Below are 113675 nucleotides of genomic sequence, written 5' to 3' on the forward strand. Positions count from 1 at the left end.
CGTTGTTGACCGCCATGCCGGCGTCGGACGCGTGCAGGCTGCCCACATGCTTGTGCGCCAGACCGTGCTGGCTGCGAATGAAAACTTCCCACAATGGCCACTCTTTGCTCATCTTATGTCTCCTCAGGCCGCAGCCTTCTCCTCTTGATGTTTGTCGGCGTAGGCCACCAGCGCGTCGCGGAACCACGCGCCGTCCTCCCAGGCCTGGACGCGGGTGCGCAGGCGTTCGCGGTTGCATGGGCCGTTGCCCTTCAGGACGGCCTGGAACTCGCTCCAGTCGATCTCGCCGAATTCATAGTGGCCGGTTTCGGCGTTGAACTTCAGGTCGGGATCGGGCACGGTCAGGCCCAGGTATTCGGCCTGCGGCACGCTCTGGTCGACCATGCGCTGGCGCAGTTCGTCGTTCGAGAACAATTTGATGCGCCACTGCGCGGACTGGGCGCTGTTGACCGATTCGGCATCCGACGGGCCGAACATCATCAGCGACGGCCACCACCAGCGGTTCAGCGCGTCCTGCGCCATGGCCTTCTGTTCCGGCGTGCCCTTGGCCAGCGACATCATGATGTCGTAGCCCTGGCGCGCGTGGAAGGATTCCTCCTTGCACACGCGTATCATGGCGCGGGCGTAGGGGCCGTAGGAGCAGCGGCACAGCGGGATCTGGTTGATGATGGCCGAGCCGTCCACCAGCCAGCCGATGGCGCCCATGTCGGCCCAGCTCAGCGTGGGATAGTTGAAGATGCTCGAATACTTGGCCTTGCCGCTGTGCAGCGCGTCCAGCAGTTCGTCGCGCGACACGCCCAGCGTCTCGGCGGCGCTGTACAGGTAGAGGCCGTGGCCGGCTTCGTCCTGGATCTTGGCCAGCAGGATGGATTTGCGTTTCAGCGTCGGCGCGCGGGTCACCCAGTTGCCCTCGGGCAGCTGGCCGACGATCTCGGAGTGCGCGTGCTGGGAAATCTGGCGCACCAGGGTTTTGCGGTAGGCGTCCGGCATCCAGTCCTTGGCCTCGATTTTCACGCCGGCGTCGATGCGGTCCTGGAACGCGCGCTCGTCGGCGCTCATGTCCTCGCTAGTCTGGACTTTCTTCAGGCCGGTTTCAACCATCTGTGCGTACATGTTCTGTCTCCTCGTTCAAGGTATGATTCATAATACGATACAAAAATTCGTTTGACTACCGATTTTTTGACTCAAATCAAAAATCTGTATCCCTTCAGGGCGCAAAGCTGACAAAATGGCCAGATACAAGAAAAATAATGCTGCGCCGAAGCCGCGGCAAAGTAAACTCCGGCCTTGAGAGAAATCACCCATGCGCAAGATGAAGATACTGAACAGCAACGAATGGATAGCCCACTTCCTGGCCAGCGACCCGCCGCGCTCGAAATCGCTGGTGATGACCATCTTCGGCGACGCCATCGTGCCGCACGGCGGCGTGGTGTGGCTGGGCAGCCTCATCGAACTGCTGGCGCCGTTCGGCGTCAACGACAGGCTGCTGCGCACCTCGGTGTTCCGGCTGGCGCAGGAAGGCTGGCTCGGCTCGCACCGCGACGGGCGGCGCTCGTCCTACGCCATCACGCCCGAGTCGCAGGCCCGCTTCACGCGCGCCCAGCGCCGCATCTACGCCCCGCTGCACCTGCACTGGGACGGCAACTGGACCCTGGTCATGAGCGGCAACAGCCTGAGCGCGGCCGAGCGCACCCTGCTGCGCAAGGAGCTGGCCTGGGAAGGCTACGGCCTGGTGTCCCCGGGCGTGTTCTGCCACCCGGCCGGCAACGCCGATACGCTGGACGAACTGCTGGCGCGCACCGGCACGCGGGGCAAGCTGTTCATCTGCCACGCGGCCGACATGCCGGGCGCGCGCCACGGCCGGCCGCTGCGCGAGATGGTGGACGAAGGCTGGGACCTGAGCGGCGTGATCGACGGCTACCAGCAATTCATCGCCCAGTTCCAGCCGCTGCTGGCCCTGCTGCGCGGCGGCCACCAGCCGGAGCCGGAGCAGGCCTTCGTGATCCGCTCGCTGCTGATCCACGCCTACCGCCGGGTCCAGCTGCACGACCCGCAACTGCCGGTCGAGCTGTTGCCCGAGCCGTGGCCGGGCGCCGCCGCCTACGAGCTGGCGCGCGAGCTGTACCGGCTGGTGCAGGTGCAGGCCGAGCAGCACATCCTGGCCGTGCTGCGGCGCGAGGACGAGCACACGCCGGCGGCCGACAGCGCCTTCGACCGGCGCTTTGGCGGCCTGGCCTAGCGTAGCCTTTAGTGCGGCACGGCCGCGCAATGCGGAGGGCCGCAAGCCAACATGGCAAGTCGGCGTGCGGCCCGTGTTGATCCAGCACAGACGCTGTGGAAGTCCCGGCTATTTGCGGCCGGCGTTGATGAGGAAGTTCTGCATGGTCGCCTCGGCCACCGAGGCCCACTGGTTCTGGTCCTGGCGGAACTTCTTCCACGGCTCGTAGATCTTCTTGAACTTGGCGTTCTTGGCCGACTCCTCCTCCATCACGGCGGTCGACAGCTTGTAGGCCGCGTCCATGATCTCCTTCGAGAAGGTGTGCAGCTTCGCGCCGTTCTTCATCAGGCGCGCCAGCGCGGCCGGGTTCTTGGTGTCGTACTCGGCCTGCATGATGACGTGGCACTCGTAGCTGGCGCACTCCAGCGCCGCCTGGTATTCCTTCGGCAGCTTTTCCCACTCCTTGATGTTGATATAAAACGACAGTTGCGGCCCGGCTTCCCACCAGCCCGGCGCGTAGTAGTGCGGCGCCACGCGCTGCAGGCCCAGCTTCTCGTCGTCGTAGGGCCCGACCCACTCGGCCGCGTCGATGGTGCCCTTCTCCAGCGCGCCGTAGACGTCGCTGGCCGGAATCTGCTGCGGCACCGCGCCCATGCGCTCCATCACGCGCCCGGCGAAACCGGCGATGCGGATCTTCAGGCCCTTCATGTCGGCCACCGTTTTCACTTCCTTGCGGTACCAGCCGCCCATCTGCGTGCCCGTGTTACCGGCCAGGAAGTTGATGATGCCGTAGCCCTTGTAGAACTCGCGCATCAGCTCGCGCCCCCCGCCCTGGTCGTACCAGGCGGTCTGCTGGCGCGACGTCAGGCCGAACGGCACGGCGCAATCGAAGCAGAAAGCGGGGTCTTTGCCGAAGTAGTAGTAAGAAGGCGTGTGGCCCATCTCCACCGTGCCGGCCTGCACCGCGTCCATCACCTGCAGGCCCGGGACGATCTCGCCGCCCGCGAACTGGCGGATGGTGAACTTGCCGCCGGTCAGCTCGGCCACGCGCTTGCAGAAGTGCTCGGCGGAGCCGAAGATGGTGTCCAGGGTTTTCGGGAAACTCGACGCCAGGCGCCAGTTGACGGCCGGCTGGCCCTGCGCCATTGCTGGCAGCGCCAGGACGCCCGCGCCCGCACCTGCGGTGGCATTTTTCAGGAAGGAACGACGCTGCATGTCTCGGTCTCCAATGTTGGTGTGGGGGAAAATCTCAGCCTAGTGTATGACTGAACTGGCAAGCTTGCAATCCCAAGCTTGCCGGTAAAACTAGTATCATATTGGACACCCGATACACTACCCATCAGGATCGAAGCTAATGCCACTCAAAATCAGCCACCAATTCGATGCTGGCGCCATCGACGTTCTGCGCGCGGACCACCCTTCCGCGATCGATCTGAACATCCGCAAAGACTCCGCTGCCGATATCACCCAGTGGTTCTACTTCCGCGTGCAGGGCGCCAGGGCGACCCCGCTGACGATGAACTTCCTGAACGCCGGCCAGGCCGCCTATCCGGACGGCTGGAAGGACTACCAGGCCGTGGCCAGCTACGACCGCAGCACCTGGTTCCGCGTGCCCACCAGCTACGACGGCCAGACCATGGTCATCGAGCACACCCCGGAATACGACAGCGTCTACTACGCCTATTTCGAGCCCTACTCGTGGGAACGTCACCTGGCGCTGCTGGACAACGCCCAGCTGAACGACTACGTGCGCATGGAAGACCTGGGCAGCACGCTCGACGGCCACGACATGAATGTGCTGGTGATAGGCGAGCCGGAAGAAGACAAACCCAAGGTCTGGGTCATCGCCCGCCAGCACCCGGGCGAGACGATGGCGGAATGGTTCGTCGAGGGCATGCTCGACGCGCTGCTGGACGAAGCCAACCCCTTCGGCCGCCAGCTGCTGCAGGAAGCGGTGTTCTACGTGGTGCCGAATATGAACCCGGACGGCTCGGTGCGCGGCAATCTGCGCACCAACGCGGCCGGCGCCAACCTGAACCGCGAATGGATGACGCCGAGCATGGAACGCAGCCCGGAAGTGTTCCTGGTGCTGAACAAGATGAAGGAAGTGGGCTGCGACCTGTTCCTCGACATCCACGGCGACGAAGGCCTGCCCTACGTGTTCGTGGCCGGCAGCGAATCGCTGGAGAGCTTCGGCGACAAGGAGGCGGCGGAGCAGCAGCGCTTCGTCGACGACTTCAAGATCGCCAATCCGGACTTCCAGGATGAATTCGGCTACGGCGTGAGCCCCTACACCCCGGAAACGCTGACCATGGGTTCGCCGCACATCACGCACGCCTTCGGCTGCCTGTCGCTGACGCTGGAAATGCCGTTCAAGGACAATGCCAACGACCCCGACCCGGTCGCCGGCTGGAACGGCGCCCGCAGCGCGCAACTGGGCGCGTCCATCCTGCAGCCTGTGCTGCTGTCGCTTCGCGCCAACAGTTAAGAAATTAAAAGGGAGCGGGCCGCTGGGCCAACAGCACCCATCCGGTGGCGAACAGCGGCATTCTGCTGCAACTGCGCCTAACGTCCGCGCAACACCAGCCCAACTGCGCGCAAGCCGCTCCCGCAGCGTAAATAGTCGATTGAAAATAGGCAACTTTCCTATTACCATGCTATCGACGTAGAAAAAACCCGCCTGATACGCGGGTTTTTTTCTGCACCGAACGACATCTAACCGGCATCGACCAACCATGACTCAACGGCCCCGCCCGTCCCCCGCCCTGCTGCGCCTGTTCGCCGCCGCTCCCGCCCTGCTGGGCGCCCTGCACGCGCAAGCGCAGACCGCCCCCGACACCAAGCCGCCCGCAAAAGAGCAGATCCAGCAGGTGGAAGTGAAGGGCGCCGCAGTCAGCTACGACGCGCGCCGCAACGACACCGCCACCAAGATCGTGGTGACGCAGGAGGAGATCCTGAAGAACGGCGACACCACCATTGCCGAGGTGCTCAAGCGCCTGCCGGGCGTCACCGTGGGCGGCGTGCAGGGGCGCGGCGGCGACATCCGCATGCGCGGCCTGGGCAGCGGCTACACGCAGATCATGCTGAACGGCGAACCGGCCCCGGCCGGCTTCTCGCTCGACTCGCTGTCGCCGGACATGATAGAACGCATCGAAGTGATGCGCGCGGCCACCGCCGAGTTCAGCACGCAGGCCATCGCCGGCGGCATCAACATCGTGCTCAAGAAGGCCATCGTCACTGCGCAGCGCGAGATCAAGGTCGGCGTGCAGGACGACAACGGCAAGTTCGGCACCAACACCAACTTCCAGCTGTCCGACCGCAAGGGTCCGGTTTCCTACGCCATCGGCGGCGGCCTGACCTACGGCAAGTTCGACCGTCCGGCCGAGATCGTCACGACCGGCACTACCCCGGCCGGCGTGCAGAACCTGTCGCGCCGCACCGGGCAGACCAACACCGGCGTGTTCGAAGCGTTGAACCTGTCGCCGCGCATCAACATCAACCTCGGCCCGAACGACATCGTCACCTCGCAAAGCTTCGTCAACGTCAACCGCTTCCGGGGCGACATCAAGGATCGCGTCAACACGCTGCAGGGCAATGCGCCGCGCTACAGCGCGACCGATGTCCACATCGCCTCCGACGTCGTCTTGCTGCGCAGCGACCTGACCTGGACCCGCAAACTGGCGCAAGGCGCCAAGCTGGAAGTCAAAGGCGGGGTCAATTTCAACCAGCGCGAAACCGAGGCGCCGGCGCTGCAGTACTATGCCAACAACGCGCTGGCCCTGACCCGCCTGGTGACATCCGAGTCCACCGACAAGGGCTTCACCACCACCGGCAAGTATTCCACGCCGCTGTTCGAAGGCCACGCGCTGGCCACCGGCTGGGACGCCGGCTACAGCAAGCGCGACGAAGACCGCATCCAGCGCGAAAGCTCCACCGTGGGCGCCCCGGTCGCCAACCTGGACCAGATCTACAACGCCGACGTGACGCGCCTGGCCTTGTACGCCCAGGATGAATGGACCGTGACGCCGCGCTGGTCGGTGTACTTCGGCCTGCGTTGGGAAGGCATAGAGACCAGGAGCGAAGGCAACGACTACGCGCCGGTCAGCAACAAGTCCAGCGTATGGAGCCCGCTGTTCCAGACCTTGTGGAAACTGCCGGGCAGCAAGAACGACCAGGTCCGCCTGGGCCTGACGCGCACCTACAAGGCGCCCGGCGTGAACAGCCTGATCCCGCGCCGCTTCGCGTCCAACAACAACAGCGCCACCAGCCCGGACCAGACCGGCAACCCGCTGCTCAAGCCCGAACTGGCTTGGGGCCTGGACCTGGCTTTCGAGCACTACCTGCCGGGCGGCGGCCTGATGACGGCCAGCACCTTCGTGCGCCGCATCAAGGACATCACCCGCCAGCAAGTGGCGCTGATCGACGGCCTGTACGTGTCGCGCCCGGTCAACGCCGGCACCGCCAACACGCGCGGCATCGAACTGGAAGCCAAGCTGCCGCTGCGCTCGATGTACCCGGCCGCGCCGGCCATCGACATGCGCGCCAACTTCTCGCGCAACTGGTCGGACCTCGACTCGGTGCCGGGCCCGAACAACCGCCTGGACCAGCAGACCCCGGTCAGCGGCACGGTCGGCGCGGACTGGAAGCTGGACACCATGCCGCTGACGCTGGGCGGCAGCTTCAGCTTCCAGAGCGCCGGTCCGGTGCGCGTGTCGGTCAAGCAGTACGCCTACGCCATACCGAAGCGTTCGCTGGACCTGTACGGCTTGTGGAAATTCACGCCCAAGACCCAGCTGCGGGTGGCGGTGGCGAACGCCCTGCACCAGGACAACTACGCCGAGTCGACCTACGTGGACACCAGCAGCACCCTGCGCGACGGCACCATCACGCCGACCAGCGCCGTGGTGCGCGCGCTGCTGGAAATGAAGTTCTGATCCAGCTGACACAACGCAAGCCGCCGCAAGCAGCCGCAGCTTGAGGATACTCAATCGGGCAACAGATATTTCTTGCGGTCGAGCCTGCCGGTAGCGACTATGGGCTTTCTGCGTCTCGCCAGGAGAACACCATGAAAAAGCCGCTGCCGCTGCCGAAGTTGCTGCTGGGTTTGCCACTGATGCTGTCCCTGGCCGCCTGCAGCATGCCCTACCGCCCGGCGCAGTTCATGGAAGCCGGCACTACCTTCCCCGGTCTGGCCCAATTCGTGCAACAAGCGCCCGCGCATCGGATCGACGTGCTGCTGGTGCACGGCATGTGCACCCATGACGCAAGCTGGGCCAGCGGCACCGTACGGCAGTTGGCCGACGCGCTGGCGGCCAACGTGCCGCTGTCCGCAGAGGCAAGCAAGGCCACGCCCGATCAGATCGAGATCATCCCCGCCACCGTGCCCACCGGCGACGGCGCGATCCGCTTCCAGTCGCTGATCTGGTCGCCGCTGACGACGCCGCTCAAGCAGCAGCTGTGCTACGACCAGACCGGCAAATCCGCCATCTGCCAGGGCGCGCCGCCCTACACGCCGGCGCGCGCCGGCATCAACGCCAGAGTCAAAGACCTGCTGATGGACGACTGCCTGCCGGACGCGCTGATCTACCAGGGTGTGGCGCGCGACGCCATGCAGCTGCGCATGCGCGACGCGGTGCTGCGCGCCACGGCCGATGCCGAGCCGGGCACGCCGCTGGTGGTGATCTCGGAAAGCCTGGGCAGCAAGATATTGTTCGACACGCTGAGCCGCATGCTCGACGAGCGCGGCGCCGGTTCGTCCGAGGCGGCAAGGGCCGCCGCCGCAGCCCAGCAGACGCTGGACCGCATGGCCTACCTGGTCATGGCGGCCAACCAGATCCCCATACTGGGTCTGGCCGACCAGGCGCTGCCGAGCGCGATCGGACGCCGCGCGGTGCAGCAGGACAGCCTGCAGCGCGTGCTGGAGCGGCGCAGCGCCGCCGTCACCGGCCCGGATTCGGCCGCAGCGCCCGGCGCAACGCGGGCGGCCCTGTCCGGCCTGACGCTGGTCGCCTTCACGGACCCGAACGATCTGCTGTCCTACACGCTGCAAAAGGAAAGATACGAGCGCCCCGGCGTCACCGTGCACAACGTGCTGGTATCCAACGCCCATACCTGGTTCGGCGCCCTCGAGAACCCGCTCGACGCCCACATGCGCTACCTCGACAACCCCGACATCGGCCGCCTGATCAGCTGCGGCGAACCGAAAAGCCAACTCTGCCGTTAACGGAAAAGGTAACGGAAAAGGGGCCAGGGTCAAATATTAACGAACGCCCGTTCATTAATATTTGACCCTGGCCCCTTTTCGGGTCGGCTTACTTGCCGCCGCGGCCTGCGCTGATGAGGAAGTTCTGCATCGTCGCTTCAGCCACCGAGGCCCATTGGTTCTGGTCCTGGCGGAATTTTTTCCACGGCTCGTAGATCTTGGCGAACTTGGCGTTCTTGGCCGCTTCTTCGTTCATGACGTCGTTGGCGGCCTTGTAGCACGCTTCCATCATGTCTTTCGGGAAGTTGCGCAGCTTGACGCCGCTCTTCAGCAGGCGCGCCAGGGCGGCCGGGTTGCGGAAGTCGTACTCGGCTTGCATCACGACGTGCGCTTCGTACGACGCGCATTCGATCGCGGCCTGGTATTCCTTGGGCAGCTTTTCCCATTCCTTGATGTTCACGTAGAACGAGAACGAGGCGCCCGCCTCCCACCAGCCCGGCGCGTAGTAGAACGGCGCGACCTTGTGGAAGCCCAGCTTTTCATCGTCGTAGGGGCCGACCCATTCGGCCGCGTCTATCGTGCCCTTTTCCAGCGCCGGGTAGATGTCGCCGCCGGCCAGCTGCTGCGGCACCAGGCCCAGGCGTTCGAGCACCTTGCCGGCGAAGCCGCCGACGCGCATCTTGGTACCCTTCAGGTCGGCCACGCTCTTGACTTCCTTGCGGAACCAGCCGCCCATCTGGGTGCCGGAGTTGCCGCCCAGGAAATTGATGATGCCGTAGCCTTTGAAGAATTCACGGGTCAGCTCGCGGCCGCCGCCCTGGTCGTACCAGGCGGTGTGCTGGCGCGAGGTCAGGCCGAACGGTACCGCGCAGTCGAAGGCGAAGGTGGCGTCCTTGCCGAAGTAGTAGTACGAGGCGCTGTGGCCGCATTCGACCGTGCCCGCTTGCACCGCGTCCATCACTTGCAGGCCGGGGACGATCTCGCCGCCGGCGAAGGAACGGATGTTGAACTTGCCGCCCGTCAGCTGGGACACGCGCTTGGTGAAGGTGTCGGCGGCGCCGAAGATGGTGTCCAGCGATTTCGGGAAGCTGGACGCCAGGCGCCAGTTGATGGTCGGCAGCGATTGCGCCAGGGCGGGCGCAGCGACCGCGCCCACGGAGGCGCCTACGGCTGCCTTTTTCAAAAAGGAACGACGTTCCATACATGGTCTCCTAGGTTTTGTAATGTGCCCGAGACAGTGTATGGAAACGTGGGCAAGCTTGCAACGAAAACTTAGCCCCCGGCAACGACCATTTTTTCGATCAGGATGGAGCCGGTCTGCTTGGTGCCGCGCACCAGCACGTCGGCGCCGATACCGACTATCTGCTGGAACATATCCTTCATGTTGCCGGCGATGGTGATTTCCTCCACCGGGTACTGGATCACGCCGTTTTCCACCCAGTAGCCGGACGCGCCGCGCGAGTAGTCGCCGGTGACGTAGTTGGTGCCCTGGCCCATCAGTTCGGTCACCAGCAGGCCGGTGCCCATCTTCTTCAGCATGGCGACGAAGTCGTCGTTCTTCTTCGTCAGCGAGGACGTCAGCGACAGGTTGTGCGAACCGCCCGCGTTGCCGGTGGTTTGCATGCCCAGCTTGCGCGCCGAGTAGGTCGACAGGAAATAGCCCTGCACTTCGCCGTTCTTGACCACGTCGCGGCTCTGGGTGCGCACGCCTTCCTCGTCGAACGGGGCCGAGCCGACCGCGCCGACCACGTGCGGATCTTCATGGATCTGTATGTGCGACGGGAACACCTGCTTGCCCAGGCTGTCGAGCAGGAAGGTCGATTTGCGGTACAGCGCGCCGCCCGACGTCGCTTGCACGAAGGCGCCCAGCAGGCCGGCCGCCAGCGGGGCCTCGAACAGCACCGGGCAGGTGCGGGTGCTGAGCGTGCGCGCGTTCAGGCGGGCCAGCGCGCGTTCGGCGGCGTAGCGGCCGATCGCTTCCGGCGCGGCCATCTTTTTGGCGTCGCGCACCGAGCTGTACCAGTCGTCGCGCTGCATCTTGGCGCCCTTGCCGGCGATAGGCGCCACCGACAAGGTGTGGCGCGAATACGGGTAGCCGCCGATGAAGCCGCGCGAATTGGCCGACACGAAGTGCGACTGCTGCACGTGCACGCCCGCGCCTTCGCTGTTGGTGATGCGCGGATCGACCGCGAAGGCGGCCGCTTCGGCGCGCTGGGCCAGCGCCACCGCTTCCTCGGTCGAGATGCGCCACGGGTAGTACAGTTTCAGGTCGCGCGGGTTCTTTTCCAGCATGTCCTCGTCGGCCAGGCCGGCGCAGTCGTCGTCGGCCGTGAAGTTGGCGATGTTGTAGGCCGCGTCCACCGTGGCGCGCAGCGAGGCGGCCGAAAAGTCGGACGTGCTGGCGTTGCCGCGCTTCTGGCCGATGAACACCGTCACGCCCAGGCCCTTGTCCCGGTTCTGTTCTATGGTTTCGATCTTGGCTTTGCGTACAGAGACGGACAAGCCGCTGCCCTCGCTGATCTCGACGGCGGCATCGGTGCCGCCTTTCTCGCGCGCGTACGCCAAAACGTCGCGGGCAAGCTGTTTCAATTGATCCTGGCTGTGGCTGAATGCGGAGTCGCTCATGTGGTGTTTTCTTCGGGTGACCGTTAAAACAGTTATCATAGCAGTCGTTTACAGTTTTTACAGGCCGGGTTAGCGCCCACCTCCTTTATCATGCCAAATCCAAACCGGGGTGCCTGCGGGTTCCAATCGTCCGAATTCGAACAAGAATACGAGCGCCCTTCCAAAACCGAAATGAAGCGCCAGTCCGACGCCCTGCAGAAGCTGGGCGCCGAACTGGTGGAGGCCCCGCGCGACCGCGTCAAGCGCGTCGAGATGCCGGAAGACGTGCGCGACGCCATCCTGACTTGCCAAAGTATCACCAATCACGAAGGCCGCCGCCGCGCCATGCAGTTCGTGGGCAAGAAGATGCGCACCCTGGACGAGGAAGAAGTCGCCGTCATCCAGCGCACCATCGAAGGCTGGAAAGGCGCTTCCAAGGCCGATACCGCCGCCATGCACGCGCTGGAACGCCGCCGCGACAAACTGCTGACCGACGACGCGGCCCTGACCACGCTGCTGTCGGAGAATCCGGAACTGGACGTGCAGCAGCTGCGCACCCTGATCCGCAACGCCCGCAAAGAGCAAGCCGAAAACAAGCCGCCCAAGGCTTACCGCGAAATCTTCCAGATCCTGAAGCAGGTCGACGCCAAGCACCGCAAGGCCAAGGCCGAAGCGGCCGGCGAGGTGGAAGAGGACGGCGACGAGGACAGCGAGCAAGATGACGAGTAATACCCCGGTGCCCGAGCTGGTGATCGGCCTGGTGTCGGTTTCCGACCGCGCCAGCGGCGGCGTCTACGAGGACAAGGGCCTGCCCGCGCTGCAGGAATGGCTGTCGGCCGCACTGACGACGCCCTTCCGCGTCGAAACCCGCTTGATCCCCGACGAACGCGCGCAGATCGAAGCCACGCTGATCGAGCTGGTGGACGTGGCGCGCTGCCACCTGGTGCTGACCACCGGCGGCACCGGCCCGGCGCGCCGCGACGTGACGCCGGAAGCCACGCTGGCCATCGGCACCAAGGAAATGCCCGGCTTCGGCGAGCAGATGCGCCAGATCAGCCTGCAGTTCGTGCCGACCGCGATCCTGTCGCGCCAGACCGCCGTGATCCGCGAGAGCGCCGGCGCGGCCGATCCGCACGCCGCCCTGGTGATGAACCTGCCCGGCCAGCCGAAAGCCATCAAGGAAACCCTGGAAGGGCTGAAGGACGCCGACGGCAAGCAGCTGGTGGGCGGCATCTTCGCAGCCGTGCCTTATTGCGTCGACCTGATCGGCGGCCCCTACATGGAAACCAATCCGGCAGTGTGCAAGGCCTTCCGTCCGAAATCGGCGCTAAGGCCCAACGCCTCCCACACTGCCAGCAATTGAGGAAGAGTATATGACCGCACTGCTGGACAACATCGAAATCGAAACCGGCGCCAACCCGTCCGTTTCCATCATCTGGATGCACGGCCTGGGCGCCGACGGCAACGACTTCGTGCCCATGGTCGAAGAACTGGACCTGGCCGGCCTGCCCGCCATCCGCTTCATCTTCCCGCACGCGAACACCATGCCGGTGACCATCAACAACGGCTACGTGATGCGCGCCTGGTACGACATCGTCCACACCGACCTCGGCCGCCAGGAGGACGAAACCGGCCTGCGCGCCTCGCAGGTCCAGGTGGAAGCCTTGATCGCGCGCGAAAAAGCGCGCGGCATCCCCGCCGACCGCATCGTCCTGGCCGGCTTCTCGCAAGGCTGCGCGATGACCTTGCAGGCCGGCCTGCGCCATCCTGAAAAACTGGCCGGCCTGATGTGCCTGTCCGGCTATGTGCCGCTGGCCGAAAAAACGGCCGCCGAGCGCAGCGAAGCGAGCCTGCAGACGCCGATCTTCCAGGTGCACGGCCGCATGGACCCGGTGATCCCGGTGGCGCGCGCCGAAGCGTCGCGCGACCTGCTGGTGAAGCTGGGCTACCAGGTCGAATGGCACGACTATTACATGCAGCACTCGCTGTGCGCCGAAGAAGTGGCGCACATCAGCGCGTGGCTGAAAAAAGTCCTGGCGTAAAGTCAGGCATAACCCCGCACGACCCAACTGAAAGCAGAAAATGAAGAAAACCGGCATGGCAAAGAGCGACGCCAAGAAATTGATGGGCAAGATGCTTGCCCCTGGCGCGGCCGGTTTCGGCAACACCGATACCGTGGTGGTGGACAAGCGCGAACAGCGCCGCCGCGACCAGGCGCTGGGCCTGGTGCCTTTCGCCGTCAAACTGAACAGCGAACTGGTGGCGCAGCTGCAGGCGCTGGCCAAGGACGGCGGCAAGGACCTCAACGAAGTGGTCGCCGACGTGCTCGCGCGCGGCCTGGCCGCCCAATAAGCCGCACCGGCGTGCTCACGCGCGGACCAGGCCGGTCCTGACCTGTTCCCCGTCCAGCGAGGTCTCGACCAGCACCTCGCCGGATGCGACCAGGCTGGCGGCCGACTTGAAGCGCGCCGCCAGGCCGTCCCCCTGCAATTTCTCCCCCGCCCCGAAACCCACCCAGCCATTGCGGCCGGAATGCTTGGCCACATACAGCGCGCGGTCGGCAATCTCGATCACCTCCGCCCAGTTCAGCGCGCGCGGCTCGCCCGGCAGGAAGGGGAAGCTGGCATATCCTATCGAACAGGTTTTCTCCAGCAGCGTGCCGCAGGGCAGCGCGAACGGCGCGTCCGCGACCGCCGCGCGTATGCGTTCGGCCACGGCGGCCGCGCCGGCCCGCGCCGTGCCCCGCGCCAGCACCAGGAATTCCTCCCCGCCCCAGCGCACCACATAGTCGGACTCGCGGAACACGCCCAGGATGCGTGCCGGCAACTGCATCAGCACTGCGTCGCCCGCCGCGTGGCCGTGCACATCGTTGACCTGCTTGAAGTGGTCCAGGTCTATCATGTAGATCACCAGGTCGGCGTCCGCGGGCAAGGCCGCGCCGCCCGTCTCATAGCGCCGGATCGCCGTCAGCACGTCCAGATCCAGATGCTGCATCAGGAAGCGCCGGTTGCGCAGGCCCGTCAGCGGATCGGTCAGGCTGGCCTGCTCCAGCGCCAGCGAAGCCTGTTCCAGCTGGGCCGTGCGCTCCTTGACCTTGCTTTCCAGCTCGCGCTGGCCGCGCCGCAGCACGGCGGTGCGTGCCGCCACGATGCCGTACACGCCCAGCAGCGCCGCCGCCGCCAGTGCCGCGCGCCACCACCAGGTCTGGTACCAGGCCGGCAGCACGCGCAGCGCCAGCGTCAGCTCCTTGTCCGTCCATACACCGTTGCGGTTGCTGCCGCGCAGGCGCAGCAGGTAGGAGCCGGGCGCCAGGTTGGCGTAGTTGACCAGGCGCCTGCGCGGGTCGCTGGGCTGCCAGTCGCCGTCGACGCCGTCGAGCCGGTAGGCGTAGAGATTGCGCTCCGGCGCCGAGTAGTCCAGCGACGAGAACTCCAGTTCCAGGTGGTTGGCGGCAGCGGGCAGCTCCAGCGCCGGCGCGCCCGGCGCCAGGTAGGGCTGGGCCGGCAGCGCGCGCCCGCCCACGCGCAGCTCGGTGACCGCCAGCGGCGGCGCATAGTTCCAGGACGCGACGGCGGCAGGGTGCACGACGGACAAGCCGCCCAGCGCGCCGAACATCAGCTCGCCCTTGGCGGTGACGGCGCCCGAATCGGCCCAGTAGCCTGACGTGAAGGCGTCGCCGTCCGCCTGGCTGAAGGCGCGCACGGCCAGGCTGCGCCCGTCGATGCGCAGCAAACCGCCGTCCGTGCTGGCCCAGATATCGCCCTCGCCGTCCTCCAGCAGCTTGTCGATGCCGCGGCTCTGCGGCCCCTTGGCGCCGATGCGGTGCAGCGTGCCGCCCGCGCCGTCCATCCACTGCAGGTCGCCTGCGTCCGTGCCTATCCACAGGCGGCCGTGCCGGTCGGCCAGCAGCGAGGTGATGCCGCTCAGGCCCTGGCCTGCGGCGGCCTTGTCGTCCGGCGCCAGCGGCAGCACCTGGTCGGGCTCCGCGGGCGCGCCGCCCGGCGTGACCGCATATAAATTGGTCGTGGTGGCGACCCACAGGCGGGGCGCGCCAGCCCGGGCCGCGCCCTTGCTCAGCGTGACGATGCGCTGTTTGTCCAGCCGGCCGTCGCCCACGCGGCGCGCCTGTCCGCTCGCGCGCGCCAGCGACCACAGGCCGCCGGCCGTGCCGCCGACGTACAGCGTGCCGCCATCGAGCAGCAGGGTCTGCGTGTTCTCGGCCACCGAGCGCGTGCCCAGCGTCACGCGCGCAACCGACCGCGCCGAGACGTCGCTGCGGTACAGGCCGCGATTGGTGCCCAGGTAGACGCTGCCGTCCGGCGCCGCCGCAATCGACCAGATGCGGTCCTTGGGCAGCGCCGTCCGCGGCTGCGCTGGGTCGGGCCGCAGGCCGGCCACGCGCGCGCGGCCGGGTGCAAGGATGTCGACGCCGTTCGCGCCCAGGCCCAGCCAGACCCTGCCGTCGGCCGCCGCCGCGACGCTGAAGATTTCGCTGTCGCTCAAGCCATCGCGGCGGCTGGAATCGCTGAACGCCGAGGCCAGCGCGGCCTTGGCGGGCGCATGCAGGCTCAAGCCCCGGTTGCCGCCCGCCCACAGCAGGCCGGAATGGTCGCGCAGCAGCGCCCAGACATTGTCGTCGTTCAGGCTGAGCGGCAAGGTGCGGTCGCGCCGCACCGCCTGGGTCGCGCCGCTGGCCGCGTGAACGATCAGGATGCCACGCCCGAAGGTGCCTATCCAGATCTCGCCCGGCGCGGCCTCGGCCAGCGAGGCAATGTTCGCCTGCGCGAAGCTGTTGTCGGCCGCACCCTGTTCAAGCACCTGTCGCGGCTGGGTCTCGCCCTGGTCCAGGCGGAAGGCACCGTGGCGCCGCGTGCCTATCCACAGATTGCCGGCCTGGTCCAGCAGCAGGCGCTCGACGGTGGCGGCCTGGCCTGGACGCAGCGGCAGCGCCACGCGGCTAAAGCCGCCCTGGCCGAAACGGCGCTGGTACAGCCCGTCGCTGGCGCCGACCCACAAGGCGCCGCTGCGCTCGCGCAACACCGCCCCGACCGCGCCCGGCGGCAATCCGCTGGCCTCGCCGGCGCGCTCGTGCGTGATGCGCCCTTGCGCGTCGACGTGGTCCAGGCCCGCCGCGGTCCCTACCCACAGGCCGTGCGCGCCGTCGCCGGCCAGGGCCAGCACGGCCGGCGAGATCAGGCCGCCCTGCCCGCTGGCGGGATAGGACACGAAGCTGTCGCTGCCGGCCTCGTAGCGCGCCAGGCCGCCGCTGGTGCCCACCCACAGGCGCCCGTCGGCGTCGGCCAGCAGGCTGGACACGAAGGGGCTGGGCAGCGCGGTGCTGGACTTGGCGTCGGGCAGGTAGTTGCGGAAACGGTAGCCGTCCCAGCGCGCGAGGCCGCCCTGGGTGCCGGCCCAGATGAAGCCCTGGCTGTCCTGGGCGATGGCGGTTGCGATGATGCTGGGCAGGCCCTGCTCGGGTCCCAGATGACGGAAGGCCGGCTCGGTCAGGCGCGACCAGCGCGCCTCCGGCGGCAGGCCGCCGCCATCGGCCACGGAGCCGTTCGGGGCCGTCACAGCTGCGGCGGATCCAGCCGCCAGCAGCGCGGCGCCCAGCAGCAGCGCACGCGCCTGGCGCATTGCATGGTTCATGCTCATCCGTCCTCTTCCTTGGGCATACGGCTCAAGCTGGATATCAGACCAAAGAAATGTGGAGCAATTATGTAGCCGGCGCCGGCCGCGGCATGAACGCTACGGCAGCGGCGCCGCGCTGGACGGCGGCGCCGCCGACTGCGCGGTGTTCATCACCATCGCCAGGAAAGTGTAGTAGCCGTTCAATCCCACCAGGTCCACCACGCCGTGCTCGCCGAAATGCGCCAGCGCGGCGCTGTACGTGGCGTCGCACACGCGCTTGTCGCGGTGCAGTTCAACGCAAAAGTCATGCACCAGCGCCTCGTCCTCCCGCATGCCTTCGGGGCGGCGGCGCGCGGCGATGGCGTCGACCGCCGCCTGGCTCACGCCCTCCTGCAGCGCGATCGGCGCATGGATGGCCCACTCCACCTGCTGGTCCCACTGCCGCGCCGTCACCAGGATGGCCAGCTCGGACAGCCGCGTGCCTATGGCGCTGCGGTAACGCAGGTACTCGCCCATGCGCTGCGCGTACTCCATCAGTTCCGGACTGCGGATCAGGGGCACGAAAGGCCCGTACAAGGCCCCGCGCGGGCCGTCGATGATGGCTTGGGCGGCGGCCTGCTGCTGCGGCGCGAGCTGCGCGAAGGGGATGGGGCCTAGGCGTTCTGTCATCGGGGAATATTGGCACAGGCGGAAATATTTCGCAAATGCACAATAAAGTTAAATTTAAGTTAATTGTGCATTGTTTGCATTTTTCGACATTGCCGCGAATAGCACCGTGATATTTATTAAGGCGCAGTGACTTGACTGCTCTAGCAAATTTCCTTGAATCACAACTTTTTACATGGAGAAAAATATGACTTCGATATTCAAACGCATCGCCGCTCCCGTCGCCATTGCAGCCTGCCTCGGTCTCGGCGCCGGCGCCGCCAACGCGGGTGCCCTGACTTTCCAAGGGGTCACGTTCACGACCTCGTTCAGCGGCAACGTGCTGACACTGGAAATCGACGCCGCCACGCCCACCGGCGACTGGGCGACGGCCACCACGCTGGGCATGCTCGGCATCAAGGATGTCGGCAGCTTCGACAGCGTGGCGCTGACCTCGGCGCCGGCCGGCGCCTTGAGCTGGATTGTCAACAACAATGAACTGAACGCGAACGGCTGCACCAGCGGCTCCAACCCCATGAAGCTGTGCGCCTTCGGCAGCCACGTCGCGCTGACGGACGACATGGTGTTCGAGTTCACGTTCACAGGCGGCACGCAGAACTTCACGTCGCCGCACCTGAAGGTCGGCCTGTATGAGGGCAACGACGCCGACAAGGTGGGCAGCCTGCTGTCGGAGAACATCCCGGCGGTCCCGGAACCGGCGACCTACGGCATGCTGCTGGCGGGCCTGGCGATGGTGGGCGCGGTGGCGCGAAAGCGCGCATCCTGAGCGGACAATAATTTGCACGCGACACGATAAATATCAACAACACGGGCTGCGCATCGAATTATTGTCGTCTTTCAACTTCACCGTGAGGACGACAATGAGCCACATCATGCACCGCAGCCTGCGCCACACGCCGCCGATCGCAGTCGGCGGCAGTGGCATTACCATACGCGACAGCCGTGGCAAGAGCTACCTCGATGCCAGCGGCGGCGCGGCAGTGTCCTCGCTGGGCCATGGCCATCCGGACGTCATCGCCGCCATGCACGCGCAAATCGACCGCCTGGCCTATGCCCACACATCCTTCTTCACCACGGAGGTCGCCGAGGAACTGGCCACGCGCCTGGCCTTCGATGCACCGGGCGACCTGAACCATGTCTATCTGGTGTCCGGCGGTTCCGAGGCAATGGAGACCGCGCTGAAACTGGCGCGCCAATACTTCGTCGAGAGCGGCCAGCCGCAGCGCACCGTATTCATCGCGCGCCGCCAGAGCTACCACGGCAACACGCTGGGCGCACTGGCCCTGGGCGGCAACGAGTTCCGCCGCCGGCCTTTCGCGCCGCTGCTGATGGAAGTGCGGCGCGTGTCGGCGTGCTACGAATACCGCAACCGGGCGCCGCAGCAAACCCTGGCCGACTACACGGGCATACTGCTGGCGGAGCTGGAGGCGGAGATCCTGGCGGCCGGGCCGGAGAATGTCATCGGATTTTGCGCCGAACCGGTGGTGGGCGCCACGGGCGGCGCCATCCCGCCCACACCCGGCTACTTCAAGGGCGTGCGCGCGCTATGCGACAAGTACGGCATGCTGTTCATCGCGGACGAGGTGATGTGCGGCATGGGCCGCACCGGGACGCTGTACGCCATTGAACAGGAGAACGTGCTGCCGGACCTGGTGACGCTGGCCAAGGGCCTGGGCGCCGGATACCAGCCGATCGGCGCGGTGCTGGCGCGCGAGCATGTGGTGCTGCGCATCCGCGACGGCAGCGGCGCGTTCCAGCACGGCCATACCTACATCGGCCATCCGGTGGCGGCGGCAGCGGCGCTGACGGTGCAGCGCATCATCCAGCGCGACTGCCTGCTGGGCGCTGTGACGGTGCGCGGCGCGCACTTCAGGCGCATGTTGAAGGAAGCCTTCGGCAACCATCCGCACGTGGGCGACATCCGCGGCCGCGGCCTGTTCTGGGCGATGGAGCTGGTGAAGGAGCGGGACAGCAAGCAGCCGTTCGCGCCCGAGCTGAAGCTGCACGCGAAGCTGAAGGAGGCGGCCATGGGCTGCGGGCTGATGGTCTATCCGATGGGCGGCACCATCGACGGCGAGCAAGGCGACCATGTGCTGCTGGCGCCGCCCTTCATTACCACCGAGGCGGAACTGACGGAGATCGTGGCGCGGCTGCAGGAGGCGCTGGCCAGGGCGCTGGCTTGAGTTGGCGGGTTGCGCGGCTTCGCCGCTAAGCCGCCCTACGGAATTCCCTGCCACGTCGCCGCGCAGGGCGGCTTAGTGCCGCAGGCACGTAAACCGCCAACCTTAGTACTGCTGGTAGGCGATGACGTCCTGCTGCTGCTCGCCCAGGCCGGCGATACCCAGGCGCATGAAATCGCCCTTCTTCAGGAAGCGCTTCGGCTTGCGGGCATTGCCCACGCCTGGCGGCGTGCCGGTGGCGATCACGTCGCCCGGTTCCAGCGTCATGTATTTCGACAGGTAGCTGACGATCTGCGGCACCGAGAAAATCATCTTGTCGGTGCAGCCGGTCTGCATGCGCTTGCCGTTCAGTTCCAGGTACAGGTCCAGCTGGCCGAGGTTGTAGACTTCGTCGCGCGTAACCAGCCAGGGGCCGACCGGGCCGAAGGTGTCGCAGCCCTTGCCCTTGTCCCATTGCGGGCCTTGCTCCAGCTGGTACTCGCGCTCGGACAGGTCGTTGACGACGCAGTAGCCCGCGATGTATTTCTCGGCGTCCGCTTCGCTGACATAGCGCGCGCGGGTGCCGATGATGATGCCCAGCTCCACCTCCCAGTCGGTCTTCTTCGAGCCCTTCGGCAGCATCACCGGATCGTCCGCGCCGGACAAGCTGGTGGTGGCCTTCATGAATACGATGGGTTCCTTCGGAATCGGCAGCTTCATTTCCTCGGCGTGGTCGTAGTAGTTCAAACCGATGCCGATGAATTTGCCAACCTTGGCCACCGGTACGCCCATGCGCGGATTGCCGCGCACCAGCGGCAGGTCCGCCTGCACAAGCTTGGACAGCTTCTTGATGCCCTTGTCGGACAGCTGTTCCGGGCCGATGTCATCGATCACGCCGGACAGGTCGCGCAGCTTGCCTTCATCATCAATCAGGCCGGGCTTCTCTTTGCCGGGACGGCCGTAACGAACCAGTTTCATATTCTTCCTTGGAGTTGATACCCGCCATTTTACCGGATCGCGCGGAGCGACCCCGGCGGCGCGCAAGCAAGCGTACAAGGAAGCACATCAAGCCGGCCGACTGCAGCAGCACCAGCGCGCCGAACGCGCTGCGGTAGGCGATGGCCGGATAGTGCTGCTGCGCGTCCGGCGCCCACCTGCCGACGATGGCGCCGAAGCCTGCCTGCACTGCGAACGCGCCCAGGAAGATCAACAGGTTCAGACACGTGGAGGCCCGCCCCGTCAGCGTTGGCGGCATGGCTTGCGCGACGATGGCGTACTCGATGCCGGTGATGGTGCCCACCAGCGTGAACAGCACCGACAGCAGCTGGTAGCTGGGCGCCCAGTCCAGCACGAAGCCGCATTGCACGGCGATGTAGAGCGCGACGCCGGCTGCCGCCACGCTCAGCGGCGCGATGCCCCTGCGCGCGGCCCACTCGGTAAGCATGCCGACCGAGATGGCGCCGAAAATGACGGCCGCCATGCCGAGGTAGAGCAGCCACGCGATGGCCTGCCCGGGGAAGTGCGCCACGTCGCCCAGCCAGCGCGCAATCCACAGGCCCTGGATGCCGAAGAAGACCGCGTGCGGTATCAGCACCAGCGAGGCGGTGTCGCGGAACACAGGGTTGCCGTAGACCTCGGCCAGCATGCGCAAGGTGACCGGCTTGCGTGCAGCCTCCGGCGGCGTGGGCGCAAGCAGGAAGATCAGCAGGCCGACGATGGCGCAGCAGCCGGCCAGCGCGATGAACAGCCAGCGCCAGTCGACGTAGTGCAGCGCCAGGCGCACCGGCAAAGTGGCGCTGGCCGCGCCCAGGCCGCCGGCCGCGATCAGGTAGCCCTGCACCGACGGCAGCCTGGCCGGGCTGATCCAGGTCGAGATGGATTTGACGGCGGCCATGAAACAGCCGGCCAGGCCCACGCCCATCAGCGCGCGCGCCAGCAACAGCTGGCCCAGCTCGCGGCTGCCGGAAAAAGCCAGCGCGCCCAGCGCCGCCACGCCCAGCATGGCGAACTGCACGCGGCGCGGACCATAGCGGTCCAACGCCATGCCGACCGGCAGCTGGACCAGCGCGAACGACAGGAAGTAGGCACTGGTCAGCAGGCCAAGCTGGCCGGGCGTGAGCGCCAGCTCGGCCATCAGCTGCGGCGCCAGGATCGCGTTCACATTGCGCAGCAGGCAGGAGATGAAATGGCCCAGCGCAAACGGCAGGAACACCAGCGCGAACACCTGCCAGCCCGGCAGCGTGCCGGGCCGGCGCACGCGGCCGATCACCACCGGCACGCCGAACGTCAGCCACGAAGCCTGCGTCATGGGGCCCGCTCCACGGTATCGCGGCATGGGCGCATGGGGCGGGTTAGCGGAACGCGTAACCCGCCAGGCGTGTGCCCAGGCGGCATCGGCCGCGGCGGCGCGCGCGCCGTTGGCATCGGCATCGGCCATGGCATCATGCTCCGTCAGGCCGCGTTGCTGTGCGAACCGCAGCCCGACGGCTGCACCACCGCGTCGCCGCGCGCCGTGGCCAGGCGGATGATCTTGCGCGGTGCCGGCTCGCCTTCCTCGAAAAAGAATTTCTCCTTGCCGAAGGCGGGCACCAGCTCGTCCATCCAGGTCGCGTCCGGATCGAACCTGGCGTAGAAGGGCTTGCGCACCCAGTCCGCGTTGCGCGCCTGCAGGAACTGCAAGGCGAACACCTTCTCGCCCGCGATGGTGGCCACGCCGTCGATCACCACCTTGCCGGGGAAGGCGCTCATCGATGGCCCGCGCACCGTGCGCGACAAACCGGACACCATCTGGTAAGCCTGCTGGAAGATCTCGTGCGCGCGCGCCAGCGGCAGCTGGAAGTAGGCGCGCGGCCCGGTGTCGCGCTCGACGAACATATAGTAGGGAATGGCGCCGAGGCGCACGCCGGTGGTCCACAGCTCGGCCCAGCTTTTCGGATCCTCGTTGATGTGGCGGATCAGCGGCCCCTGCATGCGCAAGGTGGCGCCGGTGCCGACGATGCGCTTGACGGCCTTCTGCGCGATCTCCTGGCGCAGCTCCACCGCGTGGTTGTAGTGGCCCATGATGGCCATGTTCTTGCCCGAGGCGACCACGCGCTCGAACAGGCGCAGCAGGTCGTCGGCGTCGCGGTCGGTCACGAAGCGCTGCGGCCAGTACGCCACCGATTTGGTGCCGATGCGGATGTTCTGGATGTGGGCCAGCTCCGGCGCCAGCAGCGGTTCGATGAACCCGGCCAGCGAGCGCGTGTTCATGATGAGCGGATCGCCGCCGGTGATCAGCACGTCCGTGACCTCGGTGTGCTCGCGCAGATAGGCTGCCAGTTGCGTAGTCTCCCTGGCGTCGAACTTCATGTCGTCCATGCCGACGAACTGCGGCCAGCGGAAGCAGAAGGTGCAATAAGCGTGGCAGGTCTGGCCGGCGCTGGGGAAGAACAGCACCGTCTCCTTGTACTTGTGCTGCAAGCCCTTCAGCGGCGCGTCGTTCACGCGCGGCACGTTGTGCGTCATCTGCCCGGCCGGGTGCGGGTTCATGCGCATGCGCAGGCCGTGCACGTATTGGGCGATGGCCGCCTCGTCCTTGCGCACGAGCACCAGGTCGCGCAAATGCACATACTCGTCCGGCGCCAGCATGTCGCGGTGCGGGAACACCAGCCGGTAGATCGGATCGTCGGGCACGTTGTTCCAGTCGATCAGACGGTCCATCACGTACTCGTTGGTGCGGAACGGCAGCACGTGCGACACCACCTGCACCGCCTCGCGCAACTCCTCGGGCATCCATTCCCACTGGCGGGCCTGCTTGATGGTCTGGCGGGTGTAGGGCTTGAACTTCACGGGCAGCGATTCGGCGGTCATTGCGTTCTCCTGTCAGGGTTGCGGTGTGAGTTCATCGTAGTGACTGCACGCATGTCGACGTTGCCCGGCATCAATTTTCGCCCGACTATTTTCCGGAAAGGAACAACTTTTTGACGCAGATGCAAGCCACTTCCATGACTTGCGGCAAGCTTGCGCTATCGCAATTCGGGAACTGCCTGCCGGGCGTAAATTAATCCGACACACAACCCTAGGGAGAACTCCATGAAACGCCTGATGACCACCGCCCTGCTGTGCATGAGCGTGGCAGCCGCTGCCGCCGCCTGGGCCGGTGCCGAACCGACCGAGAAGGACGCCATCGCCATGGCCGAGCGCGGCGCAGCCTACATCAAAGCGCACGGCAAGGAAGAGATGATGAAGAAGATCACCGCCAAGGATCCCGAGTTCGTGCAGGGTTCGCTGTACGTGGACATGCGCGACATCAATAGCGGCATCGTGCTGGCGCACCCGATCAACGCATCCATCGTCGGCAAGGACTTGACCGACGTGCCTGACGCCGGCGGCAAGAAGTACCGGCGCGAAATCATCGAACTGGCCGCCAGGAAAGGCAAGGGCTGGGTCGACTATATGTACAAGAATCCCGCTTCCGGCAAGATCGAACCGAAGACCACCTACATCCTGCGCGTGGGCGACGTGGTGCTGGAAGCCGGGATCTACAAGAAGTAAGCCAGAGCAGTCAGTGAGAAAAGTTGAGCCAGGGAGGCTGCCATGCTGAACAAATTGCGGATAGCACCGAAACTGCTGCTGGCGCCGGGCCTGGTGCTGCTGCTGCTGGTGGCCACCTCGGCCTGCGCCTGGTACGGCATGGTGCGCCAGAACGCGTCGATGGAAAACCTGGTGCAGGTGCGCGCCGCGCGCCTGCAGGCCGCCGCCGGCGTCATGGCCGACACGCGGCTGGCCCACGCCAACGTCTACCAGTTGCTGGCGTGGATCAATGGCAGCTTCGCCCAGACGCGGCTGGATGCGCTGAGCAAGCAGATCGTGTCGCGCCACGCCGGCGTCGAGCAGCAGTTGGTACAGCTGGCCGGCGTGGCCGACGCCGCCGAGCGCAAGTTTGTCGATGGGTCCGCCCAGGCGCTGGCGGGCTACCGCAAGGCCGTGCTGGAGACCATGGAACTGGCGGCGCTGGACCAGTCCATCGCCACCAATGCCATGGCCAAGGCGGAGGCGCAGTTCGTGCTGCTGAACGAGCAGCTGGGCAAGCTGTCGGCGCTGGAGAAGTCGCTCAGCGTGCAGGCCCACGCGCAGGCGGGCATCGACTACCGGTCGCTGGTGTGCACCATGGGCGGCCTGGTGCTGCTGTCGGTGGCCTTGTCGCTGCTGGCGACGATACGGGTGCGCGCGGCGCTGCTGCGCGACATCAGCGCCATCGCCGCGGCGGTGCGCGAGCTGGCCGCCGGCAAGCTCACCTTCGGCAGGCGCAACGAGGGCCGCGACGAGATCGCCGACACCGCGCGCGCGCTGGACCAGACCATCGCCAAGCTGAACCAGACCATGCGCACGGTGCTGGGCGCGGTGCATTCGATCGACACCGCCTCGCACGAAATCGCCAGCGGCAACCTGGACTTGTCGAACCGCACCGAGCGCCAGGCCGCCTCGCTGGAGGAGACCGCGAGCGCCATGCAAAACCTGACTAGGGCGGTGCGCGACAACGCCGACAACGCGCGCCTGGCGTGCGATCTGGCGGCCAGCGCCAGCGGCCTGGCCTGCAAGGGCGGTACGGCGGTGGCCCAGGCGGTCGCCAGCATGGACACGATACGGGCCAGTTCGCGCAAGATCGTCGAGATCATCGGCGTGATCGACGGCATTGCCTTCCAGACCAATATCCTGGCCTTGAACGCCGCGGTGGAGGCTGCGCGCGCGGGCGAGTCCGGGCGCGGTTTCGCGGTCGTGGCGTCCGAGGTGCGCACGCTGGCGCAGCGCTCGGCCGGTGCGGCCAAGGAGATCAAGGCGCTGATCGCCGACTCGGTAGCCACCATAGACAGCGGCAGCGCCTGCGTCAACCAGGCGGGCAGCAGCATGGACGACATTGTCGCGTCGGTGCGGCAGGTAAACGACATCATCGCCCGCATCAGCGACGCCAGCGCCGAGCAGGCGCAGGGCATCACCGAAGTGAACCGGGCGGTGGGCCAGATCGACGACGTGACGCAGCAGAACGCGGCGCTGGTGGAGCAGGCGGCCGCCGCCGCCGCCAGCCTGCAGGAACAGACCGCGCACTTGGCGGAGGCGGTGGCGGTGTTCCAGCTCGACGAAGGGGAAGCCGAGGCACAACCGGCCGCGCAGTTGCAGGCCGCAGCGGAGAACGAACGCCGCGCCGCGCACAGCCCGATGCGGGGACTGGCGGTGCTACCGCCCACACCGCGCCCAGGCCGGCGCCAGGCTTCCTGATGGCGACTATGGATTCCCGCCTGCGCGGCGGTCCGCCGATGTCGTTCCCGCGTAGGCGGGAATCCATACTACGCAGCCCTACCGGAACGGCCGGCTCAGGAAACGCGAACCCGCCTCGCCGAAACGCCACGGCAGCTCCACCGCCTTCGAAATGCCAATGCGCGGCCCCACCGCCACCTCCAGCTCGACCGCCGCGCCTGCCGGCCGCGCGATCATCTCGAACGGCGCCGCCGTCAGCGCCAGCCCGTTGTGCGCGCGCGTCACCGCCATCGCCTGGCACAGTTTGCCCGGCCCCGAGCACAGCACGCGCACCTCTTCCATGCCCCTGCGCACCCGCATCGCGTCTAGCCCCGCCACCGGCTCGATGGCGCGTATCAGCACCCCGGCCCCGTGCCCCGGCTCGCGGCACACGAAATTCATGCACCAATGGATGCCGTGCGACAGATACACGTAAGCATGCCCCGCCGGCCCGAACATGGCGGCGTTGCGCTCGCTCGGCCCGGTGTAGGTGTGCGCGGCCGGCTCCGTCATGTCGTAGGCCTCGGTCTCCACGATGCGCCCGCCTACGCCGTTCACCAGCACCGTCACCCCGATCAGCAGCGGCGCCACCTCGTGCGACGGCGCGCTGAAATCTATCCCTGCAATCAAAGTAGTCATAAAAATAATCATACCGCGCCGACCTTGCGCGAACCGTGCACAACTGCCAATGTTTCTCCCGCGAGCCGCCCTTGCAACACTTTTTTCGCTGACATTTGCGCTAAAGCAACGCATTACCAGCGATAATCCGACTTCCCGTTTCAGCAACAGGCGCCCACCTGAGCTATAGTTCTAGCTTGCGCCATGCCCAGACCAGCCAGCCCCTAACCATCATGACCTCAGTAGCAGCCCCAGCCCCGGTAATCGAAACGTCGGTAGAAGACGCCTTGCTGCGCTCGATCCGGATTCCGCCGCGCCCCAGCCTGCTGCTGGACCTGCAACGCGAACTGGCCCAGCCCGACCCGTCGCCGCGCCGCATCGCGCGCATCATCGGCAACGACGTCGGCATGTCGGGCGCGCTGCTGAAGCTGGCCAATTCGCCTTTCTTCGGCGCCGCGCGCAAGGCCAAGTCGGTTGAACAGGCCATCAATTTCCTCGGCATCAACCAGTGCGCCGCACTGCTGACCGGGCTGCTGGCGCGCCAGGCCATCGCCGGCGAGGACGGCAAGCTCGACAGTTTCTGGGACACCTCGGCCCGGCGCGCCCAGGCGCTGGTGTTCGCCTCGCGCAAGCTGCGCATCGCGCCGCCCGACATCGCCCATACCTTCGGCCTGTTCTGCGACATCGGCGTGCCGCTGCTGATGGCCCGCTTCCCCGACTACAAGGAAACCTTCGCCCTGGCCAGCCAGGACGCGCAGCAGAAATTCACCGCCGTCGAGGACCTGCGCCACAGCACCAACCACGCCGCCATCGGCTGCCTGCTGGCGCGCAACTGGGGCTTGTCGCCGGACGTGTCCTGGGCCATCCTGCACCACCACGACTACGCCGTCATGGACGACGACGCCACCGACGACGCCGTGCGTTCGCTGGTGGCCCTGTCGGTCATCGCCGACAAGGCCATCCAGCGCTACAACGGCTACAGCGACTCGCTGGAATGGGACAAGGGCGGCGAGACCGCCTGCGCCCACCTCGGCCTGTCCGAAGACGAAACCGCCGACCTGCTCGACGAACTGCACGAAACCTTCCACACCGAACACTAACGCTACCCAGCGCACACATGCCTAAAAATAAGCGCCCCGCTCCCCGCAAGAACAGCACGCCCCCCGAAGAAAAAGAAGAGTTCCTGGCCGAGGCGCTGTGCGCCACCGCGCTGGAACTGGCCGAGCAGGAAGACAGCGACCAGCTCAGCGCCGAACTGCGCCAGAAGGCCGCCGAGTTCCCGCGCCAGGTCCGCAAATACCTGCAGCAGAAGAAGGACGAGCTGCTGTACAGCGCCATCGAACTGGCGCGCTTCGAGGACGTGGACGCCTACCGCCTGCTGCGCGAAACGGTGGAGGAAGCCGCCGGCACGGTGCTGATCCGGCGCGAAGGCCAGGCCGACGTCGAGATCAACGCCTTCGCCATCCCGGTCTTCGTGCACAGCACGGGCGGCCTGGTCCAGGCCGAGGAATTCCAGGACGAGGCGGCCTTCGACGCGCTGCTGCAAAGCTTCACCAGGGACGGCCTGGAAAGCCCGAAAGCCAAGGTGGTGCTGGTGCAGCACGCCTACGACCTGGACGAGATCGACCGCGTCAGCTACGGCCAGCTCAACGCCATGGTGCGCGAAGCGACCGCCTCGATGACCGAGAAGAAGATGCAGGCCGCGCCCGCGCTGGAACGCAGCATGGGCGGCTGGGCCGCGACCGGCTTCGGCCCCGGCGACACGGCGGTGGAGCTGCGCTTCCTGCTCGGCTTCGCGCTCAAGCGCGCCGACGACGCCTTCTACCTGCCGCCCGCCGGCGAGCAGGAGCAGGACGACTACTATGCCGCGCGCATGGAGCGCTACCGCCAGTGGACCGTGGCGGCGGCGCCGCTGGTGGCGCGCTGCCTGGCCGGCGCGCGCCCGGTGGAGCTGAACTTCCTGTACCAGGACTTGTTCTACAGCGCCAAGGAACAGGCCCAGGCCGAATACGCGATGCTGGACATGATGGCCAAGCTGGGCCAGGCGCTGGCGGCCGCGCCGGGCGCCAGCGCCGTCATCGCCCCGGCCGACGTGCGCGGCGACTTGGTGCTGCGGGTGAACCTGTACGGCGCACCGGGCACGGCCCCGCTGCTGTCCTGCGACAAGCCGATCGACCTGGGCTGCGACCTGCAGCTGGAGGTCGACGACATCGCCGACGCGCTGGCCACCATCGGCCTGCACGCGGTGTCGGTGGCGCAGCGTTTCGACGCGCAAGGACAGCCGGTCGAGGCAAGGCCGCTGGCCTGATCCGCGCCGCCGGGCCCGCGCCAGGCCGCAGCGGCGGCATGACAAGCGGGCTGCTGCGGCGCCGCATATTTGCCGTTTGACAGTGCCATGGCAGCCGAGGATACTTGCCTCACAGGAGGTGCGCCATGAAACGCTGGTCTGTCTTTTTGATCACATTGCTGCTGGCCGGCTGCGCCAGCGTGGCGCCGCCGCCTCCCCCGCCGCTGTTCCATGACCAGCTGTTCGGCAAGGCGGACCAGGACATCAACGCCGGCCAGATCTTTGCCCTCAGCGACGACATGAAGGCTTACGTGCGCGCGCTCGGGCGCGGCGGCGAGAAGCGCGAGATCCAGCGCGTGCTGTTCGAGGCCCTGTACCGCAAAGACCAGCTGCGCCTGGAGTACGATTCCGACACCACCCGCACCGCCGCCGACACCTTCGCGGCACGGCGCGGCAACTGCCTGTCGCTGGTCATCATGACGGCGGCGCTGGCACGCGAAATGGGCATGCGGGTGCATTACCAGAGCGTCACCACCGAGGAGACCTGGAGCCGCACCGGCAGCCTGTATTTCGCCAGCGGCCACGTGAACCTCATCCTGGGCAAACCGCTCAACCCGGACGCGCACAGCTACGACAACAGCCAGTTCATGGTGATCGATTTCCAGCCGCCGGAAGACGCCAGATACCTGACCGCGCAGGAGATCTCCGAACACCGCGTGGTCTCCATGTTCATGAACAACCGCGCCGCCGAAGCGCTGTCGCGCCGGCAGCTGGACCGTGCCTACTGGTGGGCCCGCAAGTCGATAGAAGCGGACCCGACATTCCTCAGCCCCTACAACACGCTGGCCATCGTCTACCAGCACCACGGCAACCTGCCGGAGGCGGAAGCGGCGCTGCGCTACGCCCAGGTCGTGCAACCCGATAACACGATCGCACTGCACAACCTGGTGCAGGTGCTAGAAGGCCAGGGCCGCAAGCCGGAGGCCGAGGCGCTGCGCGAGAAGCTGGCGCGGCTGGAACCCAACCCGCCCTTCCATTATTTCCACCTGGGCCAGAAGGCCATGCAGGACGGCGACTACAAGAAGGCGCGCACGCTGTTTGCGCGCGAGGTCGACCGGGCGCCCTATTACCACGAATTCCACTTCTGGCTGGCGGTGGCCTCCTATAAGCTGGGCGATCTCGCCACCGCCGACAAGCACTTGAAGCTGGCCATGGAGAACAGCACCACGCGCGGCGACCATGCGCTGTACGCGGGCAAGCTGGACTGGCTGAAGGCCAACGAGCGCAAACGCGGAACGTATTCAAATTAACAACAAGCGGTTACACTGTCTGGCTCAGCCCCGACCTTGTGACCGCCCATGACCGCACCGCGCCGCCCCGTATTTCCCGCCCTGCCCGCCCTCCCGGCCGCCGCCCTCGCGCTGCTGCTGGCGTTCCAACCGCCCTCCGCCCGGGCGGACGAGGCGCCGCCGCCGCCCGACAAATATTCGGTGCGCGAACACTACACCAAGTACGAATACCGGATCCCGATGCGCGACGGCGTGCGCCTGTTCACCACCGTCTACGTGCCCAAAGACGCGTCGAAAAGCTATCCCTTCCTGGTGCAGCGCACCCCCTACGGCGCGGGCGTGACGGTGGATGAGAAACTGCGCTACGGCGTAGACTTCTATCCCAAGCGCGTCGGCCCGTCGCGCGAGTTCGAGACCAGCGGCTACATCTTCGTCAAGCAGGACGTGCGCGGCCGCTTTATGTCCGAAGGCAAGTGGCAGGAGATGACGCCGCACCTCAAGCCCCAGCGCGAAAAGGGCGAGGGCAACGAAAGCCAGGACATGTACGACACCGTCGAATGGCTGCTCAAGAACGTGCCCAACAACAATGGCAAGGTCGGCATCCACGGCATTTCCTATCCGGGCTTCTACACCTCGGCCAGCATCATCGATTCGCACCCGGCGATCAAGGCCGCCTCGCCGCAGGCGCCGGTGACCGACCTCTACATGGGCGACGATTCCTACCACGGCGGCGCCTTCATGCTGGCCGCCAATTTCGACTTCTACGCCGCCTTCACGGAAGAGGACAACCCGACCGCCCTGCCCGCCACCTGGACCGACTTCGACTACGGCGCCAGCGACGGCTACGACTTCTTCCTCAAGCACCGCAGCTTGCAGAACATCGGCGCCGCCATGACGCCCAAGCAGCGCGCGCTGTTCTGGCCCAACGTGGAGCACAGCAGCTACGACGCGTTCTGGCAGAGCCGCAACATCGCACCGCACCTGAAGAACATCCGCGCCGCCGTGCTGACCGTGGGCGGCTGGTACGACGCGGAGGACCTGCAAGGGCCGTTCACCACCTACCAGGCCATCAAACGCAACAACCCGGGCATCTACAACGGCCTGGTGATAGGGCCGTGGGTGCATGGCGGCTGGGCTGGCGACGACGGCAAGCGCCTGGGCCACGTGCGCTTCGACGCCAAGACCTCGGACTACTTCCGCCAGCACATCCTGCTGCCCTTCTTCGAACAGCACCTGAAAGGCGTGCCGGGCGTGCCAACGCCGGCCGCGCCGAACGTGCGCGCCTTCGAAACCGGCAGCAACGTGTGGCGCAGCTACAGCGCCTGGCCGCCGCAGCAGGCCAAGGCGCGCACGCTGTACTTCGGCGCGGACGGCACGCTGGGCTGGCAGCAGCCGGCCGCCATCACGGGCGCGGGGTACGACGAGTACGTCAGCGATCCGGCCCGCCCGGTGCCCTACATCGGCTATCCGGCCACCGGCGTGCCGAAGGAATACATGGTGTCCGACCAGCGCTTCGCCGCCTCGCGGCCGGACGTGCTGGTCTACCGCAGCGCGCCGCTGGAGCAGGACGTGACGCTGGCGGGTCCGGTCTCGCCCAGGCTGTTCGTCGCCACCACCGGCACCGACGCCGACTGGGTGGTCAAGCTGATCGACGTGTACCCGGACGACTATCCGAAGCCGGAGGATGGCAAGGAGGGCGGCAAGGACGACGAGCACGACGTCGGCCCGCCGCAGGCCGCCATGGCCGGCTACCAGCAACTGGTGCGCGGCAATCCCCTGCGCGGCAAGTTCCGCCACAGCTTCGAGCAGGCCGAGCCGTTCACGCCCGGCAAGGTGGAGGCGCTGAACTACAGCATCGGCGAGGTCAACCATACCTTCCGGCGCGGCCACCGCATCATGGTGCAGGTGCAGAGTTCCTGGTTCCCGCTGGTGGACTTGAACCCGCAAACCTTCACCGACATCGCGCGCGCCAGGCCGGAAGACTTCAAAAAAGCCACGCAGCGCGTCTACCACGCGCCGGGCATGGCGTCCGGCATCGGGGTGCACGTCATGCCCTGATGTGGATGCGCAACGGCTGCCCTAAAGAACAAGCGACAAAGTCCCCGGCGCTTGTTAATGTCCCGGATACCGTTCCGCATTCCCACACACGACTACGAGGACAACGTGGCCCATCTACTCAATCGCATGAAATTGTGGCAACGCTTCGCGCTGCTGGGCTTGATGGGTGTGCTGCTGGTGGCGCCGCCTTCCGCCCTGTTCATCAACGGCAGCAACCAGAACATCGATTTCTCCGCCACCGAGCTGGACGGCATCGCGCCGGGGCGCACCGTGCTGCAGCTGCTGCAGCAGGTCCAGCAGCACCGGGGCCTGTCGGCCGCCTTCCTCGGCGGCGGCCAGATGGCCGACCAGCGCGCCGCGAAGGCGGACGAAGTGGGCAAAACGCTGGCCCAGGCCGACAAGCTGCTGGCCGGCGCCCACCCGGCCACCGCCCAGCTGCTGGCATCGGTGCGCAGCGACTGGACGGCGCTGCAGCAACGCGTGGCCAGCCGCGCCCACAGCACCGCCGACAGCTACGCCGGCCACACCGCGCTGAGCGAACAGCTGCTGCTGCTGACCGAAGGCGTGGCCGACCGCTACGGCCTGGCGCTGGATCCGGACGCCGACACCTACTACCTGATGCGCGGCGTCTTCTTCGACCTGCCGCAAATGGCCGAGAGCATAGGCCAGCTGCGCGCCAAGGGCACCGGCTTGCTGGCGTCCAAACAGATCGACACCGACGGCCGCGCCGCCATGTCGGCCCTGCTGGCCAAGACCCGGCTGGCCAGCGAGGCGGCGGCGCGCTCCTTCCAGAAAAGCTTCCGCGCCAACAACGCCATCGAACACAAGCTGGCCAGCCAGACCGGCGCCGCCACCCAGATGGCGCAGGAGGCGAGCGAACTGGCGCGCACCAAGGTCGCCAGCGCGGCCACGCTGGACTATCCGGCAGCCGACTACCTGGCCTTCACCACGCGCGCCATCGACACCCAGTTCAGCGCGGCCTACGCCGCGATGACGGAACTGGCCGCGCTGATCGAAAAGAGAGTCGCCACCCAGCGCGCCACGCGCAACCTGCTGGCCGCCAGCCTGGCCGGCATCGCCGTACTGGCCGCGCTGATCGGCTGGGCCATCAGCCGGCATCTGATCCGCCAGCTGGGCGGCGAACCGTCCTATGTGAACGAGGTGCTGCTGAAGGTGGCCCAGGGCGACCTGACCCAGCGCATCGAGCTCGACAGCAAACACGATGGCAGCATGGCGCACTCGCTCAAGCTGATGGTCGAGCACCTGGCCGGCACGCTGCGCCGCGTGCGCGAAACGGCCGACGGCATCAGCGACGCGGCGGCCCAGACCAGCGCCACCGCCCAGTCGCTGAGCCAAAGCTCCAGCGAGCAGGCGGCCGGAGTGGAGCAGACCAGCGCGTCGATCGAGGAAATGACGGCGTCGGTGCAGCAGAACTCGGCCAACGCCAAGGTGACGGCCGACATCGCCGAACGGGCCTCGCATTCGGCGCAGTCGGGCGGCGCCGCGGTCGGCCAGACGGTGGCGGCGATGCGGCAGATTGCGAAGAAGATCGTCATCATCGACGACATCGCCTACCAGACCAATCTGCTGGCGCTGAACGCGGCCATCGAGGCGGCGCGGGCGGGTGAACACGGGAAGGGATTCGCGGTGGTGGCCGCCGAGGTGCGCAAGCTGGCCGAACGCAGCCAGGTGGCGGCGCAGGAAATCGGCGAGGTGGCGCGCGACAGCGTCGGCATGGCCGAACAGGCCGGCGGACTGCTGGAGGAAATCGTGCCGGCGATCGGCAAGACCTCGGCGCTGGTGCAGGAAATCAGCGCCGCGTCGGACGAGCAAAGCATAGGCATCAGCCAGATCAACCAGGCCATGGGCCATCTGGGGCAATCGACCCAGACCAACGCGGCCTCGTCCGAACAACTGGCGGCCACCGCCGAGGAACTCAGCAGTCAGGCCGAAACCTTGCAGGAGGCGGTCGCCTTCTTCAGGGTGTGATGCGCAAACCTTGCGGCGCGCCGCTTAACGGCGGCGCGGGAAGGAGTGGGTGGGCACTGGGCCGCGTTTTTCGATGTGACGGAAAATGATACGGCCCTTGTTCAGGTCGTACGGCGACAGTTCCAGCGTCACCTTGTCGCCCGCCAGGATGCGGATGTGGTTCTTCTTCATCTTGCCCGAGGTGTAGGCAATCAGCTTGTGGCCGTTCTCCAGGTCCACGCGGAAACGCAGTTCCGGCAGGGCTTCAGATACCGTGCCATTCATTTCGATCAATTCTTCTTTAGCCATGCAATGCTCCTTGAGTGCGCCAGGGGGATCCGGTATTCGTACCGCTGGTGCGCCATGGGATCAGGCGGGCAGCGCGGCCGGAGAACCGGTTGAGAGGTGGAAACGGAGCGTTGGTCGTGCGACGCAGCCGTGCCGGGTGGAGGGAGCGGCCCGCGATCCGGGCGGGATCGCCAGCAGCCATTCGGTGCCGAAAAAAAAGCCCGCTTGCTGCGGGCTTCGTTTCAATGTATTGCCAATAATGCTACAATCGCTGCTTGGCCCGTGCTATCTGCGCGGTGCCGGAGCTTCGGACGCCCATGCTATCTGCATGGTGCCTCCAATGTGTAAACCGACTATCGTATCTTGAACTACAATCCCCTTCCGACTTGATGTGCTTCGCAGCTTTACACACGCGGCATCGCCAGTCTCGCAGGGGGCCCGGGGAAGTTCAGAACTCCACCGAAGAAACAAGTATAGCACACATTTTGTGCGACGCACAAATAATTTCACAGAAAGAATAATGAGTACCTCCGACCTACCCTTCCGGGCCACCACCGCCGAAGCCTGCGCCTGGCTGGCGCAGCAGACCGGCACGCCCTGGACCCTGGCCCGCCTCATCGAGCACGAGCTGATCCCCTTTGTCTGGCTGGACTACGACGCGGCCTACCCCGAGCTGTTCGGCGATGCCAACGGCGGCTACGCGGCGCCCATCTTCTTCGAGGGCGACATCGCGCGCCTGGTGGGCGGCGCCGAGGATGTGCTGATCACCATCACCAAGGACGCCTACAAGATCGTGACGCGGCTGCCGGAGCCGGGTTTCCGGCGCGGGCTGGACGAGTTGCGCTTCCAGAAGAAGGCGGTGGAGAAGCTGGCGGGCAAGCTCCAGCACGAAGCCGAGCAGGCGGCCAGGCCGCCGCCGGTCGAGGCCGCGCGCGAATCGCAGTACGGCATCCCCAAGGCCGAGGTGCTGGAGGCCTTCGCGCGCCTGGTCAGGCTGGATCTGGACAAGGCGCTGGACGAGGCCATCGGCATCTTCGGCGACGACGGCGCGCGCGTGAAGGCGAGCGCCAGGAAATCCAAGCGCAACGCAGTGTGGAACCCGGTCACCCTGGCGCTGGGCCTGCACGACGTCTACCGCGCCCCGCTGGGTCCGCTGAAACGGGCCTTCAAGACGCACGACTTCCTGCTCGACTGGGCCGGCGACTGGGAGCAGTCGCTGGAGCTGCTGGGCAAATAAGCGGCTACCTTGTCTATCGTGCCAGCAGGCGGCGCAACTGGGCGGCCTGGTAGGCGCCGAAGGTGTCGCTGAACAGGCAGCGGATCAGAGGGTCGTCGACCACGTCGGCATCTTCCAGGTCGCGTTCGGTGTCCGCGTCGAACACGGCGTCGTTGATGCGCATATACATCGACGTCAGCGATTCGCCCAGCTCCAGCGCCGCGTACAGTTTCGCGGCCGGGATAGCAGTGGTCCAGCCCAGCGGCGCGGCGCTGTCGCCGGCGTCATTGCACGCGCAGGCCGTGCCGCCGCCTTCCAGGCGGTAATGGAAATGCGTGGCCTCGCCCGCATGGTCGTAGACCGACAGCCGCCACAGGCGCGGCTGGTCGAAATATTCGGACGAGGCTTCCACGTCGCCGTATTTCTCCAGCAAGCCAGCGCGGCAGTAGTCCATCACCCTGGCGCTTTGCGGCGCCGTCAGCGGCGCGAAGCGGCGGGCGATGTCGGCGGTGGACGGCGGCGCAGCATTGCCTTCATATTCATAGTCCACGTCCTGCGCGCCTACCGGCACCACCCAGCCCAAGGGCGGGGCGGGCCGCAGCGAGGCGGCATCCAGCAGCACCGACACCGAGGGATCCAGGCGCACCACGCGCGCGCGCGGCAGCGCCTCGCCCACCTCGCGCTCGAACTGGCGATAGGTGATGGGAAAGAAGGCGCGGTTATACCAGGACCACGGCTCCTGCTGGAACTGGCAGGAACTGGGCACGACATAGCGCGGCTGCAGCACCTTGAGCTGGGCGATCCACTCCTCCGGCAAGGCCGGCGGCGCCGGGACCGCGCGCGACGGCGACAGCACTTCGATTTCGCGCATGGTCTGGAACGGCCACAACACCATGTCCCACGGCCCGTCCTGCGCCAGCTGGGCCAGCGTGGTCTCGTCGATCCAGGAATCGACCACGTTGAGCACGTTCAACCCGGCCGCCCGGATCTGGAACATCGAATCGACATCCGCATCCATCGCCTCGCGCGGCACCACCCGGAAGGGACCGACATCGACCGGCGCATTCAACTGCAGTTGCTGCACCTTGGTGAAGCCCAGTTGCCGCACCATGTCGAACAGCTCGTCGAAGATGCAGTAGATGTAGAGCGGCGTGGCGCGGTCCAGCAAATCCAGGCTCTCCAGCGAACAATGGTCGTCGTGGAAATGCGAGATGAAGACGGCAGCGAAGCGCTGCGCGCGGATCTGCCCGTGGTCGAAACGCACGTCCGGGAAGGCATGGCAATTGCGGCTGAAGGGGTTTTCGAAGATCGTGTCGAAGGCGATCGCCGTGCCCTCGCACTCGAACACATAGCCCGCGTGCAGGATTCTCGATATTTTCAATGGCGTGGTCATGCCGCATTTTACAGCGGCGATTGCGTAGCACGCGGGCATGGATTAGCATGCACCATGCGAACCCTACCCGCCCTCATCATCATCGACATGCAAAAAGGCATGGCGTTCCCGAGCAACCCGCCCCGCAACAATCCGGATGCGGAAGACCATATCGCCGCGCTGCTGGGCGCGTGGCGCGACGCGGGCGGCACCGTGGTCCACGTGCGCCACATGTCCCTCTCGCCGGGCTCGGTGTTCTGGCCCGGCCAGCCGGGTGCTGAGTTCCAGGACGCGCTGGCACCGCTGCCCGGCGCGCATGTCATGGAAAAGAATGTCCCCGACGCCTTCATCAATACCGGGCTGGAACGCTGGCTGCGCGTGCGCGGCATCGAACGCCTGGTCATCGTCGGCATCAGCACCAACAACTCGGTGGAGGCGACCGCGCGCACCGCCGGCAACCTGGGCTTCGACACCCAGGTGGTGGCGGACGCCACTTTCGCCTTCGAAAAACGCGACTACGCGGGCACGCTCAGGAGCGCCGGCGAGGTGCACGCCATGGCGCTGGCCAACCTGGACGGAGAATACGCCACCATCATGCAGACCGGGCAAGTGCTGGAGGCGCTGGCCGCCACTCGCCAGTGATGGACTACCGCACTCGTTGAGGAGCGCCGACCGCGCTGCTACCTGAGCTGCTACCTGAGCTGCTACTTGAGCTGCTACTTCGTCGCGGCGGGCGGGCCGCCGGTCGCCATCGGACTGGTGCATGCCATATTCGTTGCCTAGCCCGGCAACTCAGCGCTGCTGCAGCGTCTTGTCTTCCGCCGGGTCGAGCGCGCTGCCGAGCGCCTCGAAGAACTCGTCGATATCGATGGGCTTGGTCAGATAGCGGACGAATCCCGCCGCCATGCTCCTGGCGACATCGCGCGACATCGCGTTGGCCGACAGCGCGATCACCGGGATGTGGGCGGTGTCCGGGTCCGCGCGCAGGATGGCCATCGCCTCGTCGCCGCTCATGCCGGGCAGGTTGATGTCCATCAGGATCACGGCAGGCCGGTGCGCACGCGCCATGTCCAGGCCCAGCCTGGCGTCATCGGCGGTCAACAGCCGGAGGTCGGGCCGGAAAGCGATCACTTCCTGGATCAGCGCCTGGTTGGCCGGATTGTCCTCGACGTACAGCAAGGTGCGCACCGGCGCCGCGGCCAGGCCGGCACGGCGCGGCGTTATCGCGCCAGCCATGTCCGGGCTTTCCGCGTGCTGCATCGGCGCGGCCGACTTCAGCTCGACCGTGAACACGCTGCCCACGCCCACCTCGCTGCGCACAGCGATGCTCCCGCCCATCAATTCGACCAGCCGCTTCGTCATCGTCAAGCCGATGCCCGTGCCCTCTTCGCCGCCGCCCTCCTGCCCCAGCCGGTTAAATGGCTGGAACAGCTGCGCCAGCTGGGCGGCATCCAGGCCCTGGCCATCGTCCTGCACGGTGATGCGCACCCGTTCGGCGGAGATGGCGGTGCAAGCGACGCTGACCGCGCCGCCGGGCCGGTTGTATTTGACGGCGTTCGACATCAGGTTCAGCAGCACCTGCTTCAAACGCGTGCGGTCGGCCAGCACGTGCAAGCCGCTGTCGACGGCAAACACCAGGCGTATGCCGCGCTGCTCGGCCATCGGATCCATCATTTCCTGGCACACGCGGACGACTTCGGCGACCCCGACCGGTTCGGGCGAGAGCGCGAGCGTGCCGGACTCGACCTTGGCCAGGTCCAGGATCTCGTTGATCAGCACCAGCAGATGCTTGCCCGCCTTCAGGATATGCGTGGTGAAATGCTTGCGCTTCTCCACCGTCAGCGGCATCGATTCGGACGTGAGCACCTGCGCGAAGCCGAGAATGGCGTTGAGCGGCGTGCGCAGCTCGTGGCTCATATTGGACAGGAAGGCCGACTTCGCCTTGTTCGCATGCTCGGCGTGCGCCCTGGCCTGCCACAGCTCGGCGATGAAGCGCTTGCGCTCGCTGATGTCGCGCAGCACGCCGATGAACAAGCGCTCGCCGTGCACTTCGAAATCGTTGATCGCCAGCTCGAGCGGAACGCGCCGGCCGTCCTTGTGCAGACCCTCGACCTCCGTGCTCGATCCGGCCAGCGCGGCCGTGTCCGTGACCATCTTGTCGCGCAGGAAAAAATGCGCGTCGTACTCCAGCTCCGGTATCAGCATCAGGATTTCCCGGCCGGCCACGTCGGCGGCCGGATAGCCGAGCACCTGCTCCACGGCCGGGTTCGCGCTCCGGATCACGCCGCTGGAATCGATGGTGATGATGCAGTCGACGATGTTCTGCACCACGGCGCGGATTTCCTCGTCCTTGTAGTGCAGCTCGTCGAGCGCCTGGGCGTACTGCGCGGCGCGCTCCTCGTTTTGCGTGTTCAGCCGCTGCAGGTCCCGGGTGCGCAGCAGCGCGTCGTCATGGGCTACCGCCAGCCGCGCGTAGAGCCGGTTGCTTTCCAGCAGCAGCACGATGAGCACATAGCTGGCCGCCAGCAGGCCGAAGATCCTGCCGGCGTAGAAGCCGAGGTCGAAGCGGCCGCCGTTCAGCACCGCCGACAGCGCGATATCGCAGATCCACGCGCTCATGACGACCAGCAGCCAGACATCGAGCGTCGAACGCCTGGTATAGCGCCACAACACGACGATGGCCAGCGCGCTGAACAGCCAGGTGGAGGTCAGGATGGCGCTGCCCGCCGGGGTGTACTTGCCTGCCTTTAAAATCGCTGGCAGCACGTCATGCAAACTGGTGGTCAACACCGAGCAGGCGCAGGCAGCGGCCAGCACCGCCAGCACGCCCGCCGCCACTGCGCGGCCAGGATGCTGTATCAGGCGGGGCTGCGCACCGTCGCGGTGGTTCAACAGCGCATAGGCCATGACAAAAAGCGGAAAGCCCGCGTGCCACAGCACGTACACCCACGCGGTGCTCTGGGAACCCGCCCCCAGCAAGCCGGCGGGCGCGAACAGGCCCGGGAAGGTCAGCGCGTGGGGAATGACGATGACGGCGGCGAACAGGTAGCCGCAGGCCAGCACCAGCAAGGCCCGCGAACGCAGAATGCTGAAATGCCCGAACAGCATGACGGCGGTGATCAGGTCGTTGAGCAGCAGCGCCGACTCGTAGATGGGGATGAAAGCGTTGACCGGGGCCAACTGCACCTTGGCAAACGGGACTACCGCCAGGAATACCACGACCGACGCCAATACGACGGCCAGCGCCAAGCGGCGCGCGTGCGGTTCCACCTGCATCGTGGGCAGCAAGGGCAAGCCCTCCGCCGGCCGCAACTCCGCCATCATTCTCTCCTGAGCATATTTCCAATGGGATAGTGTAGCGCTGCGAAGGCAGCGATGGCAATGAATCATGCTGCAACAGCTCCGCCCGGCGATGACGCCGGTGATCGTGGCGACGACAATCCGTGTTTTTACTTTGGCGGGCAGCTCGGCTAGCCTGTGTGCGGTGCAAACAACGGGGAGGACAGCGCCATGAACGCTAGGGCAGCTTGGCCATGTGCTGCTTCAGCAATGCGGCATACCGTTCCGGCTGTTCCAGGTCGGGGAAGTGCCCACAATCTTCAAAATGAATGATGTCGGCGTGCGGCACGCAATCGAGCAATGACCGGGCATTGGTGGCCAGGTGGGAGCGGTCCAACCCACCCCACACCATCGTGCAGGGCGTGCCCACCACTTCCACCGCCGAGATCGCTTCACGCAGCAGGCCTTGCACCACGCCGGCCAGGCAGAAACAGGCGCCCCTGGCCAGCGCATGGCGGGAACGGTGGAGATAAAAGGTCCGGTCTGTGCCACGCGGCAACGCCATGGCATACCATGCGGTCGCGGCCTTCAGACGAAAGGCCCACGCGGCCAACTGGCCCAATACCGGTATCCTCAGCGGCCAGGGCACCGTGCGCATGGTCCAGGCGTGCATTGCGGACAGGGACGGGGTTTGCACCAGGAACAGGCTCACGACACGGTGCGGTGCGGTCTGGGCCGCGCGCAAGGCGTAGAAGCCGTTGGCGCAGCTGAACGCCAGCGTCGCCCGTTCGATGCCGAGCGCATCGAGGACATCGAACACTGCCCTCGCCCCCTGGTCCAGGGAATGACGATAGGACGGCGATGGCAGCGACATGCCGAAACCCGGCATGTCGAAGCAAACCAGCCGGTAGTCCGCAGCCAGCAGCGCCGACAGGTGCTCATAGTGCTCGATGACGTTGGGGCCGTCCGGCACGACCACCACGCAGGGCATGCCACCGCCCGCATCCAGCACGCGTATCGATCCCGCCGGGCTCTCGACCATCCTCATCGCCGGCGTGCCAGCGACGGCGGCCATCCGGCCCGACGCCGACCAGCGCGTGAGCATACTGTCCAGTAAAGACGCAATCATGTGGGCGAGCCCCGAAGTGGAAGACACGCTACTTTAACAAGCGTGGCGGGAACAGTCGGCCTCTATCGATAAAATGGCGTTGTCCGGGCTGGCGAAGCCGGTCAGGCAGGCGCGAGCGACGCCGCGTCAAACAGCCGCAGTGCGAGCAGGCCGTGGCCGACAGCCGCCCCGGCGCGCAGGGCGGAAGCGATGAACACCGCCTCCGCGATTTCCTCCCGCGTGGCGCCCGCCTTGACCGCGTTGACGGCGTGCGCATCGATGCAATACGAACACTGCGTGGTGAGGGCGACCGCGACCGAGATCAGCTCGCGGTATTTTTCGGGGATGGCTCCGTCGGCGCGCTCGGCTGCGGCTTTCAAGCCGAGAAAGGCTTTCGCTTCGATAGGCGCGAGGCGGACGAGTTCTTTCGCAAGGGACAAATCTTCTGGGCGCTGGTATCCGGACATGGTGTGCTCTCACAGGTTGGTTGGGGGATCTTGCAGAGACAAGAGGGCCCAAGCCGGCAAATGGATTCGCTCCGCTGAAAATATTGTCGGTCACACCCCGAGTCAGCCCATCGAGCGACGCCAACTGGATGCCCCTCCCCCTGCGTCACACGTATAATGCACATCACTTACCCACATCATCAATGCGCATTGGAGTAGACATGAAGCCTGCACGCCTTACTTCGGATACAGCAAAAATGCCGCCCAAGAAGGCCACCAACATCAGTCTGGCCATGGATGTTTACCTTGACGCAAAAACCCTCGGCATCAATATCTCGCAAGTCTGCGAGCAACGATTGCGTGAAGAGATACAGGCGCGCAAGGAACAGCAATGGAATCAACAGCATGCCGATTTCATTGCTGCCTACAACACCCAAGTGGAAGCGGAAGGCGTGGCACTGCAAGAATGGCGCGCGTTCTGATGGGGCGCTTCGATATCTACAGCAATCCCGGTAAAAACAAGGAAAGCATTCCTTATCTGGTTGATGTGCAAAGCAATGTGATCAGCGGCTTAGCGACCAGAATTGTGATCCCGCTACGCAACTTGGCCAGGTTTTCATCGCTGGCGCCGCCCAGCGATTTGTTCCCTATTATCGAAGTCGATAACGTAGCGCATTTTCTGGATACCCCGCAAATGGGCGCCATCCCGTCAAGTGTACTTAAAATCAAAGCGGGTTCGGCCCTGGCACATCAGTTTGACATCCAGACGGCGCTGGACCGGGTATTCGGCGCTTATTGACGGCCAGTCACAGGGCCAGCAGCCTGCGCCAACCAGCGAGTTTCTCATCAAATGACATCGCGGCATGCGCAGGCGACGTCGATGGCAGCACCACGGCGCGATAGCCTTCCGCCACAAACTGCGGCGCGAATTTTCCTGACGTCTGGCCGTTGAAGCCGACCGTTTCCAGCAGCGGGCACAGTTCGCGCAGGCGGGCAAAATCGTTGGCCGCGGGTTTGCGAATGGCGGAGTCGAGGCTCCCTTCGCGCTCGCATGCACCCAGCACATCCCAAAGGCCAAAGCCGTGCGCTAGCAAGCGCGGCAGGCGTTCAGCATACGGCAGCATGGCCAGATCCTCGCCTGTCAGCGCCGACAGGATCGGCCACAGCGCATTGCGCGGATGGGCGTAGTACTGCTGCGCGGCCAGCGAGGCGGCGCCGGGGAAGCTGCCCAGTATCAAAACGCGGGTGCGGACGTCAATGACGGGGGCCAGGCCGGTCAGGGGTGGGGTCGGTGGCATACCGCTATTTTAACGGACGGTTCAGTGTAGAATCTGCCGACAACAACAGTGCTGGAGATCCTGAGCATGAGTGAACCGCGTCCTATCGATGTCCTGCTGGCCAAGTATAGCGAAAGCCATCTGAACCACACCAACGAGATCATCCATTTCGTCTGCGTGCCTGTCATCGTGTTTTCCCTGCTGGGCCTGATCTGGTGCATCCATCCACTGGTGGCGCTGGGCGTGACGCTGCTGTCGCTGGCCTACTACGTGCAACTGTCCATCCCCTTCGCGGCCGGCATGCTGCTCATGTCGCTGGCGATGCTGGGCATCCTGTCGGTGCTGCCGCCGCCGGCCGTGCTGCCGCTGTCGATCGCCATCTTCGTGCTGGCCTGGATCGGCCAGTTCATCGGCCACAAGATCGAGGGCAAAAAACCGTCCTTCTTCGACGACCTGCGCTTTTTGCTGATCGGCCCGCTGTTCGTGCTGAGCTTCCTGTACCGCAAGCTGAAGCTGGCATACTGAAAGATAGCTTCCAAGCAAGCTGAAGGGAAAATCCTTATACTGGCCGAATGTCCTCACCTATCCTCTTCGCCATCGCCTGCCTGATCTGGGGTTCCACCTTCTGGGCGATCACCTTGCAACTGGGCGACATCGCCCCCGCCGTCTCCATCGTCTACCGCTTCGGCCTGGCCTCGGCCACGCTGTTCACCTGGTGCTTGCTGCGCGGCGACCGCCTGCTCCTGCCGTGGAAAGCGCAGCGCTGGGTGATGCTGCAGGGCGTGGCCACCTTCGCCATCAGCTACGTCTGCACCTACACGTCGGAGCAGTACCTGGTGTCCGCGCTGGTGGCCGTGCTGTTCGTGCTAATGGTGTTCTGGACCCCGGTCTGCAACCGCTTCATGTTCGGCACGCCGCTGACCTCGCGCATGTGGAGCGCGGCCGCCGTCTCGATCTGCGGCGTCGTTCTGCTGTTCTATGAGGCGATCCACGCCGCCTGGACAGACATCGTCTCCGGCGGCAGCGGCCATTTCCTGCTCGGCCTCGGACTGGCGCTGTTCGCCACGCTGGCCAGCACCATCGGCAACGTGGTGGTGGTCAAAGTGCGCCAGGAGTCGTCCAATGTGCTGCTGACGATGGCCTGGGCCATGTTCTGGGGCGCCGTGGCGGTGGCTAGCTGGGCGCTGCTCAACGGCCAGGAATTCCGCCTGCCGTCGGGCGGGCGCTACTGGGCCGGGCTGCTCTACCTGTCGCTGTTCGGCTCCGTGATCGCCTTCGCCGCCTACTTCACGCTGATCCACCGCATCGGTTCGCAGAAGGCCGTCTACATTGTCGTGGTGACGCCGGTGATCTCGGTGCTGCTTTCGATCCAGCTGGAGCATTACCGGCCCGGGGCCATGGAGTGGCTCGGCATGGTATTGTGCCTGTCCAGCGTGGCCTGGGCGCTGAAGACGCCCTCCTCCGCCAACACCACCACCTTAGAAAGCAATTTAGAAGCGTCATGAATTCAAACAGCCTGTCCATCCGCCCCGCCCTGCCTGAAGACGTCAACGCCATCTTCGGCATGATATTCGAACTGGCGGTGTTTGAAAAACTGGAACACATGGTGGTGGCCGACGAGCGCAAGCTGCACGACAGCCTGTTCGGCGACCATCCTGCCGCCGAAGCGATCGTCGGCGTGGAGGATGGCGAAGTGGTGACCTTCGCGCTGTTCTTCCATAACTTCTCCACCTTCCTGTGCCAGAAGGGCTTGTACCTGGAAGACCTGTACGTGAAGCAGAACTGCCGCGGCAAGGGCTACGGCAAACAGATGCTGGTGGCGCTGGCGCAGCTGGCGGTGGAGCGCAACTGCGGCCGTTTCGAGTGGTCGGTGCTGGACTGGAACGAGAACGCCATCAAGTTCTACCAGGGCATGGGCGCGACCGTGATGCCGGACTGGCGCATCTGCCGCGTGACCGGCGACGCCCTGTCCCAGCTGGCTACCGACTAAGCCCGGCATTGGGCGCCGCCAGGCGCTCCAGCCATTCAAACAGGCCTTGCGTCAGCAGGGCCAGGACGGCCGCGGGCAGCGCGCCCGCCAGCAGCATGTCGTTGTCGTTCAGCGCCAGGCCGATGGTGATGCGCTCGCCGTAGCCGCCCGCGCCGATGAAGGCCGCTATCGTGGCCGTGCCCACGCTCATCACCGCCGCCGTCTTCACGCCGGCAAGGATCACCGGCATCGCCAGCGGCAATTCAACGTAGGCCAGCTTGTGCCATCTCCCCAGCCCCAATGCCTGCGCGGCCAACTTCAGTCCCTGCGGCACTTCGCCCAGGCCGGTGCAGGTATTGCGCACGATGGGCAGCAGCGCGTACACGAACAGCGCCACCAGCGCGGGCGCCGTGCCTATGGTGCCCAGCAGCGGGATCATGATAGCCAGCAGCGCGAGCGACGGGATGGTCTGCAGCACACCGGTCAGCGCCAGCACGGTTTGCCGCAGGCGCGGCGCGTGCGCGGCCAGCACGCCAAGCGGGACGCCCACCGCGCAAGCCAAAGCCACCGCCAGCAACACCAGCACGATGTGCTGGCGCGTGAGCTGCCACAGGTTTCCATCGAAAATTTTGGACATCAGGCCGGGACGCGCTGCGGCCGCCACAGCCGCTGCCGCCGGCGCGGCCGAGGGGGCTGCTGCGCTGTTCGCCGCCGCGCCCGGCGCCGTGCCGGGCACGAGACCGGCCGGCCCACCATCAGCGGCGTGCACCGGCGGCGCAGACGCGGGCGTCGCAGCGGCCGGCGTGGCCGCTGCGGCCATGCCGCCGGCGTGCGCAGCCAGCCAGGCTTGGGCGACGGCGGAAAAAGGCCGGCCTTCGATTTCGGCGGCGGCGTTCATGGCGATCATGTCGGCGGCGGAAATGCGGCCTTCGAGCCGCGTCAAGGCGCGCCAGGCGGCGGGAAAACGCTGCGCGGCGTCCAGCCGGTACAGCAGCACTGCGTCGTAGCGCGGGAAGTAGGCTTTGTCGTCGTCCAGCACGCGCAAGCCATACTGGCTGATCTTGGCGTCGGTGGAATAGATGTCGATCACGTCGACCTGCTTTTGCGCCAGCGCCTCGTAGGCGATGCCGTGGTCCAGGCCCACGGGCTTCTGCGGCAGGCCGTAGCGCCGCGCCAGCCCCGGCCAGCCGTCGGCGCGGCCGATGAATTCGTGCGACAGGCCGAATTTGTAGCCGCCCTGCTTCGCCAGTTCGCTCAGCGTGCGCGCGCCGCCTTGGCCGCCGCGCATGGCCAGCGCGTAAGTGTTGTTGAAGCCGAGCGGCACCGCCACGCCAAGTCCCAACGGCGCCAGCTCGCGCCGGATCTGCTCCAGCGGCGCCGGCGACGTGTGTTTGAGGATTTCAAGGCCGATGGTACCCATGTATTCCGGGTAGACATCGATGTTCCCGGCACGCAGCGCCGCCAGCACGATGGCGGTGTTGCCCAAGCCTTGCTTGTGTTCGGACTTGACATGCGGCGCGGCGGTTTGCGCCAGCACTTCGCCCAGGATGTAGGATTCCGTGAAACGCTTGGAGCCGACACGCAGCACGCCGCCATCATGCGTGCCGTCCAACCCGGCGCGAACCCCGGGCACCGTCCCGGCAGGACCGGCCCCGGCCTTCGCCGCCGGTTCTTGCGCGGATGCCAGGACGCTGGCGGCGAACGCCAGCGCGCAGAAGGCAATGCGCGGCGCGCCCCGGCGCCGCAAATCAGGCGCCCGTGCGCAGCATCGGCGCTTTCAGGGCCTGGCTCAGCGTCTCGTAGCTTTCGGCCAGGTGCGCCCTGGCCTCGTTGCTGATGGACCCCGACATGGCGCCACGGATGTCGCGCTGCAGGGCCAGCGCCTGCTGGCGTTGCAGGCTGCGCGAATCGGCACGCGTGCCCGGCGAGGCGCGCAGCAGCGACGTCGCCACCCGCTTCAGATGCTCGCGCTGCAGGTTGCGCCGCATGCTGTTGATGTCCTTGCCGGTCTTCAGCTCGCTCCACACGGCCGACTGCACCGTGGTGTACAGCTCGTCGAGCGCCAGTGCTTTCTTCGGATTGTCCACCTTCTCCTGCGAGTCGAGCAGGCGGCCGGCCACCGGGTCGGACATCAGCTGGTCCAGCGCGGCCGCCTGCAGCGACAGCACATAGGAGCCGATCGAGATGTCGGGACGGTAACGCGACACCAGCTGGTCGCCGCCCAGGCGGCTCACCATGTCGGGCGTGAACTTGAAGCTGTCCGCCTTGAACAGGTTATTGGTCAGCAGCTTGAGCGCGGCACGCTGGCGCTCCACCGGCACCGGCGTGAAGGTGGCGCGGCCGGTGCCCGCGTGGTCGCGCAAGTGCGTCACCCCGCCGACGTATTTCACCACCACCGGCATCACGCGCGCGAACTGGGAGAAACCGTATTCGAAGCTGCGGCGCAGTGATTCATAGCTCTCGCCCGGCTTCAGGCGGCGCGTCTGGACGCGGTCCCACAGCTCGCGCGAAATGGCCAGGCGCTTCTGGAAATAGGCCAGCGGATCGTCGCCCAGGTCGAAAATGTTCACGTCCGGATCGGACACGCCCCCGTAGGCTTCCTGGTCGGTGCCGAAAGCCAGTTGCGGCTCGTTGGAACGGTCGGCGATGCGCGCCAGCTCCTCCTTCTCGCGCTCCGGCGCGATCGGCTTGTAGGCGTATTCAATGGCCCAGTAATCGTACGGCCCCAGCGTGGACATGACGTACTCGCCCTGCTTCTCGCCCTTCACCGCGAGGTTGAACGGCGCATAATCCATGATGGAACCGGTCATGCCGTTCTTGCCGGTGAAAGCGCTGTCCTGCAACTGTTTCAGATTGTAGATCGTGGACGAGCGGAAGTTGTGGCGCAGGCCCAGCGTGTGCCCCACCTCGTGCATGATGACCGAGCGCACATAGGCTTGCGCCACTTCCTCGGCCTGCGGGCTGTCCATCCCGAAGTCGCCGCGCGCTTCCAGCAGCTCCATGGCGAAGCCCATCTCCTGCGCCGATTCCATGCCATAGTCGCAGCGCGTTTCATCATGGCCGTGCATGCCGAACGCCGCCGGCGCGGCCGGCATGCCAGGCGCCGAGAAGTCGAAGCGTTTGTCCTCGCTGGCCATGCGGCGCGCGCCGCGCGCGAACACGTCGGACATGCCGATGTCGGCATCGAGGATCTCGCCGCTGCGCGGATCGACCTGGCTCGGCCCGATGGCGAAACCGGCGTCCACGCCCACATACCAGCGCACCGACGCATGGCGCGCGTCCATGGTGTCGAATTTATCCTTCTCTTCCTGCTGCTTGACGACGATGGCGTCCTTGAAGCCGATGCGCTCGAACGCGGCGTTCCACGCCAGTACGCCCTGCTTTACCGACTCGCGGTACTTCTCGGGGATGTTCTTGTCCAGCCAATAGACGATGGGCTGCTTGGGCTCGGACAGCGCCAGCTCCGTATCCTTCTTCTCCAGGCGCCAGCGGTTCACCGCGTGGTTGGCCTGGGTCGGCTTGATGTCGTCGGTGAAGTCGAGGCTGGTGGTGACGAAGTGGCCGATGCGGTCGTCCGCCGCGCGCGCCGGCATGGGCTGCTCGGGCAGCGGCATGAAGCTGTAGTAAAAGCCCAGGAACATGCTGCGCGGGTCCGGCAGCGTGAGCGGCGGCGGCATGTAGGGAATCGGCGTGGCGACCATTGGCGCGGCGGCGACGCGCGGCACGAAATAGTGGGCGTTGACGTGGAAGCCCGTCATGCCCTCGTCGCTGCGCACGTTGCTGAAGCTGCTGTTGCGCGGATCCAGGTTGTACTGCATGCGGAAGGCGTAGTCGAGCCGCGTGGCGTAGCCCGGTATGTCGGCGAACAGCAGCGCGTTCGCTTCCACCAGCACGCCCTTGCCCTTGGGGTTGGGCGCGCTGACGACAGCCGCAGCGCTCAGCAGGCTGTCCGAAAAACCTTGCGCCACGCTCAGCGCCTGCGGCGTGCCGGCCTTGGCGCGGAAGTCGGTGTTCAGGGCGATGAGCTGCACCAGGCTGCCGATCTTGCGGAACACGACCACTTCGCTGCGCGTCATCTGGCCGCCGTACACGCCGCGCTCGCCGATCCCGTTGGGCGTGTTCACGGACATGAAGAAAGGCTTGTCGAACTGTTCAGGGCGCAGCTCCAGCCACACCTTTTCGTCCTTCTGGTACAGCGACAGGAAGCCGGGCAGATGGTTGGCGCCCTTGATCACCTCCGCGAACGGCTTGGGCGCGGCGGCGTCCGGCTTGGCGGCGGCGGGCGGCGTGGCGGCGGCGCCCGGCTGGGCAGGCGTGGTGGCGACCAGCGGCACGTCCGGCGTGGGCGGCACAGGCGCCGGCGGGGTAGGCGTGGGGGGCACTTGCGCCAGGGCCTGGGCGCTCAGGGCCAGCAATACGGAAAGGCTGATGGACTTCAGGACGAACTGACGCATGATGGGTTTCAAGAGGCGCTGATGATCGTAATAATGTACACGATCGCCAGCGACTCGTGGCGGGAATTGGGCCGCGTGGACGCTGTTGGCGGGCTACGTCGCTTCGCTCCTAAGCCGCCACGCGCGGCTGGCGCAGCACGCCGGCATTGACCACGCCCCGGCAAGGGTTGTAGCCGAAGGAATAAGACAGGTCGGCGGGACGGGCGATATCCCACAGCGCGAAGTCGGCCCGCTTGCCCACTTCCAGCGTGCCGATGTCGTCCTGGCGGCCCAGCGCGCGCGCGGCGTGCACGGTGCAGCCGGCCAGCGCTTCAAGCGGGGTCAGCCGCCAAAGCGTGCACGCCATATTCATGGCTAGCAAAATGGAAGTCATCGGCGAGGTGCCGGGGTTGTTGTCGGTCGCGACCGCCATCGGCACGCCGGCGGCGCGCAGCGCGGCCACCGGCGGCGGCGTGGTGTCGCGCAGGAAGTAGTAGGCGCCGGGCAGCAGCACCGCCACCGTGCCGCCGGCCTGCATGGCGGCGATGCCGTCCGCGCCCAGGTGCTCCAGGTGGTCGGCCGACAGGCCCCGGTAGCGCGCCACCAGCCCGGCGCCATGCTGGTCCGACAATTGTTCCGCGTGCAGTTTCACCGGCAGGCCCAGCGCGGCAGCCGCCTGGAACACGCGCTCGGTCTGCGCATGGCTGAAGCCGATGCGCTCGCAAAAGGCGTCCACCGCGTCCACCAGGCCCTGCGCGGCCAGCGCGGGCAGCATGGCGCAGACTTCGGCCACGTAGTCGTCCGCGCGGCCCGCGAATTCCGGCGGCAGCGCGTGCGCGCCGAGGAAGGTGGCGGCCACGCTCACCGGCATCACCTCGCCCACGCGGCGCGCCACGCGCAGCATCTTGGCCTCGGCCTCCAGCGACAGGCCGTAGCCGGACTTGATCTCCAGCGTGGTGACGCCTTCGGCCAGCAGGCTGGCGATGCGCGGCAGGCTTTGCTTCAGGAGTTCCTCGTCCGTGGCGGCGCGGGTGGCGCGCACGGTGGACATGATGCCGCCGCCGGCCTTCGCGATATCCTCGTAGGTGGTGCCGTTCAGGCGCGCCTCGAATTCGTCGCTGCGGTTGCCGGCGTGGACGATGTGGGTGTGGCAGTCGATCAGGCCGGGCGTAAGCCAGCTGCCGCCGCAGTCGTGCACCGCCGCCGCGTCCGCGCCCGCCGCCGTGGCGTCGCCGGCTTTGCCCAGCCAGGCGATGCGGCCGTCCTTGACGGCGACGGCGCCGTCGCGCAATTCGCCGTAGTTTCCAACCATGGTGGCCAAATGCACATTGGTGTACAACACGTCCCAGGCAGCGCTCATTTACTCTTCTTCGTCGTTGGGGATGATATCGACAATGAACACCGTGGCGCTTGCCGCCTCCAGCGTCCACACGTCCTCGGTGTTCAGCACCACCGCGTCGTAGCGCACCATGGCCACGCGCTCGTTGGCGCTGATGATGGTCAGGCTTTCACCCTCGGCCAGGAACACGATGGTGGTCGGGCTGCGCCGCTCCAGCGTCGAGAAGTCGCGCACCACGCGCCGCTCCAGCTGGTGGGTGCAGCGCGCGCGCCGCGTCATGACGTTGAAATCGGTGGTGGGCGCATCGCCCACGGTGGCCGATACGGCGAGCTCGCCCGGGAAGGCCACCACCGGCTCGCGTTCGCTGAGCGCTACCTGGCGCTCGTTGCCCACGTCCAGCACCACGCAGGGCCCGCTCACCAGCGTCAGCGTGCGGTCTATGCCCGGGAAGGCCGAGAACGGCCCGCTCTGCGCTATCGTGGCCAGGCTGATGCGCCAGTCGAAGTTGTCGAAGGTGGCGCCGCTGGGTGCGATGGCGATCTCGGTGGTGCTGCCGCCGCCGTTCTTCCATGGCGTGGCGTGCAGGCTTGCGTACTGTATCAGCTTGCTCATTACCGGAACTCCCGCAGTTCGGCCAGCGTCTGTTTGAAGCGCGCGGCGATGGCCTGTTGCGCCGCGTGCTTCTGCTCGCGCACCACCCACTGGCCGCCAGCCAATACATGCTTCACCAGATTGTCGTTACCGCTGAACACCAGGGTGCCGAGGACTTCGTCCGCCGCCAGCCCGTACAGATTCGGATGGCCGTCGTCGAGCACGGCCAGGTCCGCCCGCTTGCCCGCTTCCAGGGCGCCCACCGCGCGCCCCGCCGCCTGCGCCCCGCCCTGCAAGGCGGCTTGCCACAGAAAGTCGCCCACGTTGCGCTGCGTTGCCGACACCGCGATATTGCGGCGCTGCTGCAGCAGCCGCTGGCCGTACTCCAGCCAGCGCAGTTCCTCCACGGCGCTTTGCGAAATGTGGCTGTCGCTGCCGATGCCGAAACGCCCGCCCTGCGCCAGGAAGGGCTCCAGCGGAAACAGGCCGTCGCCCAGGTTGGCCTCCGTGGTCGGGCACAGCCCCGCCACGGCGCCGCTTTGCGCGATGGCGCGCACTTCCTCGTCCACCAGGTGCGTCGCATGCACCAGGCACCAGCGGCCGTCCACTTCCAGCTCATCATACAGGTATTGCACCGGACGCCTGCCGCTATGGTCCAGCGACTGCCGCACTTCGCCCTGCTGCTCGGCGATATGGATGTGCACCGGCCGATTGTGCGGCAAGCTGGCCAGCACTTCCTTGATCTGCGGCACGGAAGCGGCGCGCAGCGAATGCGGCGCAACGCCCACTTCGGTTTGCGCATCGCGCAGCGCTTCCAGTTCGCCGATAATTTTCAGCACATCCTGCGCGTCGGTCTTGAAGCGCTGCTGCTCGGGCTTGAGCGGCGCCTCGCCGAAGCCGGCGTAGCGGTACAGCACCGGGAGCATGGTAACGCCTATCCCGGCCAGCCTGGCGCCCGCCACCACGCGCTCCGCCGTTTCGGCCGCGCGCGGGTACATGGCGCCGTCCGGCGCCCGGTGCACATAGTGGAATTCGCACACAGAGGTGTAGCCGTGGCGCAGGCATTCGCTGAACAGCTGGGCGGCGATGGCCTCCATCTGCTCCGGCTTGACGTTGCGGGCGAAGCGGTACATCAGGTCGCGCCAGGTCCAGAAACTGTCCTCGCCCGCGCCGGCCTTTTCGGTCAGCCCGCCCAGCGCGCGCTGGAAGCTGTGCGAGTGCAGGTTGATCATGCCGGGCACGACATATTCGGCCAGTTCGACGCCTGCCGGATGCAGCGCGTGCGCCTTGACGTCGGTCAAGTCGCCATTGGCGTCCCATTGCAGCAGCACGTCCCGCGCCCAGCCGGATGGCAGCAGCGCATTTTTGGCGTACAGTGCGCGGGCCGCGGCGAAGAAGGATGGCGCGGGCGGGACGCCAGCCTGCGGGACTGCCCCTGCAGCGGCCGAAGCCGGCGCCGAAGCCGCAGCGGAAGCGGCATCGGCATCGGCGATGGCGGCGGCAGTGGCCTTGGAAATGTCGCTCATGCGCGCGCCCACCCGGCGGCGGCCTGGGTCATCTGGCGCAGCAGCGGCTGCACGGCGCCGGCGAGGTCCGGACGGTAGCCGTACGGCGCCGTCTCGTCCATATAAGTGGACTGGCACATTTCCAGCTGGATCGCATGGACGTTGCCGGCCGGCTTGCCGTAGTGGCGCGTAATGTGGCCGCCCTTGAAGCGGCCGTTCACCGCCACCGTGTAGCCGCCGTGCGCACGCGCCAGCGAGGCGATGGCCTCGCTCAGGTCCGGCGCGCAGGAGGCGCCGTCGGCGGTGCCGAAATTCAAGTCCGGCAGTTTTCCCTCGAAGAAACGCGGCACCACGGACGCGATGGAATGCGCGTCCCACAGCACCACGCGGCCATGGATGGCCAGCAGGCGGTCCAGCTCCGCGCGCAGCTGGCCATGGTAGGGTTTCCAGTATTGCTCCAGGCGGCGCCGCACTTCGGCCTCGTCCGGCGCGCAGCCTTCAAGGTACAAGGGCTCGCGGCCGAAGGTGTCGACCGGGCACAGGCCGGTGGTGTCCTGCCCCGGGTAGAGATTGGTGTTCTCGGGCGGACGGTTCAAATCGATCACGTAGCGCGACCAGCGCGCCGACAGCACCGACGCGCCCATCTCCCGCAGGAAACCGTACAGCTGCACCAGGTGCCAGTCGGTGTCGGTCTTGACCGACGCGGCCGGCGCGAAGCTGGCGGCGATGTCGTCCGGAATGTCGGTGCCCACGTGGGGCATCGACACCAGCAAAGGCAGCGTGCCTGCTGTGAATTGAAAGTCCATCTATCGTCCCCCGAAACGTCTTACGGATGCAGCGGCGTGAACAAATTCTTGCAGGTCGCGCTCAGCTCGCCCCTCATCACCATCTGCTTGGCCGCCTCGATGTCCGGCGCGAAGAAGCGGTCCGCGTCGAAGAAAGGCACTTGCGCGCGCAACTGGGCGTGCACGTGCTCCAGCTGCGGCGAGGTTTTCAGCGGCCGGTGGAAGTCGATGCCCTGCGCCGCCGCCAGCAGCTCGATGCCGAGGATGACAGCCGTATTCTGCGCCATGTCGTCCAGGCGGCGCGCCGCGTAGGTCGCCATGCTGACGTGGTCTTCCTGGTTGGCCGAGGTCGGGATGGTGTCTACGCTGCCGGGATGGGCCAGCGACTTGTTTTCGGACGCCAGCGCGGCGGCCGTCACGTGGGCGATCATGAAGCCGGAATTGACGCCCGGATCGCGCACCAGGAAAGGCGGCAGGCCGGACAGGGTGGCGTCGATCAGCAGCGCGATGCGGCGCTCGGCGATGCTGCCGATTTCGGCGATGGCCAGCGCCAGCGTGTCGGCCGCGAAGGCCACCGGCTCGGCGTGGAAATTGCCGCCCGATACCACCACCGCGCTGTCGCCGTCCCGGAACAGCAGCGGGTTGTCGGTGACGGCGTTCGCTTCGATCAGCAAGGTGCGGCTGGCGTTGGCGATGATGTCCATGCAGGCCCCCATCACCTGCGGCTGGCAGCGCAGGCAGTACGGGTCCTGCACGCGCTCGTCGCCCACCAGGTGCGAGGCGCGGATGGCGCTGTTCGATACCAGCTGGCGGTAGATGCCGGCGGCGGCGATCTGGCCCGGCTGGCCGCGCACTTCGTGCACGCGCGCATCGAACGGCGCGTCGCTGCCCTTGGCGGCGTCCAGCGACAGCGAACCGGTGACCATGCCCGCTTCCAGCAGGCGTTCGGCCATGAACAGGCCGTGCAGCGCCAGCGCGTTCGACACCTGGGTGCCGTTGATCAGCGCCAGGCCCTCCTTCGCGGCCAGCACCACGGGGACGATGTCGGCGGCCTTGAGGGCGTCCAGGGCGGGCATCAGCTCGCCGTTGTAGCGCACGTCGCCCACGCCCAGCATGGCCAGCGTCATATGCGACAGCGGGGCCAGGTCGCCGGAGGCGCCGACCGAGCCCTTGGCCGGGATGGCGGGCGAAATGCCGGCGTTGTACAGCGCCAGCAGCGTGTCCACGATCAGCGGGCGCACGCCGGAATAACCACGCGCCAGGCTGCCGATTTTCATCAGCAGGATCAGGCGGACCACGGCGTCCGGCAGCAGTTCGCCGGTGCCCACCGAGTGCGACAGGATCAGGTTGCGCTGCAGCTGCTCCAGCTTCTCGTCGGGGATGCGGGTCTTGGCCAGCAAGCCGAAACCGGTGTTGATGCCGTAGGCGGCGTCGCCCTTGGCGACGATGGCGCGCACGGCGGCGGCCGACGCTTCGATGACGGGATAGGCTTCGGCGGCCAGCGCCACGGGCGCGTGGGCGGTCCACACGGCGCGCAGTTCGGCCAGGGTCATTTTGCCGGGGTTCAGGGTCCAGGCGGTAGTTTGATTAGTAGTCATATATTCTCGATAGATTCTGTCATTCCCGCGCACGGCTCGGCGCCCCCGCGAGGAATTCATGCTGAGCCAAGCCAGGAGGCGCCCTATGGGTCCCCGCTTGCGCGAGGACGACATGGCGCACGTCCCGGGCCATTTACTTGATCATAGGCAGATTGAGGCCGTTGCGCTTGGCGCACGCGACCGCTGTTTCGTAGCCCGCGTCGGCGTGGCGCATCACGCCCGAGCCGCTGTCGTTCACCAGCACGCGCGCCAGGCGCTTGGCGGCGGCGTCGGTGCCGTCGGCCACGATCACCACGCCGGAATGCTGCGAATAGCCCATGCCCACGCCGCCGCCGTGGTGCAGCGAGACCCAGGTGGCGCCGCCGGCGGTGTTGAGCAGCGCATTCAGCAGCGGCCAGTCGGAGACGGCGTCGGTGCCGTCCTTCATGCTTTCGGTTTCGCGGTTGGGGCTGGCGACGGAGCCGGTGTCCAGGTGGTCGCGGCCGATCACGATGGGCGCCTTCAGTTCGCCGGTGCGCACCATTTCGTTGAAGGCCAGGCCCGCGATGTGGCGCTCTCCCAGCCCTAGCCAGCAGATGCGCGCCGGCAGGCCCTGGAAGGCGATGCGCTCGCGCGCCATGTCCAGCCAGCGGTGCACTTGCGCATGGTGCGGGAACAGTTCCTTGATCTTGGCGTCGGTCTTGTAGATGTCCTCCGGGTCGCCGGACAGCGCCACCCAGCGGAACGGGCCGCGCCCCTCGCAGAACTGCGGGCGGATGTAGGCCGGGACGAAGCCGGGGAAATCGAAGGCGTTCTCCACGCCCTGGTCGAAAGCCACCTGGCGGATGTTGTTGCCGTAGTCGACCACCTTGGCGCCCAGCTGCTGGAACTCCAGCATGGCTTGCACGTGGGCGGCGCAGGAATCGGCGGCGGCGGCCACCAGGCGCGCGTGGCGCTCGGGATCCTGCTGCGCCGATTTCCAGTCCGCCACGCTCCAGCCGCGCGGCAGGTAGCCGTTCACCAGGTCGTGCGCCGAGGTCTGGTCGGTGACCATGTCGGGCACCAGGCCGCCTGCCTGGGCGCGCTTGACCAGCTCCGGCAGGATCTCGGCCGCGTTGCCCAGCAGGCCGATGGAGACCGCCTCCCTGCGTTCGGTGTGGTGCTTGACCAGTTCCAGCGCCTCATCCATGGACGCGGCCTGCTTGTCCAGGTATTTGGTGCGCAGGCGGAAGTCGATGCTGGTCTGCTGGCATTCGATGTTGAGCGAGACGGCGCCGGCGAAGGTCGCCGCCAGCGGCTGCGCGCCGCCCATGCCGCCCAGGCCGGCGGTCAGTATCCAGCGTCCCGCCATGTCGCCGCCGAAGTGCTGGCGGCCGGCTTCGGCGAAGGTTTCGTAGGTGCCCTGCACGATGCCCTGGGTGCCGATGTAGATCCAGGAACCGGCCGTCATCTGCCCGTACATGAACAGGCCGGCACGGTCGAGCTCATTGAAGTGCTCCCAGTTGGCCCATTTGGGCACCAGGTTGGAGTTCGCCAGCAGCACGCGCGGCGCATCCTCATGGGTCTGGAACACGCCGACCGGCTTGCCGGACTGGATCAGCAGGGTCTGGTCCGCTTCCAGTTCCTTCAGCGACGCCAGGATCTGGTCATAGCAGGCCCAGTTGCGGGCGGCGCGGCCGATGCCGCCGTACACCACCAGGTGCTGCGGATTCTCGGCCACTTCATTGTCGAGATTATTCTGCAGCATGCGATAGGCCGCTTCCGCGCCCCAGGTCTTGCAGACACGCTCGGGACCGCGCGGGGCGCGGATATCGCGGGTGGCGTCGAAGCGTGGATCGTTGGCGAGGGAAGTGCTCATGTCGTCTCCTTGGTAGCAGGTGATGCAGAGAGGCTAGGCTGGGGGAAAAGCCCGCCACGCGCCCTCCGCGCATCTTCCCAGCATAAGTTGTATATACAACCAAGTCAACCCATTTCTGCGGTCCGCAGCGCTACCCGCCGCCCGGCCCCATGCCACCGATGCCAGTGTCACCCGGTGTCCAAACAGCCTGAGCCGCACTAGGCGTCGGACAGGGACGCCGAATCCCCGACTGCGGCTCAGCTTGGCTCAGCGCTTGTAGACCTGCTTGCCGGCCACCCAGGTTTGCAACACGGTGATCTTGCCGATGTCGGCCGCCGGTACCTTGAACAGGTCGGCGTCGGTGACGATGAAGTCGGCCCATTTGCCGACCTCCAGCGAGCCGATCTCCTTGTCTTGCCGCGCGGCATAGGCGGCGTCCAGCGTGAAGCAGCGCAAGGCCTGGACCAGCGTCATGGCTTCGTTCCTGTACCAGCCGCCGGCCGGCGTGCCGCTGCCGTCCTGGCGCGTCACCGCGGCGTGGATGCCGGCCAACGGATTCGGCGATTCGATCGGGAAGTCGGAGCCGCAGGCGATCTTCGAGCCTTGCCTGAGGAAGGTGTGCCACGCGTACGCACCCTTGATGCGCTGCGGGCCGACGCGCTGCTCGGCCATGTTCTGGTCGGACGTGGCGTGCGTCGGCTGCATGGACGGGATGATGCCGAGCGCCTTGAAGCGCGGAATGTCGGCCGGCGCCACCACCTGCGCGTGCTCGATGCGGTGGCGCAGCGCCGCGCCCGGATACTTCTTCAGCTGCTGCTGGTAGGCGTCCAGGATCTGGCGGTTGCCGGCGTCGCCGATGGCGTGCACGTTGACCTGGTAGCCGGCCTTCATGGCTTTTTCCATCTTGGCCAGCATCTCGTCGTCCTTGTAGAACAGCAGGCCGTGCGTTCCTGGCGCGTCGCTGTACGGCGCTATCAGCGCGGCGCCCCGGCTGCCCAGCGCGCCGTCCGAATACAGCTTCACGGCCGACAGCGCGTACATGCCGTTGGCGTAGCTTGCCAGCGGCCCGTTTTTCGACAGCGCGTCGAAGTCCTCGGTGGTGTCCCCTATCATGGCGTAGATGCGGGCGGTGAGCTTGCCGCCGTCTGCGTAGGCGCGGAACAGGCGGTCTTCGTTGACGCCGATACCGGCGTCGTGCGCGCTGGTCAGGCCCACTTGCGCCAAGTGCGCGAGCGCGCCGTCGAGCGAGGCGCGCGCTTCGGCTTCGGTCGGGGCGGGGACGACTTTGTTCACCAGGTCCATCGCGCCGTCGATCAGGATGCCGGTGGCGCGGCCGATTTCATCGCGCTCGATCTTGCCGCCGGCCGGGTCGGGCGTGGCCAGGGTGATGCCCGCCAGCTCCAGCGCCTTGCTGTTGAGCCAGACCGCGTGGCCGTCCACCCGGTGCATCAGCGCGGGGCGGTCGGACACCGCGCTATCCAGTTCGGCGGCGGTGGGGAAACGGCCCAGCTTCCAGATCTCCTGGTTCCAGCCGTTGCCGACCACCCAGGCGCGCTGCGGGTTGGCCTTGCCGAAGCCGGCCACGGCTTTCAGCGCGCCGGCCAGCGACGTGGAGCTGTACAACTCCACGCCGGTGGCGATGGCGCCGAGGCCAAAGACGTGGCCGTGCGAGTCGATCAGCCCCGGCAGCACGGTCTTGCCCTGCATGTCGATGTGCCTGGCGCCGGGCGCCCGGGCTTCCACCGCCTTGGCGCTGCCCACCGCAATGATCTTGCCCGCGTCGTCGTACGCCAGCGCGGCGAACTTCACCAGCTTGCCGGCCGCGTTGAGCGTATAGCCGTTGGCGTTGCCGATGACGGTGGCGGCGTGTGCCGGCTGGAGCGAAGGCAGCGCGGCGGCGAGGGCGAGGATCAAGGGGGACAGGCGCATTCAGGCATCTCCAGGTGGATTCAAAAGCAAGAAGGAGAGTGTAGCGAAGTTTGCACGCTGGTCCAATACGGTTTTACCTGTGGAGACAACCATGCTGACCCTGTTCGACTACCTGCCTTCCCAGAACGCCTGGAAGGTGCGCCTGCTGCTGAACCACCTGCAGTTGCCCTACCGCCCGGTGTACGTCGGCATTTTCGAGGGCCAAGGCCAGCGGCCCGAATTCCTGGCGGTGAACCCGGCCGGCGCGGTGCCGGCGCTGCAGCTGGAGGACGGCCGCGTGCTGGCCGAATCGAACGCCATCCTGGCCTACCTGGCGCACGGCACGCGCTATCTGCCGCAGGACGCGTTCGCGCAAGCCAAGGTGCAGCAGTGGATGTCGTTCGAGCAGGACTATGTGGGCGCCATCGCCACGCTGCGCCATTGGACCATGACGGGCAAACTGGAACGCCGTTCGGCGCAGATGGTGGCGGCCCGCCGCGCGGGCGGCCTGAAGGCGCTGCGCATCCTGGACCGGGAACTGGCCACGCGCCCCTTCATCGCGGGCGACGCCTATACCATCGCGGACATGTCGCTGTACGCCTACACCCACCGCGCCGAAGAAGCCAACCTGCCCCTGCCGGAATTCGTCCATGTGGCGGCGTGGCTGGAGCGGGTGGCGGCGCAGCCCGGCTTCCTGCCGGCCTGCCACCCCTATGCTATCGATCCGTATTCGTCGGGCGAGCTGCCTTGATGCGCTGCGGCGCGGCCGCTCAGGCCGCGTCGTGGAAGATGATGCCCAGCGTGTGGCGCGAGCCGCCGCGCAAGCGCGACACGCCGTGCCGCATGTTGACGCGGTAGACGCCGCGCGTGCCGTTCACCGGACGGTGGAACACGGGGAAGACCACCATGTCGCCCTGCTCCAGCGGCACCACTTCGGCGCGCGACTGCATGCGCGGGCGCTGCTCGGTGAGCACGAATTCACCGCCGCTGAAGTCCTGGCCGGGCTGCGACAGCAGCACGGCGGCCTGCAAGGGGAAGACGTGCTCGCCGTACAAGTCCTGGTGCAGGCAGTTGTAATCCCCCGCCCGGTATTGCAGCAGCAAGGGCGTGGGGCGGGTCTGGCCGGCTGCGTGGCAGCGGGCGATGAAGTCCGCGTGCGAGGCGGGGAAGCGCGGTTCCAATGCCATCGCTTCGTACCAGCGGTTGGCGATGGCGGCCAGCGGCGCGTACAAGGCGTTGCGCAGCTCGGCGATGGGGCCCGGCAGCGGGTAGGCGAAGTATTGGTATTCGCCTTTGCCGAAGCCGTGGCGCTCCATGACGACGCGGCTGCGGAACAGTTCGGGCTTGGCGTAGGCAGCCGCCAGACGCCGGCACTCTTCAGGCGACAGCAGGGCGGGGACGGTGGCGCAGCCGTGGGCGTCCAGGTCTTCGGCGATGCGGGGCCAGGCTAGCGCTTCGCAGCCGCTTGACAGCCCTGTGTAGGCGCGCGCTGCGGGTGCGCCGGCATGGCGGGTTATCGAACCCGCCCTACAAGATGCCGGCGGCTCGGCCACCGGCATGGCGTCGGCGTCGGCGCCGGCTGCGGCTGCGGCTGCGGTCGCTGGAACCGGCCCGGTAGCGGCTCCGGCGTGTGGACCTGGGCCGTTCACTTCGAACCTTCGCGTTCGAGCAGCGCCTGTTTGCGCTCGACGCCCCAGCGGTAGCCGGAGATCGAGCCGTCGTTGCGCACCACGCGGTGGCAGGGGATGGCAATGGCGATGGCGTTGGCGGCGCAGGCGCCCGCCACAGCGCGCGCGCCGCGCGGGGCGCCGACCCGCTCGGCCAGCTCGGCGTAGCTGACCGTCTGCCCGGCCGGGATTTCGCGCAAGGCTTGCCACACGCGTTGCTGGAAGGCGGTGCCGCGCACGTCGAGCGGCAGGTCGAGGCCGATCTCGGGCGCTTCCACCATGCCGATCACGGCGGCCACCACCTGCTCGTATTCGGCCTCGGCGCCGATCAGCTCCGCTTTGGGGAAGCGGTCCTGCAGGTCGCGCGCCAGCAAGTCCGGGTCGTCGCCGATCAGGATGGCGCAGATGCCCTTGTCGGTGCTGGCCACCAGGATGGCGCCCAGCGAGCAGCCGGCGATGGCGAAGCGGATCGCCGCGCCGCTGCCGCCGGCCTGGTAGGCCTTCGGCGTCATGCCCAGCGCACCGGCCGACTGGGCGTAGAAACGGCCGCTGGAGTTGAACCCGGCCGCGTAGATAGCGTCCGTCACCGTAGCCTGCCCGGCCGCCAGCCGCTCCTGCATGCGGCGCTGCTTGACGCCGGCCGCGTAGGCTTTGGGCGTCAGCCCGGTCCGGGCCTTGAAGATGCGGTGGAAATGGAAACGGCTGATGCCGCTGGCCTCGGCCAGGCTGGCCAGGTCCGGCTCGCTCTCGGCCTCGTCGATCAGGCGGCACATCTGCGCCACCACGGCCGCGTGGCGCTCGGCCAGCGGGGCCTGGTCCGGCTTGCAGCGCAGGCAGGGGCGGAAACCGGCCCGTTCCGCGTCTTCGGCGGTGGCGTGGAAGGCAACATTGCCGCGCAGCGCGCGGCGCGAGCCGCACGAGGGCCGGCAATACACGCCGGTGGTGCGCACTGAATAATAGAACTGGCCGTCGGCCCCGCCGTCGCGCCGCTGCACGGCGTTCCAGCGTTCGTCGTCATTCTTGAAGGTGGTGTTCATGCCCTGCTCCATGGTGGTTGCATTATGATGCCACTTTAGCGGGCAGCCAAGCAGGGGTCACTCCGGGTCTTGCTTTCGAATTGCTGTAAAATTGCCATGTCCGCAACATGGCGGCGCGCCCCGGAGACCGGTTTGGAAGAACAGCAAGCAATAGAAACAACACCCATATTCCAGCGCATCAAGGATCACCTGCTGGAACAGATCGCCGCCGGCGTCTGGAAGGAAGGCGATGTGATCCCGTCCGAACAGGCGCTGGTCAAGCAGTTCGGCGTCTCGCGCATGACGGTCAACCGCGCCGTGCGCGAACTGACCGCCGAGCAGGTGCTGACCCGCCGCCAGGGTTCGGGCACCTATGTGGCCCAGCAAAAGTACCAGGCCACGCTGCTGGAGATCAAAAGCATCGCCGACGAAGTGCGCGCGCGCGGCCACGTCCACCGCAGCAGCCTGCAGCTGCTCGAACAGAGCAAGGCCGGCGACCTGCTGGCCAAGCAGTTCGAACTGGCGCCGGCCAGCGTGCTGTTCCACTCCGTCATCGTCCACTTTGAAAACGGCGTGCCTATCCAGGTCGAGGACCGCTGGGTCAACCCGGCCTGCGCGCCGCTGTATATGAGCCAGGACTTCGCCGCCATCACCCCCAACGAGTACCTGATGGCCGCCGCGCCGCTGCAGGGCGCCACCTACAGCATCGAGGCGCTCAGCCCGCCGCGCGACATCGCCGACATGCTGGCCATCGACACCCGCCAGCCCTGCCTGGTGCTCAAGCGCCAGACGCGTTCGGCCGGCCAGGTGGCGTCCATCGCCACCATGTGGCATCCCGGCCACCGCTACCAGTTCGCCGGCAGTTTCGCCTAGCGCGGCCGGACGTTGCTAGCATGCCGCTAGCTATGTAAAACCTATGTTGACGAGCAATAAAGTTAACACTGCCGGCAAATTTTCGATGCTATAGTTGACTGGACAAAGCGGCCCCGCCTGGCTGGACAAACAGCGCTGGCCGCAGACGATTTGCGAAAGGGAAGCTCTTGCAGCACCGCCGTCCTCCGTCCGGTTTGCCCACCGGGGTACGTTTCAGCGTGCGCCTGGCCGCGGCGCTGGCTTGCGCCTGCGCCTTGCTGCCGGGCGGCGCCGCTGCGGCCGAAAACATCACGGTGCAGCTGAAATGGCTGCACCAGTTCCAGTTCGCCGGCTATTACGCGGCGCAGGACAAGGGCTATTACCGCGACGCCGGACTGGACGTGACCTTGCGCGAAGCGGTCCCCGGCAGCGACGAGGTGCAGGCCGTGCTCGACGGCAAAGCCCAATACGGCGTCGGCAGCAGCACCCTGCTGCTCAACCGCGCGGCCGGCCAGCCGGTGGTGCTGCTGGCGTCCATCTTCCAGCATTCGCCGGCGATACTGGCGATGCGGCGCGGCGAGAACGGCCAGCCGCTGGACCTGCGCGGCAAGCGCGTCATGCTCGCCCCCAACAACGAGGAACTGCACGCCTACCTGAAACAGCAGAAAATCGCGCTGTCGGCGCTGCACACCCTGCCGCACAGCTACAACCTGGACGACCTGATCACCGGCAGGACCGACGCCATGTCGGCCTATATCTCGGACGCGCCCTATGTGCTGGACCGCAGCAGCCTGCGCTACGACATCGTCTCGCCGCGCTCGGCCGGCATCGATTTCTACGGCGACAACCTGTTTACCACCGAAAGCGAGTTGCGCGAGCATCCGCAGCGCGCCGCCGCCATGCGCGCGGCCACCTTGCGCGGCTGGCAATACGCGATGGCCCATCCGGGGGAGATCGCCGACCTGATCCGCGCGCGCTACCCGAACAGCCACAGCCGCGAGCACCTGATGTTCGAGGCGCAGCAGACCGCACTGCTGCTGGAGCAGCGCCTGATCGAGCTGGGCTACAGCAACCCGGCGCGCTGGCGCGCCATCGCCGATACCTACGCCAGCCTGGGCATGATGCCGGCCAACGACGCGCTGGACGGTTTCCTGTACCAGCCGCCGGCCCGGCCCCTGGCCTGGCAGTATGGCGCCGGCGTGGCCTTGCTGGTGCTGCTGCTGGCCACTGTAGGCGCGCTGCGCCAGCGCCGCCTGAACGCGGCGCTGGCGGCCGCCGAGGAAGCCCGCCGCAAGGCCGAGCGCCTGACCAGCTTCGCGCTGGAGGGCTCGGGCGAGGGCGCGTGGGACTGGCAGCCGCAGGCCGACGTGCTGACGCTGTCGCCGCGCTACTGCGACATCCTGGGCTACGACCCCGAGCAGTTCAAGCCCGATGTGGGCGAGATCATGGGGCTGATCCACCCGGACGACAAGCCGCGCGTCAACCACGAGTTCATCGACCAGGCCAAGCCGGCGCCGGACGGCGGCGAGCGCACCGCGCTGTCCTGCGAGTTCCGCATCCGCTGCCGCGACGGCAGCTGGAAATGGGTGCTGGGGCGCGGCATAGTGGTGGCGCGCGACGACGCCGGCAACGCGCTGCGCATGACCGGCACCCTGGGCGACATCAGCGAGCGCACCGCCGCCGAGGAGGCGCGCGTGGCGGCCATCCTGGAGGCGACCCAGGCGGCCATGCTGCTGGCCGACCGCAACGGCCACCTGCGCATGGTCAACAGCGCCTGCGCGCGCTGCTTCGGCTACACCGCCGAACAAATGCTCGGCCTGTCGATGGAACTGCTGGTGCCCGACACCATGCGCACCACGCCGGGCCGCCCGCGCGAACTGTTCACCCGGCCCGGCCTGCCGGCCCGGGTGCTGACCGCGCGCCGCCAGGACGGCAGCCACTTCCCGGCCATGGTGCACCTGGCGCCCATCCACCTGGCGGGCCAGAGCCTGTCGGTGGTGTCGCTGCGCGATATGACGCAGCGACAGCGCGCCGAGGAGGCGCTGCAGGCGAGCTCCGAGCGCTACCGGCTGATCGTGCAGACCGCCGCCGAGGGCATCTGGATGACGGACGCCGAGGACAAGACCACCTTCGTCAACCCCACCATGGCGCGCATGCTGGGCTACGAGATCGAGGACATGCTGGGCCGGACTATGAGCGCCTTCATGGACGAGGAAGGCCAGGCGCTGCTGCGCAGCCACCAGCAGCGGCGCCCGTCCGGCCAGGCCGAGCAGGGCGACGTGCGCTTCTTCCGCCAGGACCACACGCCGATGTGGGGCCTGCTGTCGACCACCCTGGTCAACGACGAGCACGGCGCCTACGCCGGCACGCTGGCCATGATCACCGACATCAACGACCGCCGCCTGGCCGACCAGGCGCTGCGCAACTCGAGCCGCCGCATGGCCTCGGTGTTCAACGCCGTCACCAACGGCCTGGTGGTGCTCAACGGCGACGGCCTGATTTTGGAGAGCAACGCCGCCGCGGCCCGCATGCTGGGCGCCTCGGCCCAGCCGGGTGCCGGCCTGTGGCCCGGCGTGCGCGAGGACGGCCAGCCGTTCGCGCGCGACCAGCACCCGGTCTACCTGGCCCTGGTGTCCGGCCAGTCGGTGCGCGGCGTGGTGATGGGCGTGCGCCAGGCCGACGGCGGCCAGTGCTGGCTGTCGGTGAACGCCGAGCCGATGCGCGACGAGCTGGGCGCCACGCCGATGGCGGTGGTCAGCCTGACCGACATCAGCTACCGCAAGCGCAGCGAGGACGCGCTGCGCCAGGGCGAGCAGCGGCTGCAGGAGATCATCAAGATGATGCCGACCGGCCTGTTCATCAAGGCGCCGGACGGCCGCTTCCTGCTGATGAACCCGGCCTGCGAGGCGCAGTTCGGCTTCCGCTTCGACGAACTGATGGGCGGCGACGACAGCCCCTTCCACTCGCCCGACGAGATGGCGCTGTTCCGCGCGCGCGACGCCGAGGCCTTCGCCGGCGGCGTCATGCTGGACTACGAGGAAACGGTGTGGAACCCCACGCTACGCGACATGCGCCACCTGCGCACCTTCAAGAACCCCGTGTTCGACGAGCGCGGCCAGCCGGCCTACCTGATCTGCATGTCGATCGACATCACCGACAGCAAGCACGCCGAGCAGGCGCTGCGCGAACTGAACGAGCACCTCGAGGAAAGGGTGGCGCAGCGCACCGAACAGCTCGACCAGGCCAAGCAGGTGGCCGAGGAGGCCAGCCAGGCCAAGGGCCAGTTCCTGGCCAATATGAGCCACGAGATCCGCACCCCGATGAACGGCGTGATCGGCATGGCCTACCTGGCCCTGAAGACCGACCTCGACCCGCGCCAGCGCGACTACCTGGAGAAGATCCGCTTCGCCGGCGAGCACCTGCTGGGCATCATCGACGACATCCTCGACATCTCCAAGATCGAGGCCGGCAAGCTGGAGATCGAGCACGTCGACTTCGCGCTCGACCACGTGATCCAGACCCTGACCACGGTGGTGGCGCCCAAGGCGGCCGGCAAGGGCCTGAACCTGCTGTTCGAGATCGACCCGACCTTGCCGCCGGTGCTGCGCGGCGACCCGCTGCGGCTGGGCCAGGTCTTGATCAACTACACCAACAACGCCATCAAGTTCAGCGAGCACGGCCACATCGCGGTGAAGGTCGTCAACGCCGTCAGCGACGCCGCCAACTGCCTGGTGCGCTTCGAAGTGCGCGACCACGGCATCGGCCTGTCGGAAGAGGAAATGGGCAAGCTGTTCCAGTCCTTCCAGCAGGCCGACACCTCCACCACGCGCGAATACGGCGGCACCGGCCTGGGCCTGGCGATCTGCAAGCAGCTGGCCCAGCTGATGGGCGGCGAGGTCGGCGTGCGCAGCGTGGCCGGCGAAGGCAGCACCTTCTGGTTTACCGCACGCCTGGGCGTGTCGACCCGCGCCGTGCCCGAGATCATCAACAGCGTCAGCGACGCCGCCGCCGAGCTGTTGGCCACGGCGCGCACCGCCGCCGTCATGGGTACGCTCAAGAACGCCCGCATCCTGCTGGTCGAGGACAACACCTTCAACCAGCAGATCGCGCTGGAAATGCTGGAGGAGGCCGGCAGCTCGGTGTGCCTGGCCAACAACGGCGAGGAGGCGCTGGCCCTGCTGCGCCAGGCCAGCTTCGACTGCGTGCTGATGGACGTGCAGATGCCGCTGATGGACGGCCTGGAGGCGACCCGCCGCATCCGCGCCGACCCGCAGCTGGCCGCGCTGCGGGTGCTGGCCATGACCGCCACCGCCACCAGCGACGACCGGGTGCGCTGCCTGGACGCCGGCATGGACGATTTCATCTCCAAGCCCATCCAGCCGGCGCTGATGTACCAGACCATCGCCAACTGGCTGCCGGCCCAGCGCGCCGAGGACAGCGAGGCGGCCAATGGCCCGCCCGCCAAGCCGGCCCGGCCCGCCTTCACCGCCACGCTGGCCGGCGACCCGGCCGTGATCGACCTGTCCATCCTGGCCCAGCTGCTCGGCTACAATCCGCAGAAGATACGCAAGTTCGCCTTCAAGTTCCTGCAGACCACGCAGGCCGGCTTCGACGAGATCGACGCCGCGCTGGCGCAGGGCGACGTGGCGCGCGTGCGCGAACTGGGGCACCGCATCAAATCGTCGGCGCGCACCGTGGGCGCGATCGGCATGGCCGAGCTGTGCCACGCTCTGGAGCACCTGGCGCCGGGCGAGCCGGCCGACGAGCTGGCGCGCGCGCGCGCCATCGCCGCCGGGCTGTGGCCGCTGCTGGAACAGGTCACCGAACAAATCATGAACAACACCACTTTCGCCAACGACAACTAAGCGAACCACTCACCGAACCCTAAGCAAGCACGGCAATGACAACTCAACAAGAAACAAGCACCGCCACCCGCACCAGCCTCCTGCGCATCCTGCTGCTGGACGACGATCCCTTCATGCTGTCGCTGCTGGAGGACATGCTGGAGGACCTGGGCCAGTTCGACGTGGTCAGCGCCACCAGCGCCAAGATCGCGCTGTCGCTGCTGCACGACGCGCCGCCCGACCTGCTGGTGTGCGACCTGTCGATGCCCGACATGGACGGCATCGAATTCCTGCGCCTGCTGGCCGAAAGCGACTACGCGGGCACGGTGGTGCTGCTGTCGGGCATGGACGCGGGCGTGCTCAAGGCCGCCGAACGGCTGGCCATGGCGCAGGGCCTGACCATCCTGGGGGCCTGCAAAAAACCGGTGGCCACGGCCGAACTGGGCGACCTGGTCAACCTGGCCGCCATGTACCGCCGCTGACCCCGCGCGGAATGGCATGGCAACTGTTTTCGACTGTTGCCGTACGACCACAACAGCAAATTCCGCACAGTCGCCGAAAATGCGTTATTATTTGATTCATCTCCCGCCTGTTATCCTCTTGCCATCTATCAGGGCATCTGTTGAATTCATGGAAGACGTCTCCATCTGCGGCTTGTAACCCGGCCGCGTCCAGACGATATCCAGCGACAATGGCATAATCAACCAGGCGTAACTAACTAAAGACCCAACACCTCCGACCGAGGGAAAAAGACATGAGCGAAAATATCAAACACATTACCGATGCATCCTTCGAAGCCGACGTGCTGAAATCCGACCGCCCTGTGCTGGTCGACTTCTGGGCCGAGTGGTGCGGTCCTTGCAAGAGCATCGCTCCCATCCTGGAAGAAGTGGCCAAGGAATACGACGGCAAGCTGACCATCGCCAAGCTGGACGTGGACGCCAACCAGGCCGTGCCTGCCAAGTTCGGCATCCGTGGCATTCCGACGCTGATCCTGTTCAAGAACGGCGTGCCGGCGGCACAAAAAGTCGGCGCGATGGCAAAAGGCCAGCTGACCTCTTTCATCGACAGCAATATTTAAGTAAGATAGGCGGTGCTGCGCCCGCAGCGCCGCCTGCTTGGCAGGTAACAGGCACATCGCGGGCCATACGTTACCGCTTGATCAACCCCACGCAGTCCCCTCCCCTACCATTTTCTCCCGTCACGGGACACTCACACATATGCATCTATCTGAACTCAAGGCCTTACACGTCTCCGCTTTGCTGGAGATGGCGATCGGCCTGGACATCGACAACGCGGCACGCCTGCGCAAACAGGAACTGATGTTCGCCATCCTGAAGAAGCGCGCCAAATCCGGCGAGCAGATCTTCGGCGACGGCGCCCTGGAAGTCCTGCCGGACGGCTTCGGCTTCCTGCGCTCGCCCGACGCGTCCTACATGGCGTCCACCGACGACATCTACATTTCGCCATCGCAGATCCGCCGCTTCAATCTGCACACCGGCGACTCCATCGAGGGCGAAGTGCGCACCCCGAAAGACGGCGAGCGCTACTTCGCGCTGGTCAAGGTAGACAAGGTCAACGGCGAATCGCCGGAAGCCTCGAAACACCGCATACTGTTTGAGAACCTGACGCCGCTGCACCCGAACGAGCCGCTGCGCCTGGAGCGCGAGATGAACGGCGCCGAGAACATCACCGGCCGCATCGTCGACCTGATCTCGCCGATCGGCAAGGGCCAGCGCGGCCTGCTGGTGGCCTCGCCGAAGTCCGGCAAATCGGTCATGCTGCAGCACATCGCGCACGCCATCACCGCCAACCACCCCGACGTCACCTTGATCGTGCTGCTGATCGACGAGCGCCCGGAGGAAGTGACGGAGATGCAGCGCTCGGTGCGCGGCGAAGTGGTCGCCTCGACCTTCGACGAACCGGCCACCCGCCACGTGCAGGTCGCCGAGATGGTGCTGGAAAAAGCCAAGCGCCTGGTCGAGATGAAAAAAGACGTGGTCATCCTGCTGGACTCGATCACCCGCCTGGCGCGCGCCTACAACACCGTGATCCCTGCCTCCGGCAAGGTGCTGACCGGCGGTGTGGACGCCAACGCGCTGCAACGTCCGAAGCGCTTCTTCGGCGCCGCGCGCAACATCGAAGAAGGCGGCTCGCTGACCATCATCGCCACCGCGCTGATCGAAACCGGCTCGCGCATGGACGACGTGATCTACGAGGAATTCAAGGGCACCGGCAATATGGAGGTGCACCTGGAGCGCCGCCTGGCCGAGAAGCGCGTCTATCCGGCGATCAACCTGAACAAGTCCGGCACCCGCCGCGAGGAGTTGCTGATCAAGGCCGACCAGCTGCAGAAGATCTGGATCCTGCGCAAGCTGCTGTACTCGATGGACGAGATCGAAGCGATGGAGTTCATCCTCGACAAGATGAAGGCCACGAAGACCAACCTGGAATTCTTCGACATGATGCGTCGCGGCGGCTAAGCCTCCGCCCTGTCATTCCCGCGAACGGCTCGGCGCCCCCGCGGGCATCCATGCTCCGCATCCGTAAGCCGCACCCTATGGATTCCCGCGTTCGCGGGAATGACATTCGGCGCGGCTTGCTGCTTTTTGCCGTCCGCTGTATAATCGACGGTTGTTTTTAACCACTGGCAAGTGAGCGGCAATCGGGTCAAGAAGCAAGACGACCGACGAAGTGCTGTTTGGCTACCTACCCCTAGAGAGAAGCACATGAAACCAGAAATCCATCCAGAATACCGCGAAGTTGTGTTCCACGACCTGTCGTGCGACTTCAAATTCATCACCCGTTCGACCATCAACACCCGCGAAAAAATCGAGCACGAGGGTAAAGAATACCCACTGGTCAAGATCGAGGTGTCGGCTGAGTCGCACCCGTTCTTCACCGGCAAGCACAAAATCGTCGACACCGCTGGCCGCGTTGAGAAATTCCGCCAGAAGTTCGGCGCCGTCGGTTCGAAAACCGCCGTTGCAAACGGCTAATTCGCCGTATTGCACCAAAAAAGGCAGCTACGGCTGCCTTTTTTTTCATTCATACTGATTCCTTTTTGCGCCCTTGCCGATGAAGCCTGTCCGTCTGCCCGCCGCCGCCACCCTCGCCCTGCCCCGCTGGGCCATCTACGCCCTCGGCCTGCTGTATATCCTGCCGGGCCTGATCGGCCGCGAACCCTGGAAGATCGACGACGCCGCCAGCTTCGGCGTCATGTGGACCATGGCGCAGGGCGGCTGGCAGGACTGGTTGTGGCCCAACATCGCCGGCCTGCCGATGCCCGACGAGGGCCCGCTGGCGTTCTGGCTGGGCGCCGCCTGCATCAAACTGTTCGGCTGGCTGCTCGGCGACGTGCTGGCCGCGCGCGTGTCCACCGTCCTCGTCTTCCTGCTGGGCGTGCTCTCGCTGTGGTACGTCACCTTCGCGCTGGGCCGCCGCCAGGACGCGCAGCCGCTGAAACTGGCCTTCGGCGGCCAGCCCGAGCCGGACGACTTCGGCCGCACCCTGGCCGACGCGGCCAGCCTGATCTACCTCGGCTGCCTGGGCCTGCTGGTGCAAAGCCACGTCACCACCGCCGAACCGCTGCAGGTGGCGCTGCTGTCGCTGCTGCTGTACCGCTCGGTGCGCTACATGGAACTGCCGTCGCTGCGCAACGCTTCGCTGATCGGCCTGGCGCTCGGCCTGATGGTGCTGGCGCGCGGCTGGATGGCGCCAGCCTTCCTGGTGCTGGCCCTGTTCCTGTGCAGCCGCTTCCTGGACATGCCGGCCGGCCGCACGCTGCGCGACCTGGCCGTGTCCGTCGCCGTCGGCGCGCTGGCCACCATGCCCTGGCTGCTGCCGGCGCTGATGGCCCAGCCCTCGGCCGCGTCCGCCGCTTACGCCGCGGCTGCTTCCGCTGCGGCGGCCGCCGCTGGCGCTGCCGCCTCCGCTACCGCTTCCTCCGCCGCTTCCATCGCCGCTTCCGCGGCCGGCAGCGCCGCCGCGCTGGCGCCGTCGACATCGGCCGCCTCCGGCGCGGGCGCCGCCGCGGCAGCGGCAAGCGCTGCCGCGGCGGCCGCGGCGGCCGCCAAGCCGCTGACCGCCTGGATGCAGTGGAACGCCGCGCAGATCGGCCTGCCGTCGCCGCAGTCGCTGGGCTACTTCCTGCGCGTGGGCGTGTGGTTCTTCTGGCCGGCCTGGCCGTTCGCCGCCTGGGCCGTGTACGCCTGGCGCCGCCAGCGCCGCGTGCTGCACATCGTGGTGCCGGTCACCTTCGCCTCCATGGCCGCGCTGCTGGCCCTGTTCCATCCCGCGCCCGAGCAAGGCCAGCTGCTGCTGCTGCTGCCGCCGCTGGCCATCATGGCCGCCTTCGGCCTGCTGACCATGAAGCGCGGCGCCATCAACGCCATCGACTGGTTCTCGGTCATGGTGCTGACCTTGTGCGCAGCCATCCTGTGGCTGTTCTGGAGCGCCATGTTCACCGGCTGGCCGGCCAAGGCGGCCCACAACGCGCTCAAGCTGGTACCCGGCTTCACGCCCGAGTTCCACGTCCTGCCCGTGCTGGTGGCGGCCGCCGCCACCGTGGGCTGGTTCCTGCTGGTGCACTGGCGCCTGTCGCGCCAGCCGGCCGTGCTGTGGCGCGCGGTGGTGCTGTCGTCCGGCGGCCTGATCCTGGTGTGGATCTTGTCCATGACCTTGTTCCTGCCGGCCGCCAACTATAGCAAGAGCTACGCCACGGTAGCCCGCCAGGCCGCCGGCGCGGTGCCTCCCGGCGCCGACTGCGTGGAAACCAATGTCGGCCCGGCCCAGCGCGCCTCCTTCGTCTACTTTGGCAAACTGCCCTTCGCCCCGCCCGGCCGCCAGTGCCAGTTGCTGCTGGTGCAGGACAACATCCGCATCCAGGACGAACTCGAGCTGGCGCCGCAGCACCGCGCCCGCCACTGGGACAAGATCTGGGACGGCCGCCGCGCCTCGGACCGCCAGGAACGCTTCCGCCTGTACCGTCGCGTGGAGCGCTGATCTGCCGTGCTATGCTGTCGCCAACGTGGAGGGTTGGCGATGGCAGGACGAATTCCCGCTGCGCACTGAAGCGTTGGAAAAACCAAAATAGTCATTGTAATCAATACATTATTAGCTTGACCATGCTGTTGTGCCACCGTTTTTTTTTGCCGAAATCTGCACACAAAACAGGCAGAGGGCGCTATAGTCGGGGTATTCCAATTGCCCCACAGCACGAGATGTGCTGGCCAGCGCCCCGCCCTGCGCGCCAGCCCGAACCGGTGTACGCCGCCGCGCCCCAACAGCCGCGCTGCAGCGCGCCAGCAATCTTGTTGAGCCCCCCACATAATCATGTTTAACATCTACAAACTTCAGCTCGCGCTCAAGAACACCTGGGTCCGTGTCGTCCTGCTTGCCGCCATCACGGCGGCCATCGGCCTGGCCGCCTGGCGCAGCGACGTGGCGCAGACCGCCGGCCCCATCATCCGCTCGCAGAACATCGCCGAGATCACGGCGCTGGCGGGCCAAAGTGCGCGCCTGGAATACCTGCTGGTGGCCAAGCCGCTGTCGGAGGCGCCGCGCTACATCTACAAGTTCAAGGACGCGGCCGAGTTGCACGTGGTGAAAGTGCCCAGCACCTCGCACCTGAGCCTGGAGCGCGAAGTACTGCTGCGCAATAACATCCCCTACGGCATTGCGCAGGAAGAATGGCTGGCGAGCCACAAGGCCGTGCTGCAGGACGAAGGCGGCGCGCTGGGCGGCGTCAAAGACTTCGCCGTGCGCCACGCCTTCGACATCGCGGTGGTGGTGCTGCTGCTGTTCGTGCTCAAGTTCGGCATACCCGGCATGGGCATGAGCGCCAGCGTGATCTCGCCGGACCAGCTCAAGGGCAGCCTGGACGACCTGATCGGCATGGACGACATCAAGCAGGAAGTGCTGCACCTGGAAGACATGATACGCAACCGCCGCGTCTACAAATCGCACAACATCGACAAGCCCTTCAATGTGATGCTGACCGGCCCGGCGGGCACCGGCAAGACCAAGCTGGCCGGCTACCTGGCCAAGCGCCTCAACATCCCGCTGATCCAGGCCTCCGGCTCGGCGCTGGAATCGGGCTATATCGGCGGCGGCTCGAAAGCGCTCAACGCGCTGTACCGCAAGGCTTGCGCGCGCGGCTCCTGCATCATCTTCCTGGACGAGGCGCAGGCGCTGTTCATGCCGCGCGGACGCGGCGAAAAGAAATGGGAAGACGACACCGCCAACACCCTGCTGGGCCTGCTCGACGGCGTGAAAAGCGACGAGGGCGCCGGCGTGATCTGGGTGGTGGCCTCCAACTTCGACGACAACAGCAGCCAGATGGATGAAGCTATGCTGCGCCGCTTCTCGGTGAAGATCAATTTCCGCCTGCCGAACAAGAACGAGCGCGGCATGCTGGTGCAGACCTTCCTCAAGCGCAAGCAGGACGGCTGCGTCGACTGGGCCAACCTGGACCTGAACCAGGTGGCCGAGATCACCGCCAACCTCAGCCCGGCACTGCTGGAGACCGTGGTCGAGCGCGCCAGCATGATCGCCATCCAGGAAAACAGGATCATCGACACCGACTTGATGTTCCGCGCCTTCGAGCGCGCCACCATCGGCCTGACCGACCGCGCCACGACCGCCGAGAAGGAGCGCCAGCGCGAGCGCATCGCGCTGCACGAGCTGGGCCACTTCTTCATGCAGATCGACCCCTATCTGCGCCAGGGCATGCCGCTGGGCGAGGTGAAGGAAAAATCGCACCTGCTCAAGATCAGCACCGAGTCCGTGTCCAAGCTGGGCGCGCTGGGCTATGTGCTGTCGGCCGGCGACGACCTGTCGCTGCGCACGCTGGAAGAGCTGGAGCAGGACGTGGTGCAGCTGTACGGCGGCGTCGCGGCCGAGGAACTGTTCTACGGGGCGCGCGGCATCTCGGTGGGCAGCCAGAACGACATCCAGAAGGCGACGCGCATGCTCGACACCATGGTCAACCAGCTGTCGATGTACTCGCGCTCCAAGCTCGACTACAGCCAGTTCAAGCGCGACAGCAACGAGCACACGCTGGTGCAGGTGGAAGCCAAGGCGGACGAGCTGTACAGCTACACCCTGGGCGCCATCGGCGACTACCGCGCCGCGATGGAATCCATCAAGGACGTGCTGCTGGAACGCTACGTGCTGTCGAAGGACGAGATCTTCGCGCTGCTCGACGAGCGCCTCGACACGGCGCCGCTGCAGCGCCCGGAGCGCCGCCACAGCGACCGCCGCGCAATCGGCTAAGGGAGCGGCCCGGCCTAGCGCTGCGCCATCATCACCGTGTTCTCCGGCAGCCCGGCGCCGATGGCGAGCCGCTCATAATTGCGGATGACCAGGGTGGCGCCCTGGTCGGCAAATTCCACGCGGGCGCCGGTGTCGGTCACAAACACGCCCTCCCCGCGCGGGTGCAGCGCCGTCTTCGCCTGGCCATCGAGGCGCGCAAAGTAGTGCTGGCCCCGCCGCGAAAAAGCGATGCGCTCGCCGTTGCTTAGGTCATACGAATAAGCATAGTCGTCGAACTCGCCCGGCTCCACGGCGACCTTCACCGGGGCTTTGATCTGCACGCTATCGGCTTGGGGTTCAGCATAGGCGCAAGACGCGCCGAGCAACGCGGCCGCGCACGCGGCCATAGCTAGCAATGTTTTCATTTTTACCTCCCGGTTGGATATCTCATACTAGCAGCCGCTCGGCGGAGGGGAAGTTGGAACGCCATTGATAATTTATATGCAAGGCGGAGTAAGATAGCGCGATGCAGATCCGCCCTTACCAGCCCGGCGAAGAAGCCCGTTTGCGCGCCATCTTCCACTCCTCCGTCCATGGACTCGCCAGTCGCGACTACACGGCCGAGCAGCTGATCGCGTGGGCGCCGGAGCAATACGACGAAGATCTGTGGGAACAGCGCATGCGCGCCAACCAGAGCTGGGTAGCCGAGGTCGACGGCGAGCTGGCCGCGTTCAGCGATCTGCAGCCGTCCGGCTACATCGACATGTTTTTCGTGGCCGCGCCGTATGCCGGCCGCGGCATCGGCGGCGCGCTGCTGCGGCATATTTTCGGCCTGGCCGCGCAGCGCCGCATCGCCGTGCTGCGCTCCGACGTCAGCCTGACCGCCGAGCCCCTGTTCACCCGCCACGGCTTCACCGTCGAAACCCGCAACCAGGTCGCGGTGCGGGGCGAGTTGCTGGCGAATGCGACCATGCGCAAGCTGATGATTTAAGCCTTACACCTTCATCGGCAATATCACCATCTGCAGACCCTCAAGGTGCAATCTCCGCTGCACGGCCAGCGAGGCCTGGTTGTGCAGCGCGCGCGTGAACCAGTTATCGCTGGAGAAAATCAGCTTGCTGGTAAAGAAGATCGCGTTCGGGAATTCGCTGCTGATCTCTTCGCACATGCGCGTCACCTCGTCCACCGCGTCGGTGCCGAAGCCCAGGTAGGACGAGGATGCCATGTTGTGGCTGTGGCAGAAATCGACGAAGTATTCCAGCGTGGTTTCGGCGTCGCTGCGCATCTGCTCCAGCGCGCCTTCACCGCCGTAAGCGTGCGAGTCCACCGTGCGCGCATTGATGAACAGGAAATTCTTGAAGTGGCCGGGGAACATGCGCTGCACCCACAGCAGCGCGTGCAGACCGCCGCCGCGCGAGTTGCCGACGATAAAGACCGCCGTCTGGTTCTCCGGGTTCGGCTCCACCGCTTCCCGGTTGGGGCCGAAGGGCTGGCTGGCGAACACTTCGTCCACCGAATGGATGGCGCTTTTGGTCTCGCGGTAGTGGCGCCGCACCAGCACGCACACGGCGGCGATGGCGCCGATGATCAGCACGGTCGCCCAGCCGCCTTCGGCGAAGCGCTCGATCAGCAGGATCACCAGGATGCCGGCGCAGATCGTGAAGCCCACCAGCGACAGCAGGAAGCGGCCCAGCCAGGACTTGCCCTTCTTGCGGCTGCGCACCCAGTACAGGCACAGCCCGAACAGCGAAATGGCGAAGGTCAGGAACACGGAAATCGAATACAGCACCACCAGCAAGGTGACGCTGCCGCCGGTCCAGTACAGGATGGCCAGCGCGGCCAGGCCCATCACGAGGATGCCGTTCTGCGTCACCAGCCGCGTCGACAGGTAGCGGAATTTGTGCGGCACCCAGGAGTCGCTGGCCATATTGGCCAGCACCGACGGCCCTCCCAGGAAACCGGTGTTGGCGGCCACGAACAGCAGCCCGGCTTCGAACGCCAGCACGACCGCCAGCGCCACCTGGTTGACCACGGGCCCGCCCAGGCCCATGTGGTCGATGATGCTCTTGAAGGTGGACGCGTTCAGCGTTTCGCCCGGCACCGGACGCGCATCCCACAGCAGGTAGAGCATGATGATGCCGCCCGCCGTCACCGCCAGCGACAGCGCCATGTACAGCATGGTCATCTTGCCGGTCCGCACGCGCGGTTCGGCCAGCAGGTTGACGTTGTTGGACACCGCCTCCAGGCCCGTGTATGTGCCGCCGCCCTGCGAATAGGCGAGCAGCAGCATGCCGGCCACGCCGGTCCAGCCTATGCCGCCCGCCAGGCTGACAGTCTCGTTGATGGTGCTGGGCACCAGGCCGGGCAGGTTCTCGGCATGGGCGTAGACGCCATACACGATGAGGATCAGGTGGGTGACGACGAAGCCGATGAAGATCGGCAGCAGGATCTGGATCGCTTCCTTCAGGCCGCGCAGATTCATCACGATCAATAGCGCGATGAAGAACACTTCGGCCCACAGCTTGTAGGGCTGGAAGCCGAGCGGCAGGAAGGACGCCAGCGCGTCCACCCCGGAGGCGATCGAGATGGCGATGGTGAGCACGTAGTCAAGCACCAGCGCGCAGCCGGAGATCAGGCCCATATATGGTCCGACCAGCTTGGTGGCCACGCGGTAGCCGCCGCCGCCGGTCGGGAACAATTCGATCACCTGGTTGTAGGCCAGCGCGATAATGAACACCGTGATGGCGGTGGCGATGGCCATGTAGAGGCCGAGGTGGGTGTGCGTGCCCAGCGCGCGGAAGGTTTCCTCCGGGCCGTAGGCCGACGAGGACAGGCCGTCGGCGCCCAGGCCGACCCAGGCCAGGAAGGCCACCAGCGCCATCGAATGGCGCGTTTCGCTGCGCATCGGATCGAGCGGCTTGCCCAGAATAATTTCGCGTATCTTCTTGTTTTTCATGCTTGCTTGGCGCTCGCTGAGCGCGGTTGAGACGTCAGCCAGAATGATGACACAAATACCAAGGGAGCCAGGCTTACAATTTCAGCGCGGCTGGACTATAATGTGTGCCTTGCGTGTACACGTGCCGCCCTGGTGGTGGAACTGGTAGACACAGCAGACTCAAAATCTGCCGAAGAAATTCGTGCCGGTTCGATTCCGGCCCGGGGCACCAATACCGCAAAATACAGCATCACCAAAGCTCAGAACCCGCATGTCATACGACAGAGCGGGTTTTTTGTTGCCTGCATCTTGGACTGCCGCGCAGGCATGGCTGAATCAACCTTGATGCAATTCCCGAACCGCGACGCGCGCGTCGCCCGTGGCGGATGAACTCACTAGTAAATTGCAATTTATTAATTTTGCAAATATTACACTTCTCTCGCCTTTCAGCCACTTTTTAGGTGCTATGATTTTTTCCTCTCACAAGTCCTAGAAAGGACCAGTGATGAAAAAAAAAACCTACTGCCGCTGGCTGTCTGCGGCGCTGCTCGGCGGCTGCGCAAGCACCGATCCTGAATTCACTCAGTCGGCCTCTATCGACGACGAGAACGACACGCCCACCGGCACCGGCATACCGCGCCGTGATTCTGGCGGCGTCGGGATCATGGACAAGGATGGGATGGAACGCGCGGCGCAACAAATGGGAACCAATAACGCTGGCAAATAAGGTCGGCCTCCCGCGCAACAAAGAGATATTGCCACACGGAAATGTGATACTGTATGTTGCAAACTTAACAGCCTACACGCCATGGACCAGACCTCCCTGCTGCAACTGTTTTCGCCGCCTGCCGATCCGGCCTTGCTCACCTTCGGCCAGTACGATACGGCGCTGGTGGCGCTGTCGGTGCTGGTGGCGATCTTCTCGTCGTGGATGGGGCTGCAACTGGCCGGCCAGGCGCGCGGCGGCAGCCACCGCATGCTGCGCACCGTGGCGCTGTTGGCGGGCAGCCTGGCGCTGGGCTGCGGCGTCTGGGCCATGCACTTCATCGGCATGCTGGCCTTTAACCTCTGCACCACCGTCAGCTACGAACCCCGCCTCACCATCCTCTCCATCGTGCCCAGCCTGGCCGCCTCCTTCGTGGCGCTGGCCCTGGTGCGCCGCCGCAAGGTGGACGCGCAGACGCTGGCCTGCGGCGGCCTGCTGGTCGGCCTCGGCATCGGCGCCATGCACTACGCCGGCATGGCGGCCATGCAGTCGCCCCTGGAACTGCGCTACGATCCGCTGATGTTCGCGCTCTCGGTGCTGGTGGCAGTGGTGCTCGGCACCGCCTCGCTGTGGGTGCGCTTCGGCTTGCGCTACGCGGGCGCGCGCCTGAAAAACAGCTCGCGCCTTGCGCTCAGCGCTGTCTTCATGGGCAGCGCCATCTCCGGCATGCACTACACCGGCATGGCCGCCGCGCGTTTCGTCGGCGTGCCGCCCCCCGGCTCCGCGCCAGGCCCGGGCAGCACCTTCCTGGCGCTGGCCATCTCCGTCATCACCGTCGCCTTCACCGTGTTCGTGATGGCCGCCTACGGCCTGCTGCGCTACCGCGAACTCTACCGCCACCTGCGCCAGAGCGAAAGCTGGATGCGCGCGCTGCTGACCACCACCGTGGACGGCGTGGTCACCGTCAACGGCGACGGCGTGGTCCAGGAATTCAACGCCTCGGCCGAACGCATCTTCGGCTGGCAGCGCAGGGAGATCATCGGCCGCAACGTGTCGCTGCTGATCGCCGATCCGCAGCGCTCGGCGCAGGACGGCTTGCTCTACCATCTGCGCCAGCGCGACACGCGCGCGGCCCACGCGGGCGCCGAGCTGCTCGGCCTGCGCAAGGACGGCAGCCTGGTGCCGATCCGGCGCGCGCTGGGCCACGCCAGCATGGGTGGCGAGGACGTGTACGTGCTGTTCATCACCGACATCAGCGAACGGCGCGCGATGATGCAGGCGCTCAGCGAGAGCGAGCAGCAATTCCGCTCGCTGATCGGCCACATCCCCGGCATCTCCTTCCGTTGCCTGGCCGAGGGGGAACGCAAGCTGGTCTTCGTCAGCGACGGCGTGGAGCACGTGGCGGGCCATCCTGCGCGCGACTTCATCGGCCCGGACGCGCTCCGCACGCTAACAAGCCTGATCGTGGCGGCCGACGCGCCGCGCATGGAGCAGACGCTGGAGCAATGCATCGCCAGCGAGCAGCCCTACCTGATCGAATATGCGCTGCGGCACGCCGACGGCACGCTGCGCTGGATCTGGGAGCACGGCGCCGTGGTGCGCGACGCTGCCGGCGAAGTGCGCTGGATAGACGGCGTCATGCTCGACATCACCGAGCGGCGCGGGATGGAGCAGGAACTGCGCCGCGCCAAGGAGACCGCCGAGCAAGCCGCCGCCGCGCGCGCCAGCTTCGTGGCCAATATGAGCCACGAGATCCGCACGCCGATGAACTCCATCCTCGGCTTCACCGACGTGCTGCTCGACTCGGATCTGCAGCCGGAACAGCGGCGCCACCTGGACACGGTGCGCAGCGCGGGCCGTTCCCTGCTGCGCCTGCTCAACGAAATCCTCGACACGGCCAAGCTGGACAAGGGCGCGGTGGAACTGGAACTGGCCGACTACGACATGCTGGCCCTGATCGACGAACTCACCTCGACCTGCGGCGCGGCCGCGCGCAGCAAGGGCCTGGCGATGGAAGTGCGCTACGCGCCCGAACTGCCGGTGCGCCTGCACGGCGACGAGCTGCGCGTGCGCCAGATCCTCACCAACCTGCTGGACAACGCCGTCAAGTTCACCGCAAAAGGCAGCGTGGCGCTGCACGCGGCGCTGCACGAAGGGCAGCTGCACCTGCAAGTGCGCGACACCGGCATCGGCATACCGCAGGAGCGCCTGAGCGCCATCTTCGACCCCTTCACCCAGGCCGACCCGTCGATGACGCGGCGCTACGGCGGCACGGGACTGGGCACCACCATCAGCAAGCAGCTGGCGGAGCTGATGGGCGGGCGCATCTGGGCCGAGAGCGCGCCGGGCGCAGGGACGGTGTTCCATGTGCTGCTGCCGCTGCGGCCCGCGCTGCAGGCCCGGGCGCAGGAAGCCGGCGAGCGCGGCGCCCACAAGCGCGGCGCGTGCGAACTGCGGCCGCTGCGCGTGCTGGCGGCGGACGACGTGGCGCAGAACCTGGAGCTGCTGCGCCTGCTGATGGAGAAGCGCGGCCATATCGTCACCACGGCGGCCGACGGCGCGGCCGCCGCGGTGCTGGCCGCGGAGGAGGAATTCGATGTCATCCTGATGGACGTGCAGATGCCCGTGCTGGACGGCCTGGAGGCCACGCGCGCCATCCGCGCGCAGGCGGCGCAGACCGGCCGGCCGCGCGTGCCCATCATCGCGATGACGGCCAGCGTGCTGGAAGCGCACCGACGGGCCAGCACGGAGGCGGGCATGGACGGTTTCGCGTCCAAGCCGGTCGACTGGACGGCGCTGTCGCGCGAAATCGCGCGCGTGCTGGAGAGGTCCGCCGCGACGCCGGAAGCGATGTACGGGGCCCGCCCGGCGCTCGGCCTGCACGTGCTGAACCGCGCGGCCGGCTTGCGCCGCTGGGATGGCGACGAGCAGGGCTACCGCGCGGCGCTGGCCCATTTCGTCGGGGAACACTGCGACGACGCGCAGCGGCTCGACGCGCAGCTTGCGGCCCGGGATTATGCGGCCCTGAAAGCGCAGGCGCACCGCGCGCGCGGCGTGGCCGCCAACCTCGGGCTGGAACAACTGGCGCAGGCGCTGGCGGACATTGAAGAGGAAGCGGCGGCAAAGGTCCAGACGGCAACGGTGGTGCCGGGCAGTGTGCCGGACCACTCGCCGGACAGCATGCCGACGGCCGGGCACGGCACGGCGCAGCGCAGCGAGCCGGACAACGCGGCGGACGGTGCGCTGGCTGCGGCGCTGGCCGGGGTCTCGCTGCAGCTGGCCGGCGCGCTGAAAGCCATCCGCGCAATGCCGAATGCCAGGGCAGCGGCGCCGCAGGCCTTGTCATCGGTGCCGCCGGCCGCTGCGGCGCAGGGCGGCGGCGCGCCGTCCCCGGCCATGGCCGCCCTGGCGCTGGACATCGCCGCCGCCAAGGCCGATGCGCAGCAGTTGCTGCAATCGCTGCGGCGCGGCGCGCTGGACGACGCGGCGCTGGCCAGCCTGTCGAAAACGGTGCAGGCCCACGTGCCGGCCGCCGCGCTGGCTCAGCTGCACCACGCGGTGGCGAATTTCGATTTCCCGCTGGCGCAGACCAGACTGGATGCCCTCATGACCGACGCGCTGGCCCTGCCAGCCCTGCCGCACGCTCCCGAAAGCACGCCATGAAGCAAGCGCCTTTGCAGCCGCTGATCCTGGTGGTCGACGACGAGGCGGGCAATCTGCAGCTGCTGCGCCACATCCTGCAAGACCATTACCGCCTGCTGTTCGCCAAGGATGCCGCGCGCGGCCTGGAACTGGCGCGCCAGGAACGCCCCAGCCTGATCCTGATGGACGTGATGATGCCCGGCATGACGGGCTACGAAGCGTGCCGCGTGCTGAAGGCCGATCCGTCCACCGCCGCCATCCCCGTCATCTTCGCCACCGCGCTGAACGATCCGGACGACGAGGTGACCGGCTTCGAGGCAGGCGCGGTCGACTACATCACCAAGCCGCTCAGCCCTCCTATCGTGCGTGCCCGCGTGCGCACGCATTTGTCGCTGGTGCGGGTGGACGAGCTGAAGGAAACGCGCTTGCAGATCGTGCAGCGCCTCGGCCTGGCCGCCGAATACAAGGACAACGAAACCGGCCTGCATGTGATCCGCATGAGCCACTACGCGCGCGTGCTGGGCCAGGCCGCCGGCCTGGGCGAAGCGGCCACCGAAGACCTGCTGCACGCCGCGCCCATGCACGACGTGGGCAAGATAGGCATCCCCGACCGCATCCTGCAAAAGCCGGGCGCGCTGGACAAGGACGAGTGGAAGATCATGCAGTCGCACGCCACCATAGGCGCGGACATCATCGGCGAGCACGGGCACGGCATGCTCGCGCTGGCGCGCAATATCGCGCTGACGCATCATGAAAAATGGGATGGCAGCGGTTATCCGCAGGGCCTGGCCGGGGAGGACATCCCGCTCGAGGGGCGCATCGTGGCGATCGCCGACGTGTTCGACGCGCTGACCTCGGCGCGGCCCTACAAGGCGGCCTGGCCGGTGGAGGACGCGGTGCAGTATCTGCGCCAGCAGCGCGGCCTGCATTTCGACCCGGAACTGGTGGACCTGTTCCTGGCCCGCCTGCCGGCCATCGTCGAGATCAAGGAGCGCTGGGGGGAGGCTTAGCCCTCCCCGCGATAAGCCATACTGGGCGAGCGAGCATGCGCAGCATGGCTTATCGCGGGGGCGCCGAGCCCTTCGCGGGAACGGCAAGCGCTGCCTCAGCCCTTGCGCGCCAGCTCCCGGTACAGCCCCAGGTAGTTGTGCGCCATGCGTTCTGCCGTGAACAGCTCTTCGTAGCGCGCGGCGGCGCCCCCGCCCATCCGCGCCGCCATGTCCGGATCCTCCCACAGCGCCCGCATGGCCTCGCCGAAGGCTTGCGGATCGCTGGGCGGCACCACCAGGCCGGTCACCCGGTCCACATTGATGTAGGTGGTGCCGGTGCCGATCTCGCTGGAAATCATCGGCTTGCCGTACATGGCGCCCTCCAGCAGCGAAATGCCGAAGGCCTCGGAACGCAGGTGCGAGGGGAACACCATGGCGTAGCACAGCTCCAGCAGCGCCACCTTGTCTTCCTCCTCCAGCGCGCCGACGAACATCACGTGGGTCAGGCCCAGGCGTTCGGCGTGCTGCTTCAACTCCTGCTCCAGCGGGCCGGCGCCGACAATCACCACCGGATAATCGGTGTTGGCCACGGCGTCGAGCAGGATGTGCAGGCCCTTGTAATAGCGCAGCATGCCGATGAACAGGAAGAAGCGCCCGCCGCAGCGCGCGCGCCATTTGTCCAGCACCTGCCGCGAGGGCTGGGGATAGATCGATTTGTCCAGGCCGTAGGTGATGGTGCGGGTCTTGTTCTTGTAGCGGCCCAGCACCGGCGACGAGGCCAGGTAGTTGGGCGAGGTGGCGACGATGGCGTCCACGCTTTTCAGGAAACGCTGCTTGAGCGGGGTGTACACGCGCAGCAGCGTTTTCTGGCGCACGATGTCCGAGTGGTAGGTCACCACGCTGGGCTTGTCGATGCGCGCCAGGAAGTGCGCCATGTCCATGAAGGGCCACGGGAAATGGTAATGGATCACGTCCGCGCTGCGCGCCAGGTGCTTGAGCTTGCGGATGGCGCCGAAGGACATGCCGTTCGAGGCGATCTCGAAACTGAGCGGCACCCGGTGCACCGTGTGGCCCTCGATCTCCATCTGCGCGGGCCCGCCGTTGCGGGTCAGGGTCAGCACTTCATTGGTCACGCCCAGGCGGCCGGTGCCGACGCACATCTGGCGTATCACCTGCTCGATGCCGCCCCAGGAATCGGGATAGTAAGTCTTGTAGAAGTGGAGGACGCGCATAGGTTCAGGATAAGAGGGTGTGGTACACGGCGGCCGTCTTGCGGGCGGTTTCGGCCCAGGTCAGCTCGACAGCGCGCACGCGGCCGGCGGCGACGCAGCGCGCGCGCAGCGCGTCGTCGCGCGCCAGCTCCAGCATGGCCGCGCCGATCTCCGGCACCGACAGCGGGTCGACTTCCAGCGCCGCACCGCGCGTCACTTCCGGCAGCGAGGTGGTGTTGGAGGCGATCACCGGCACGCCGGAAGCGAAGGCCTCCACCACCGGAATGCCGAAGCCTTCATACAGCGAGGGGAATACGAAGACGCCCGCGCCGGCGTACACATGGCGCAGGTGCTCGGCGTCGGTCAGGCGGTCCAGCCACAGCACGTTCTCGCCGTTCTGCACGGCCGCCTTCATCTGGGCCTGCTGTTCTTCGCTGCGCCAGCCCGGCGCGCCCACCACCACCAGCTGGCGCCTGGCGCGCACTACCGGCGGCAGCGCCAGGTAGGCTTCCAGGATGCGGCCGACGTTTTTGCGCGGCTGCAGCGTGCCGACGAACAGGAAATAGCCCGGCTTCAGGCCGTACTGCGCCAAGGTGGCGGCCAGCGCCTGCGGCGCGGGCGGGACCAGCCATTGCGCGTCGACGCCGCACGGCACCACGCTGATGCGCTTGTCGGACACGCCGAAGCATTCCACCAGTTCGCGGATGGCGAATTCGGTGTGCGCGATGACATGGTCGGCCTTGCGGGCGGCTTTCGCCTGCAGCCAGTTCTTCAGGCCGCGCAGGCGCGGGTTGCACCATTCCGGATGGGACACCGGCAAGGCGTCGTGCAGCGTGGCCAGCACCATGCAGTCCATACGCACGATGCGGTAGTCGGTGGCGTGGTACAGGTCCACCGACGGCATGTGCTGGCGCACCGCGCCCGGCGTGGCCAGGTCGCGCAGCGTGGTCAGTGGGAAGGAATGCGGCATGGCCTCGCCGACGCTGAGGCCGGACGTGCCTTTCAGGAAGGGGGCGAAAGAAAACGGCTGCACCGAGCAGCCGGTCTGCGGCAGATGCCGCAACAGGGCCTGGCTGTAGACGCCTATGCCGTCCAGGCGCCCGCCGGTCAGGACCGGTTCAACAGTGGTGGTGGAGAGGCCAATGCGCAAGACACTCAAGCCTCGTACATCCAGCGCAGCGTCTGCTCCAGCGGCACCGGCACGATTTCACCCACCACGCCCGCCAGGCGGGTGTTGTCGCCGACCAGGCGCACCACTTCATTGGCGCGCACGAAGGCGGGGTTCACATGCACGTTGATCTGGTAGCCGGCGATGCGGCCCATCATGTCCAGCGCTTCGCCCAGCGAGTAGCCGATGCTGGAGCAGATGTTGAAAGTCTGTCCGGCCGGCGCCTTCGCCAGCAGTTGGCGGTAGGCGGCTGCGACCATGCGCACGTCCGAGAAGTCGCGCCACACGTGCAGGTTGCCCAGCTCGATGTCGGCGGCCTTGCGGCGGAAATGCGACACGATTTTCGGCAGCAGGAAGTTCTCGTGCTGGCCGACGCCCGTGTAGTTGAACGGCCGGGTGACGATGATGGGCAGCTTGTCCATCCACAGGCGGGCCATGTATTCCATGGACAGCTTGCTGACGGCGTAGTCGTTGGCCGGCGCAGGGGGCGTGTCTTCGCCCAGCACCGGCAAGTCGGCGTTGCCGTAGATGTTGGCGCTCGATGCCAGCAGCACCGCGGAAGGTTTTTTGGCGCTGCCCGCCAGCGCTTCCAGCAGGTTGCGCGTGCCGACCACGTTGACGCGGTAAATCTGTTCGACGTCGGCGTGCGCCACGAAGGCGATCGCCGCCAGGTGCACCACCACATCGGGCTGCACCTGCCCCACCATGGCCGCCACGGCGGCACGGTCGGTCAGGTCCACCGCCAGCATGTCGTCGGACTCGCTGCCGTGGCCCGGCACCGTGGTGCCGGTGACCCGGTAGCCGGCCGCGCGCAGCTCGGCCGCCACGTACTGGCCGGTGAAACCGGCCAGGCCCGTGACGAGCGCGCGCTTGCCGGCGCCTTCCTGCGCAGCCGACATGAGCGGCAGGGGCGGGGGCAGCTGGCCGTCCATTAGAACGAGAAGCCGGCCTGGTTGCGGCGCAGGTCGGCGTCGACCATCAGCTGGCACAGCTCTTCGAGCGTGGTTTTCGGCGCCCAGCCCAGTTCCTTGAAGGCCTTGGCCGGATTGCCGATCAGCAGCTCGACTTCGGCCGGACGGTAGAATTTCGGGTTGATGCGCACCAGCACTTTGCCGCTCTGGGCGTCGTGGCCGGTCTCGTTTTCCGCTTCGCCCTGCCATTCGATGGCGATGCCGGCGGCCTTGAAGGCCATCGTGACGAAGTCGCGCACGGTTTCGGTGCGGTTGGTCGCCAGCACATAGGTGCCAGGTTCATCGGCTTGCAGGATGCGCCACATGCCTTCCACGTATTCCTTGGCGAAGCCCCAGTCGCGCTTGGCGTCCATATTGCCCAGTTCCAGCACCTCGAGCTTGCCCAGCTTGATCTTGGCGACCGAGTCGGTGATCTTGCGGGTGACGAACTCGCGGCCGCGCAGCGGCGACTCGTGGTTGAACAGGATGCCGGAGGAGCCGAAGATGCCGTAGGACTCGCGGTAGTTCACGGTCATCCAGTGGGCGTACAGCTTGGCCACGCCGTAAGGGCTGCGCGGGTAGAACGGGGTGTCTTCCACCTGCGGGATGGCTTGCACCTTGCCGAACATCTCCGAGGTCGAGGCCTGGTAGAAGCGGATCTTCGGGTTGACGATGCGGATCGCTTCGAGCAGGTTGACCGGGCCGATGCCGGTGATTTCCGCCGTGGTGACCGGCTGCTCGAAGGACACGCCGACGAAGCTTTGCGCCGCCAGGTTGTAGACCTCGTCGAAGTCGCCATTCTGGATCAGGCGGATGCTCGAGCTCAGGTCGGTCAGGTCGTACTCGACCAGTTTCAAATTGGGGTTGTTCTCGATGCCCAGCTCTTCGATACGCCAGAAGTTGACCGAACTGGTGCGGCGGTAGGTGCCGGTGACTTCGTAACCCTTGCCCAGCAGCAGTTCCGCCAGATAGGCGCCATCCTGGCCGGTGATGCCCGTAACGAGCGCTTTTTTAGTCTTTTGCATGATATTCACAGTTTCCGAACGAACTTGACAGCCGAGTATTGTAACAGAGACATGAAGGCCGCCCGATTTGCACCGGGCGGCCCTTACACTACTTACATCTTGTTACAGGGCAACATTGCCGGCGCTCAGGCCTTGCGCTGCGCCACCGCGTCCACCACGCACAGCGCGGTCATGTTGACGATGCGGCGCACCGTCGCCGACGGCGTCAGGATGTGCACCGGCGCGGCGCAGCCCAGCAGGATGGGGCCGACCGCGATGCCGTTGCCGGCCGCCGTCTTGAGCAGGTTGTAGGCGATGTTGGCCGAGTCGATGTTCGGCATCACCAGCAGGTTGGCGTCCGCCGTCAGGTAGGAGTCCGGCATGATCTTCTGGCGCAGCTTGGAGTCCATCGCCGTGTCGCCGTGCATTTCGCCATCCACTTCCAGCTCCGGCGCGCGTTCGCGCACCAGCGCCAGCGCGGCGCGCATCTTCTGCGCCGAGGCGCTGTTGGACGAGCCGAAATTCGAGTGCGACAGCAGCGCCGCGCGCGGCTGCAGGCCGAAGCGCTTCATTTCCTCGGCTGCCATGATGGTGATGGCGGCCAGCTGGTTGGCGTCCGGGTCCTCGTTGACGTGGGTGTCGACGATGACGAGCTGGCGCTCGGGCAGCACCAGCACGTTCATGGCGGCGTACACGCAGGCGCCCGGACGCTTGCCCAGCACCTGGTCGATGTACTTCAGGTGCAGGTCGGTGGTGCCGAAGGTGCCGCAGATCATGCCGTCGGCATCGCCCTTCTTGATCATCATGGCGCCGATCAGCGAGTGGCGGCGGCGCATTTCCAGCTTGGCGTATTCCTGCGTCACGCCGGCGCGGTTGGCCAGCGCGTAGTAGGCGGTCCAGTAGTCGCGATAGCGCTCGTCGAAGTCCGGGTTGATGACGTCGTAGTCGACGCCCTGCTTCAGGCGCAGGCCGAATTTGTGGATGCGGCTCTCGAGCACCGGCGGACGGCCGACCAGGATGGGACGGGCCAGGCGCTCGTCGACCACCACTTGCACGGCGCGCAGCACGCGCTCTTCTTCGCCTTCGGCGTAGACGATGCGTTTCATGTCGGCCGGGGTCTGCTTGGCCACCGCGAACAGCGGCTTCATGAAGGTGCCGGAGCGGTACACGAACTGCTGCAGGCTGTCGGCGTAGGCTTCCAGGTCCTTGATCGGACGGGTGGCAACGCCGGACTCGAAAGCGGCCTTGGCGACGGCCGGCGCGATCTTGGTCAGCAGGCGCGGGTCGAACGGCATCGGGATCAGGTACTCGGGGCCGAACGACAGATTGTTGATGCCGTAGGTGGTGGCCACGATGTCGGACTGCTCGGCGTGCGCCAGCTCGGCGATCGCGTGCACCACGGCGATTTCCATTTCGCGCGTGATGGTGGTGGCGCCGCAATCGAGCGCGCCGCGGAAGATGTAGGGGAAGCACAGCACGTTGTTGACCTGGTTCGGATAGTCCGAACGGCCGGTGCAGATGATGGCGTCGCCGCGCACGGCGCGCACGTCTTCCGGCAGGATTTCCGGATTCGGGTTGGCCAGCGCCAGGATCAGCGGATTCGGGGCCATGGTCTTGACCATGTCCTGCTTGAGCACGCCGCCGGCGGACACGCCCAGGAAGATGTCGGCGTCCGGTATCACTTCGGCCAGGGTGCGGGCCGGGGTGTCGCGCGCGAAGCGCTCCTTGTCCGGGTCCATCAGCTCGGTACGGCCCTTGTAGACCACGCCGGCCAGGTCGGTGACGAAGATGTTTTCCAGCGGGAAGCCGAGGTCGACGATCAGGTCCAGGCAGGCCAGCGCGGCCGCGCCGGCGCCGGACACCACCAGCTTGCATTCCTTGATGTTCTTGCCCACCAGCTGGATGCCGTTCAGGATGGCCGCGCCGACGATGATGGCGGTGCCGTGCTGGTCGTCATGGAAGACCGGGATTTTCATGCGGTCACGCAGCTGGCGCTCGATGGTGAAGCACTCGGGCGCCTTGATGTCTTCCAGGTTGATGCCGCCGAAGGTCGGTTCCAGCGAGGCGATGATGTCGACCAGCTTGTCGGGGTCGGATTCGTTGATCTCGATGTCGAACACGTCGATGCCGGCGAATTTCTTGAACAGCACGCCCTTGCCTTCCATCACAGGCTTGGCCGCCAGCGGGCCGATATTGCCCAGGCCCAGCACGGCGGTGCCGTTGGTGATGACGGCGACCAGGTTGCCGCGCGCGGTGTACTTATAAGCGTTGGCGGGGTCGGCGACAATTTCTTCGCACGGGGCGGCCACGCCCGGGGAGTAGGCTAGCGCAAGGTCGCGCTGGTTGGTCAACTGCTTGGTGGGGGTAACACTGATTTTGCCGGGTTTTGGGCACTCGTGGTACTCGAGTGCGGCCAGGCGCAGTTGTTGTCTCAATTCCTCTTTTTTATCAGATGACGAATCCATGCTCTTGCTGCCTTCCTGTTTGTCTATCGGGAAAGCTTCCGATTCTATCAGACCAATTCTTTCAATCAGCTAGGTATTTTCACGAATCAGACAGAATAACTATCGGTCTTATCAATATTATCAATTTTTTCTATGGTCAGTTTCTGTTTATCATGACTTGCATTGCGCAAGGATGGAGGAAACACGGCCGGCAGAAAGACAGGACTTCGGGATGGTCGAAATCTGACGCCATCTTTTTGAGAGTTGGTATCTGCGTGATAGCCGCCGGCTAAATGCGCAGCACATGCCGCGGACCGTCAATGCCTTGAAAAAACATGCACTTACCGCTGTACTTCTGCTAGACAAGGTGAGGTTCGCGTAATAGACTGGGTTGATTGTCTTCCTCACAAGAAAGGACGCGCGATGAGCTACCAGTTATGGCACAGTTGCTACCGACTCTCTAGTGTCGCCGCCCCGGTTTCCACGGTGATGCTGTTCTTCGCGCCGCGCGGCACGGAACAGTCCGCCCTACTGGCCCTCACGGCGGTCGCATCGGTGGGCGTCTGGGCTTACAGTTCCAGCCGCCGCAAAAAAGCCTAGATCGCTTGAGTACGCTGACCCCGCTACAATAGGCGATGCTCTCCGAATTCGACCTTATCGCTGAATATTTCCACCGTCCGCGCCCCGTGCGCGCCACGCTAGGCATCGGCGACGACTGCGCGCTGCTGACGCCGGTCGCCGGCATGCAGACGGCCATCTCCTCGGACATGCTGGTCGAAGGCCGGCATTTCTTCGCCGGCGCCGATGCGCAGCGCCTGGGCCATAAAAGCCTGGCGGTCAATCTGTCCGACCTGGCCGCGATGGGCGCCAAGCCGGTCGCCTTCACGCTGGCGCTGGCGCTGCCCGAGGCCAACCGCGACTGGCTGGCCGGCTTTTCGCGCGGCCTGTTCGCACTGGCGGACGCGCACGGCTGCGAGCTGGTGGGCGGCGACACCACCAAGGGCCCGCTCAATATCTGCATCACCATCTTCGGCGAACTGGCGCCGGGCGAAGCGCTGCGGCGCGACGCTGCGCGGCCGGGCGACGACATCTGGATTTCCGGCACCCTGGGCGACGCCCGCCTGGCGCTGGCCGGCTATCTGCAGGAGCCGGGCCCGGGCGCACAGCTCAGCCTGGGCTCGGACGGCTTCGGTCCCGCCGATCTGGACGCGGCCGGCGAACGCCTGCACGCGCCCACGCCGCGCGTGGCGCTGGGCCGCCTGCTGGCGCAGCGGCGCCTCGCGCACGCGGCGATCGACATCTCGGACGGGCTGGTGGGCGACATCGGGCATATCCTCAAGCGCTCCAAGGTCGGCGCCACGCTGGACGTGGACGCGCTGCCGGCAGGACCGGTGCTGGCGCGCTGCGCGCAGCCATGGCGGCGCGCCTACACGGCGGCCGGCGGCGACGATTATGAATTGTGCTTCACCGCGCCGGCCGCGCGGCGCGACGCCGTGCTGGCGGCCGGCGCGGCAAGCGGCACGCAAGTCACGCGGGTGGGGCGGATCGAGGCGGCGGCGGGCCTGCGGCTGGTGGACGCACAGGGCGCGCCGCTGGACCTGCAGTTGCAGGGCTTCGACCACTTCGGCACCTGAGACCAAGAGCACGACTCCCGCTTTCGCGGCGGTCCACCGATGCGGAATACCACCCGACCTGTCGTTCCCGCGCACGCGGGAATCCATACTTCACCTGCTACACCATCGAGGTATGGTCCTCGCCCGGCTCGCCGACGCGGCGGCCGGTGCCGTGCATCAGCCAGTAATGGTGGAAGGCGAGCCGGATATTGTCGCGCAGCTGGATGTCGTCCCAGGGCTTGGTATAGAAGCGGTAGATCGCGCCCCGGTTGATCGAGTCGAGCACCGCCTCCAGCCCCGTGTAGCCGGACAGGATGATGCGTATCGTGTCCGGGTACATCTCCTTGACCTTGCTCAGGAACTCGGTGCCGCTCATGATGGGCATGCGCTGGTCGCACACGATCACCTGCACCGGGTACAGCGCGAGCAGTTCAAACCCCTCGGCCGGCGTGGCCGCCGTCAGGATGCGGTAGCCGTCGCGCCGGAACAGGCGGTGCAGCGAGGACAGCACGTTGACGTCGTCGTCCACGATCAGCAGGGTCTGCGGCGGCTCGGCGGCCTGGTTGGGGTCCGGCGGCAGGCAGCGCCCGCCCTCGACCATCTGCCCCATTTCGTCCGGCGGTATCGGCCGGCTGAAGAAATAACCCTGGATCTCGTCGCAGCGGTTGCGCCGCAGGTATTCGAGCTGCGGCCGCGTTTCCACGCCCTCGGCGATCACCCGCAGCTTCAGGCTGTGCGCCATGCTGATGATGGCCAGCGCGATCGCCGCGTCGTTGGGGTTGGTGGTGATGTCGCGCACGAAGGCGATGTCGATCTTCAGCTTGTCGATCGGGAAGCGCTGCAGATAGGCCAGCGAGGAATAGCCGGTGCCGAAATCGTCGATCGAGCACTTCACGCCCAGTTCCTTGAGCCGCCCCAGCACGCCGATGGTGCGCTCGGCGTTCGACATCAGCGCGGTCTCGGTCAACTCCAGCTCGAGCAACTCGGGCGGCACCTTGTGGCGTTCCAGCGCCAGCCGCACTTCGCCCTCCAGGTCGCCCTCGACGAACTGGCGGCTCGATACGTTCACCGCCACCGTCACAGGCCCCACCATGGAGCGGCCCCAGGCCGCGATCTGGCGGCAGGCCGCGTCGATGATCCAGGCGCCGACCCGTACGATCAGCCCCGTGTCCTCCAGCACCGGCACGAATTCGGCCGGGAACACCAGGCCGTAGCCGGGCCGCTGCCAGCGCAGCAGCGCCTCGGCGCCGCTGATGCGGCCGGTGGTCAGGTTGACCTTGGGCTGGTAGTACAGCAGCAGTTCGTTCTCGTCCAGCGCACGGCGCAGCGCCAGCTCCAGGTCCAGCCGCGCCAGCACCTGCACGTTCATGCCGGCGGTGAAGAAGCGGTAGCCGTCGCGGCCGGCCTGCTTGGCACGCTCCATCGCGGTGTCGGCGTACTTCACCAAGGTCTCGGGCTCGGTGGCGTCGTCCGGGTACATGGCGATGCCGATGGACGCCGTCAGCGCGGCCGGGTGGCCCTCCAGGTCGAAGGGCGCGCGCAGCGCCTCGCGCACCTCGTTGGCCACCAGCACCGCGTCCTGCTGGTTGCGCGTCATGGTCAGGATCAGCGCGAACTCGTCGCCGCCCAGGCGGCCCACGGTGTCGCGGATGCGCACGCACTGCACCAGGCGGTTGCTGAACTGGCGCAGCAGCTCGTCGCCGGCCGCCGGCCCCAGCGAATCGTTGATGTTCTTGAAGCGGTCCAGCGCGATGAACAGCACCACGATGCGCCACTCCTTGTCGTGCGCCAGTTCGATGCTCTCGGCCAGCGTCTGGAAGAACAGCGAGCGGTTGGGCAGGCCGGTCAGGCTGTCGTAGCGCGCCATGTGCTGCAGCCGCTCCTGCGCCAGGCGCCGCTCGCTGATGTCGCGCGCCACGCAGATCAGCGTGGGATGGGGCGTCTGCGGCCCGGCCGAGTCCCCCCGGCCGTGCTGCAGCTGCCAGTACAGTTCCACCGGCACCGCCGCCAGGTCCTGGCGCGTGAGCTCCATTTCAAGCAGCTCCGGCGCGCGCGCGCCGGCCGCGGCCCTGTCCGCGGCCGACTCCGCCGACAGGGCCGCGGCGCAATGCGCGCGCAAATCCTCTTCCGTGCCCAGGCCGATGCGGGCCGGGGCGGACTCCAGCGCCAGCAATTGCTCGCGGCCATAGCCCAGCATGCGGCAGGCGCCGTCGTTCAAGTCCACCAGCGCCAGCGTGCCGGAGTCGATCAGGAAGATGGCGTCGGCGGTGGCGTCCATCGCGCTGCGGAAGCGCTGCAGTTCGGCGGTCCGCTCGCGCACGGTCTGCTCGAGCAGCGTGCCGTAATTCCTGGCCTCGCGGTGCATCAGCCGCACCTCCAGCATGTTGCGGATGCGGGTCAGCACCTCGACCGGGTCGAAGGGCTTGCTGACGAAATCGCGCGCGCCGGCCTCCAGCGCGGGCAGCTTCTGGTCCGGCTGCGCGGTCACCACCAGCACCGGCAGGTAGGCTTCCGCCTCGAGCGGCTTGAGCGCGTTCATCACGTCGAAGCCGCTCATGCCCGGCATGTGCAGGTCGAGGATGATCAGGTCGTAATTGTGCTGCTCGTGCCACGGCGCCACCACGCGCGGGTCGGTGGTGGAGCTGACGGACAGGTAGCCGGTGGTGGTGAGCAGGTACTCGAGCAGCTGCACGTTGACGGCCTGGTCGTCGACGATCAGTATCTTCGCGTTGAGGATGTCCGACGGGGTGATCATGACATTTCCTTGCTGGCCTTCCTATCGGCGAGGTAGGCCAGCGTGCTGTTGATGGCCTCCGTGAATTCATCGATGTTGATCGGTTTGATCAGGTAACGGAAGAATCCTGCCGCAACTCCTTTTTCTATGTCGCGCGGCATGGCGTTGGCCGTCAGCGCGATCACCGGGATGGCGCCGGTGCGGCTGTCGGCGCGCAGCACCCGCATCGCATCGAGGCCGTTCATGCCGGGCAGGTTGATATCCATCAGGATGATGTCGGGCAGGTGCGCGCGCGCCAGCTCCACGCCCAGGTGGCCGTCCGGCGCGGACAGCAGGCGCAGGTCGGGCCGGAAGCTGATGATCTCCTCCACCAGCTTCAAATTGGCCGGATTGTCCTCGACATACAGGATGGTGACCGGGTCGCCGGGATTGTGCGGCTTGGCCGTCTCGCCCAGCGCGCGCGCGCCCTCGCCTTCGAGCAGCGAAGGTACGGGATCGGCGGCCGGCATCTCGATCCAGAACATGCTGCCCGCGCCCTGGCTGCTCGAGACGCCGATCACGCCGCCCATCAGCTCGACCAGGCGCTTGGTCACCACCAGGCCGATGCCGGTGCCCTCCTCGGCGCCGCTCTCCTGGCCCAGGCGGTTGAAGGGCTGGAACAGCTGGGCCACCTGCTCGGGCCGCAGCCCGATGCCCGTGTCCTGCACCGACAGGCGCACCAGGCCGGGCCCGTTCATCGTGCAGTCGACCACCACGGCGCCGCCCTCGCGGTTGTACTTGATGGCGTTGGACAGCAGGTTGAGCAGCACCTGCTTGAGGCGGGTGCGGTCGGCGCCGACGCTGGTCTGGCAGCCGTCCGGGAACAGCATGCGGATGCCGCGCGCGGCCGCCAGCGGTTCGGTCATGCTTTGCACCTCCTGCAGCATCTCCTGCAGGCTCACCGGCTCCATCGACAGCGCCACCGCGCCCGATTCGATCTTGGCCAGGTCCAGGATCTCGTTGATCAGGGTGAGCAGATGGCGACCCGATTTGAGGATGTGGTTGGCGAACTCCTTCTTCTGCACCAGCGTCGACGGCAGCTTGTCGGAGGTGAGGATCTGGGCGAAGCCGAGGATGGCGTTGAGCGGCGTGCGCAGCTCGTGGCTCATGGACGACAGGAAGGCCGACTTGGCCTGGTTGGCGCTCTTGGCCTCCTCCATCGCCATGGCCAGTTCGCCGTTGGTGGCCTCGAGCTGCAAGGTGCGCTCGTGCACGCGCTCCTCGAGTTCCTGGTTCAAGCGCATCACCTCCTGCTGCGCCTGGGCGCGCTGCTCGGCCTCGCGCGCCAGCTCCACGTTCGAGCTTTCCAGCGCGCGCTTGCGGGTCTCGACCTCGCTCAGCATGGAGTTGAACGATTCGACCAGCTGCGCCACCTCGTCCTCGCTGGTCTTGGCGGCGCGGCGCGAATAGTCGCCGGTCTGCACCACCTCGCGCGCCACGTCGCGGATGTCGAGGATGGGGCGCGTGATGACGAAGTCGATGCGGCGCATGATCAGGTAGGCTATGCCCATGGCGGGCAGGATCACCAGCAGCGCGATGCCCAGGTAGTCGCTGATGCGGCCCAGCATCTCGTATTCGGCGCGCAGGTAGACGGTGCCCAGCAGCTCGCCGTTGTCGACGATGCGCTTGAACAGGATCAGTTTGCCGTTCTCGAAGCGCACGCCCTCGGCCTCGGCCTGCTGCGGGAAGTGGTCGTCCTGGCCGGGCGCGACGTAGCTGGCGAACAGCTTGCCCTTGGCGTTGTAGATGGCGCCGGCGTTGACCTTGGGCCGCAGGCGCAGCAGCGCCAGGTTCTGCTTGGCCAGCGCGCGGTCGTCGAAGGCCAGCGCGGCGCTGCTCATGTGGCCGAGCAGTTCGGACTGGGTGCTCATGTCGCCGCTTACGCTCTGGTGGTAGGCGCGCAGGTCGTAGGCCACGATGGTGGCCAGCGACACCAGCAGCGCCACCAGCGTGGACAGCATCACCACGCCGAGCAGTTTTTGCCGCAGCGAGCGCAGTTTGATCATGTCGCGCCCCCTTGCACTTTGACGGCGGCCGACAGCATGCGCGCGCTGATGCGGATGCGCGCCAGGGAAGCCGGCTTGAGCGCCACTTCGAAGCGCAGCCTGTCGTCGGCCAGCACGAAGTTGACGATGCTGCCCAGGGCGTGCGCCTCTTCGTTGTCCGAGACGGTGAGCAGCGGCTGGTTGCGGGTGGCCGCGATCACGTCCTGCAGACTGGCTTTATCGAGCGCGCCGAGGAACAGGATGTGCACATTGCCCGGCGCTTCATTCTTCTTGAGTTTCTTCACCTGCAGCGGATGGCCGTTGGCGCTGTGGCCGGCCACGGTCTGCTCGAGCTGCTCGGCCAGCGCGTCGGCGCCCATGACGCCGATCACCAGCGGGCTGTCGGGGCGCACGAAGCTGCCCTCGGGCCACTCGACGAAGCCGGCGAACTTGTACAGGTAGGCGGCTTTCACCTGGCGCATCAACGGCACTTCCTGCGCTTGGGCGCAAACGCAGGCCGCCATGAACAGCAGCAGCGGCAACAGGCGCCGGGCCAGCCCGAGCAGGCCCGACTGGCTTGCAAACTGCATGTTTCCACTCCCCTAGGTAAGATACAGATACAGGCAAAACGAGTGTACGCATTTTTAGTACGCCCGGGCAGACTTTTTTGACTGTGTGCATGCCTGCGCGGGCTAGAATGTGCAGCTACTAGTCATTTGACAAGAGGGACTGACGATGCACGGCGTGGGCGGAATGGCGGACGGGATGGCGGACGGGACTGCGGACGGGACAGCGCGGCTGGCGGCCGAAGTGGGGCGCGCATTGCAGGGCAAGGGTCTGGTGCTGGCGACGGCAGAGTCGTGCACGGGCGGCGGCGCGGCGCAGGCCATCACCGACATCGCCGGCTCCAGCGGCTGGTTCGACAGCGGCTTCGTCACCTACTCCAACGCGGCCAAGAGCGCGCTGCTGGGCGTGCCGGCCGAGCTGATCGCCGCGCACGGCGCGGTCAGCGAAGAGGTGGCGGCGGCGATGGCCGCCGGCGCGGTGGCGCGCAGCCAGGCGCAGGTGGCGCTGTCGACCACCGGCATTGCCGGGCCGGGCGGCGCGGTGCCGGGCAAGCCGGTCGGCACCGTGTGTTTCGGCTGGGCCGGGGGCGGCAAGGTGCGCACCGAGCGGCTGGTCTTCAGCGGCGACCGGCGCGCCGTGCGCGAGCAGGCTGTTGTCCATTCGCTGCAAGGGCTGCTGCGCTTTTTGGTATAGTGCGTGCGGGCACGGGCACAAACCAGAGAGAGACACGAGAGAAAGACGATGCAGAACACGGTACATTTCATCCTCCAAGGCAAGGGCGGCATCGGCAAGACCCTGGTGTCCACCATATTGGCGCAATGGCTCGCGAGCAAGGACGAAACCCCGTTGCGCTGCTATGACACCGACCAGGAGAACGCCACCTTCTCGCGCTACAAGGCGATGAACGTGAAGCACGTGCCGGTGATGACGGAGCAGCGCACCATTGACCCGAAGCGCTTCGACGCGCTGATGATAGACATCCTCGAAGAAGACGGCAATTGCGTGGTCGACAACGGCGCCAACACCTTTTCGCCGCTGGTGGCCTACCTGATCGAAAACGACTGCTTCTCGCTGCTGCAGGAATCGGGCCGCAAGGTGTACATCCACACCATCGTCGGCGGCGGCGACACGCTGCACGACACTGCGATGGGTTTCTTGTCGACCGCGAAATCGACCTCGGTGCCGCTGGTGCTGTGGGAGAACGAGCACTTCGGCGCGCTGCAATCGGCGTCCGGGAAATCGTTCATCGAATCGCAGACCTATGCCGACAACGCCGCGCGCGTGGTGGGCCGCGTGGTGCTATCGCAGCGCAACGCCGACACCTTCGGCGCCGACATCAAGAAGATGAACACGGCGCGCCTGACGGCCGAGGAAGTGAAGGCCAGCGACAAGTTCAACGTGATGGAAAAGCAGCGCATCAAGGTCGTGTTCCGCGACCTGTTCGAGCAGCTCGACAAAGTGACCTGGTAACGGGGCGCGCCATGGACCAGCACAAGCTGCGCAGTCTCGTGTTTGAAAAGACCGGCGTCAAGATCGACGTCGACGATCCGATCTTCGCGCTGGTGGCGCTGAACGAAGCGGTGCTGGCCGAAGCGGTCGAGCGCCACATCGAGCGGATCGACGCCGTCTCGCGCGAGCTGGCCGAGCAGGTGCGCGCCGCCGGCGGGCTGCCGCCGGCCAAGGCGCCGTCCGCTTACGAGCCGGCGCCCGCCGCGCCGGTGAAAGCCATCGCCACGCAATCGCCGCTGGTCACGCCGCGCGAGCAGCGCCTGCTGGCCGCCGCCGCCGGCATCGCACTGCTGGCCGCGCTGCTGGTGGTAAGCGCGCAGTCCATACTCAGCAAGCCTGCCGCCCTGACGCCGCAACAAGCCGCCGCCCTGGTCCAGGCCGACAAGCTCAGCAAGGCCATTGAGTCCCTCGACGCCAAAACCCGCGACCAAATCCGCTCCGCCCTGCAAAAATAGCCCTCCCCCATGCACGAACGCAGGCCCGCCCCCAGCCCTGGGGTCAGGCCTGCATTCGTGCATTTCCAGGCAAACTCATCCTCCGCGTAGCCACTGCGCGCCCCGTTTTGCCACCTGGGGTCAAGCCTGCATTCATGCATGTGCACGATGCAGGGCGTCAGGTCTGACGCGGAAAGTGCACGAATGCAGGCCTGACCCCAGGGTTGTGCTAACATGTGAACATCTATTCATTTGTTGGCCATGACTATACTTACTCAATCCGATGCCTCGGTGACGCAGCTGGCGGACCTGTTCCATTTGCTGGGCGATCCGACCCGCTTGCGCATCGTGCTCGCTTGCGTGGCGGCGCCGGTTGCCGTGGGCGATATCGCGTCCTTGCTCAATCTGAGCAGCTCGCTCGTCAGCCACCACCTGCGCCTGCTGCGCGCGGCCCGCATCGTCAAGTCCGAACGCCAGGGCAAGCAAGTCTTCTACTCCGCCGCCGATGCGCATATCAGCGGCGTCCTCCACGATATGCTGGAACATATCGCCGAACCGGGATAACACCATGCCACACGATCACCACGGCCATAGCCACGACCACGAACATCAGCACGATCCGCAGCACATGCCTCAGCAAGATCGTCAATGCGATCACAAGCATGATCATAAACATGATCACAAGCATGGCCATGACCATGGGCACGGCCACGCGCACGGCCACCACCATCACGGCGATCCGAACAGCCAGGGCCGCGCTTTCGCCATCGCCATCGCGCTGAACACGGTCTTTGTCGCCATCGAATTCGGCTACGGCTTTATCGCCAATTCGACCGCGCTGATGGCCGACGCGGGCCACAACCTGTCCGACGTGCTGGGCTTGATGCTGGCCTGGGGTGCGGCCATCCTGGCCAAGCGCGCGCCCAACCAGCGTTATACCTACGGCCTGCGCAGCAGTTCGATGCTGGCCGCGCTGTTCAATTCCATGCTGCTGATGGCCGCTTGCGGCGCCATCGCCTGGGAGGCGGTGCAGCAGCTGATGCGCCCCGCCCCGGTGGCCGGTTTGACAGTCTCGGTGGTGGCGGCGGTCGGCATCGCGGTGAACGGTTTCTCGGCCTGGCTGTTCATGGCAGGCAGCAGGGACGATATCAATATCCGCGGCGCCTACCTGCACCTGGCGGCGGACGCGGCCATCTCGCTGGGCGTGCTGCTGGCCGGCCTGGCCGTCATGTGGACCGGCTGGACCTGGCTGGACCCGCTGGTCAGCATCGCCATCGTGGTGGTGATCATGCTCGGCACCTGGTCGCTGCTGCGCCAGTCGCTGAACATGGTGATGGCTGCGGTGCCCGATTCGGTGGACGCCGCCAAGGTCGATCTGTTCCTGCGGGCCCGCGAGGGCGTAAACGAGGTGCACGATCTGCATATCTGGGCCATGAGCACGACCGAAACCGCGCTCACCGCCCACCTGGTGATGCCGGCCGGCCACCCGGGCGACGAGGCGCTGGACGAGATCGCCGCACGCCTGAAGGCCGATTTTGCCGTCCACCACGCCACCCTGCAGGTCGAACTGGGCACCACCGCGCACGCCTGCAGCCTGCAAGGCCACGGCCACTAGCGCCAGACGCCGCGAGGCTTTGCAAGCGCCAGGCCTGCGCACCGCGCAAAACGGCCGACGCTCCCGGACGCCGGCTCACGCAGGCCGCCAGCCTCTCAGGCACGCAGCCTCTCCGGCGCCTGGCCAATCACCCGCCCGGCTGCAAGGCCTTGCCCGGATCAACGGTTCACTGGTCGGCCAGTCCGGCGTACAGCGGCGTGCTCAGGTAGCGCTCGCCGAACGAGGGGATGATGGTGACGATCAGCTTGCCCGCGTTCCCGGGCCGCTGCGCCACCTGCATTGCCGCCCACAGCGCGGCGCCCGACGAAATCCCCACCATCAGCCCTTCCTGCGAGGCCGCCGCCCGTGCGGTGGCGAACGCGTCCTCGTTGCTCACGCGTATCACTTCGTTGTAGACCTTGGTGTTCAGCACGGCCGGCACGAAGCCGGCGCCTATGCCCTGGATCGGGTGCGGCCCCTTGGCGCCGCCCGACAGCACCGGCGAAGCGTCCGGCTCCACGGCGATGCACTGGAACTCGGGCTTGCGTGCCTTGATCACTTCGCCCACGCCGGTGATGGTGCCGCCGGTGCCGACGCCGGCCACCAGGATGTCCACCCTGCCGTCGGTGTCGCGCCAGATTTCCTCGGCGGTGGTGCGGCGGTGGATGTCGGGATTGGCCGGGTTGTTGAATTGCTGGAGGATCAGGTAGCGGCTGTCGGCCTCGGCCAACTGCTCGGCCTTGCGGATCGCGCCCAGCATGCCTTCGCTGCCGGGCGTGAGGATCAGCTCGGCGCCGTAGGCACGCAGCATGGTGCGGCGCTCGCGGCTCATGGTGTCGGGCATGATGAGGGTGCAACGGTAGCCGCGCGCGGCGCACACCATGGCCAGCGCGATGCCCGTGTTGCCGCTGGTCGGTTCGAGGATGATGGAGTCCGGACGGATCTGCCCGGCCGCTTCCGCGGCGGCAATCATGGACAGGCCGATGCGGTCCTTGACGCTGTGCGCGGGGCTGTAGAACTCTAGTTTGGCGAGGATCTGGGCCGGTGCGCCGGCGGCCATCCGGTTGATGCGAACCAGCGGCGTGTTGCCGATCAGTTCAGTGACGTCGTTGGCAATCTTCATGACGGGGGCTCCGCTCGAGTGGCTGGAAACCTCAGTCTACGCCGATTTGGGCGCCGCGCATCACGGATGCGCGGCCTATCGCGGCCTATATTTACTGCTTACTTCACTTCGATCAAATCGACTTCGAAGGTGAGCGCGGAGTTCGGCGGGATTTCGCCGGCCGAGCGCGAGCCGTAGGCCAGTTCGGCCGGGATGATGAGGATGCGCTTGCCGCCCACTTTCATGCCTTGCACGCCCTGGTCCCAGCCCTTGATGACCTGGCCTTTGCCGAGCGTGAATTCGAGCGGCTCGCGGCCGATCGAGGAGTCGAACTTCTTGCCGCGCTGGTTCTTGGCCAGCGGGCGGTACAGCCAGCCGGTGTAGTTCACGCGCACGGCGTTGCCGGCCGCGGCTTCTTTGCCGGTGCCGACCTTGACGTCGTTGACGATCAGCGCGTCGGCGGCGGGGCCGGGCTGGGCCGAGCCGACCACCACGGGTGCGGCCGGTGCGGGTGCGGCCGGTGCCGGTGCCGGTGCTGCGGCTGGCGCTGCCGCCGGGGCCTGGCCGGCGGCCTGTGCCAGTGTAGCGGCGGCGAAGAGGAATGCGAACAAAACGGAACCACGGGTCATGATGTATTCTTTCGATGAAGTTTCGAGCGACCACATGATAACAAATCAGCCATCCGAAGCAATTACCCAACCGTCCGGCCACAAGCTTTTTTTCGCATTGTGGCCGGACGAGGACACGCGCGCGGCCCTGGCGCGCCTGCAGCCGCTGGTTCCCGGCCGCGCCATCGCGCCCGCCAAGCTGCATTTGACGCTGGCTTTCCTGGGGCAGCAGCCGGCCGGGGCGCTGGCGCCGCTGCTGGCGATACTGGATGCGTTGGCGGTGCCGCAGCTGCGCCTGCGCATAAATTGCCTGGGCTACTTCCAGCGCCCGCGCATCGCCTGGGCCGGCATGACGCAGGTGCCGCGGGAACTGATGGCGATGCAGGAGGAACTGATGGCCAGGCTGGAGGCGGCCGGGTTTTCACCGGCCACGCACGGCGAGTTCAGGCCGCACGTGACGCTGGCGAGGGAGGCGAAGACGGCGCCGCAGGACACCCGCTTCGAGCCGGTGGATTGGCCAGCCGGCGAGGTCGCGCTGGTGGAGTCGCTCGCGGACGGCCGCTATCTGCCCGTGGCGAACGGGCGCATCGTACGAACGTGACTCCTGCCGGAGTGACTTGAGAGACGCAAGGCGTCGTAACCCGCCAGCGTCAGCGCCGTTGGCGGCTCATGGCAGCTTACGCACTGTGTGCTAACCCGCCCTGCCCGCCCTGCACTCCCTACGCGGCCGCGTCTTCCGAGGCCGCCGGCACGGCCACCTGCGCGGCCAGCTTGCGCAGCACATGCCCGGCCGCCACCATGCCGAAGGTGGCCGTGACCACCATCGCCGAGCCGAAGCCGGCGCAGTTCAAGCCCGTCACGCCGCGCTCGTCGCCGTCGACCGAGCACGCCTCGCCTGTGTCCGGGAACTGCAACGGCTCCATAGAAAACACAGCGTCGATGTTGTATTTGTTCTTCATGCCCGGCGGGAAGCCGTAGTTGCTGCGCAGCCGGCGCCGCACTTTCTTCAGCAGCGGCTCCTGCTCGGTCTTCGACAAATCGCGCACTTCGATCTTGGTCGGATCGGTCTGGCCGCCGGCGCTGCCGATGATGATCAAGGGGATCTTGTTCCGATGGCAATACGCGACCAGCGCGGTCTTGGCCTTGGCGCTGTCGATGGCGTCGACCACGTAGTCGTAGCGGGGCAGCCCGATCAGCTGGTCCAGGTTGTCCGGGTCGACGAAATCCTCGACCTGCGTGACCTGGCAATACGGGTTGATCTGCGCGATGCGCTCGGCCAGCGCGTGGATCTTGGCCTGGCCGACGGTGCCGGTCAGCGCCTGGATCTGGCGGTTGATATTCGATTCGGCCACGTTGTCGAGGTCGATCAGGGTCAGGCGGCCGATGGCGCTGCGGGCCAGCGCTTCGACTATCCAGGAGCCGACGCCGCCGACGCCGACCACGCACACGTGGGCGCCGCGGAAGCGCTCCAGCGCGGCCTGGCCGTACAGGCGGCCGATGCCGCCGAAGCGGCGCTCGTAGTCGACGTCCGGGAATTCGGGCGCCGCAGGGGTTTCGGGGGTGTTAAGTTCAGTCATACCGCCATTTTATTCTAGAATGGCTGCCATCCTCCCTCCACCCGATGAGCACACCATGAGCAACTCCCTGATCGACACGGCGCCCGACTTCGGCCAGCCCATCGCCGTCCTGAAACATTGCCATGACCGCATCCGCAAGCAATTGGCCACGCTGGGCAATCTATTGGCCCACCTGCCGGCCCACGGCGCCGACGCGCAAGCGCGCCAGGCGGCGCAGGCGGTGCTGAAATATTTCAACAGCGCTGCCCATCTGCACCACGAGGACGAGGAGCAAAACCTGCTGCCCATGCTGGATGCCACCGCCCGCGGCGAGGATGCCGCCTTGCTGCGCGAACTGGCGCCGCGCATCGTTGCGCAGCACGCGCAAATGGATGGCGATTGGCTTATAATAAAATCACAACTTGACAAAATTGCCACAGGAACAGATGCAGCGCTGTCCGCCGGCGCGGTGGAAAAATACGTGGCCGATTACACGGCCCACATGGAAACCGAGGAACAGAATATCGCGCCCATGGCCAAGCGCTTGTTCAGCCCGGACCAGATGAAGGAACTGGGCGAGGCGATGCAGCGGCGGCGCGGCATAGCGCCCACAGGCGGGCCGGCCGCAAAGGCAACGCCGGCAGGATGGGCAGCAGCGGCGGCAGCGGCGGCAGTAGCTCCGGCAGCGGCGGCAGCGGCGGCAGTAGCTCCGGCAGCGGCGCTGCCGCCGGCCACCGCAGTCGCGGCAGGCGTCGACATCGCCGATTTGCGGCTCGATTACGGGCGCGCCAGCCTCGACGAGGCCGATACGCTGGCCCACCCCGTGGACCAGTTCGCGAAGTGGTTCGGCGAAGCCATGAAGGCCGAAGTGTTCGAGGCCAACGCCATGAGCGTGGCCACGGTGGGCGCGGACGGCAAGCCCAGTTCGCGCATCGTGCTGATCAAGCAGTATGACGAGCGCGGCTTCACCTGGTACACCAATTACGAGAGCCAGAAAGGCCACCAGTTAGCGCAGAACCCGCAGGCGGCGCTGCTGTTTTTCTGGCGCGAGCTGGAACGCCAGGTACGCATCGAGGGTCGCGTGGAGAAGACCTCGGCCGAGGACAGCGACAAGTATTTTTACAGCCGTCCAGTGAAGAGCCAGCTGGCGGCGGTCGCCTCGCAGCAGAGCGAGCACATTGCCAGCCGGGCCGAGATGGAGGCGAATTTTGCGGCCGTGGAAGCGGCCAGCGGCGGCCAGCCGCAGCGCCCGCCGCACTGGGGCGGCTACCGGCTGGTGCCGGAGCGGGTGGAGTTCTGGCAAGGCCGCCGCTCGCGCTTCCATGACCGCATCGTATATACGCTGCAAGCGGACGGCAGCTGGAAGAAGGAGCGCTTGCAGCCCTAACATTCTTAGGGAGGCTATCGTGTTCCTGCAAAACCGGCTCAGCGCCTGGATGTCGGGCGTACGGCAACAAACGGCGCTACCGCTGCGCATCGAACTGTGGAACGGCCAGCATCTCGACTTTTCCGCCGAGGCGCCGCGCGTCACGATACGCCTGCCGCAGGCATCGGCGGCGCGCTACCTGCTCAAACCCTCGCTGTCCAACCTCGGCTCGGCCTATGTCGAGGGCTTGATCGAGGTGCGCGGCGCGGCGCGCGACATGATCGCCGTGGTCAACGCGCTGGCGCGCTCCACCCTCAAGGAGCACGGCCGCTTCCCGCGCGTGATGCGCAATTTCCGCCACGACCGCAAGAAGGACGCCGAGGCGATCCGCTATCATTACGACGTCTCCAACGCGTTCTACCAGCAGTTCCTGGACCCGGCCATGGTGTATTCCTGCGCCTACTTCGAGCACGGCGACGAAGACCTGGCGACGGCGCAGACAAAAAAGATCGACCACATCCTGGCCAAGATCCGGCTGCGGCGCGGGCAGACCCTGCTTGACATCGGCTGCGGCTGGGGCGCGCTGGTGCTGCGCGCGGCGCGCGAATACGGCGCGCGCTGCGTCGGCATCACGCTGTCGCAAAACCAGTTCGAACTGGCGCGGGAGCGGGTGCGCGAGGCCGGCCTGGAGCAGCTGGTCGAGATCCGCCTGCAGGACTACCGCGACGTGCAAGGCCAGTTCGACCGCATCACCAGCGTCGGCATGTTCGAGCACGTGGGGCTGAAGCACCTGCCCGAGTATTTCCGCACCGTCAACCGCCTGCTGGCCGAGGACGGCGTGGCCATGAACCATGGCATCACCAGCACCGACCCGGACAACGGCGAAACACCTTACGGCGGTGGCGAATTCATCGACAAGTATGTGTTCCCGCAGGGGGAGCTGGTGCACCTGGGCCAGGTGCTGAAGGCCATGCAGGAGGGCGGGCTGGAGGCGTACGACGTGGAGAACCTGCGCCGTCACTATGCCCGCACCTGCGCCATCTGGACCGACAATTTCGAGGCGCGCGCGGCGTGCATCAAAGCGCTGGCGGGCGACAAGCGTTTCCGCATCTGGCATGTGTACCTGGCGGGCTGCGTGTACGGCTTCGAGCAGGATCTGTTGAGCTTGTACCAGATCGTGTGCGGCAAGGCGGGGCGCAACCCGCGCGTGCTGCCCTGGTCGCGCGGCTATATCTATACTTGATGCCGTGGCGCCCGCCCCGCGCATGGCTGTCCTGCTTGCCCTAGGGCGGGTTGGCGGGGGACGCCGAGTCCGCCAGTGCGCAAGCCGCCAGCGCCTCGTAAAGCTGCTTGATGGCCGCATCCAGCGCCTCCATGTGCGCCGCATCCCTGTGCGCGCCGAGGCGCTCGGCGGCGGCGATGGCGCGGGCGGCGCCGAAATTGACCAGCACGCCCTTCAGGCTGTGCACCGCCCGCGCGCCACGCTCGGCGTCCTGCGCAGCCTGCGCGTCCACCACTTCCCGCCACAGCTGCGGCCCGTCCTGCAGGAACAGCGCAGCCAGTTCGCGCAGCAGTTCCTCGTCGCCGTCGAGCCGCAGCAGCGCCGCCGGCCAGTCCAGCACGGGCGCCTCGGTGCCGGGCGCGTAGCGCGCCAGCACCTCGCGCAGGCGCGCCACATCGACGGGCTTGGACAGATAATCGTCCATGCCCGCCTCCAGGCAGCGCTCGCGGTCGCCCGCCATGGCGCGCGCGGTCATGGCGACGACGGGCGTGTGGCTGCCCGCCGCCTGCTCCCACTGGCGGATGTGGCGCGTGACGGCCAGGCCGTCCAGGTCGGGCATCTGCACGTCCATCAGCACCAGGTCGTAACTGCCCTGGGTGGCGTATTCGAGCGCTGTCAGGCCGTTGCCGGCCACGGTGACGCGGTGGCCCAGCTTTTCCAGCAGGCGCAAGGCCAACCGCTGGTTGACGGGGTTGTCTTCGGCCAGCAGCACGCGCAGGCTGCCGGGACGGGCCTCGGCGCCCTGCTTGCCCTCGTGCAGGATGCCGTGCCGGAATCCGGAGCGGCCCTCGCCGCCCTCCTCCAGCAACTGCCTGTCCGCCGGCATCTGCGGCGCGGACAGCGGCGTTGCCGGCGCCAGCCCCGTGTGCCGCAGCGGGACGGTGAAGCTGAAGCTGCTCCCTTCGCCAGGCTCGCTGCGCACGCCGATCCGGCCCTGCATCAGGATCACCAGGCGGCGGCAGATCGTCAGGCCCAGCCCCGTGCCGCCATACTCGCGCGTGGTGGAGCCGTCCACCTGCGCGAACGCCTCGAAGATCAGCTTCTGCTTCTCCTGCGGAATGCCGATGCCGGTGTCGGAGACGGTGAACACGATGTCGCAGCGCTCATCGTCTTCGCGCCCCGGCGCCAGCGCCACCGTGATGCCGCCGCGGCTGGTGAATTTGACCGCGTTGCCGATCAGGTTGATCAGCACCTGCCGCAAACGGCCCGGGTCGCCCTTCATGTTGCGCGGCAGGCTGGCGGGCAAGTCGCAGCGCAGTTCCAGCCCCTTCTGCCGCGCGCGCAGCGCCATCACGCGCACGCTGTCCTCCACCATCTGGCGCAGGTCGAAAGGCACGTCCTCGATGTCGAGCTTGCCGGCCTCGATCTTGGAGAAGTCGAGGATGTCGTCGACGATGGAGAGCAAGGCGTCGGCCGACGCCTTCACCAGGCCGAGGTCGGCGCGCTGCCCGGGCGTGAGCTCGGACTCCAGCACCAGTTCCGTCATGCCGATGACGCCGTTCATCGGCGTGCGCACCTCGTGGCTCATATTGGCCAGGAACTCGCTCTTGGCGCGGCTGGCCGCCTCGGCCGATTCCACCGCGCGCTGCATGGCCTCGCGCGCGGCGCGCTGCTCGCTGACGTCGATGAAGTAGCCCAGCATATAACTGCGCCCGCCGCTGTTGATGACGTTGCGGCTGACCAGCACGTCGCGCGGCGGGTCGAAGCTCATCAGGCGCCGCTCGCTGGTGACCATGCGGCCGCTGCTCCAGGCCAGCTCGTCCTCCCGGCGCGTGGTCTCGGCCCAGCGCGGCGAGGCGAAGTGCTCGATGGTGCGGCCCAGGATCTCCTCGCGCGTGCGCTGCGTGTAGGCCTCGAACTGCTTGTTGAAGCGCAGGAAGTGGCCGTCGCGGTCCTTCAGGAACACGGGGATGGGCAACTGGTCCAGGATCTGTTCGGTCAATTCCTGGCGGTGGCGCGCGTCCTCCTCGGACTCCCGGTGCTGCGCCAGCTCCTGCAGCATGCCGGCCAGGCGCTGGCCCTTGCGTCCCCGGCCGGCGCCGGCGCTCCTGTTGCGCCGCAGTTCCTGGCTCAGCAGCAAGTTGTCGGCGCGCACCAGCGCCAGCTCGGTCTCCACTTCGCGCAGGCGCGGCGCCAGGCCGGGGTCGGCGCGCTCGCCTTCCTGCAGCAGCGCCAGCAAGCCGTTGGCCAAGGCGGTTTCGCCTATCGCGCGCAGGTCCGCCAGGCGCTGTTCCATCTCCGCGTCGTCCTGCGCGCCCAGCGCGCGCTGGACCAGCATGAGCAGGCGGGCCGATTGCATGCGCGGCGCCGTCCGGCCTCAGGCCGGCTGGCCCTCGTCGCGGTAGCGCGCGCGGATGGCCTGCACTTCGCCCCAGCGCGCCAGCAGCGCGTTCACGCAGCGGGCGTCGAAATGGCTGTCGCGGTGATCGAGCAGGAACTGGCGCGCGTCCTCCATGCTCCAGGCTTGCTTGTAGGGGCGCACGCTGGTGAGCGCATCGAACACGTCGGCCACGGCGACGATGCGCCCCACCAGCGGGATGTCCTCGCCGGCGTGGCCGTTCGGATAGCCGGCGCCGTCCCAGCGCTCGTGGTGGCTCAGCGCGATTTCCGCCGCCAGCTGCAGCATGCGCGCCTGGCTGCCCTTCAGGATGTCGTAGCCCATGCGCGCGTGCTGGCGCATGACGGCCATCTCCTCGTCGTTCAGGCGGCCCGGCTTGAGCAGGATGTGGTCCGGCGTGCCGACCTTGCCCACGTCGTGCATGGGCGCGGCGTTCAGGATGTCTTCCTGCTCCTGCTCGGACAAGCCCATTTCGGCCGCGATCAGGCGCGAGTACTGCGCCATGCGCTGGATGTGGGCGCCGGTCTCGGGGTCGCGGTACTCGGAGGCGCGCGCCAGCAGCATGATGGTTTCCTGCTCACGCGCGCGCAGTTCGGCGGTGGCCTTGCGCACCTCGGCGCGCAGGCCGACGGTGGCGCGCCGCAGCTGCAGCATATTGCGCGTGCGGGCCAGGAATTCGACCTTGTCGATGGGTTTGATGAGGAAGTCGCTGGCGCCGTTCTCCAGCGCGCGGTGGCGCACGTCAAGGTCGGTGCTGGCGGTGACCATCAGCACCGGCGGACGCTCGCGCGGGTCCGACAGCGAACCGGCGTGCAGCGCGGCGATCAGTTCCAGGCCGTTCATGCCCGGCATCATGAAATCGATGATCAGCAAATCCCAGGGATGGCTGTTGCACCAGTCCAGCGCCGGCTGCGCGGACTGGAAGGTGACCGTCTCCACGCCGTCGAGCTTGCCGATCAGGCGCGACATCAGCACCAGGTTGATGTGGGTATCGTCGACTATCACTACCTTCATGGGCCGCCACGCTCTGTTTGTTATGGGCCGGTCTCCGGGCTGCGGCCATGGGCCAGCTATTTCAGGCGATTACTGTACGTCTTGCGGAACTTGCTCACTTTCGGCGCCACCACGAAGGCGCAATAGCCTTGCAGCGGATGCTGTTCAAAATATTGCTGATGATAGTCCTCGGCCTTGTAGTACGGCTGCGCCGGCGACAGCTCGGTGACGATGGGCGCGTCCCACACGGCCGCCATTTCGGCGATCACCTGGCGCGCGGTCGCTTCCTGCTCGGGCGACTGGTAATAGATCACGGAACGGTACTGGGTGCCGACGTCGTTGCCCTGGCGGTTCAGGGTGGTCGGGTCGTGGATGGTGAAGAAAATCTCGAGCAGGTCGCGGTAGCTGATGATGGCGGGATCGAATTCCAGGCGCACCACTTCGGCGTGGCCGGTGTCGCCGGCGCAGACTTGCTCGTAGGTGGGATGGGGCTGCTGGCCGCCGGTGTAGCCGGACTCCACGCTGGTCACGCCGCGCACTTCCCGGTACACCGCCTCGGTGCACCAGAAACAGCCGCCGCCGAACACGGCCACTTCGCTTGCCGCATTTGTAGTCATACCGCCCCCTGCGCAGAGATTGCATCCATGGTGGCTACTGTAACGCAAAGCCGAGGCGCATGCACCAGCAAATGCTGTGCGGTGTCATTCTTTGGCATAATGTCGGAAAACACAGGTTCAACATGAATATTAGCTCCCCCCGCGCCGATACGCGTGAATTCGACACCCTGCATTTCCGGCAGGCGCTGTCCCAGTTCGCCACCGGCGTCACCGTCATCACCACCCGCCTCGGCGACGGCACGTTCCGCGGGCTGACCGCCAGCTCCTTCAATTCCGTCTCGCTCGACCCGCCGCTGGTGCTGTGGAGCCTGGGGAACGCGGCCAACAGCCTGCCCATCTTCAGCGGCAACTCGCACTACGTGATCAACGTGCTCAACGCCGACCAGGCCCACCTGGCCAAGCTGTTCTCCAGCCGCGGCGAAGACCCGTGGGGCAGCGTCGAATACGAGCTCTCGCGCACCGGCCAGCCCATCCTCAAGGGCGCGGCCGCGTGGTTCGAATGCCACAACCGCAGCCGCTACCCGGAGGGCGACCACGTCATCTTCGTCGGCGAGGTGGAGCATTGCGAATCGGCGCCGCAAGCGCCGCTGGTATTCCACGGCGGGACTTTCCGGCGCCTGGGCTGAAAAACGCAAATTGGTGTCGCCAATCGGAAAGCCGGGCGCGGGCCGGCGTTCTAGAATGCCGGGATATCCCTCCCTATCACCACACGAGACCAGGACCACACAATGAGCCACTCCCGCGCGCAATTCCACTGGGACGATCCCCTGTTGCTAAACGACCAGCTGAGCAGCGAAGAGCGCATGGTGCGCGATGCCGCCGCAGCCTACTGCCAGGACAAGCTGGCGCCGCGCATCCTGGAAGCCTTCCGCCACGAGCGCATGGACACCAGCATCTTCCGTGAAATGGGCGAACTGGGCCTGCTGGGCCCGACCCTCCCCGAGCAGTACGGCGGCCCCGGCCTGAACTACGTCAGCTACGGCCTGATAGCGCGCGAAGTCGAGCGCGTGGACTCGGGCTACCGCTCGATGATGAGCGTGCAGTCGTCGCTGGTGATGGTGCCCATCTTCGAATTCGGCACCGAGGAACAAAAACAGAAATACCTGCCGAAGCTGGCCAGCGGCGAATGGATAGGCTGCTTCGGCCTGACCGAGCCGAACCACGGATCCGACCCCGGCTCGATGATCACCCGCGCCAAGAAGGTCCCGGGCGGCTATGCGCTGTCCGGCGCCAAGATGTGGATCACCAATTCGCCGGTGGCGGACGTGTTCGTGGTCTGGGCCAAGGACGACGAAGGCGCGATCCGCGGCTTCGTGCTGGAAAAAGGCATGGCCGGCCTGTCCGCGCCCGCCATCCACGGCAAGTTCGGCCTGCGCGCCTCGGTCACCGGCGAGATCGTGATGGACAATGTGTTCTGCCCGGAAGAAAACGCCTTCCCGGACGTGCGCGGCCTGAAAGGCCCGTTCACCTGTCTGAATTCGGCGCGCTACGGCATCGCCTGGGGCGCGCTGGGCGCGGCCGAGGACTGCTGGCACACCGCGCGGCGCTACACCATGGACCGCACCCAGTTCGGCCGTCCGCTGGCGGCCAACCAGCTGGTGCAAAAGAAGCTGGCCGACATGCAGACCGAGATCACGCTGGCCCTGCAAGGCTGTTTGCAGCTGGGCCGCATGAAGGACGCCGGCACCGCCGCCGTCGAGATCACGTCCATGATGAAGCGCAACTCCTGCGGCAAGTCGCTCGACATCGCCCGCGTCGCGCGCGACATGCTGGGCGGCAACGGCATCTCCGACGAATTCGGCGTAATCCGCCACATGGTCAATCTGGAGGTCGTCAACACCTACGAAGGCACGCACGACATCCACGCGCTGATCCTCGGCCGCGCCCAGACCGGCATCCAGGCCTTCCAGTAAGTGCCCACCGGAAAGCGGAAAAGGGGCCAGGGTCAAATTGTAAAAAGGGCCTGGCCCCTTTTCCGCGCCCGCCGTTGCTGGGGGTTGGGTTTTATGCAGTGCAGCAAGAATACGCCGGCGGGGCTGCGCTCATAGGCAAAAAAATGGGGCCAGGGTTAATTTTGATATTTAACCCAGGCCCCTTTTTCGCTTTTTTATCGGCGCTTAGAACGTGTAGACCACGCCCAGGCTGACTGCCAGCGGATCGAGCTTGGAACTCATGTACTGGCCGGTGGAGAAAGTCGCCTTGGTGCTCAGCTTGCTCTTCACGACCGACACGTCGGCCGCCCAGCGCTCGGCCAGCTTGACGCTGGCGCCGATCTGGTAGCTGGCCGCCCACTTGGACTTGAGCTTGAACGTGGTCGGCGGGCCGCCCACGTCCAGGATGGCGGTCAGGCTGCCCGATCCGGTTTCCTTGCGGAAGTAGGAATAGGTCAGGCCCAGGCCCACGTACGGACGCACGAGGGACGCCGGCTGGAAGAAGCGGTACTGCACGAAGGCCGTCGGCGGCAGCACTTGCACCGTGCCCAGCTTGCCGGTACCGGCGATCGCGCCGTCACCCACCAGCTCGTGCTCGTACGGCAAGCCCAGGTCGAGCTCGGCACTGATGTTGTCGGTCAGCATGCGGCCGATGTTGACGATGGGCTGGGTGTCCGGCAGCACGTCGGAACGGGTGTCCGGCAACACCGGGGCGCTGATATTGCCGCCCGACACCTTCGGCGTGATCTTGTTCAGGCCGGCTTTCACATACCACTGGCCCTGCGCTTGCGCGCCGGCGCCCGATGCCGCGCCCAGCGCGGCGGCCAGCGCCAGCAGTTGCAGCGCGTTCTTGCTACGATTCTTCATCTTTTCTCCTGTGGCGGTCAGATACGCGGGCATCACAGCCAGCCCTTGAGCAGCATTTGCTCAGCGACGTATTTGGCGATCAGCTGGTAATGGAACGGCGTCGGGTGCACGGTGTCGGCGAAAGCGTAGTGGCTGACGTCGCCTGCGCGCAGCGTGCTGGCGTTGCAGCTCAGCGAATTGCCCAGCGGGCTCTTGGCCAGGTCGCAGGCCGTTTCCTTCATATTGGTGTAGCCGTAGTTTTCCGGGTGCGCCGCTTCGTCCTGGCTGATGTAGTAGGCGTCCACCAGCGCCACCTTGCTTTCGCCGGCCAGGCCGCTGGCCAGCTGCGCGTTGAAGGACTTGGCCATGGCCTGGATCAGCGCACGGGTGGCGGCATCCTTGGGCAGCGCGGCCGGGGTCACCGACACGTCGGGCAGGTTGACCACCACCACGTAGTTGGCGCCGTTGGCGACGATCTGGTTTTTCACCAGCGCCACCAGCTCCGCGCCGGCCTTGCCGAGATCGGCCACCAGTTCCGGGCCGTGCGCCGCGGCGTAGTCGGTGCCGGCCTTGGTGCCGGCGGCGGTCGCGTCGGCTTGCGCCTTGAGCACCATGGGGCCGTATACGGCTTGCGAGGTGGCGGCCAGGTTGCCGGCCTGGGCGGCGGCGGTCACGCCGGCGGTCACGATGCTGGTGTCGGTATGGCCGGGACGGGCGGCTTCGGTGCCCATGGCCAGGCCGATCGACTGCACGGCCGTGGCCGGATTGGCGGTGCCCACCGCCAGCTGCGCGGCCAGGCTGGTGACGAAGACGGTGCCGCCGGCGGCGGTGCCGGCCGCGGTGGCCTTCGCAGCCAGCTCGTCCAGGCCGAACAGGATGTCATTGCTGCCGGACCACAAGAAGACGACCTCGTCGCCCTTGAACTTGCCGCCCACGGCCGCCAGGTGGTTTTTCACCTGGGTCACGGCAGGCATGG

The 113675-nt window shown here is 66.6% G+C and carries 95 protein-coding genes and 1 tRNA gene (2 of these 96 only partly in view); 50 read left to right on the forward strand and 46 right to left on the reverse strand.

The genetic code is table 11. The features are described 5' to 3' along the window. Positions 1 to 112, reverse strand: partial view of a 1,2-phenylacetyl-CoA epoxidase subunit PaaB gene (paaB, locus tag ACSQ8Y_RS20665; protein ID WP_436268304.1) — the start only. The gene continues 173 nt to the left of window position 1, outside the view; only the first 112 of its 285 coding nucleotides appear in the window; it begins with the start codon at positions 110 to 112; the stop codon falls past the left edge of the window. A gap of 11 nt (positions 113 to 123) precedes the next feature. After that, positions 124 to 1113 carry a 1,2-phenylacetyl-CoA epoxidase subunit PaaA gene (gene paaA, locus ACSQ8Y_RS20670; protein WP_436268305.1) on the reverse strand — a complete coding sequence of 330 codons (990 nt, stop codon included), beginning with the start codon at positions 1111 to 1113 and terminating at the stop codon, positions 124 to 126. A 190-nt stretch (positions 1114 to 1303) separates the two neighbouring features. Between paaA and paaX the strand changes: the two genes are divergently transcribed. Beyond that, positions 1304 to 2239, forward strand: coding sequence for a phenylacetic acid degradation operon negative regulatory protein PaaX (gene paaX, locus ACSQ8Y_RS20675; protein WP_436268306.1), 936 nt, complete (start codon positions 1304 to 1306; stop codon positions 2237 to 2239). A gap of 108 nt (positions 2240 to 2347) precedes the next feature. On the opposite strand, the gene ACSQ8Y_RS20680 is transcribed toward paaX, so the two are convergent. Beyond that, positions 2348 to 3433, reverse strand: coding sequence for a TRAP transporter substrate-binding protein (locus ACSQ8Y_RS20680; protein ID WP_436268307.1), 1086 nt, complete (start codon positions 3431 to 3433; stop codon positions 2348 to 2350). Between the two features lie 139 nt (positions 3434 to 3572). On the opposite strand from ACSQ8Y_RS20680, the gene ACSQ8Y_RS20685 reads away from it, so the two are divergent. The 3 genes from ACSQ8Y_RS20685 to ACSQ8Y_RS20695 all read left to right on the forward strand — a co-directional run bounded on the left by ACSQ8Y_RS20685 (position 3573) and on the right by ACSQ8Y_RS20695 (position 8441). After that, a complete protein-coding gene (locus ACSQ8Y_RS20685; protein ID WP_436268308.1) occupies positions 3573 to 4706 on the forward strand; it encodes a M14 family metallopeptidase in 1134 nt (377 codons plus the stop codon). 247 nt (positions 4707 to 4953) lie between these two features. Next, the gene (locus ACSQ8Y_RS20690) at positions 4954 to 7152 is read left to right on the forward strand and encodes a TonB-dependent receptor plug domain-containing protein (RefSeq protein ID WP_436268309.1); all 2199 of its coding nucleotides are present in this window, start codon (positions 4954 to 4956) and stop codon (positions 7150 to 7152) included. Positions 7153 to 7283: 131 nt separating this feature from the next. After that, complete coding sequence (locus tag ACSQ8Y_RS20695) at positions 7284 to 8441, forward strand: hypothetical protein (RefSeq protein WP_436268310.1); 1158 nt, start codon at positions 7284 to 7286, stop codon at positions 8439 to 8441. A gap of 88 nt (positions 8442 to 8529) precedes the next feature. Here the strand turns inward: ACSQ8Y_RS20695 and ACSQ8Y_RS20700 are convergent, their stop codons facing one another. After that, complete coding sequence (locus ACSQ8Y_RS20700) at positions 8530 to 9621, reverse strand: TRAP transporter substrate-binding protein (RefSeq protein WP_436268311.1); 1092 nt, start codon at positions 9619 to 9621, stop codon at positions 8530 to 8532. A 71-nt stretch (positions 9622 to 9692) separates the two neighbouring features. Continuing rightward, positions 9693 to 11045, reverse strand: coding sequence for a metalloprotease PmbA (gene pmbA / locus ACSQ8Y_RS20705; RefSeq protein ID WP_436268312.1), 1353 nt, complete (start codon positions 11043 to 11045; stop codon positions 9693 to 9695). A 90-nt stretch (positions 11046 to 11135) separates the two neighbouring features. Here pmbA and yjgA point away from each other — a divergent pair, with 90 nt between their 5' ends. The 4 genes from yjgA to ACSQ8Y_RS20725 are packed head-to-tail and all read left to right on the forward strand — an operon-like array spanning position 11136 to position 13376. After that, the gene (gene yjgA / locus ACSQ8Y_RS20710; RefSeq protein ID WP_436268313.1) at positions 11136 to 11753 is read left to right on the forward strand and encodes a ribosome biogenesis factor YjgA; all 618 of its coding nucleotides are present in this window, start codon (positions 11136 to 11138) and stop codon (positions 11751 to 11753) included. Beyond that, positions 11743 to 12387, forward strand: a complete 645-nt coding sequence (gene mog, locus ACSQ8Y_RS20715; protein WP_436268314.1) for a molybdopterin adenylyltransferase — start codon at positions 11743 to 11745, stop codon at positions 12385 to 12387. Before yjgA ends, mog begins: the two co-directional genes overlap by 11 nt. Before the next feature lie 10 nt (positions 12388 to 12397). Next, positions 12398 to 13066: an alpha/beta hydrolase gene (locus ACSQ8Y_RS20720; protein WP_436268315.1), complete on the forward strand. Its 669-nt coding sequence runs from the start codon at positions 12398 to 12400 to the stop codon at positions 13064 to 13066. A 40-nt stretch (positions 13067 to 13106) separates the two neighbouring features. Beyond that, entirely contained in the window at positions 13107 to 13376 is a 270-nt protein-coding gene (locus tag ACSQ8Y_RS20725; protein ID WP_436268316.1) for a hypothetical protein, read from the forward strand. Between the two features lie 15 nt (positions 13377 to 13391). Here the strand turns inward: ACSQ8Y_RS20725 and ACSQ8Y_RS20730 are convergent, their stop codons facing one another. Further along, positions 13392 to 16673 carry a ligand-binding sensor domain-containing diguanylate cyclase gene (locus tag ACSQ8Y_RS20730; RefSeq protein WP_436268317.1) on the reverse strand — a complete coding sequence of 1094 codons (3282 nt, stop codon included), beginning with the start codon at positions 16671 to 16673 and terminating at the stop codon, positions 13392 to 13394. A 99-nt stretch (positions 16674 to 16772) separates the two neighbouring features. Continuing rightward, positions 16773 to 17324: a carboxymuconolactone decarboxylase family protein gene (locus ACSQ8Y_RS20735; RefSeq protein WP_436268318.1), complete on the reverse strand. Its 552-nt coding sequence runs from the start codon at positions 17322 to 17324 to the stop codon at positions 16773 to 16775. Positions 17325 to 17508: 184 nt separating this feature from the next. Here ACSQ8Y_RS20735 and ACSQ8Y_RS20740 point away from each other — a divergent pair, with 184 nt between their 5' ends. Beyond that, positions 17509 to 18087: a PEP-CTERM sorting domain-containing protein gene (locus ACSQ8Y_RS20740; RefSeq protein WP_436268319.1), complete on the forward strand. Its 579-nt coding sequence runs from the start codon at positions 17509 to 17511 to the stop codon at positions 18085 to 18087. 94 nt (positions 18088 to 18181) lie between these two features. Continuing rightward, positions 18182 to 19504: an aspartate aminotransferase family protein gene (locus ACSQ8Y_RS20745; protein ID WP_436268320.1), complete on the forward strand. Its 1323-nt coding sequence runs from the start codon at positions 18182 to 18184 to the stop codon at positions 19502 to 19504. Between the two features lie 102 nt (positions 19505 to 19606). Here ACSQ8Y_RS20745 and ACSQ8Y_RS20750 read toward each other — a convergent pair whose 3' ends face one another. The 3 genes from ACSQ8Y_RS20750 to ACSQ8Y_RS20760 form a co-directional block, all read right to left on the reverse strand. After that, entirely contained in the window at positions 19607 to 20458 is an 852-nt protein-coding gene (locus tag ACSQ8Y_RS20750; RefSeq protein WP_436268321.1) for a fumarylacetoacetate hydrolase family protein, read from the reverse strand. Next, positions 20406 to 21788, reverse strand: a complete 1383-nt coding sequence (locus ACSQ8Y_RS20755; RefSeq protein WP_436268322.1) for an MFS transporter — start codon at positions 21786 to 21788, stop codon at positions 20406 to 20408. Before ACSQ8Y_RS20755 ends, ACSQ8Y_RS20750 begins: the two co-directional genes overlap by 53 nt. 143 nt (positions 21789 to 21931) lie before the next feature. Then, positions 21932 to 23329 (reverse strand): KamA family radical SAM protein, encoded by a 1398-nt coding sequence (locus ACSQ8Y_RS20760; RefSeq protein WP_436268323.1) that lies wholly within the window; start codon positions 23327 to 23329, stop codon positions 21932 to 21934. Positions 23330 to 23563: 234 nt separating this feature from the next. On the opposite strand from ACSQ8Y_RS20760, the gene ACSQ8Y_RS20765 reads away from it, so the two are divergent. Continuing rightward, positions 23564 to 24013, forward strand: a complete 450-nt coding sequence (locus ACSQ8Y_RS20765) for a cache domain-containing protein (RefSeq protein WP_436269876.1) — start codon at positions 23564 to 23566, stop codon at positions 24011 to 24013. A 42-nt stretch (positions 24014 to 24055) separates the two neighbouring features. Next, positions 24056 to 25735 carry a methyl-accepting chemotaxis protein gene (locus ACSQ8Y_RS20770; RefSeq protein ID WP_436268324.1) on the forward strand — a complete coding sequence of 560 codons (1680 nt, stop codon included), beginning with the start codon at positions 24056 to 24058 and terminating at the stop codon, positions 25733 to 25735. A gap of 78 nt (positions 25736 to 25813) precedes the next feature. Here ACSQ8Y_RS20770 and ACSQ8Y_RS20775 read toward each other — a convergent pair whose 3' ends face one another. Next, positions 25814 to 26392: a DNA-3-methyladenine glycosylase gene (locus ACSQ8Y_RS20775; RefSeq protein ID WP_436268325.1), complete on the reverse strand. Its 579-nt coding sequence runs from the start codon at positions 26390 to 26392 to the stop codon at positions 25814 to 25816. A 212-nt stretch (positions 26393 to 26604) separates the two neighbouring features. Here ACSQ8Y_RS20775 and ACSQ8Y_RS20780 point away from each other — a divergent pair, with 212 nt between their 5' ends. The 5 genes from ACSQ8Y_RS20780 (at position 26605) to ACSQ8Y_RS20800 (ending at position 33994) form a co-directional block, all read left to right on the forward strand. Beyond that, positions 26605 to 27471, forward strand: a complete 867-nt coding sequence (locus tag ACSQ8Y_RS20780; RefSeq protein ID WP_436268326.1) for an HDOD domain-containing protein — start codon at positions 26605 to 26607, stop codon at positions 27469 to 27471. A 17-nt stretch (positions 27472 to 27488) separates the two neighbouring features. After that, the gene (locus tag ACSQ8Y_RS20785) at positions 27489 to 28679 is read left to right on the forward strand and encodes a DUF2863 family protein (protein ID WP_436268327.1); all 1191 of its coding nucleotides are present in this window, start codon (positions 27489 to 27491) and stop codon (positions 28677 to 28679) included. A gap of 125 nt (positions 28680 to 28804) precedes the next feature. After that, the gene (locus ACSQ8Y_RS20790; protein ID WP_436268328.1) at positions 28805 to 29968 is read left to right on the forward strand and encodes a tetratricopeptide repeat protein; all 1164 of its coding nucleotides are present in this window, start codon (positions 28805 to 28807) and stop codon (positions 29966 to 29968) included. 48 nt (positions 29969 to 30016) lie between these two features. After that, the gene (locus ACSQ8Y_RS20795) at positions 30017 to 32005 is read left to right on the forward strand and encodes a CocE/NonD family hydrolase (protein ID WP_436268329.1); all 1989 of its coding nucleotides are present in this window, start codon (positions 30017 to 30019) and stop codon (positions 32003 to 32005) included. Positions 32006 to 32131: 126 nt separating this feature from the next. Further along, positions 32132 to 33994, forward strand: coding sequence for a methyl-accepting chemotaxis protein (locus ACSQ8Y_RS20800; RefSeq protein ID WP_436268330.1), 1863 nt, complete (start codon positions 32132 to 32134; stop codon positions 33992 to 33994). A gap of 24 nt (positions 33995 to 34018) precedes the next feature. Here ACSQ8Y_RS20800 and infA read toward each other — a convergent pair whose 3' ends face one another. Then, positions 34019 to 34282: a translation initiation factor IF-1 gene (infA, locus tag ACSQ8Y_RS20805; protein WP_436268331.1), complete on the reverse strand. Its 264-nt coding sequence runs from the start codon at positions 34280 to 34282 to the stop codon at positions 34019 to 34021. A 499-nt stretch (positions 34283 to 34781) separates the two neighbouring features. On the opposite strand from infA, the gene ACSQ8Y_RS20810 reads away from it, so the two are divergent. Further along, the gene (locus ACSQ8Y_RS20810; protein ID WP_436268332.1) at positions 34782 to 35498 is read left to right on the forward strand and encodes a hypothetical protein; all 717 of its coding nucleotides are present in this window, start codon (positions 34782 to 34784) and stop codon (positions 35496 to 35498) included. A gap of 13 nt (positions 35499 to 35511) precedes the next feature. Here the strand turns inward: ACSQ8Y_RS20810 and ACSQ8Y_RS20815 are convergent, their stop codons facing one another. Further along, positions 35512 to 36870, reverse strand: coding sequence for an MBL fold metallo-hydrolase (locus tag ACSQ8Y_RS20815; protein ID WP_436268333.1), 1359 nt, complete (start codon positions 36868 to 36870; stop codon positions 35512 to 35514). A gap of 54 nt (positions 36871 to 36924) precedes the next feature. On the opposite strand from ACSQ8Y_RS20815, the gene ACSQ8Y_RS20820 reads away from it, so the two are divergent. After that, positions 36925 to 37491 (forward strand): cysteine hydrolase family protein, encoded by a 567-nt coding sequence (locus ACSQ8Y_RS20820; protein ID WP_436268334.1) that lies wholly within the window; start codon positions 36925 to 36927, stop codon positions 37489 to 37491. A 150-nt stretch (positions 37492 to 37641) separates the two neighbouring features. Here ACSQ8Y_RS20820 and ACSQ8Y_RS20825 read toward each other — a convergent pair whose 3' ends face one another. The 3 genes from ACSQ8Y_RS20825 to ACSQ8Y_RS20835 form a co-directional block, all read right to left on the reverse strand. Next, the gene (locus ACSQ8Y_RS20825; RefSeq protein ID WP_436268335.1) at positions 37642 to 40173 is read right to left on the reverse strand and encodes an MASE4 domain-containing protein; all 2532 of its coding nucleotides are present in this window, start codon (positions 40171 to 40173) and stop codon (positions 37642 to 37644) included. 193 nt (positions 40174 to 40366) lie between these two features. Next, positions 40367 to 41254, reverse strand: a complete 888-nt coding sequence (locus ACSQ8Y_RS20830) for an alpha/beta fold hydrolase (RefSeq protein WP_436269877.1) — start codon at positions 41252 to 41254, stop codon at positions 40367 to 40369. A 104-nt stretch (positions 41255 to 41358) separates the two neighbouring features. Beyond that, entirely contained in the window at positions 41359 to 41676 is a 318-nt protein-coding gene (locus ACSQ8Y_RS20835; RefSeq protein WP_436268336.1) for a carboxymuconolactone decarboxylase family protein, read from the reverse strand. A gap of 227 nt (positions 41677 to 41903) precedes the next feature. Here ACSQ8Y_RS20835 and ACSQ8Y_RS20840 point away from each other — a divergent pair, with 227 nt between their 5' ends. Both ACSQ8Y_RS20840 and ACSQ8Y_RS20845 read left to right on the forward strand, forming a co-directional pair. Further along, entirely contained in the window at positions 41904 to 42164 is a 261-nt protein-coding gene (locus ACSQ8Y_RS20840; protein ID WP_436268337.1) for a type II toxin-antitoxin system CcdA family antitoxin, read from the forward strand. Further along, a complete protein-coding gene (locus ACSQ8Y_RS20845; protein ID WP_436268338.1) occupies positions 42149 to 42481 on the forward strand; it encodes a CcdB family protein in 333 nt (110 codons plus the stop codon). Before ACSQ8Y_RS20840 ends, ACSQ8Y_RS20845 begins: the two co-directional genes overlap by 16 nt. 7 nt (positions 42482 to 42488) lie before the next feature. Here ACSQ8Y_RS20845 and ACSQ8Y_RS20850 read toward each other — a convergent pair whose 3' ends face one another. Then, positions 42489 to 42980, reverse strand: a complete 492-nt coding sequence (locus ACSQ8Y_RS20850) for a DNA-deoxyinosine glycosylase (RefSeq protein ID WP_436268339.1) — start codon at positions 42978 to 42980, stop codon at positions 42489 to 42491. A gap of 66 nt (positions 42981 to 43046) precedes the next feature. Here ACSQ8Y_RS20850 and ACSQ8Y_RS20855 point away from each other — a divergent pair, with 66 nt between their 5' ends. The 3 genes from ACSQ8Y_RS20855 to ACSQ8Y_RS20865 are packed head-to-tail and all read left to right on the forward strand — an operon-like array spanning position 43047 to position 44949. Then, positions 43047 to 43484, forward strand: coding sequence for a DUF962 domain-containing protein (locus tag ACSQ8Y_RS20855; RefSeq protein ID WP_436268340.1), 438 nt, complete (start codon positions 43047 to 43049; stop codon positions 43482 to 43484). 47 nt (positions 43485 to 43531) lie between these two features. Continuing rightward, complete coding sequence (locus tag ACSQ8Y_RS20860) at positions 43532 to 44464, forward strand: DMT family transporter (RefSeq protein WP_436268341.1); 933 nt, start codon at positions 43532 to 43534, stop codon at positions 44462 to 44464. Then, positions 44461 to 44949: an N-acetyltransferase family protein gene (locus ACSQ8Y_RS20865; protein WP_436268342.1), complete on the forward strand. Its 489-nt coding sequence runs from the start codon at positions 44461 to 44463 to the stop codon at positions 44947 to 44949. Before ACSQ8Y_RS20860 ends, ACSQ8Y_RS20865 begins: the two co-directional genes overlap by 4 nt. Here the strand turns inward: ACSQ8Y_RS20865 and ACSQ8Y_RS20870 are convergent. The 9 genes from ACSQ8Y_RS20870 to ACSQ8Y_RS20910 form a co-directional block, all read right to left on the reverse strand. After that, positions 44939 to 46561 carry a glycine betaine ABC transporter substrate-binding protein gene (locus ACSQ8Y_RS20870; protein ID WP_436269878.1) on the reverse strand — a complete coding sequence of 541 codons (1623 nt, stop codon included), beginning with the start codon at positions 46559 to 46561 and terminating at the stop codon, positions 44939 to 44941. The two genes, ACSQ8Y_RS20865 and ACSQ8Y_RS20870, sit on opposite strands and share 11 nt — an antisense overlap. 115 nt (positions 46562 to 46676) lie before the next feature. After that, positions 46677 to 49382, reverse strand: a complete 2706-nt coding sequence (locus tag ACSQ8Y_RS20875; protein WP_436268343.1) for a zinc-dependent metalloprotease — start codon at positions 49380 to 49382, stop codon at positions 46677 to 46679. Positions 49383 to 49491: 109 nt separating this feature from the next. Further along, on the reverse strand, positions 49492 to 50721 hold the full coding sequence (hutI, locus tag ACSQ8Y_RS20880) for an imidazolonepropionase (RefSeq protein ID WP_436268344.1): 1230 nt from the start codon (positions 50719 to 50721) through the stop codon (positions 49492 to 49494). Further along, the gene (locus ACSQ8Y_RS20885) at positions 50722 to 51312 is read right to left on the reverse strand and encodes a HutD/Ves family protein (protein ID WP_436268345.1); all 591 of its coding nucleotides are present in this window, start codon (positions 51310 to 51312) and stop codon (positions 50722 to 50724) included. Then, a complete protein-coding gene (locus ACSQ8Y_RS20890) occupies positions 51312 to 52817 on the reverse strand; it encodes a formimidoylglutamate deiminase (protein WP_436268346.1) in 1506 nt (501 codons plus the stop codon). Before ACSQ8Y_RS20890 ends, ACSQ8Y_RS20885 begins: the two co-directional genes overlap by 1 nt. Beyond that, a complete protein-coding gene (gene hutG, locus ACSQ8Y_RS20895; RefSeq protein ID WP_436268347.1) occupies positions 52814 to 53602 on the reverse strand; it encodes an N-formylglutamate deformylase in 789 nt (262 codons plus the stop codon). Before hutG ends, ACSQ8Y_RS20890 begins: the two co-directional genes overlap by 4 nt. 20 nt (positions 53603 to 53622) lie before the next feature. Next, complete coding sequence (gene hutH / locus ACSQ8Y_RS20900) at positions 53623 to 55179, reverse strand: histidine ammonia-lyase (protein ID WP_436268348.1); 1557 nt, start codon at positions 55177 to 55179, stop codon at positions 53623 to 53625. Positions 55180 to 55312: 133 nt separating this feature from the next. Next, positions 55313 to 57016, reverse strand: coding sequence for a urocanate hydratase (gene hutU, locus ACSQ8Y_RS20905; RefSeq protein WP_436268349.1), 1704 nt, complete (start codon positions 57014 to 57016; stop codon positions 55313 to 55315). A 246-nt stretch (positions 57017 to 57262) separates the two neighbouring features. Further along, positions 57263 to 58924, reverse strand: a complete 1662-nt coding sequence (locus ACSQ8Y_RS20910; RefSeq protein WP_436268350.1) for an amidohydrolase — start codon at positions 58922 to 58924, stop codon at positions 57263 to 57265. Positions 58925 to 59015: 91 nt separating this feature from the next. Here ACSQ8Y_RS20910 and ACSQ8Y_RS20915 point away from each other — a divergent pair, with 91 nt between their 5' ends. Further along, positions 59016 to 59654, forward strand: coding sequence for a glutathione S-transferase family protein (locus ACSQ8Y_RS20915; RefSeq protein ID WP_436268351.1), 639 nt, complete (start codon positions 59016 to 59018; stop codon positions 59652 to 59654). 19 nt (positions 59655 to 59673) lie between these two features. Here the strand turns inward: ACSQ8Y_RS20915 and ACSQ8Y_RS20920 are convergent, their stop codons facing one another. Next, on the reverse strand, positions 59674 to 60462 hold the full coding sequence (locus tag ACSQ8Y_RS20920; protein WP_436269879.1) for a 2OG-Fe(II) oxygenase: 789 nt from the start codon (positions 60460 to 60462) through the stop codon (positions 59674 to 59676). A gap of 86 nt (positions 60463 to 60548) precedes the next feature. Then, entirely contained in the window at positions 60549 to 61607 is a 1059-nt protein-coding gene (gene ada, locus ACSQ8Y_RS20925) for a bifunctional DNA-binding transcriptional regulator/O6-methylguanine-DNA methyltransferase Ada (RefSeq protein WP_436268352.1), read from the reverse strand. A gap of 96 nt (positions 61608 to 61703) precedes the next feature. Here ada and hutC point away from each other — a divergent pair, with 96 nt between their 5' ends. The 8 genes from hutC to ACSQ8Y_RS20965 all read left to right on the forward strand — a co-directional run bounded on the left by hutC (position 61704) and on the right by ACSQ8Y_RS20965 (position 74557). Next, the gene (gene hutC / locus ACSQ8Y_RS20930) at positions 61704 to 62459 is read left to right on the forward strand and encodes a histidine utilization repressor (RefSeq protein WP_436268353.1); all 756 of its coding nucleotides are present in this window, start codon (positions 61704 to 61706) and stop codon (positions 62457 to 62459) included. Between the two features lie 167 nt (positions 62460 to 62626). Further along, a complete protein-coding gene (locus ACSQ8Y_RS20935) occupies positions 62627 to 67303 on the forward strand; it encodes a PAS domain S-box protein (protein ID WP_436268354.1) in 4677 nt (1558 codons plus the stop codon). Positions 67304 to 67338: 35 nt separating this feature from the next. Beyond that, positions 67339 to 67764, forward strand: coding sequence for a response regulator (locus ACSQ8Y_RS20940; RefSeq protein WP_436268355.1), 426 nt, complete (start codon positions 67339 to 67341; stop codon positions 67762 to 67764). A 272-nt stretch (positions 67765 to 68036) separates the two neighbouring features. Then, a complete protein-coding gene (gene trxA, locus ACSQ8Y_RS20945; RefSeq protein WP_436268356.1) occupies positions 68037 to 68363 on the forward strand; it encodes a thioredoxin TrxA in 327 nt (108 codons plus the stop codon). A gap of 139 nt (positions 68364 to 68502) precedes the next feature. Next, a complete protein-coding gene (gene rho, locus ACSQ8Y_RS20950) occupies positions 68503 to 69765 on the forward strand; it encodes a transcription termination factor Rho (protein ID WP_057153038.1) in 1263 nt (420 codons plus the stop codon). A gap of 246 nt (positions 69766 to 70011) precedes the next feature. Continuing rightward, a complete protein-coding gene (locus tag ACSQ8Y_RS20955) occupies positions 70012 to 70281 on the forward strand; it encodes a type B 50S ribosomal protein L31 (RefSeq protein ID WP_436268357.1) in 270 nt (89 codons plus the stop codon). Between the two features lie 79 nt (positions 70282 to 70360). Beyond that, positions 70361 to 72286 (forward strand): ArnT family glycosyltransferase, encoded by a 1926-nt coding sequence (locus ACSQ8Y_RS20960; protein WP_436268358.1) that lies wholly within the window; start codon positions 70361 to 70363, stop codon positions 72284 to 72286. 330 nt (positions 72287 to 72616) lie between these two features. Next, positions 72617 to 74557, forward strand: a complete 1941-nt coding sequence (locus tag ACSQ8Y_RS20965; RefSeq protein WP_436268359.1) for an AAA family ATPase — start codon at positions 72617 to 72619, stop codon at positions 74555 to 74557. A 14-nt stretch (positions 74558 to 74571) separates the two neighbouring features. Here the strand turns inward: ACSQ8Y_RS20965 and ACSQ8Y_RS20970 are convergent, their stop codons facing one another. Continuing rightward, positions 74572 to 74961 (reverse strand): hypothetical protein, encoded by a 390-nt coding sequence (locus ACSQ8Y_RS20970; protein ID WP_436268360.1) that lies wholly within the window; start codon positions 74959 to 74961, stop codon positions 74572 to 74574. Between the two features lie 101 nt (positions 74962 to 75062). Between ACSQ8Y_RS20970 and ACSQ8Y_RS20975 the strand changes: the two genes are divergently transcribed. Further along, a complete protein-coding gene (locus tag ACSQ8Y_RS20975; protein WP_436268361.1) occupies positions 75063 to 75527 on the forward strand; it encodes a GNAT family N-acetyltransferase in 465 nt (154 codons plus the stop codon). A 3-nt stretch (positions 75528 to 75530) separates the two neighbouring features. Here ACSQ8Y_RS20975 and ACSQ8Y_RS20980 read toward each other — a convergent pair whose 3' ends face one another. After that, positions 75531 to 77492 carry an APC family permease gene (locus ACSQ8Y_RS20980; protein ID WP_436268362.1) on the reverse strand — a complete coding sequence of 654 codons (1962 nt, stop codon included), beginning with the start codon at positions 77490 to 77492 and terminating at the stop codon, positions 75531 to 75533. A gap of 126 nt (positions 77493 to 77618) precedes the next feature. Between ACSQ8Y_RS20980 and ACSQ8Y_RS20985 the strand changes: the two genes are divergently transcribed. From ACSQ8Y_RS20985 to ACSQ8Y_RS21000, 4 genes are all read left to right on the forward strand, one after another. Next, a tRNA-Leu gene (locus ACSQ8Y_RS20985) sits at positions 77619 to 77703 on the forward strand. 273 nt (positions 77704 to 77976) lie between these two features. Beyond that, complete coding sequence (locus ACSQ8Y_RS20990; protein ID WP_436268363.1) at positions 77977 to 78198, forward strand: hypothetical protein; 222 nt, start codon at positions 77977 to 77979, stop codon at positions 78196 to 78198. Between the two features lie 81 nt (positions 78199 to 78279). Next, positions 78280 to 81840, forward strand: a complete 3561-nt coding sequence (locus ACSQ8Y_RS20995; RefSeq protein WP_436268364.1) for an MHYT domain-containing protein — start codon at positions 78280 to 78282, stop codon at positions 81838 to 81840. Then, the gene (locus tag ACSQ8Y_RS21000; protein ID WP_436268365.1) at positions 81837 to 82829 is read left to right on the forward strand and encodes an HD domain-containing phosphohydrolase; all 993 of its coding nucleotides are present in this window, start codon (positions 81837 to 81839) and stop codon (positions 82827 to 82829) included. Before ACSQ8Y_RS20995 ends, ACSQ8Y_RS21000 begins: the two co-directional genes overlap by 4 nt. 95 nt (positions 82830 to 82924) lie before the next feature. On the opposite strand, the gene ACSQ8Y_RS21005 is transcribed toward ACSQ8Y_RS21000, so the two are convergent. The 5 genes from ACSQ8Y_RS21005 to ACSQ8Y_RS21025 all read right to left on the reverse strand — a co-directional run bounded on the left by ACSQ8Y_RS21005 (position 82925) and on the right by ACSQ8Y_RS21025 (position 89606). After that, positions 82925 to 84040, reverse strand: a complete 1116-nt coding sequence (locus tag ACSQ8Y_RS21005) for a glycosyltransferase family 4 protein (RefSeq protein WP_436268366.1) — start codon at positions 84038 to 84040, stop codon at positions 82925 to 82927. A gap of 4 nt (positions 84041 to 84044) precedes the next feature. After that, positions 84045 to 85169, reverse strand: coding sequence for a glycosyltransferase family 4 protein (locus ACSQ8Y_RS21010; RefSeq protein ID WP_436268367.1), 1125 nt, complete (start codon positions 85167 to 85169; stop codon positions 84045 to 84047). Positions 85170 to 85174: 5 nt separating this feature from the next. Continuing rightward, positions 85175 to 86086: an NAD-dependent epimerase/dehydratase family protein gene (locus tag ACSQ8Y_RS21015; protein ID WP_436269880.1), complete on the reverse strand. Its 912-nt coding sequence runs from the start codon at positions 86084 to 86086 to the stop codon at positions 85175 to 85177. Positions 86087 to 86118: 32 nt separating this feature from the next. After that, positions 86119 to 87162 (reverse strand): GDP-mannose 4,6-dehydratase, encoded by a 1044-nt coding sequence (gene gmd / locus ACSQ8Y_RS21020; protein ID WP_436268368.1) that lies wholly within the window; start codon positions 87160 to 87162, stop codon positions 86119 to 86121. A 125-nt stretch (positions 87163 to 87287) separates the two neighbouring features. Beyond that, positions 87288 to 89606, reverse strand: a complete 2319-nt coding sequence (locus ACSQ8Y_RS21025) for an NADP-dependent malic enzyme (protein WP_436268369.1) — start codon at positions 89604 to 89606, stop codon at positions 87288 to 87290. 402 nt (positions 89607 to 90008) lie between these two features. On the opposite strand from ACSQ8Y_RS21025, the gene ACSQ8Y_RS21030 reads away from it, so the two are divergent. Both ACSQ8Y_RS21030 and thiL read left to right on the forward strand, forming a co-directional pair. Further along, a complete protein-coding gene (locus tag ACSQ8Y_RS21030) occupies positions 90009 to 90185 on the forward strand; it encodes a hypothetical protein (RefSeq protein ID WP_436268370.1) in 177 nt (58 codons plus the stop codon). A gap of 35 nt (positions 90186 to 90220) precedes the next feature. After that, positions 90221 to 91219, forward strand: coding sequence for a thiamine-phosphate kinase (gene thiL, locus ACSQ8Y_RS21035; RefSeq protein WP_436268371.1), 999 nt, complete (start codon positions 90221 to 90223; stop codon positions 91217 to 91219). A gap of 97 nt (positions 91220 to 91316) precedes the next feature. Here the strand turns inward: thiL and ACSQ8Y_RS21040 are convergent, their stop codons facing one another. From ACSQ8Y_RS21040 to ACSQ8Y_RS21050, 3 genes are read right to left on the reverse strand one after another with little or no spacing between them, the layout of a single operon-like run. Further along, positions 91317 to 93953, reverse strand: a complete 2637-nt coding sequence (locus ACSQ8Y_RS21040; RefSeq protein ID WP_436268372.1) for an EAL domain-containing protein — start codon at positions 93951 to 93953, stop codon at positions 91317 to 91319. Beyond that, positions 93950 to 95977 carry an ATP-binding protein gene (locus ACSQ8Y_RS21045; RefSeq protein ID WP_436268373.1) on the reverse strand — a complete coding sequence of 676 codons (2028 nt, stop codon included), beginning with the start codon at positions 95975 to 95977 and terminating at the stop codon, positions 93950 to 93952. The genes ACSQ8Y_RS21040 and ACSQ8Y_RS21045 overlap by 4 nt, the downstream gene beginning before the upstream one ends. Beyond that, positions 95974 to 96546, reverse strand: coding sequence for a YfiR family protein (locus tag ACSQ8Y_RS21050; RefSeq protein ID WP_436268374.1), 573 nt, complete (start codon positions 96544 to 96546; stop codon positions 95974 to 95976). Before ACSQ8Y_RS21050 ends, ACSQ8Y_RS21045 begins: the two co-directional genes overlap by 4 nt. A gap of 175 nt (positions 96547 to 96721) precedes the next feature. On the opposite strand from ACSQ8Y_RS21050, the gene ACSQ8Y_RS21055 reads away from it, so the two are divergent. The 5 genes from ACSQ8Y_RS21055 to ACSQ8Y_RS21075 all read left to right on the forward strand — a co-directional run bounded on the left by ACSQ8Y_RS21055 (position 96722) and on the right by ACSQ8Y_RS21075 (position 100081). Beyond that, positions 96722 to 97216 (forward strand): CinA family protein, encoded by a 495-nt coding sequence (locus ACSQ8Y_RS21055; protein WP_436268375.1) that lies wholly within the window; start codon positions 96722 to 96724, stop codon positions 97214 to 97216. A 48-nt stretch (positions 97217 to 97264) separates the two neighbouring features. Next, positions 97265 to 97993, forward strand: coding sequence for a hypothetical protein (locus tag ACSQ8Y_RS21060; RefSeq protein ID WP_436268376.1), 729 nt, complete (start codon positions 97265 to 97267; stop codon positions 97991 to 97993). Positions 97994 to 98004: 11 nt separating this feature from the next. Beyond that, positions 98005 to 98487, forward strand: coding sequence for a hypothetical protein (locus ACSQ8Y_RS21065; protein ID WP_436268377.1), 483 nt, complete (start codon positions 98005 to 98007; stop codon positions 98485 to 98487). A 240-nt stretch (positions 98488 to 98727) separates the two neighbouring features. Further along, on the forward strand, positions 98728 to 99030 hold the full coding sequence (locus tag ACSQ8Y_RS21070) for an ArsR/SmtB family transcription factor (protein ID WP_436268378.1): 303 nt from the start codon (positions 98728 to 98730) through the stop codon (positions 99028 to 99030). A gap of 4 nt (positions 99031 to 99034) precedes the next feature. Further along, a complete protein-coding gene (locus ACSQ8Y_RS21075; protein WP_436268379.1) occupies positions 99035 to 100081 on the forward strand; it encodes a cation diffusion facilitator family transporter in 1047 nt (348 codons plus the stop codon). A 166-nt stretch (positions 100082 to 100247) separates the two neighbouring features. Here ACSQ8Y_RS21075 and cysK read toward each other — a convergent pair whose 3' ends face one another. Next, a complete protein-coding gene (cysK, locus tag ACSQ8Y_RS21080) occupies positions 100248 to 101183 on the reverse strand; it encodes a cysteine synthase A (protein WP_436268380.1) in 936 nt (311 codons plus the stop codon). 98 nt (positions 101184 to 101281) lie between these two features. Continuing rightward, complete coding sequence (locus ACSQ8Y_RS21085) at positions 101282 to 101791, reverse strand: FKBP-type peptidyl-prolyl cis-trans isomerase (protein ID WP_436268381.1); 510 nt, start codon at positions 101789 to 101791, stop codon at positions 101282 to 101284. Positions 101792 to 101825: 34 nt separating this feature from the next. On the opposite strand from ACSQ8Y_RS21085, the gene thpR reads away from it, so the two are divergent. Next, a complete protein-coding gene (gene thpR / locus ACSQ8Y_RS21090) occupies positions 101826 to 102371 on the forward strand; it encodes an RNA 2',3'-cyclic phosphodiesterase (protein ID WP_436268382.1) in 546 nt (181 codons plus the stop codon). A gap of 118 nt (positions 102372 to 102489) precedes the next feature. Here the strand turns inward: thpR and tcdA are convergent, their stop codons facing one another. Then, positions 102490 to 103347 carry a tRNA cyclic N6-threonylcarbamoyladenosine(37) synthase TcdA gene (gene tcdA, locus ACSQ8Y_RS21095; RefSeq protein WP_436268383.1) on the reverse strand — a complete coding sequence of 286 codons (858 nt, stop codon included), beginning with the start codon at positions 103345 to 103347 and terminating at the stop codon, positions 102490 to 102492. Positions 103348 to 103402: 55 nt separating this feature from the next. Between tcdA and pdxH the strand changes: the two genes are divergently transcribed. Together pdxH and ACSQ8Y_RS21105 are read left to right on the forward strand one after the other, a co-directional pair. Further along, positions 103403 to 104713: a pyridoxamine 5'-phosphate oxidase gene (gene pdxH / locus ACSQ8Y_RS21100; RefSeq protein WP_436268384.1), complete on the forward strand. Its 1311-nt coding sequence runs from the start codon at positions 103403 to 103405 to the stop codon at positions 104711 to 104713. A 19-nt stretch (positions 104714 to 104732) separates the two neighbouring features. After that, positions 104733 to 105935 (forward strand): class I SAM-dependent methyltransferase, encoded by a 1203-nt coding sequence (locus ACSQ8Y_RS21105; RefSeq protein ID WP_436268385.1) that lies wholly within the window; start codon positions 104733 to 104735, stop codon positions 105933 to 105935. A 40-nt stretch (positions 105936 to 105975) separates the two neighbouring features. Here the strand turns inward: ACSQ8Y_RS21105 and ACSQ8Y_RS21110 are convergent, their stop codons facing one another. The 3 genes from ACSQ8Y_RS21110 to msrA are packed head-to-tail and all read right to left on the reverse strand — an operon-like array spanning position 105976 to position 109922. Beyond that, the gene (locus tag ACSQ8Y_RS21110; RefSeq protein WP_436268386.1) at positions 105976 to 108273 is read right to left on the reverse strand and encodes an ATP-binding protein; all 2298 of its coding nucleotides are present in this window, start codon (positions 108271 to 108273) and stop codon (positions 105976 to 105978) included. 18 nt (positions 108274 to 108291) lie between these two features. After that, complete coding sequence (locus ACSQ8Y_RS21115; RefSeq protein ID WP_436268387.1) at positions 108292 to 109326, reverse strand: HD-GYP domain-containing protein; 1035 nt, start codon at positions 109324 to 109326, stop codon at positions 108292 to 108294. Between the two features lie 56 nt (positions 109327 to 109382). Continuing rightward, positions 109383 to 109922: a peptide-methionine (S)-S-oxide reductase MsrA gene (gene msrA, locus ACSQ8Y_RS21120; RefSeq protein WP_436268388.1), complete on the reverse strand. Its 540-nt coding sequence runs from the start codon at positions 109920 to 109922 to the stop codon at positions 109383 to 109385. 122 nt (positions 109923 to 110044) lie between these two features. On the opposite strand from msrA, the gene ACSQ8Y_RS21125 reads away from it, so the two are divergent. Both ACSQ8Y_RS21125 and ACSQ8Y_RS21130 read left to right on the forward strand, forming a co-directional pair. Further along, positions 110045 to 110548 (forward strand): flavin reductase family protein, encoded by a 504-nt coding sequence (locus tag ACSQ8Y_RS21125; RefSeq protein WP_436268389.1) that lies wholly within the window; start codon positions 110045 to 110047, stop codon positions 110546 to 110548. A 102-nt stretch (positions 110549 to 110650) separates the two neighbouring features. Continuing rightward, positions 110651 to 111835 (forward strand): acyl-CoA dehydrogenase, encoded by a 1185-nt coding sequence (locus ACSQ8Y_RS21130; protein ID WP_436268390.1) that lies wholly within the window; start codon positions 110651 to 110653, stop codon positions 111833 to 111835. 204 nt (positions 111836 to 112039) lie between these two features. On the opposite strand, the gene ACSQ8Y_RS21135 is transcribed toward ACSQ8Y_RS21130, so the two are convergent. Continuing rightward, entirely contained in the window at positions 112040 to 112720 is a 681-nt protein-coding gene (locus tag ACSQ8Y_RS21135; protein ID WP_436268391.1) for an OmpW/AlkL family protein, read from the reverse strand. 32 nt (positions 112721 to 112752) lie between these two features. Further along, a protein-coding gene (locus ACSQ8Y_RS21140) for an SGNH/GDSL hydrolase family protein (RefSeq protein ID WP_436268392.1) crosses the window boundary here: on the reverse strand, positions 112753 to 113675 show its 3' portion. Its footprint extends 445 nt past the window's final position; only the last 923 of its 1368 coding nucleotides appear in the window; the start codon falls outside the window, past its right edge — the gene reads right to left on this strand; it ends in the stop codon at positions 112753 to 112755.

This window comes from Pseudoduganella sp. LjRoot289, assembly GCF_964252925.1.
Taxonomy (GTDB): Bacteria; Pseudomonadota; Gammaproteobacteria; order Burkholderiales; family Burkholderiaceae_D; genus Rugamonas.

Excerpts from the sequence above, each read along its gene's own strand:
- ACSQ8Y_RS20815 (WP_436268333.1), bottom strand. The coding sequence starts at position 36,870 with ATGACCACGCCATTGAAAATATCGAGAATCCTGCACGCGGGCTATGTG.
- ACSQ8Y_RS21040 (WP_436268372.1), bottom strand. The coding sequence starts at position 93,953 with ATGATCACCCCGTCGGACATCCTCAACGCGAAGATACTGATCGTCGAC.
- ACSQ8Y_RS20990 (WP_436268363.1), top strand. The coding sequence starts at position 77,977 with ATGAAAAAAAAAACCTACTGCCGCTGGCTGTCTGCGGCGCTGCTCGGC.
- rho (WP_057153038.1), top strand. The coding sequence starts at position 68,503 with ATGCATCTATCTGAACTCAAGGCCTTACACGTCTCCGCTTTGCTGGAG.
- ACSQ8Y_RS20975 (WP_436268361.1), top strand. The coding sequence starts at position 75,063 with ATGCAGATCCGCCCTTACCAGCCCGGCGAAGAAGCCCGTTTGCGCGCC.
- hutU (WP_436268349.1), bottom strand. The coding sequence starts at position 57,016 with ATGAGCACTTCCCTCGCCAACGATCCACGCTTCGACGCCACCCGCGAT.
- ACSQ8Y_RS20855 (WP_436268340.1), top strand. The coding sequence starts at position 43,047 with ATGAGTGAACCGCGTCCTATCGATGTCCTGCTGGCCAAGTATAGCGAA.
- ACSQ8Y_RS20980 (WP_436268362.1), bottom strand. The coding sequence starts at position 77,492 with ATGAAAAACAAGAAGATACGCGAAATTATTCTGGGCAAGCCGCTCGAT.
- ACSQ8Y_RS20825 (WP_436268335.1), bottom strand. The coding sequence starts at position 40,173 with ATGATGGCGGAGTTGCGGCCGGCGGAGGGCTTGCCCTTGCTGCCCACG.
- ACSQ8Y_RS21135 (WP_436268391.1), bottom strand. The coding sequence starts at position 112,720 with ATGAAGAATCGTAGCAAGAACGCGCTGCAACTGCTGGCGCTGGCCGCC.
- trxA (WP_436268356.1), top strand. The coding sequence starts at position 68,037 with ATGAGCGAAAATATCAAACACATTACCGATGCATCCTTCGAAGCCGAC.
- ACSQ8Y_RS20735 (WP_436268318.1), bottom strand. The coding sequence starts at position 17,324 with ATGACAGAACGCCTAGGCCCCATCCCCTTCGCGCAGCTCGCGCCGCAG.
- thiL (WP_436268371.1), top strand. The coding sequence starts at position 90,221 with ATGCTCTCCGAATTCGACCTTATCGCTGAATATTTCCACCGTCCGCGC.
- hutG (WP_436268347.1), bottom strand. The coding sequence starts at position 53,602 with ATGGACTTTCAATTCACAGCAGGCACGCTGCCTTTGCTGGTGTCGATG.
- ACSQ8Y_RS20965 (WP_436268359.1), top strand. The coding sequence starts at position 72,617 with ATGTTTAACATCTACAAACTTCAGCTCGCGCTCAAGAACACCTGGGTC.
- ACSQ8Y_RS21070 (WP_436268378.1), top strand. The coding sequence starts at position 98,728 with ATGACTATACTTACTCAATCCGATGCCTCGGTGACGCAGCTGGCGGAC.
- ACSQ8Y_RS20755 (WP_436268322.1), bottom strand. The coding sequence starts at position 21,788 with ATGACGCAGGCTTCGTGGCTGACGTTCGGCGTGCCGGTGGTGATCGGC.
- ACSQ8Y_RS20780 (WP_436268326.1), top strand. The coding sequence starts at position 26,605 with ATGACCTCAGTAGCAGCCCCAGCCCCGGTAATCGAAACGTCGGTAGAA.
- thpR (WP_436268382.1), top strand. The coding sequence starts at position 101,826 with ATGATAACAAATCAGCCATCCGAAGCAATTACCCAACCGTCCGGCCAC.
- ACSQ8Y_RS20970 (WP_436268360.1), bottom strand. The coding sequence starts at position 74,961 with ATGAAAACATTGCTAGCTATGGCCGCGTGCGCGGCCGCGTTGCTCGGC.
- ACSQ8Y_RS21005 (WP_436268366.1), bottom strand. The coding sequence starts at position 84,040 with ATGCGCGTCCTCCACTTCTACAAGACTTACTATCCCGATTCCTGGGGC.
- ACSQ8Y_RS21125 (WP_436268389.1), top strand. The coding sequence starts at position 110,045 with ATGAATATTAGCTCCCCCCGCGCCGATACGCGTGAATTCGACACCCTG.
- paaX (WP_436268306.1), top strand. The coding sequence starts at position 1,304 with ATGCGCAAGATGAAGATACTGAACAGCAACGAATGGATAGCCCACTTC.
- ACSQ8Y_RS20720 (WP_436268315.1), top strand. The coding sequence starts at position 12,398 with ATGACCGCACTGCTGGACAACATCGAAATCGAAACCGGCGCCAACCCG.
- ACSQ8Y_RS20760 (WP_436268323.1), bottom strand. The coding sequence starts at position 23,329 with ATGACCGCCGAATCGCTGCCCGTGAAGTTCAAGCCCTACACCCGCCAG.
- cysK (WP_436268380.1), bottom strand. The coding sequence starts at position 101,183 with ATGAAGATTGCCAACGACGTCACTGAACTGATCGGCAACACGCCGCTG.
- ACSQ8Y_RS20750 (WP_436268321.1), bottom strand. The coding sequence starts at position 20,458 with ATGAAACTGGTTCGTTACGGCCGTCCCGGCAAAGAGAAGCCCGGCCTG.
- ACSQ8Y_RS21060 (WP_436268376.1), top strand. The coding sequence starts at position 97,265 with ATGCAGAACACGGTACATTTCATCCTCCAAGGCAAGGGCGGCATCGGC.
- ACSQ8Y_RS20850 (WP_436268339.1), bottom strand. The coding sequence starts at position 42,980 with ATGCCACCGACCCCACCCCTGACCGGCCTGGCCCCCGTCATTGACGTC.
- ACSQ8Y_RS20995 (WP_436268364.1), top strand. The coding sequence starts at position 78,280 with ATGGACCAGACCTCCCTGCTGCAACTGTTTTCGCCGCCTGCCGATCCG.
- ACSQ8Y_RS20695 (WP_436268310.1), top strand. The coding sequence starts at position 7,284 with ATGAAAAAGCCGCTGCCGCTGCCGAAGTTGCTGCTGGGTTTGCCACTG.
- ACSQ8Y_RS20800 (WP_436268330.1), top strand. The coding sequence starts at position 32,132 with ATGAAATTGTGGCAACGCTTCGCGCTGCTGGGCTTGATGGGTGTGCTG.
- ACSQ8Y_RS21075 (WP_436268379.1), top strand. The coding sequence starts at position 99,035 with ATGCCACACGATCACCACGGCCATAGCCACGACCACGAACATCAGCAC.
- ACSQ8Y_RS20770 (WP_436268324.1), top strand. The coding sequence starts at position 24,056 with ATGCTGAACAAATTGCGGATAGCACCGAAACTGCTGCTGGCGCCGGGC.
- ACSQ8Y_RS21085 (WP_436268381.1), bottom strand. The coding sequence starts at position 101,791 with ATGACCCGTGGTTCCGTTTTGTTCGCATTCCTCTTCGCCGCCGCTACA.
- ACSQ8Y_RS20940 (WP_436268355.1), top strand. The coding sequence starts at position 67,339 with ATGACAACTCAACAAGAAACAAGCACCGCCACCCGCACCAGCCTCCTG.
- ACSQ8Y_RS20785 (WP_436268327.1), top strand. The coding sequence starts at position 27,489 with ATGCCTAAAAATAAGCGCCCCGCTCCCCGCAAGAACAGCACGCCCCCC.
- yjgA (WP_436268313.1), top strand. The coding sequence starts at position 11,136 with ATGCCAAATCCAAACCGGGGTGCCTGCGGGTTCCAATCGTCCGAATTC.
- ACSQ8Y_RS20795 (WP_436268329.1), top strand. The coding sequence starts at position 30,017 with ATGACCGCACCGCGCCGCCCCGTATTTCCCGCCCTGCCCGCCCTCCCG.
- ACSQ8Y_RS20700 (WP_436268311.1), bottom strand. The coding sequence starts at position 9,621 with ATGGAACGTCGTTCCTTTTTGAAAAAGGCAGCCGTAGGCGCCTCCGTG.
- ada (WP_436268352.1), bottom strand. The coding sequence starts at position 61,607 with ATGAACACCACCTTCAAGAATGACGACGAACGCTGGAACGCCGTGCAG.
- hutI (WP_436268344.1), bottom strand. The coding sequence starts at position 50,721 with ATGAGCGCTGCCTGGGACGTGTTGTACACCAATGTGCATTTGGCCACC.
- gmd (WP_436268368.1), bottom strand. The coding sequence starts at position 87,162 with ATGCAAAAGACTAAAAAAGCGCTCGTTACGGGCATCACCGGCCAGGAT.
- ACSQ8Y_RS20765 (WP_436269876.1), top strand. The coding sequence starts at position 23,564 with ATGACCACCGCCCTGCTGTGCATGAGCGTGGCAGCCGCTGCCGCCGCC.
- ACSQ8Y_RS20915 (WP_436268351.1), top strand. The coding sequence starts at position 59,016 with ATGCTGACCCTGTTCGACTACCTGCCTTCCCAGAACGCCTGGAAGGTG.
- ACSQ8Y_RS20740 (WP_436268319.1), top strand. The coding sequence starts at position 17,509 with ATGACTTCGATATTCAAACGCATCGCCGCTCCCGTCGCCATTGCAGCC.
- ACSQ8Y_RS20960 (WP_436268358.1), top strand. The coding sequence starts at position 70,361 with ATGAAGCCTGTCCGTCTGCCCGCCGCCGCCACCCTCGCCCTGCCCCGC.
- mog (WP_436268314.1), top strand. The coding sequence starts at position 11,743 with ATGACGAGTAATACCCCGGTGCCCGAGCTGGTGATCGGCCTGGTGTCG.
- ACSQ8Y_RS20955 (WP_436268357.1), top strand. The coding sequence starts at position 70,012 with ATGAAACCAGAAATCCATCCAGAATACCGCGAAGTTGTGTTCCACGAC.
- ACSQ8Y_RS20685 (WP_436268308.1), top strand. The coding sequence starts at position 3,573 with ATGCCACTCAAAATCAGCCACCAATTCGATGCTGGCGCCATCGACGTT.
- ACSQ8Y_RS20730 (WP_436268317.1), bottom strand. The coding sequence starts at position 16,673 with ATGAACCATGCAATGCGCCAGGCGCGTGCGCTGCTGCTGGGCGCCGCG.
- ACSQ8Y_RS20910 (WP_436268350.1), bottom strand. The coding sequence starts at position 58,924 with ATGCGCCTGTCCCCCTTGATCCTCGCCCTCGCCGCCGCGCTGCCTTCG.
- ACSQ8Y_RS21015 (WP_436269880.1), bottom strand. The coding sequence starts at position 86,086 with ATGTCGGCTGCGCAGGAAGGCGCCGGCAAGCGCGCGCTCGTCACGGGC.
- pmbA (WP_436268312.1), bottom strand. The coding sequence starts at position 11,045 with ATGAGCGACTCCGCATTCAGCCACAGCCAGGATCAATTGAAACAGCTT.
- paaA (WP_436268305.1), bottom strand. The coding sequence starts at position 1,113 with ATGTACGCACAGATGGTTGAAACCGGCCTGAAGAAAGTCCAGACTAGC.
- ACSQ8Y_RS20790 (WP_436268328.1), top strand. The coding sequence starts at position 28,805 with ATGAAACGCTGGTCTGTCTTTTTGATCACATTGCTGCTGGCCGGCTGC.
- ACSQ8Y_RS20920 (WP_436269879.1), bottom strand. The coding sequence starts at position 60,462 with ATGCCGGTGGCCGAGCCGCCGGCATCTTGTAGGGCGGGTTCGATAACC.
- ACSQ8Y_RS21000 (WP_436268365.1), top strand. The coding sequence starts at position 81,837 with ATGAAGCAAGCGCCTTTGCAGCCGCTGATCCTGGTGGTCGACGACGAG.
- ACSQ8Y_RS20840 (WP_436268337.1), top strand. The coding sequence starts at position 41,904 with ATGAAGCCTGCACGCCTTACTTCGGATACAGCAAAAATGCCGCCCAAG.
- infA (WP_436268331.1), bottom strand. The coding sequence starts at position 34,282 with ATGGCTAAAGAAGAATTGATCGAAATGAATGGCACGGTATCTGAAGCC.
- ACSQ8Y_RS20690 (WP_436268309.1), top strand. The coding sequence starts at position 4,954 with ATGACTCAACGGCCCCGCCCGTCCCCCGCCCTGCTGCGCCTGTTCGCC.
- ACSQ8Y_RS20820 (WP_436268334.1), top strand. The coding sequence starts at position 36,925 with ATGCGAACCCTACCCGCCCTCATCATCATCGACATGCAAAAAGGCATG.
- ACSQ8Y_RS21030 (WP_436268370.1), top strand. The coding sequence starts at position 90,009 with ATGAGCTACCAGTTATGGCACAGTTGCTACCGACTCTCTAGTGTCGCC.
- ACSQ8Y_RS21050 (WP_436268374.1), bottom strand. The coding sequence starts at position 96,546 with ATGCAGTTTGCAAGCCAGTCGGGCCTGCTCGGGCTGGCCCGGCGCCTG.
- ACSQ8Y_RS20885 (WP_436268345.1), bottom strand. The coding sequence starts at position 51,312 with ATGAGCAAGCTGATACAGTACGCAAGCCTGCACGCCACGCCATGGAAG.
- ACSQ8Y_RS20810 (WP_436268332.1), top strand. The coding sequence starts at position 34,782 with ATGAGTACCTCCGACCTACCCTTCCGGGCCACCACCGCCGAAGCCTGC.
- ACSQ8Y_RS20860 (WP_436268341.1), top strand. The coding sequence starts at position 43,532 with ATGTCCTCACCTATCCTCTTCGCCATCGCCTGCCTGATCTGGGGTTCC.
- ACSQ8Y_RS20875 (WP_436268343.1), bottom strand. The coding sequence starts at position 49,382 with ATGCGTCAGTTCGTCCTGAAGTCCATCAGCCTTTCCGTATTGCTGGCC.
- ACSQ8Y_RS21045 (WP_436268373.1), bottom strand. The coding sequence starts at position 95,977 with ATGATCAAACTGCGCTCGCTGCGGCAAAAACTGCTCGGCGTGGTGATG.
- ACSQ8Y_RS20680 (WP_436268307.1), bottom strand. The coding sequence starts at position 3,433 with ATGCAGCGTCGTTCCTTCCTGAAAAATGCCACCGCAGGTGCGGGCGCG.
- ACSQ8Y_RS21065 (WP_436268377.1), top strand. The coding sequence starts at position 98,005 with ATGGACCAGCACAAGCTGCGCAGTCTCGTGTTTGAAAAGACCGGCGTC.
- ACSQ8Y_RS21115 (WP_436268387.1), bottom strand. The coding sequence starts at position 109,326 with ATGAAGGTAGTGATAGTCGACGATACCCACATCAACCTGGTGCTGATG.
- ACSQ8Y_RS21130 (WP_436268390.1), top strand. The coding sequence starts at position 110,651 with ATGAGCCACTCCCGCGCGCAATTCCACTGGGACGATCCCCTGTTGCTA.
- ACSQ8Y_RS20865 (WP_436268342.1), top strand. The coding sequence starts at position 44,461 with ATGAATTCAAACAGCCTGTCCATCCGCCCCGCCCTGCCTGAAGACGTC.
- ACSQ8Y_RS21025 (WP_436268369.1), bottom strand. The coding sequence starts at position 89,606 with ATGGATTCGTCATCTGATAAAAAAGAGGAATTGAGACAACAACTGCGC.
- ACSQ8Y_RS20775 (WP_436268325.1), bottom strand. The coding sequence starts at position 26,392 with ATGACTACTTTGATTGCAGGGATAGATTTCAGCGCGCCGTCGCACGAG.
- ACSQ8Y_RS21055 (WP_436268375.1), top strand. The coding sequence starts at position 96,722 with ATGGCGGACGGGACTGCGGACGGGACAGCGCGGCTGGCGGCCGAAGTG.
- msrA (WP_436268388.1), bottom strand. The coding sequence starts at position 109,922 with ATGACTACAAATGCGGCAAGCGAAGTGGCCGTGTTCGGCGGCGGCTGT.
- hutH (WP_436268348.1), bottom strand. The coding sequence starts at position 55,179 with ATGACTACTAATCAAACTACCGCCTGGACCCTGAACCCCGGCAAAATG.
- ACSQ8Y_RS20725 (WP_436268316.1), top strand. The coding sequence starts at position 13,107 with ATGAAGAAAACCGGCATGGCAAAGAGCGACGCCAAGAAATTGATGGGC.
- ACSQ8Y_RS20745 (WP_436268320.1), top strand. The coding sequence starts at position 18,182 with ATGAGCCACATCATGCACCGCAGCCTGCGCCACACGCCGCCGATCGCA.
- pdxH (WP_436268384.1), top strand. The coding sequence starts at position 103,403 with ATGAGCAACTCCCTGATCGACACGGCGCCCGACTTCGGCCAGCCCATC.
- ACSQ8Y_RS21110 (WP_436268386.1), bottom strand. The coding sequence starts at position 108,273 with ATGCAATCGGCCCGCCTGCTCATGCTGGTCCAGCGCGCGCTGGGCGCG.
- ACSQ8Y_RS20890 (WP_436268346.1), bottom strand. The coding sequence starts at position 52,817 with ATGAGCGACATTTCCAAGGCCACTGCCGCCGCCATCGCCGATGCCGAT.
- ACSQ8Y_RS20845 (WP_436268338.1), top strand. The coding sequence starts at position 42,149 with ATGGCGCGCGTTCTGATGGGGCGCTTCGATATCTACAGCAATCCCGGT.
- tcdA (WP_436268383.1), bottom strand. The coding sequence starts at position 103,347 with ATGACTGAACTTAACACCCCCGAAACCCCTGCGGCGCCCGAATTCCCG.
- hutC (WP_436268353.1), top strand. The coding sequence starts at position 61,704 with ATGTCCGCAACATGGCGGCGCGCCCCGGAGACCGGTTTGGAAGAACAG.